97 protein-coding genes, 1 tRNA gene and 3 rRNA genes (2 of these 101 running past the window's edge) are annotated in these 115,343 nt (G+C 62.3%); 27 read left to right on the top strand and 74 right to left on the bottom strand.

What is annotated here, in order from left to right:
* From ftsW to dinB, 11 genes are all read right to left on the bottom strand, one after another.
* Positions 1 to 1,280, bottom strand: the 5' portion of a protein-coding gene (gene ftsW, locus LDN70_RS08355; protein ID WP_142939528.1) for a putative lipid II flippase FtsW. Its footprint begins 22 nt before the window's first position; the window shows 1,280 of its 1,302 coding nt (coding positions 1-1,280); the start codon lies at positions 1,278 to 1,280; its stop codon lies off the left edge, out of view.
* Between the two features lie 2 nt (positions 1,281 to 1,282).
* Complete coding sequence (murD, locus tag LDN70_RS08350) at positions 1,283 to 2,872, bottom strand: UDP-N-acetylmuramoyl-L-alanine--D-glutamate ligase (RefSeq protein ID WP_223942285.1); 1,590 nt, start codon at positions 2,870 to 2,872, stop codon at positions 1,283 to 1,285.
* Positions 2,854 to 3,963 carry a phospho-N-acetylmuramoyl-pentapeptide-transferase gene (gene mraY, locus LDN70_RS08345; RefSeq protein WP_142939530.1) on the bottom strand — a complete coding sequence of 370 codons (1,110 nt, stop codon included), beginning with the start codon at positions 3,961 to 3,963 and terminating at the stop codon, positions 2,854 to 2,856. Before mraY ends, murD begins: the two co-directional genes overlap by 19 nt.
* Positions 3,960 to 5,450 (bottom strand): UDP-N-acetylmuramoyl-tripeptide--D-alanyl-D-alanine ligase, encoded by a 1,491-nt coding sequence (locus LDN70_RS08340; protein WP_223942284.1) that lies wholly within the window; start codon positions 5,448 to 5,450, stop codon positions 3,960 to 3,962. Before LDN70_RS08340 ends, mraY begins: the two co-directional genes overlap by 4 nt.
* 6 nt (positions 5,451 to 5,456) lie before the next feature.
* A complete protein-coding gene (locus LDN70_RS08335) occupies positions 5,457 to 7,103 on the bottom strand; it encodes a UDP-N-acetylmuramoyl-L-alanyl-D-glutamate--2,6-diaminopimelate ligase (protein WP_223942283.1) in 1,647 nt (548 codons plus the stop codon).
* Positions 7,104 to 7,205: 102 nt separating this feature from the next.
* Positions 7,206 to 9,002: a peptidoglycan D,D-transpeptidase FtsI family protein gene (locus tag LDN70_RS08330; RefSeq protein WP_142939533.1), complete on the bottom strand. Its 1,797-nt coding sequence runs from the start codon at positions 9,000 to 9,002 to the stop codon at positions 7,206 to 7,208.
* Between the two features lie 42 nt (positions 9,003 to 9,044).
* Positions 9,045 to 9,713 (bottom strand): cell division protein FtsL, encoded by a 669-nt coding sequence (ftsL, locus tag LDN70_RS08325; protein WP_223942282.1) that lies wholly within the window; start codon positions 9,711 to 9,713, stop codon positions 9,045 to 9,047.
* A complete protein-coding gene (gene rsmH / locus LDN70_RS08320; RefSeq protein WP_142939535.1) occupies positions 9,710 to 10,708 on the bottom strand; it encodes a 16S rRNA (cytosine(1402)-N(4))-methyltransferase RsmH in 999 nt (332 codons plus the stop codon). Before rsmH ends, ftsL begins: the two co-directional genes overlap by 4 nt.
* Before the next feature lie 168 nt (positions 10,709 to 10,876).
* A complete protein-coding gene (gene mraZ, locus LDN70_RS08315; protein WP_142939536.1) occupies positions 10,877 to 11,308 on the bottom strand; it encodes a division/cell wall cluster transcriptional repressor MraZ in 432 nt (143 codons plus the stop codon).
* Positions 11,309 to 11,789: 481 nt separating this feature from the next.
* A complete protein-coding gene (locus LDN70_RS08310; RefSeq protein WP_142939537.1) occupies positions 11,790 to 12,158 on the bottom strand; it encodes an SCO2097 family morphological protein in 369 nt (122 codons plus the stop codon).
* A 240-nt stretch (positions 12,159 to 12,398) separates the two neighbouring features.
* Positions 12,399 to 13,661, bottom strand: a complete 1,263-nt coding sequence (gene dinB, locus LDN70_RS08305) for a DNA polymerase IV (protein ID WP_223942281.1) — start codon at positions 13,659 to 13,661, stop codon at positions 12,399 to 12,401.
* 72 nt (positions 13,662 to 13,733) lie between these two features.
* Here dinB and LDN70_RS08300 point away from each other — a divergent pair, with 72 nt between their 5' ends.
* A complete protein-coding gene (locus LDN70_RS08300) occupies positions 13,734 to 14,312 on the top strand; it encodes a hypothetical protein (protein WP_166842738.1) in 579 nt (192 codons plus the stop codon).
* Complete coding sequence (locus LDN70_RS08295) at positions 14,309 to 15,403, top strand: polyprenyl synthetase family protein (protein WP_166842737.1); 1,095 nt, start codon at positions 14,309 to 14,311, stop codon at positions 15,401 to 15,403. The genes LDN70_RS08300 and LDN70_RS08295 overlap by 4 nt, the downstream gene beginning before the upstream one ends.
* Positions 15,404 to 15,582: 179 nt before the next feature.
* Here LDN70_RS08295 and LDN70_RS08290 read toward each other — a convergent pair whose 3' ends face one another.
* Positions 15,583 to 15,936 carry an Rv2175c family DNA-binding protein gene (locus LDN70_RS08290; protein WP_142939541.1) on the bottom strand — a complete coding sequence of 118 codons (354 nt, stop codon included), beginning with the start codon at positions 15,934 to 15,936 and terminating at the stop codon, positions 15,583 to 15,585.
* A 255-nt stretch (positions 15,937 to 16,191) separates the two neighbouring features.
* On the opposite strand from LDN70_RS08290, the gene LDN70_RS08285 reads away from it, so the two are divergent.
* Both LDN70_RS08285 and pknB read left to right on the top strand, forming a co-directional pair.
* On the top strand, positions 16,192 to 17,529 hold the full coding sequence (locus LDN70_RS08285) for a LysM peptidoglycan-binding domain-containing protein (protein ID WP_223942280.1): 1,338 nt from the start codon (positions 16,192 to 16,194) through the stop codon (positions 17,527 to 17,529).
* A 75-nt stretch (positions 17,530 to 17,604) separates the two neighbouring features.
* The gene (pknB, locus tag LDN70_RS08280; RefSeq protein ID WP_223942279.1) at positions 17,605 to 19,668 is read left to right on the top strand and encodes a Stk1 family PASTA domain-containing Ser/Thr kinase; all 2,064 of its coding nucleotides are present in this window, start codon (positions 17,605 to 17,607) and stop codon (positions 19,666 to 19,668) included.
* 63 nt (positions 19,669 to 19,731) lie between these two features.
* Here the strand turns inward: pknB and LDN70_RS08275 are convergent, their stop codons facing one another.
* Both LDN70_RS08275 and LDN70_RS08270 read right to left on the bottom strand, forming a co-directional pair.
* On the bottom strand, positions 19,732 to 21,135 hold the full coding sequence (locus LDN70_RS08275) for a class II 3-deoxy-7-phosphoheptulonate synthase (protein WP_166842733.1): 1,404 nt from the start codon (positions 21,133 to 21,135) through the stop codon (positions 19,732 to 19,734).
* A 66-nt stretch (positions 21,136 to 21,201) separates the two neighbouring features.
* Entirely contained in the window at positions 21,202 to 21,993 is a 792-nt protein-coding gene (locus tag LDN70_RS08270; protein ID WP_166842732.1) for a lysophospholipid acyltransferase family protein, read from the bottom strand.
* Between the two features lie 111 nt (positions 21,994 to 22,104).
* Between LDN70_RS08270 and LDN70_RS08265 the strand changes: the two genes are divergently transcribed.
* The 3 genes from LDN70_RS08265 to LDN70_RS08255 are packed head-to-tail and all read left to right on the top strand — an operon-like array spanning position 22,105 to position 24,234.
* The gene (locus LDN70_RS08265) at positions 22,105 to 22,893 is read left to right on the top strand and encodes an alpha/beta hydrolase (RefSeq protein WP_142939546.1); all 789 of its coding nucleotides are present in this window, start codon (positions 22,105 to 22,107) and stop codon (positions 22,891 to 22,893) included.
* Positions 22,890 to 23,693, top strand: a complete 804-nt coding sequence (locus LDN70_RS08260) for an alpha/beta hydrolase (RefSeq protein ID WP_166842731.1) — start codon at positions 22,890 to 22,892, stop codon at positions 23,691 to 23,693. Before LDN70_RS08265 ends, LDN70_RS08260 begins: the two co-directional genes overlap by 4 nt.
* The gene (locus LDN70_RS08255; RefSeq protein ID WP_223942278.1) at positions 23,680 to 24,234 is read left to right on the top strand and encodes a hypothetical protein; all 555 of its coding nucleotides are present in this window, start codon (positions 23,680 to 23,682) and stop codon (positions 24,232 to 24,234) included. The genes LDN70_RS08260 and LDN70_RS08255 overlap by 14 nt, the downstream gene beginning before the upstream one ends.
* Positions 24,235 to 24,237: 3 nt before the next feature.
* Here the strand turns inward: LDN70_RS08255 and LDN70_RS08250 are convergent, their stop codons facing one another.
* Positions 24,238 to 25,296, bottom strand: a complete 1,059-nt coding sequence (locus LDN70_RS08250; RefSeq protein WP_142939549.1) for an ROK family protein — start codon at positions 25,294 to 25,296, stop codon at positions 24,238 to 24,240.
* A 187-nt stretch (positions 25,297 to 25,483) separates the two neighbouring features.
* On the opposite strand from LDN70_RS08250, the gene LDN70_RS08245 reads away from it, so the two are divergent.
* Positions 25,484 to 27,295 (top strand): AMP-dependent synthetase/ligase, encoded by a 1,812-nt coding sequence (locus LDN70_RS08245; protein ID WP_142939550.1) that lies wholly within the window; start codon positions 25,484 to 25,486, stop codon positions 27,293 to 27,295.
* Between the two features lie 65 nt (positions 27,296 to 27,360).
* On the opposite strand, the gene LDN70_RS08240 is transcribed toward LDN70_RS08245, so the two are convergent.
* Positions 27,361 to 30,756 carry a pyruvate carboxylase gene (locus LDN70_RS08240; protein WP_223942277.1) on the bottom strand — a complete coding sequence of 1,132 codons (3,396 nt, stop codon included), beginning with the start codon at positions 30,754 to 30,756 and terminating at the stop codon, positions 27,361 to 27,363.
* Positions 30,757 to 31,059: 303 nt separating this feature from the next.
* Here LDN70_RS08240 and LDN70_RS08235 point away from each other — a divergent pair, with 303 nt between their 5' ends.
* Positions 31,060 to 31,869 (top strand): ParA family protein, encoded by an 810-nt coding sequence (locus LDN70_RS08235; protein WP_223942276.1) that lies wholly within the window; start codon positions 31,060 to 31,062, stop codon positions 31,867 to 31,869.
* Between the two features lie 118 nt (positions 31,870 to 31,987).
* Here LDN70_RS08235 and LDN70_RS08230 read toward each other — a convergent pair whose 3' ends face one another.
* The 6 genes from LDN70_RS08230 to LDN70_RS08205 all read right to left on the bottom strand — a co-directional run bounded on the left by LDN70_RS08230 (position 31,988) and on the right by LDN70_RS08205 (position 36,555).
* The gene (locus LDN70_RS08230) at positions 31,988 to 32,581 is read right to left on the bottom strand and encodes a MerR family transcriptional regulator (RefSeq protein ID WP_142939553.1); all 594 of its coding nucleotides are present in this window, start codon (positions 32,579 to 32,581) and stop codon (positions 31,988 to 31,990) included.
* A gap of 234 nt (positions 32,582 to 32,815) precedes the next feature.
* Complete coding sequence (locus LDN70_RS08225) at positions 32,816 to 33,319, bottom strand: bifunctional nuclease family protein (protein WP_017200817.1); 504 nt, start codon at positions 33,317 to 33,319, stop codon at positions 32,816 to 32,818.
* Positions 33,319 to 34,035: a transcriptional regulator FtsR gene (gene ftsR / locus LDN70_RS08220; RefSeq protein ID WP_223942275.1), complete on the bottom strand. Its 717-nt coding sequence runs from the start codon at positions 34,033 to 34,035 to the stop codon at positions 33,319 to 33,321. Before ftsR ends, LDN70_RS08225 begins: the two co-directional genes overlap by 1 nt.
* Positions 34,036 to 34,055: 20 nt before the next feature.
* On the bottom strand, positions 34,056 to 34,532 hold the full coding sequence (locus LDN70_RS08215; protein WP_142939555.1) for an FHA domain-containing protein: 477 nt from the start codon (positions 34,530 to 34,532) through the stop codon (positions 34,056 to 34,058).
* A 136-nt stretch (positions 34,533 to 34,668) separates the two neighbouring features.
* Entirely contained in the window at positions 34,669 to 35,055 is a 387-nt protein-coding gene (gene gcvH / locus LDN70_RS08210; RefSeq protein WP_011774387.1) for a glycine cleavage system protein GcvH, read from the bottom strand.
* A gap of 291 nt (positions 35,056 to 35,346) precedes the next feature.
* On the bottom strand, positions 35,347 to 36,555 hold the full coding sequence (locus LDN70_RS08205; protein WP_223942274.1) for an MFS transporter: 1,209 nt from the start codon (positions 36,553 to 36,555) through the stop codon (positions 35,347 to 35,349).
* 173 nt (positions 36,556 to 36,728) lie between these two features.
* On the opposite strand from LDN70_RS08205, the gene LDN70_RS08200 reads away from it, so the two are divergent.
* On the top strand, positions 36,729 to 37,175 hold the full coding sequence (locus LDN70_RS08200) for a MarR family winged helix-turn-helix transcriptional regulator (protein ID WP_166842727.1): 447 nt from the start codon (positions 36,729 to 36,731) through the stop codon (positions 37,173 to 37,175).
* Between the two features lie 64 nt (positions 37,176 to 37,239).
* On the opposite strand, the gene LDN70_RS08195 is transcribed toward LDN70_RS08200, so the two are convergent.
* From LDN70_RS08195 to LDN70_RS08150, 10 genes are all read right to left on the bottom strand, one after another.
* Positions 37,240 to 37,316, bottom strand: a tRNA-Pro gene (locus LDN70_RS08195).
* Between the two features lie 141 nt (positions 37,317 to 37,457).
* Complete coding sequence (der, locus tag LDN70_RS08190; RefSeq protein ID WP_223942273.1) at positions 37,458 to 39,008, bottom strand: ribosome biogenesis GTPase Der; 1,551 nt, start codon at positions 39,006 to 39,008, stop codon at positions 37,458 to 37,460.
* Positions 39,009 to 39,018: 10 nt separating this feature from the next.
* Positions 39,019 to 39,753: a lysophospholipid acyltransferase family protein gene (locus tag LDN70_RS08185; protein ID WP_223942272.1), complete on the bottom strand. Its 735-nt coding sequence runs from the start codon at positions 39,751 to 39,753 to the stop codon at positions 39,019 to 39,021.
* Entirely contained in the window at positions 39,743 to 40,456 is a 714-nt protein-coding gene (gene cmk, locus LDN70_RS08180; protein ID WP_223942271.1) for a (d)CMP kinase, read from the bottom strand. Before cmk ends, LDN70_RS08185 begins: the two co-directional genes overlap by 11 nt.
* Entirely contained in the window at positions 40,456 to 41,562 is a 1,107-nt protein-coding gene (locus LDN70_RS08175) for a prephenate dehydrogenase (protein WP_166842725.1), read from the bottom strand. The genes cmk and LDN70_RS08175 overlap by 1 nt, the downstream gene beginning before the upstream one ends.
* Positions 41,563 to 41,565: 3 nt before the next feature.
* A complete protein-coding gene (locus LDN70_RS08170; RefSeq protein WP_223942270.1) occupies positions 41,566 to 42,780 on the bottom strand; it encodes a pseudouridine synthase in 1,215 nt (404 codons plus the stop codon).
* 151 nt (positions 42,781 to 42,931) lie between these two features.
* On the bottom strand, positions 42,932 to 43,597 hold the full coding sequence (gene scpB / locus LDN70_RS08165; RefSeq protein WP_223942269.1) for an SMC-Scp complex subunit ScpB: 666 nt from the start codon (positions 43,595 to 43,597) through the stop codon (positions 42,932 to 42,934).
* Positions 43,581 to 44,519, bottom strand: coding sequence for a segregation and condensation protein A (locus tag LDN70_RS08160; RefSeq protein WP_166842723.1), 939 nt, complete (start codon positions 44,517 to 44,519; stop codon positions 43,581 to 43,583). Before LDN70_RS08160 ends, scpB begins: the two co-directional genes overlap by 17 nt.
* Positions 44,520 to 44,525: 6 nt before the next feature.
* Complete coding sequence (locus tag LDN70_RS08155; protein ID WP_223942268.1) at positions 44,526 to 45,425, bottom strand: ParA family protein; 900 nt, start codon at positions 45,423 to 45,425, stop codon at positions 44,526 to 44,528.
* A 254-nt stretch (positions 45,426 to 45,679) separates the two neighbouring features.
* A complete protein-coding gene (locus LDN70_RS08150) occupies positions 45,680 to 47,026 on the bottom strand; it encodes a cation:dicarboxylate symporter family transporter (RefSeq protein WP_142939562.1) in 1,347 nt (448 codons plus the stop codon).
* Positions 47,027 to 47,164: 138 nt separating this feature from the next.
* On the opposite strand from LDN70_RS08150, the gene LDN70_RS08145 reads away from it, so the two are divergent.
* The 6 genes from LDN70_RS08145 (at position 47,165) to LDN70_RS08120 (ending at position 53,904) form a co-directional block, all read left to right on the top strand.
* Complete coding sequence (locus tag LDN70_RS08145) at positions 47,165 to 48,811, top strand: sensor histidine kinase (RefSeq protein ID WP_142939563.1); 1,647 nt, start codon at positions 47,165 to 47,167, stop codon at positions 48,809 to 48,811.
* Positions 48,808 to 49,521: a response regulator gene (locus LDN70_RS08140; protein WP_223942267.1), complete on the top strand. Its 714-nt coding sequence runs from the start codon at positions 48,808 to 48,810 to the stop codon at positions 49,519 to 49,521. The genes LDN70_RS08145 and LDN70_RS08140 overlap by 4 nt, the downstream gene beginning before the upstream one ends.
* Before the next feature lie 75 nt (positions 49,522 to 49,596).
* Positions 49,597 to 50,238: a GntR family transcriptional regulator gene (locus LDN70_RS08135; protein ID WP_223942266.1), complete on the top strand. Its 642-nt coding sequence runs from the start codon at positions 49,597 to 49,599 to the stop codon at positions 50,236 to 50,238.
* 23 nt (positions 50,239 to 50,261) lie between these two features.
* Complete coding sequence (locus tag LDN70_RS08130; protein WP_223942265.1) at positions 50,262 to 51,782, top strand: MmgE/PrpD family protein; 1,521 nt, start codon at positions 50,262 to 50,264, stop codon at positions 51,780 to 51,782.
* Positions 51,783 to 52,688, top strand: coding sequence for a methylisocitrate lyase (prpB, locus tag LDN70_RS08125; RefSeq protein WP_142939567.1), 906 nt, complete (start codon positions 51,783 to 51,785; stop codon positions 52,686 to 52,688).
* 76 nt (positions 52,689 to 52,764) lie between these two features.
* Positions 52,765 to 53,904 carry a bifunctional 2-methylcitrate synthase/citrate synthase gene (locus tag LDN70_RS08120; protein ID WP_166842719.1) on the top strand — a complete coding sequence of 380 codons (1,140 nt, stop codon included), beginning with the start codon at positions 52,765 to 52,767 and terminating at the stop codon, positions 53,902 to 53,904.
* An 85-nt stretch (positions 53,905 to 53,989) separates the two neighbouring features.
* Here the strand turns inward: LDN70_RS08120 and LDN70_RS08115 are convergent, their stop codons facing one another.
* The gene (locus LDN70_RS08115; protein WP_142939569.1) at positions 53,990 to 54,487 is read right to left on the bottom strand and encodes an 8-oxo-dGTP diphosphatase; all 498 of its coding nucleotides are present in this window, start codon (positions 54,485 to 54,487) and stop codon (positions 53,990 to 53,992) included.
* Between the two features lie 56 nt (positions 54,488 to 54,543).
* Here LDN70_RS08115 and LDN70_RS08110 point away from each other — a divergent pair, with 56 nt between their 5' ends.
* On the top strand, positions 54,544 to 55,302 hold the full coding sequence (locus tag LDN70_RS08110; RefSeq protein WP_142939570.1) for a hypothetical protein: 759 nt from the start codon (positions 54,544 to 54,546) through the stop codon (positions 55,300 to 55,302).
* Positions 55,303 to 55,308: 6 nt separating this feature from the next.
* Here LDN70_RS08110 and xerD read toward each other — a convergent pair whose 3' ends face one another.
* From xerD to LDN70_RS08035, 15 genes are all read right to left on the bottom strand, one after another.
* Positions 55,309 to 56,268, bottom strand: a complete 960-nt coding sequence (gene xerD, locus LDN70_RS08105) for a site-specific tyrosine recombinase XerD (RefSeq protein ID WP_142939571.1) — start codon at positions 56,266 to 56,268, stop codon at positions 55,309 to 55,311.
* Between the two features lie 2 nt (positions 56,269 to 56,270).
* The gene (locus LDN70_RS08100; RefSeq protein WP_142939572.1) at positions 56,271 to 56,933 is read right to left on the bottom strand and encodes an NUDIX domain-containing protein; all 663 of its coding nucleotides are present in this window, start codon (positions 56,931 to 56,933) and stop codon (positions 56,271 to 56,273) included.
* Positions 56,934 to 56,960: 27 nt separating this feature from the next.
* Positions 56,961 to 58,706, bottom strand: coding sequence for a CTP synthase (gene pyrG / locus LDN70_RS08095; protein ID WP_166842716.1), 1,746 nt, complete (start codon positions 58,704 to 58,706; stop codon positions 56,961 to 56,963).
* Between the two features lie 148 nt (positions 58,707 to 58,854).
* Positions 58,855 to 60,594 carry a DNA repair protein RecN gene (gene recN, locus LDN70_RS08090; RefSeq protein ID WP_223942264.1) on the bottom strand — a complete coding sequence of 580 codons (1,740 nt, stop codon included), beginning with the start codon at positions 60,592 to 60,594 and terminating at the stop codon, positions 58,855 to 58,857.
* 3 nt (positions 60,595 to 60,597) lie between these two features.
* A complete protein-coding gene (locus tag LDN70_RS08085) occupies positions 60,598 to 61,638 on the bottom strand; it encodes an NAD kinase (protein WP_166842714.1) in 1,041 nt (346 codons plus the stop codon).
* A 12-nt stretch (positions 61,639 to 61,650) separates the two neighbouring features.
* A complete protein-coding gene (locus tag LDN70_RS08080) occupies positions 61,651 to 62,463 on the bottom strand; it encodes a TlyA family RNA methyltransferase (RefSeq protein WP_223942263.1) in 813 nt (270 codons plus the stop codon).
* A gap of 3 nt (positions 62,464 to 62,466) precedes the next feature.
* Positions 62,467 to 62,727, bottom strand: coding sequence for a hypothetical protein (locus LDN70_RS08075; RefSeq protein ID WP_223942262.1), 261 nt, complete (start codon positions 62,725 to 62,727; stop codon positions 62,467 to 62,469).
* Between the two features lie 9 nt (positions 62,728 to 62,736).
* Positions 62,737 to 63,723 carry an HAD-IIA family hydrolase gene (locus LDN70_RS08070; protein ID WP_223942261.1) on the bottom strand — a complete coding sequence of 329 codons (987 nt, stop codon included), beginning with the start codon at positions 63,721 to 63,723 and terminating at the stop codon, positions 62,737 to 62,739.
* A complete protein-coding gene (locus tag LDN70_RS08065) occupies positions 63,716 to 65,725 on the bottom strand; it encodes a hypothetical protein (RefSeq protein WP_223942260.1) in 2,010 nt (669 codons plus the stop codon). Before LDN70_RS08065 ends, LDN70_RS08070 begins: the two co-directional genes overlap by 8 nt.
* A 328-nt stretch (positions 65,726 to 66,053) precedes the next feature.
* Positions 66,054 to 66,170 (bottom strand): 5S ribosomal RNA (rrf, locus tag LDN70_RS08060).
* A 154-nt stretch (positions 66,171 to 66,324) separates the two neighbouring features.
* Positions 66,325 to 69,465 (bottom strand): 23S ribosomal RNA (locus tag LDN70_RS08055).
* A gap of 614 nt (positions 69,466 to 70,079) precedes the next feature.
* A 16S ribosomal RNA gene (locus LDN70_RS08050) occupies positions 70,080 to 71,600 on the bottom strand.
* The 16S, 23S and 5S rRNA genes sit together here, the layout of an rRNA operon.
* 1,040 nt (positions 71,601 to 72,640) lie before the next feature.
* Positions 72,641 to 73,951 (bottom strand): tyrosine--tRNA ligase, encoded by a 1,311-nt coding sequence (tyrS, locus tag LDN70_RS08045; RefSeq protein WP_142939583.1) that lies wholly within the window; start codon positions 73,949 to 73,951, stop codon positions 72,641 to 72,643.
* Between the two features lie 38 nt (positions 73,952 to 73,989).
* Positions 73,990 to 76,218 (bottom strand): ATP-binding domain-containing protein, encoded by a 2,229-nt coding sequence (locus LDN70_RS08040; protein ID WP_223942259.1) that lies wholly within the window; start codon positions 76,216 to 76,218, stop codon positions 73,990 to 73,992.
* A 130-nt stretch (positions 76,219 to 76,348) separates the two neighbouring features.
* On the bottom strand, positions 76,349 to 77,017 hold the full coding sequence (locus LDN70_RS08035) for a DNA-3-methyladenine glycosylase (RefSeq protein ID WP_374206970.1): 669 nt from the start codon (positions 77,015 to 77,017) through the stop codon (positions 76,349 to 76,351).
* A gap of 83 nt (positions 77,018 to 77,100) precedes the next feature.
* Here LDN70_RS08035 and LDN70_RS08030 point away from each other — a divergent pair, with 83 nt between their 5' ends.
* Positions 77,101 to 78,591, top strand: coding sequence for an AlkA N-terminal domain-containing protein (locus tag LDN70_RS08030; protein ID WP_223942258.1), 1,491 nt, complete (start codon positions 77,101 to 77,103; stop codon positions 78,589 to 78,591).
* Between the two features lie 111 nt (positions 78,592 to 78,702).
* Here LDN70_RS08030 and LDN70_RS08025 read toward each other — a convergent pair whose 3' ends face one another.
* The 9 genes from LDN70_RS08025 to argC form a co-directional block, all read right to left on the bottom strand.
* Positions 78,703 to 79,440 (bottom strand): maleylpyruvate isomerase family mycothiol-dependent enzyme, encoded by a 738-nt coding sequence (locus tag LDN70_RS08025; RefSeq protein WP_223942257.1) that lies wholly within the window; start codon positions 79,438 to 79,440, stop codon positions 78,703 to 78,705.
* A gap of 76 nt (positions 79,441 to 79,516) precedes the next feature.
* Entirely contained in the window at positions 79,517 to 80,932 is a 1,416-nt protein-coding gene (argH, locus tag LDN70_RS08020; protein ID WP_166842790.1) for an argininosuccinate lyase, read from the bottom strand.
* Positions 80,932 to 82,137, bottom strand: coding sequence for an argininosuccinate synthase (locus LDN70_RS08015; protein WP_166842791.1), 1,206 nt, complete (start codon positions 82,135 to 82,137; stop codon positions 80,932 to 80,934). The genes argH and LDN70_RS08015 overlap by 1 nt, the downstream gene beginning before the upstream one ends.
* Before the next feature lie 68 nt (positions 82,138 to 82,205).
* Positions 82,206 to 82,745, bottom strand: coding sequence for an arginine repressor (locus LDN70_RS08010; protein WP_142939589.1), 540 nt, complete (start codon positions 82,743 to 82,745; stop codon positions 82,206 to 82,208).
* Positions 82,745 to 83,770 (bottom strand): ornithine carbamoyltransferase, encoded by a 1,026-nt coding sequence (gene argF, locus LDN70_RS08005; protein ID WP_223942256.1) that lies wholly within the window; start codon positions 83,768 to 83,770, stop codon positions 82,745 to 82,747. The genes LDN70_RS08010 and argF overlap by 1 nt, the downstream gene beginning before the upstream one ends.
* Positions 83,767 to 85,164 (bottom strand): acetylornithine transaminase, encoded by a 1,398-nt coding sequence (locus LDN70_RS08000; RefSeq protein WP_223942255.1) that lies wholly within the window; start codon positions 85,162 to 85,164, stop codon positions 83,767 to 83,769. Before LDN70_RS08000 ends, argF begins: the two co-directional genes overlap by 4 nt.
* A complete protein-coding gene (argB, locus tag LDN70_RS07995) occupies positions 85,161 to 86,120 on the bottom strand; it encodes an acetylglutamate kinase (protein WP_166842793.1) in 960 nt (319 codons plus the stop codon). Before argB ends, LDN70_RS08000 begins: the two co-directional genes overlap by 4 nt.
* Positions 86,121 to 86,130: 10 nt before the next feature.
* Positions 86,131 to 87,297 carry a bifunctional glutamate N-acetyltransferase/amino-acid acetyltransferase ArgJ gene (gene argJ, locus LDN70_RS07990; protein WP_223942254.1) on the bottom strand — a complete coding sequence of 389 codons (1,167 nt, stop codon included), beginning with the start codon at positions 87,295 to 87,297 and terminating at the stop codon, positions 86,131 to 86,133.
* On the bottom strand, positions 87,294 to 88,337 hold the full coding sequence (gene argC, locus LDN70_RS07985) for an N-acetyl-gamma-glutamyl-phosphate reductase (RefSeq protein ID WP_142939593.1): 1,044 nt from the start codon (positions 88,335 to 88,337) through the stop codon (positions 87,294 to 87,296). Before argC ends, argJ begins: the two co-directional genes overlap by 4 nt.
* A 167-nt stretch (positions 88,338 to 88,504) precedes the next feature.
* Here argC and LDN70_RS07980 point away from each other — a divergent pair, with 167 nt between their 5' ends.
* The 4 genes from LDN70_RS07980 (at position 88,505) to LDN70_RS07965 (ending at position 96,065) form a co-directional block, all read left to right on the top strand.
* On the top strand, positions 88,505 to 89,593 hold the full coding sequence (locus LDN70_RS07980; protein ID WP_142939594.1) for a fatty acid desaturase family protein: 1,089 nt from the start codon (positions 88,505 to 88,507) through the stop codon (positions 89,591 to 89,593).
* Positions 89,594 to 89,678: 85 nt separating this feature from the next.
* The gene (locus LDN70_RS07975; RefSeq protein ID WP_142939595.1) at positions 89,679 to 90,644 is read left to right on the top strand and encodes a quinone oxidoreductase family protein; all 966 of its coding nucleotides are present in this window, start codon (positions 89,679 to 89,681) and stop codon (positions 90,642 to 90,644) included.
* 118 nt (positions 90,645 to 90,762) lie between these two features.
* The gene (locus tag LDN70_RS07970) at positions 90,763 to 94,719 is read left to right on the top strand and encodes a Pls/PosA family non-ribosomal peptide synthetase (RefSeq protein WP_223942253.1); all 3,957 of its coding nucleotides are present in this window, start codon (positions 90,763 to 90,765) and stop codon (positions 94,717 to 94,719) included.
* An 11-nt stretch (positions 94,720 to 94,730) separates the two neighbouring features.
* Complete coding sequence (locus LDN70_RS07965) at positions 94,731 to 96,065, top strand: M1 family metallopeptidase (protein ID WP_223942252.1); 1,335 nt, start codon at positions 94,731 to 94,733, stop codon at positions 96,063 to 96,065.
* A gap of 3 nt (positions 96,066 to 96,068) precedes the next feature.
* On the opposite strand, the gene LDN70_RS07960 is transcribed toward LDN70_RS07965, so the two are convergent.
* The 5 genes from LDN70_RS07960 to LDN70_RS07940 form a co-directional block, all read right to left on the bottom strand.
* Positions 96,069 to 96,707, bottom strand: a complete 639-nt coding sequence (locus LDN70_RS07960) for a 4'-phosphopantetheinyl transferase family protein (protein ID WP_223942251.1) — start codon at positions 96,705 to 96,707, stop codon at positions 96,069 to 96,071.
* Positions 96,708 to 96,840: 133 nt separating this feature from the next.
* Complete coding sequence (locus LDN70_RS07955) at positions 96,841 to 97,707, bottom strand: trypsin-like serine peptidase (RefSeq protein ID WP_223942250.1); 867 nt, start codon at positions 97,705 to 97,707, stop codon at positions 96,841 to 96,843.
* Between the two features lie 183 nt (positions 97,708 to 97,890).
* Entirely contained in the window at positions 97,891 to 100,434 is a 2,544-nt protein-coding gene (pheT, locus tag LDN70_RS07950; protein WP_223942249.1) for a phenylalanine--tRNA ligase subunit beta, read from the bottom strand.
* A 2-nt stretch (positions 100,435 to 100,436) separates the two neighbouring features.
* The gene (gene pheS / locus LDN70_RS07945) at positions 100,437 to 101,498 is read right to left on the bottom strand and encodes a phenylalanine--tRNA ligase subunit alpha (RefSeq protein WP_142939605.1); all 1,062 of its coding nucleotides are present in this window, start codon (positions 101,496 to 101,498) and stop codon (positions 100,437 to 100,439) included.
* 203 nt (positions 101,499 to 101,701) lie between these two features.
* The gene (locus LDN70_RS07940; protein WP_223942248.1) at positions 101,702 to 102,457 is read right to left on the bottom strand and encodes an LppM family (lipo)protein; all 756 of its coding nucleotides are present in this window, start codon (positions 102,455 to 102,457) and stop codon (positions 101,702 to 101,704) included.
* Positions 102,458 to 102,474: 17 nt separating this feature from the next.
* Here LDN70_RS07940 and LDN70_RS07935 point away from each other — a divergent pair, with 17 nt between their 5' ends.
* Positions 102,475 to 102,927 (top strand): hypothetical protein, encoded by a 453-nt coding sequence (locus LDN70_RS07935; RefSeq protein ID WP_166842800.1) that lies wholly within the window; start codon positions 102,475 to 102,477, stop codon positions 102,925 to 102,927.
* A complete protein-coding gene (locus LDN70_RS07930) occupies positions 102,924 to 103,553 on the top strand; it encodes an SIMPL domain-containing protein (protein ID WP_223942247.1) in 630 nt (209 codons plus the stop codon). Before LDN70_RS07935 ends, LDN70_RS07930 begins: the two co-directional genes overlap by 4 nt.
* Here the strand turns inward: LDN70_RS07930 and pcp are convergent.
* Positions 103,550 to 104,191: a pyroglutamyl-peptidase I gene (gene pcp, locus LDN70_RS07925; RefSeq protein WP_223942246.1), complete on the bottom strand. Its 642-nt coding sequence runs from the start codon at positions 104,189 to 104,191 to the stop codon at positions 103,550 to 103,552. The genes LDN70_RS07930 and pcp overlap by 4 nt on opposite strands.
* Positions 104,192 to 104,282: 91 nt before the next feature.
* Here pcp and LDN70_RS07920 point away from each other — a divergent pair, with 91 nt between their 5' ends.
* Complete coding sequence (locus tag LDN70_RS07920; protein ID WP_223942245.1) at positions 104,283 to 105,374, top strand: Rv2578c family radical SAM protein; 1,092 nt, start codon at positions 104,283 to 104,285, stop codon at positions 105,372 to 105,374.
* A 10-nt stretch (positions 105,375 to 105,384) separates the two neighbouring features.
* On the opposite strand, the gene LDN70_RS07915 is transcribed toward LDN70_RS07920, so the two are convergent.
* On the bottom strand, positions 105,385 to 105,819 hold the full coding sequence (locus LDN70_RS07915; protein ID WP_142939611.1) for a (deoxy)nucleoside triphosphate pyrophosphohydrolase: 435 nt from the start codon (positions 105,817 to 105,819) through the stop codon (positions 105,385 to 105,387).
* Positions 105,820 to 105,953: 134 nt separating this feature from the next.
* Here LDN70_RS07915 and LDN70_RS07910 point away from each other — a divergent pair, with 134 nt between their 5' ends.
* A complete protein-coding gene (locus tag LDN70_RS07910) occupies positions 105,954 to 107,198 on the top strand; it encodes an MFS transporter (protein WP_223942244.1) in 1,245 nt (414 codons plus the stop codon).
* Between the two features lie 131 nt (positions 107,199 to 107,329).
* Here LDN70_RS07910 and LDN70_RS07905 read toward each other — a convergent pair whose 3' ends face one another.
* The 4 genes from LDN70_RS07905 to infC all read right to left on the bottom strand — a co-directional run bounded on the left by LDN70_RS07905 (position 107,330) and on the right by infC (position 110,420).
* Complete coding sequence (locus LDN70_RS07905; RefSeq protein ID WP_223942243.1) at positions 107,330 to 108,241, bottom strand: TrmH family RNA methyltransferase; 912 nt, start codon at positions 108,239 to 108,241, stop codon at positions 107,330 to 107,332.
* Positions 108,242 to 108,267: 26 nt separating this feature from the next.
* A complete protein-coding gene (rplT, locus tag LDN70_RS07900; RefSeq protein WP_142939614.1) occupies positions 108,268 to 108,951 on the bottom strand; it encodes a 50S ribosomal protein L20, sunset domain variant in 684 nt (227 codons plus the stop codon).
* A 119-nt stretch (positions 108,952 to 109,070) separates the two neighbouring features.
* Complete coding sequence (rpmI, locus tag LDN70_RS07895) at positions 109,071 to 109,265, bottom strand: 50S ribosomal protein L35 (RefSeq protein WP_011774324.1); 195 nt, start codon at positions 109,263 to 109,265, stop codon at positions 109,071 to 109,073.
* A 117-nt stretch (positions 109,266 to 109,382) separates the two neighbouring features.
* Positions 109,383 to 110,420: a translation initiation factor IF-3 gene (gene infC / locus LDN70_RS07890; RefSeq protein ID WP_238703447.1), complete on the bottom strand. Its 1,038-nt coding sequence runs from the start codon at positions 110,418 to 110,420 to the stop codon at positions 109,383 to 109,385.
* 394 nt (positions 110,421 to 110,814) lie between these two features.
* Here infC and LDN70_RS07885 point away from each other — a divergent pair, with 394 nt between their 5' ends.
* Positions 110,815 to 111,213, top strand: coding sequence for a DUF1844 domain-containing protein (locus LDN70_RS07885; RefSeq protein WP_142939616.1), 399 nt, complete (start codon positions 110,815 to 110,817; stop codon positions 111,211 to 111,213).
* Positions 111,214 to 111,287: 74 nt separating this feature from the next.
* On the opposite strand, the gene LDN70_RS07880 is transcribed toward LDN70_RS07885, so the two are convergent.
* The 6 genes in view from LDN70_RS07880 to hisB are tightly spaced (at most 51 nt apart) and all read right to left on the bottom strand, a layout consistent with a single transcriptional unit that may run on beyond the window.
* Entirely contained in the window at positions 111,288 to 112,592 is a 1,305-nt protein-coding gene (locus LDN70_RS07880; protein ID WP_166842805.1) for an MFS transporter, read from the bottom strand.
* A gap of 51 nt (positions 112,593 to 112,643) precedes the next feature.
* Positions 112,644 to 113,555 carry an SseB family protein gene (locus LDN70_RS07875; protein ID WP_166842806.1) on the bottom strand — a complete coding sequence of 304 codons (912 nt, stop codon included), beginning with the start codon at positions 113,553 to 113,555 and terminating at the stop codon, positions 112,644 to 112,646.
* Positions 113,555 to 114,298 (bottom strand): bifunctional 1-(5-phosphoribosyl)-5-((5-phosphoribosylamino)methylideneamino)imidazole-4-carboxamide isomerase/phosphoribosylanthranilate isomerase PriA, encoded by a 744-nt coding sequence (priA, locus tag LDN70_RS07870; RefSeq protein WP_142939619.1) that lies wholly within the window; start codon positions 114,296 to 114,298, stop codon positions 113,555 to 113,557. The genes LDN70_RS07875 and priA overlap by 1 nt, the downstream gene beginning before the upstream one ends.
* A gap of 50 nt (positions 114,299 to 114,348) precedes the next feature.
* Positions 114,349 to 114,507, bottom strand: coding sequence for a CG2302 family histidine operon protein (locus LDN70_RS21290; protein WP_170224929.1), 159 nt, complete (start codon positions 114,505 to 114,507; stop codon positions 114,349 to 114,351).
* Complete coding sequence (gene hisH / locus LDN70_RS07865) at positions 114,508 to 115,251, bottom strand: imidazole glycerol phosphate synthase subunit HisH (RefSeq protein ID WP_142939620.1); 744 nt, start codon at positions 115,249 to 115,251, stop codon at positions 114,508 to 114,510.
* Positions 115,248 to 115,343: the end of an imidazoleglycerol-phosphate dehydratase HisB gene (hisB, locus tag LDN70_RS07860; RefSeq protein ID WP_223942242.1), read on the bottom strand. The gene runs 531 nt beyond the window's last position; only the last 96 of its 627 coding nucleotides appear in the window; its start codon lies beyond the right edge, outside the window; the stop codon is at positions 115,248 to 115,250. The genes hisH and hisB overlap by 4 nt, the downstream gene beginning before the upstream one ends.

Below are 115,343 nucleotides of genomic sequence, written 5' to 3'. Positions count from 1 at the left end.
TTGGACATGAGGCGCGGGAAGAATCCTGAACGCTGCTGCGCCGGCAATTGGCCGCGGGCCAAAGACAACACTACGCCCACACCGCAGAGGGACATGATCAGCGCGGAGCCACCATAGGAGATGAACGGAAGGGGCACCCCCACCACAGGAAGAAGTTGGGTCACCACCGCCATATTCATGCTCGCCTGGCCGAGCAGCCACACCATGATTCCACCAGCCAGCGTGCGTTGGAACGGGTCGGTCTGCCTCACGACTACACGGAAGATGGCGATACCCAGGATGGCGAACAGGACCAGGACCACGATGGTTCCAACAAGTCCCAGCTCCTCGCCAATAATGGCAAAGATGAAGTCGTTGTGCGCCTCCGGCAGCCAGTTGTACTTCTGCCGGCTTTGGCCAAGGCCCAATCCGGTCCAGCTCCCCTGTGCGAGGCCGTACATGCCATTGGTTGACTGGAAATCGAAGTCAAACTGCTCGGTGCACTGCGTGGAGGCTGTTCCCAACCACGAGGTGATCCGGCAGATCCGGTTTTGGCTGCTGATGGTCCCCAGGACGGCGCCTAGGGCGCCAACCGCGCCGGCAATGGCCAGCATGCGGCCGGGAACGCCGGCGAAATACAGCCCGGCAGCGGTAATGGCCGCGATGACGATCACAGTTCCGAGGTCGTTGCCCAACATCACCAAGGCAATGACGAGTCCTGCACCGGGAACCACCGGAATGATGACGTGCATCCAACGGTTAAGGAGTTTCTGCTTCCGCGCCAGAACGGCAGCAATCCACACGCAGAGGATTAGCTTGGCCATCTCCGAGGGCTGGAGGGTGATACCTCCAATGTCGATCCAGTTCTTGTTGCCGTTGACGGTGTTGCCCATGACCTGGACCAAGGCAAGGAGCACAATGACGGCCCCCAGCGCCCACCAGGAGAGTTTCTTCATCCAGTTCACGTTGGTCCGCGAAATGACGTACATGGCGATGAGTCCAACCACACCGAAGAGCGCCTGTTTGAGGGCATCAGCATACGGCGACTTGCCCTCGGAAATGGCTTCAACGCTTGACGCGGACAACACCATCATGATCCCGATCGCCGTCAACGCGAGGGCACAGCCGAGAATCAGATAGTAGGTGGAGCTGTTAGGTGCCTTGCTCTTTCCTTCAAGGCTCTCCCAAAAGCCACGCAGGTGTCCGCGGAGCCCTGAGGGGCGGCTGCCGTCACCTGATGCCGGCTTGGGCTTCCCGTCCCGGGGTTCTTTGCCGCGGGTGCGGGTGGGCGTGCTGACCATTGTTACTCCTCGGTGGTCGGTGCCTGCCCTTCCACAAGCTCGCGAACTGCCAGGACGAAAGCGTCGCCACGGTGAGCGTAGGAAGAGAACTGATCCATGGATGCAGCCGCCGGTGCCATCAGCACAGTATCGCCGGGCGTTGCCACTCCGGCCGCCGATGCTACGGCCCGGGCCATGACGGTCTCACCATAAATGGGCGAAGCGGCGTCTCCGGCTGCGGTCTGCACTCCTTCAGTGTCGCTCCTGGATGGCGTGATAACGGGGACATCGGGTGCGTGTCGCTGGAGGGCACCCTCCAGTGCCTCAGTATCAGTTCCGATAAGGACTACGGCTTTGAGCCTGGGCGCGTGCTCTTTGACGAGGTCGTCGTAGTTGACGCCCTTGGACAACCCGCCGGCAATCCATACAACCTTCTGGAAAGCCGAGAGTGCCGCGGAGGCTGCGTGCGGGTTGGTTGCTTTGGAGTCGTTGATCCACAAGACGTCTTTGTGGTTCGCCACCAACTGGATGCGGTGGGCACCTGGCAGGTAATTGAGGATGCCTTGTTTCACGGATGCGGCATCAACTCCGTAGGCCCGCACCAGGGCCGCCGCCGCAAGGGCATTGGCCACCATGTGGCGGGGTGCCACCGGGCCAAGATCGGACATTGAGGCAAGTTCCGCGGCAGAGTCTTTGCGTTCGGCAATAAAGGCCCGGTCAACAAGGAGGCCATCCACCACGCCCACCATGCTGATGGCCGGCGTGTTGGTGGTGAAACCGATGGCCCGGCATCCCTCAACGACGTCGGCGTTTTCCACCATACGTTCAGTTTCAATCTGTTCGGCGTTGTAGATCGCCGCCTTTTGGGTGTTCTCGTACACCTTGGCTTTGTCCGCGAGGTAGGAGGCGTAGGATCCATGCCAATCAACATGGTCCTCGGCAACGTTCAGGCAGACGCTCGCTACAGGAGACAACGAGTGGCTCCAATGCAGCTGGAAGCTGGAGAGCTCAACAGCGAAAGCATCGTAGTCCACCGGATCCCGGAGTGCGTCAAGAATAGGGGTGCCGACGTTTCCCACGGCGATTGCTTTGAGCCCGGCCGCCTGCAGCATGGATTCGGCCATGCCAACCGTGGTGGTCTTGCCGTTGGTACCGGTAATCGTCAGCCAGTCCGCGGTCTTGCGCCCTGCCCGCTCCCTCAGCCTCCAAGCGAGTTCGACGTCGCCCCAGACTTGGATGTGCTTGCGCTTGGCCGCGGCAAGCAGGGCCTGATCCGGGCGCCATCCTGGCGACGTGACCACGAGGTCCGGCAAACTTCCGTCGATCAACGGGAGAGCCGTCACGGCTTCCTCCCCCAACAGCACGTCAACCGCGCCCACGATCTTGAGGGTGTCGGCCTGGGCCTTGGCCTTGGCGCTGGTGGCTGCGTCAACCACAACAACTTTTGCGCCGAGTTCGATGAGTGTGTCGGCTGCAGCGAAGCCGGAGACACCTATACCTGTCACCACAACGCGCAGACCTGACCAGTCGGCATCCCAGCTGGTCAGTGTGCTGAGCCTCTCAGCGTTCGATGACAGAGTTTCCGGGCTTTCGTTCACAGCAGCACCACCCATTCAGCGTAGAAAATTCCAAGGCCCGCAGCCACAAAGAGCCCGGCGAGAATCCAGAACCGGACCACCACCGTAACTTCTGCCCAGCCCTTCAATTCAAAGTGGTGTTGCAGCGGAGCCATCTTGAAGACGCGTTTCCCGCCGCTCAGCTTGAAGAAGCCCACTTGGATGATGACGGACAAGGTAATGAGTACAAAGAGCCCGCCAATGAACGCAAGCAGGAGTTCGGTGCGTGAGAGGATAGCGAACGCCGCAACGGCACCACCAATGGCCAAGGAACCTGTGTCACCCATGAAGATCTTGGCAGGTGAGGTATTCCACCACAGGAATCCCACCAAGGCGGCACTCAGAATCGCGGCCAACAGGGCGAGGTCCATGGGGTCCCGGACCTGATAGCAACCGCTGCCGGCTTCCCGTGGTGAGCCGCAGGCCTGGTTGTTCTGCCAAATTCCCATGATGGTGTAAGCGCCGAAGACCATGATGGACGCTCCGGCAGCCAGGCCGTCCAGGCCGTCGGTCAGGTTAACGCCGTTGGTAGCTGCGGTGATGATCAAGTTGGACCAGAGCACAAACAGGATGGCGCCCACTACTGTCCCGCCGAACGCGAGGTCCAGCCACGGAATGTCGCGCACCAGGGAAATTTGCGTGGATGCGGGCCGCAGGCCGTCCTCGTTGGGGAACTGAAGGACCAACACCGCAAAGATGATGCCCACAGCTGCCTGCAGGATCAATTTGGCGCGTGCGTTCAGGCCAAGGCTGCGCTTGTTGGAAATCTTGATGAAGTCATCTAGGAAGCCAACAAAACCCATACCCACCATGAGGAACAGCAGCAGCAGTCCAGATGCCGAGGGGCCGGCGGAGGCCGGATTCATGATCCACATGATCAGGTGTGTCACGAAGTAACTGATCAGTACCGCGGCCACCACTACGGTTCCGCCCATGGTGGGCGTGCCGCGCTTGGTGTGGTGGGACGTCGGTCCGTCGTCCCGGATGAATTGTCCGTAGCTCTTGGCCACAAGGAACTTGATAAACAGGGGCGTCCCGATCAGGGCCACCAGAAGGGCGACGCCAGCGCCGATCAAAAGTGCAATCACAGCAGCTCGTTCCCTTCGCTTGCGGCAGCTTCATCCGCGTTGTCTCCGGTGGGCTCGGCCCGTGGAGGTAATGCTATCCGATCACCCAAATGCCGAAGGCCCACACCGTTGGAGGACTTGAAGAGCACCAGGTCGCCGGGCTCCAGCTCATTTTGAAGGAGCTCGTAGGCTTCTTCCACTGTCTCGGTGAAGGAACATTCGTCACCCCAGGAGCCTTCCTGGATGGCGGAGACGTAGAGCGCACGGGCTTCACGGCCCACCACCACCAGCCTGGAAATGTTCAGGCGGACCACTTGGGTGCCCACTGCAGTGTGTTCACGGATGGAGTCCTCGCCCAGCTCGAGCATGGCTCCCAGAACTGCCCACGTCCTTCTGCCTTGTCCCAGATCCGCCAGCGTGCGCAGGGCAGCCCGCATCGATTCGGGGTTGGCGTTATAAGCATCGTTGATGATGGTGACGCCGTCTTCACGTTCAGTCCGTTCCATCCGCCAGCGGCTGGCTGCGGACTGGGAGCTGAGCGAGGATGCGATGTCAGCGGCCGGGATGCCTGCGGCGAACGCGGCGGCGGCTGCTGCCAACAGATTGGTGACATGGTGACCACCGATCAGGCGGCTTCGCACCTCAACGGCCGGGCCGCCGTCGGGCAGCACCAAATCAAAATCAGGAAAGCCTTGCTCATTGACCACAACGTTGCGCGCTTCCACTTCTTCAGTGGTGGCCGGCGAGGCCGTGAAGCCCAACACTTTGGCCTTGGTCCGGGTGCGCATGGCAGAGACGCGGCCATCATCGAGGTTGATCACAGCCGTGCCGCGCTCCCCCAGTGCTTCCACCAATTCGCCCTTGGTCTTGGCGATGTTCTCAACGCCTCCGAATTCACCGGCGTGGGCCGTGCCAACCACCAGAACCACACCGATGTCCGGCTTGACCATCTCGGCCAGGTACTTGATGTGGCCCAGGCCGGTAGCGCCCATCTCGATCACCAGGAAGCGGGTTCCGGCGTCCGCGGCAAAGACCGTCAGCGGCACACCTACCTCGCCGTTGTAGGAGCCTTGCGGCGCCACCGTGGCACCGGCGGTGGACAATACACCGGCAAGGAGGTCCTTGGTGGTGGTTTTGCCCGCAGAACCGGTGATCCCTATGACGGTGAAGTCCTCGCCGAGGCTCTTACGCTCAGCGCGGATGCGGCTGACAGATTCCGCTGCCAGCTCGCCCATGGCCACCACAGCGTCGTTAACCACGACGGCGGGATAAGGGCGGCCGTCGGCGTCGGTCACTTCACGTTCGGCGAGAACCAGGACGGCACCGCGTTCGAATGCGGCATCGACGAAGTCATGCCCATCAGCGTGCTCGCCGGGTTTGGCCACATACAACGATCCGGGCGTCGCTTCCCGGGAATCAGTGACGACGGAGGTGGGGACGATGTCCGGATCTCCGGTCAATCGGCCATGGGTGATGTCGGCGATCTCCGCCGCAGTAAGTGCAATCATCTCGGTTTAGGACTCTATCCGCTGGTCCGTTGAAACGCTGAATCCCTTGGATGTCAAGGCGGCCCGCAACTCCACCCTGTCGTCCAAGGCAAGATTCACGCCCTTGACCTCCTGCCACACCTCGTGGCCACGCCCGGCGATGAGGATGGTGTCGTCTTTGGTGGCCACGTTGACGGCCAGTCTGATGGCGGCATCCCTTGGATAAGACTCGATGATTTCGCTACTCAGGTCCTCGGAGTCCCGTGCAGCGTAGGCGCCCTGGAGGACCTCGGCCCGGATGGCTGCTGCGTCTTCGTCGTGGGGATCGTCATCGCTGATGATCACGACGTCGGCCAGGCGGGCAGCGATTGCGCCCATGGTGGGCCGCTTGCCTTGGTCGCGCTGGCCCGTTGCACCGAAGACCACGATGACCCGCGATCCCTCTTTCGGAGAACGAACGGCTTCCAGGGCACGGGACAGAGCGTCCGGATTGTGGGCAAAATCAACAACCGAGGCAGGCTCTGCTGAAACGAGCTGCATGCGTCCGGGGACCGCAACAGTGAAGGGGTCATGCGCATCCAAGGCAGTCTGGAGCGTCTTTTCGTCGACGCCGGATGCCAGGACCATGATCGTAGCCAGGGCTGCATTGGCCACATTGAAGTCTCCCGGCAGGCCGGTGTGGACGTGAAGGGTTCGGCCGTCGACGTGCCTGAGCTCAAATTCCGACCCCAGCCCCCGCGCCGTGATGGACCCAACGCTCCAGTCGGCGTCGGCGCTGCCCTCAACGGGGGGCTTGGTTGCGAGGGTGGTTACCGGGATGTCGGCTGAATCGGCCAGCTTGCGGCCCCAGTGATCGTCCACTGTGACCACCGCGCGCCTGGCCCTTCCGGCAGTGAAGAGTTCCGCCTTGGTTCGGAAGTATTCGTCCATGCTGCCATGAAGGTCCAGATGGTCCTGGGTGAGATTGGTGAAGCCGGCAACGTCGAACATCACTCCGTCCACCCGGCGGAAGGAGATCGCGTGGGATGAAACTTCCATGGATGCCGCGTCCAAGCCCCGTTCGCGCATCAGAGCCAGCAACGCATGGACATCCGTGGACTCCGGGGTCGTGAGGAGGCTGGGGATCGCCGCCCCGCCCGCAAGGATCTCGATGGTCCCGATCAGGCCGGGCTTCTTCTTCAAGGCGCTCAGCAAGGAATTGATGAAATAGGTGGTGGTGGTCTTTCCGTTGGTACCCGTAACCCCGTACAGAGTCGGGAACCCGCCATCCGCCGGCTGGCTGCGATAGATCAAGGCGGCCAGGCGTCCGACGGCGGTACGCGGCTCGGCGACAATAAGTACCGGTACGGGCTGGTCACCTGCAAGCGCCAGCTGGCGCGCTCCGGCGTCGTCCGTCACGACGGCAACCGCACCTGCGTCAATAGCCTGCGGAACGAAGTCCGCACCATGGCGGGAGGCTCCGGGCAGGGCCATATAGAGGTCGCCGGCTTCGACAGCCCGCGAGTTGAGGGAAATGCCCGTCACTCCCCTGTCCTGGCTGGCGTCAGGAACGGCAACACCGAGTGTTTCCGCGATGGTGGCCAACGGCACTGCAGCCACGGATGCGGGGCGAAAGCCGCTCTGGCCGGCGTCCGGGGTCGTGGCGCTGGTAGCTGCCTCATGGTGCTCTGACACGTGGTTCTCCGTTGGTGCTCGTGGAACGACCGGCTTGGGGCCGGCGGCGCCCAGGCCGTTGGTGGTGGATCGATATTTAGCCGAAACAGACGCCCAAGAAGCTTACTTGACGAACTGCGGCAACCGCGCGGGCGTCCCGGTGGACGGGGCCACGTTGTAGGTCCGGAGGACCTGGGACATCACGGACCGGAACACCGGCCCATTAGTGACGCCATAGATGTTTCCTTTGGGCCGTTGGAGGACGACTTCCACGATGAACCTCGGGTCATCCATGGGGGCCATGCCCACCATGGAGGCCGTGAAACCGTCAAAGCCGGGCAGCCCATCCTCGCGGGGCGCCTGGGACGTTCCCGTCTTGGCCCCCACCCTATAACCGTCGATGGCTGCATCCTTGATCTGCCCCTCGGTCACGGCGCTTTCCAGGATGTCCCGGACCTGCTGGGCAGTTTCCTTGGAAACCACCTGGCGTGAGTCCTTCGCGGGAACTTTCTGTTCCTCACCCTCCGGAGTGATGTAGCTGTCAATAAGCCTGGGCTGCAGCATCACGCCATCATTGGCAATACTCTGGAAAGCACGCACTGTCTGGAGTGTCGACTGGGAAACGCCTTGACCGAAAAGCACCGTGTACTGCTGGCGGTCATCCCACTGCTCGGGCTTGGCCAGTATGCCGGTAGCTTCCGCTGGAAGCCCAATATCCGTTTGCTCTCCAATACCGAATTTCTTCAGCCAGTCGTACCGTTGTTCCTTGGTGAGCCGGCTACCCGCCATCACCGTTCCGGTGTTCATGGACCACCCCAGGATTCCGGCAAGGGTGCGCTCTTCAGTGCCGTGCTCAAAAGCATCGGTGAACGTCTGCCCGTCAATGGTGTAGGCCGAAGGGATGGTGAAGTGGTCCAGGGGAAATGACTTCCCCTCCTCGATCACGGCCGCGGCGGTCATCATCTTCTGCACGGAACCGGGCTCATAGGCGGCTGTTACGGACCTGACGCCGCGATCCTTGGCATCGACTTTCCCGGGGTCGTTGGGGTCCGGCGCGTTGGTATCGGCCAAGGCAATGAGATTGCCCGTTTTGGTGTCGATCACAATGATGGAACCCCACTCGGCGTTCATCTTGTTGACTTGGCTCTGGATGGCCTGCTGGGCAAAGTACTGGATATCAGTGTTGATGGTCAGTTTGACGTCGCTGCCATCGACGGCCGGAGTGAGTTCATCTGTCGCCACCGGAATCCTGAGTCCGTCAGCACCTATTTCAAAGACACGTTTACCTTCAACACCACGAAGAATCTCGTCCTGCGTTTGCTCTATACCAGCCTGGCCGCTGGTTCCATCCTTGAGGAAACCGACCACACCTCCGGCGACGCTGCCGTTGGGATAAACGCGCTTGCTGACGCCTTCCGCGCTGAGTCCGGGGATATAGAGCTTCGAGATCCGGTCTTCCAGCTCCGGCTTCACGTCCTTTGCCACCATGAAGTACTTCTTGTCTCCGGTCAGTGACGTGCGGATGGTGCTTTCGTCTGCCCCCAGAAGCCCGGCGAGGTCGGCAATCCCTTGATCTCGGGTGATCTCGTCCAGCTTCTCGGTCTTCTCATTGAAGCGATGGAAGGTTTCTGTCCCGGTGTTGACCGTCTGGTCCACCACGATGTTGTACCGGATCACACTACTGGCCAGCACTGTGCCGTTTGCGTCCACGATCTGTCCCCGCTCGGCAGGGAGTACCTGCGGAGTCAGGCGGCTCGCCAAGGCGGCTTCAGCCATGCCGCCCATGTCCAGGCCCTGGACCATGAAAAGCTTGCCGCCCACCACCAGCAGCAGGGTCAGCATGATGCCAAGGCCAACGCGCAACCGCTTTCTTGCCGCCGGCGTCTTCGTTTTTGTCGATGTGCCGGGGTTCTTTGCCACGTTGATTCCTTGCTGCTGGCCCTGCTTCGGTGGTCTGACGATCTACTGCCCTGGTGCCTTCTGCCGGGGTGCCGGTACCGATCCCCCGTGGAGTTCAACAGGCGGGGCAGCGGCAGGGGACGCGGTGGGTGCTGCCGGGGTGGACGGCGTTGCTGCCGGAGCCACCGGAGCTGCTTCCGTAGTGCGGCTTTCCAAGGGGTCTTTGGTTGTCACCGACGGAACCACATCAATCAACCCCTCAACGGCCGGGGCTGCAAGCAGGGCACCGGGGTTGTCTCCCTTGACCGCCGGTGATGCCTTGCCGGTCACTGCCATTGTGTTCAGATCGATCTGACCCTTGACCGTGGAAGCAACCATTCCCAATTCTGCTGCCTTCGCAGCCAGGTTCTGCGGAGCTTCGTAGTTCTGCTTCTTCTGTGTCAGGTCCTGGTTTTCCTTGTTCAGCGTTGCAGCTTCGGCTTTCAGCTGCACCAATTGGTACTGCGCCGTGGACACGGAGATGTTCAACACCAGAACCGTCAGGAGTGCGGCCGCCATCGCCACAAAGCAAAGGACGACGAACGGCGTCCTCCGCTTGCCCGGGGCACTGCGTACCACCGACAAGGGCGTGCGGGCTTTGCGACCGGTTTCGGCCTTTTCCGACGGCGCGGAAAGGCTGCCGGCAGGGCTACCCAATGTGGAGGGCAAAATCTTCGCTGCGGCGTTGCTCATGCGTCTCTCCTCGGTTTGATACGCTCCACTGCCCTCAGCCGGGCAGACGCCGCACGGGGATTTTCAGCGATTTCAGCTGCCGTAGGCACTTCCGTGCCCTTGGTGATGGTCCTAAGTTCGGGTTTATGTTCTTCAAGCTCCACCGGGAAACCGAGTGGCGCAGATGATTTGGAACCAGACTGGAAGACTGACTTCACGATCTTGTCCTCCAGCGAGTGGTAAGACATCACCACGATCCGACCCCCCATGGCAGTCGCGGACACAGCTGCCGGAACTGCCCGTTCCAGGACATCGAGTTCTTCGTTGACCTCAATCCGCAAAGCCTGAAAGGTGCGCTTGGCGGGGTGTCCGCCACTTTTGGCGGCTGCAGCAGGGACAACGCTGCGGATCTGCTCTACGAGCTCCCCCGTGGTTGCAAAAGGTTTGTCCGTGCGGGCATTGACGATCCTGTTGGCTATCCGCCCGGCGAACTTCTCTTCGCCCCATTTGCGGATGATGCGCACCAATTCGTCTTCACTGTAGTTGTTGACTACATCAGCCGCTGTTTGCCCGCGGCTGGTATCCATCCGCATATCCAAGGGTGCGTCGTACGAGTAGGCGAAGCCCCGCTCACGCTCATCGAGCTGCAATGAGGAGACCCCGAGGTCCATCAGAATGCCGTGGACTTCTGCTATGCCGAGGTCCAGAAGGACGTCCTCGATCTCGTCGTAGACCGCGTGGACGAGGTCGGTCCTGTCGGAGAAGGGTTCCAATCGGGCACCGGCCAGAGCCAAGGCTTCCTCGTCACGGTCGATGCCCACGAGGTGGAGATCCGGGAAACGCTGCAGCATTGCCTCCGAGTGTCCGCCCATACCCAAGGTGGCATCGATGGCCACGGGGGTATCACCGCGTTTTCTGGCAGCTTCAAATCCGGGAGCGAGCAGGTTGATGCAGCGGTCTTTCAGGACGGGCACGTGGCGCTCCGATGTGGGCTTTGCCGCGTCCTGCTCTTCCACGCTGCCTCCTCTTTCCTCAATCGCTTACATGCTGTTTCTTGAATCGGATCCCCATCCGCGCCTATCGGCCGCCGGCCTGGCTCAGGGGAAGTTGAGCCAGGAAGACAGTTCGATGGGCGGCTGGAGATCCCATTCAAGAAGCTGGACTGCGGCTTCATCCAACCGGGGTCAGATGAACCCGGGCAGATTCTCGTCATCCGTTTCCGAGAAGGCTGCTTCCTTCTCGTTGAGGTATTCATTCCAAGCTTCGGCGTCCCAGATCTCGGCCCGGGTACCGGCTCCAATGACCGCCAGCTCCCGACCAAGCCCTGCGTAAGCCCGGAGCGCCGGCGGAATCGTCACGCGCCCCTGCTTGTCAGGTACCTCATCAGAGGCTCCAGACAGGAAAACCCGAATGTAGTCACGCGCCTGTTTGGAAGACAGTGGTGCCTCCCGCATCGACTCGTGAATGCGCTCGAATTCTTTCTGGCTGAAGACGTAGATGCAACGTTCCTGGCCCCTGGTGAGAACCAGTCCATCGGCAAGCTCCTCGCGGAACTTGGCTGGAAGGATGATTCGACCCTTTTCATCGAGACGCGGCGAGTGAGTACCCAGAAACACTGGCCCCACCGCCCCTCAATCAAGGTGCCCGCACATGCCCAACACTGCCACTACCCTCTTATGCTCTCCACTTTACTCCACAACGCCCCACAGTCAACGCACCAGGGAGCGTTTCTCCACCACTTTGAGATTCTTCCGCCCTGAACTCACGCGGTTTTCCGGGTGGTGGCGGAAAGTGGAGGAACCATGCGGAGGCAGAGAGTCGCCCGGGCCCCGCTTCCGAATTTCGCACACGAAAACCGGCAAATACGGCACTGATCGGAGGCACGGGGAGCAATGTGGAGAAAAGGGTGGAATGTGGAGCGAGCCTTGGAACGTCCGTGGATGGGGAAACGGACTGGCATTTCCTGGCTGAAGGATCTTTAGCCTTAAACGCGAAAAGACCCGCAGCGCGGGTCTTTCGTTATGTCCCCTGGCACCTTAGGGACAAGGCTGACTCAGGAAAGGCCGTGGCAGCCTAACGCCGATTCGAAGCGGACTGTCAGTTGTCGTCGCGACGCCGTTCGTCCCATCGCTCTTCCAGGCTGCTCATGAACGAGCTCTTTGGTTTGCTCTTACCGGGCTTCCCTTTGCTGGCTTTGCCGAAGGCCGCGCCACGCAACGTAGCGAAATAGACGCCAGCACCCATGACAACGAAGCCGAGGACACCCACAGGTATCGCCTGCAGTGATACTCCAACAAGCAGGAGCAGGATACCGGCAATGGCACCAAGCACACCTATGATCACATGCCGGGTAGACCAGCTGCGGATGGGATCCGACCCCATGGTGTTGGCAAACTTCGGATCGTCCTCATGAAGTTGCTTTTCAAGTTGCTCAAGCAGCTTCTGTTCGTGCTCCGAGAGGGGCATCGCGACCTCCTTTAGTCAGCCAGCGTCTGGACATAACGCTTCCTGTGCGTCTGTTTCCATAACGATCGGACCAAGAAAATCGTTCCCCGAAAATCCCCTCTTGGTTCAGCGGGCATCTCGGGGCCGACTGTTCAGGAAACAGTTTGTCCAGACGATCTAAATCTCTGTAATAAATAGGATAGTTTGTCGGACGCCGTTCTGAAAGACGCCCGGAGTCCTGCCGCAAAACCCCTTCGTTCCTCAGGTGTCCGTTGCGGGCTTGCCGGGTTCCAGTAACCGGGCCGGAAGAAGGGTTTTGGACCCGAAACGCTCGGAGACACGGTCCAATGCCTGTTCGGCCGCCCGCCAGTTGTCATCCCGTCGATCAAGGCTTAACTGCAGAGACGTCTGACCTGCCGGCTCCAATTGCTCGGCACGCACCCCTACCAATCGAACGCTCATGGACCGGGTGCCCAAGGATTCAAGGAGTTGCACGGCCACTTGGTAGATCAGTTGGGCGCTGTCCACGGGGGTCTGCATGGTGCGGCTGCGTGTGACCGTTGAGAAGTCCGCGTAGCGAAGCTTCAGCGCCACGGTCCTGGCCAGCATGCCTGAGCTCCTCAGCCGAATGGCAGTGCGGTGCGACAGGCGCAGCAATTCCCTGTGCAGCAAGGCCTCTTCTGACGTATCCACGGAGAACGTCTCCTCCGCTCCGATGCTCTTCTCAAGCCTGGTTGGAGTTACCGGGCGCGGGTCAATACCCATGGACAAGCGGTGAACGTGCTCACCGCTGGCTCCCAGAACTTTTCTGAGCGACGCCAGCGGGGTTGCGGCGACATCGGCCACCGTGCGGATGCCCAGACGCGACAACACTTCGGCCGTCTTTCCTCCAACACCCCACAATGCGCCGACAGGAAGACTATGCAGATAACGGATGGAATCCTCGGCATCGATCTGGAGGATGCCGTCAGGTTTGCACCTCGTTGATGCGATCTTGGCAACGAACTTGGTGCTGGCGATTCCTACGGATGCCGTGATGCCAAGTTCGGACTGGACCCTGCGGCGGATGAGGTGGCCGATGTCCATCGGTGACCCAAGGCGACGAATTGCCCCGCTCACATCCAGAAATGCCTCGTCTACACTCAGCGGCTCCACAAGGTCTGTGATGGAAGCGAAGATCTCCATGAGCCGGGCTGAGACCTCGTAATACTCCTTGTGCCGGGGGTTGATGATCACCGCAGAAGGACACCGCCTCATGGCGATGGACATCGGCATGGCCGACTTCACGCCCGTGGCACGGGCTTCATAGGAAGCGGAAAGTACTACCGATCGTTCCGCGGGGAATCCTACGATGACAGGCTTGCCTCGAAGCTCCGGACGGCTACGCAGTTCGACGGAGACAAAGAAGGCGTCCATATCCACGTGAAGTATGCTGGTTCGCCGCATTTCCCGCAGGGCATCTCCGGCGCTGCGGGCGGGCTTGCTACCGGCGCTTTGAGCGCCACCGAATGCTTCCTGCCTCACATCGGCAATACTATGCCCGGCCACTGACTAAACTGGAGGCACAGTCCGGCTCAGCCCCAGGAAGGATACCCTGTGAAGCTCTTTGGAACTCCTCAATCGCGAGGGTTTGCCCTGCTCGCAGTCAGTGTCGCTTTGGCGGCGTCAGCATGCACACCATCGCCCGGCGGTACGGCAGCGCCGTCCACATCTGGTGCCGCTTCGGCATCCACCCAGGCGACGTCAACACCATCCCCGTCCGTTTCGGGGTCCACAGCCTCACCTGAAACTACGACGTTCACCGAATCGCCCGCGCCGGCACCGGACACCACAGCAACGGTAAATGCGCTGGTTCCTGGTTTTCCTGCGCAACTTATTCCGGTCATGCCCAACACTTCCATTCGTTCAAGCAGCGTGGATAAGAGCGAGGCAGTAGCCACCGTGGCTCTGGTTGGAACGGTCAAGGCCCCACCCGAGGGTGTTGTGGACTACTACAAGACCTCCATGGAAGCTCAGGGCTTCAAACTTGTCCCGGGGCCGTCCGCTGTTGGGAACGTCACGTCCTTGGATTTCATTCGTGGTGACGGCGAAACGGTGAATGTCTCGGTGAGGCAAAAAGAAGGCGTTTCAACGTTCACTATCGGTGCGAACGTGGCGGCCGGGTCCGTCAAGTGACGGCCGCTTCACTTGTCAGCTCGGAGCAGGCACAGTTCATTGGCGGTGTCGCCGGCAGGTTGAACGGGTTCCTGTCCTCCCAACAGGAACTCATGGCGTCGGTTTCTCCGGACGCCGAACCACTCATCGGATCCATTTCGGCCCTCGTTACCGGCGGCAAACGCCTCCGGGCACTGATGTGCTACTGGGGTTGGAGGGGCGCCGGAGGCGCTTCCGACAACCAGGACATTGTCACCGCCGGGTGCGCCTTGGAACTCTTCCAGGCGGCCGCCCTGATCCACGACGACATCATTGACCGGTCCGACACCCGCCGCGGCGGTCCCAGCGTGCACAAACGGTTCAGCCAGCTCCATGAAGTCAATGGGTGGGCGCTGGACAGCGGGCGGTTTGGAGATGCGGCTGCCATCCTGACCGGGGACCTCTGCCTTTCCTTCAGCGAGGAATCCTTCACGGAAATCGGCCCCCGGGCAGCAGCTGGAAGCCCTGCACGCCGGATCTTCAACGTGATGCGGGCTGAAGTGATGGCAGGTCAGTACCTGGACATCCTGGAGGAAGTGGCCGGCCCCGTGCGTGACCGGGCGGGATCTGTGGCGCGGGCACAATCCATCATTCGGTACAAGTCCGCCAAATACTCAACTGAGCACCCGTTGGCGTTGGGCGGTGCACTTGCCGGCGCACCGGCCAGCCTGATGACAGGGTATTCGGAGTTCTCCTTGCCCTTGGGCGAAGCATTCCAAATGCGCGATGACGTCCTGGGTGTCTTTGGAGATCCCGAAACTACCGGCAAGCCCGCCGGGGACGATCTCCGGGAAGGCAAAAGGACCGTGTTGGTTGGGTTTGCCATCAACCAGGCACCCCGCGCCGAGGCAGATTACCTTGACCGCATGCTCGGCAACCCTCTCCTGATGGAGGACGAAGTAGCTGAGATTCGGCGCATCATGGTCCAATGCGGTGCTTTGGAAGCCACGGAAGCGTTGATCGGCGAGCTAAGCGATAGAGCCTTCGAAGCTCTTGAACGCCTGCCCCTTGAGGAACTGCCGCTGGTGGCATTGCGCCAGCTGGCCGAAGCAGCTGTCAGCCGTGCGGCCTGACGCGGAACCCTTGCCCGACGCGGATACCTTGGACGGTCCGAATTCAAAGCACTTGTGAAGCGCCCCCAACGAATGGAGGGGCCTAAACACATGCGACGACGACGGCGGTGAGAGTCACCGCCGTCGTCGGCATTTTGACCGGCCTCCTCGTGAGGAGGCCGGTTGGAAAGTCGAAGGCGTTACCAGGCCAAAGACTGGGCGCGACGCCTGATCTCTGTCTTACGCCCCTCGCGCAGGGCGTCAATGGGACGCCCCCGCAATGACTCATCCGGGGTGAAAAGCCAGATAATCAATTCTTCGTCGTTGTAGCCGGCGTCGCTCAGAACCGCAACGGTCCCCTTCAAGCTGTCTACAACATGCCCGTCCTGGACAAAAAGGGCCGGGATGGAGCGGATGTTCCGCTCTCCCCGCCTGATGGCGACCAGCGCACGCTCATCCAGAAGTCCGTGGACTTTGGTGATGGAAACTTCCAATAATTCGGCGACATCCGGCAGCGGCAGCCAGTCGGAAACAAGGCTTTCTACATTACTCACGGAATAAGGTTGCCACGCCGCCCCGCCCCGCGCCTAGCTGACGTTCGACGACGATGGCGTGCCGACGCTTTACAGGGGCCGTTCATCTGCGTGAATTGTGGCTGTTTGTTCGGTTTGACAGGAATTGTTGTGCTGATCGACTAAGTATGAGAGATTCACACTGATCACATTTGCATCATTGATAACATCAGCCACGTTGGTAACACTGACAACAGCAGTAACAATCCCCCGCTGTTTGAGATGAGGACACATTCCATGACGACGCCCCGTTCGCCGAAACGAACCATGAGCATGCCGGTTATCGCGGCAACCACGGCTGCACTTCCCGCCGTGGTTTTGTCCTCACTTGCCCTGGCCCAACCGTCCATGGCCACACCGGCGCCGCAACCACGAAAGATCCCGGCAACGCTTGCCGCCGCCATGAAGGCTCAAGCAGTCAACGTGGGCACAGTCATTCCTGCCAATGCGGTGGCGGCCACCCTTCCGGCCGCCCTGCGCCCCATGGCCCCGTCCGTACCGGACACCTACACGATTGTCCGCGGCGATACCATCAGCGCCATCGCGCGCCGCTTCAACCTGGACACCACGGCCGTTCTTCAGCTGAACAAGCTTTCTGCCACCACGCTGATCTACCCGGGACAGACCATCAAGCTCACTGGCACCGCCCCGGCAGCACCGACGCGGCCGGCCCCTTCTGCCCCGAGTGCACCCAGCGCCCCCACCACCGCCACCGTCTACACCGTGGTCCCCGGAGACACCTTGGGTGCCATAGCAGCCAAGCACAACGTTCCCCTGTCCAGCATCTTCAGCTGGAACGGGCTGAACGGAAGCTCCATCATCTATCCCGGCCAGAAAATCAAGGTCAGTGGAGGATCGGCGCCATCAGCACCGGCAGCTCCTGCGCCTGCTCCCGCCCCGCTGGCCGGTACAGGTTCCTACACCATCAAGGCAGGCGACACCCTCAGTTCCATCGCTTCCCGCCACGGGGTTACCCTGGCTGCATTGATGGCCGCCAATAACAACGTAACGGCCACCACCGTTATTTACCCGGGCCAAAAGCTCACCATCCCGGGCGCCGGCCTGCAGCCTGCGGGAGAGACCAAGCCGCTGGTACCCAGCACGTTCCTGGGTTTCACCTACCCGCCGGCAGTAGTCAGCTCAGCAAACGAGAACAAGGCACTACTGAATGCTTCGCCGGTGCCCAGCCGCGCTGAGATGAAGAGCATCGTTGCCGACACCGCACGGCGCATGGGTGTGAGCCCGTCCCTGGCTTTGGCCTTCGCCGAACAGGAGTCCGGCTTTGACCAGCGCGCCGTGTCCCCCGCAAATGCCATCGGCACCATGCAGGTTATCCCCTCCTCCGGGCAGTGGGCTTCGGATCTGGTGGGCCGCAAGCTCAACCTTCTGGACCCTTACGACAATGCCACCGCAGGTGTGGCGATCATTCGGACGCTCATTGCCACCAGCAAGGACCTGGACACGGCAATCGCCGGGTACTACCAGGGCCAGTATTCAGTCAGCAAATACGGCATGTACGACGACACCAAGCGCTACGTCGAGTCGATCAAGGCACGCCAGCGCACTTTCGGCTAGACCGTCAGCTGCACCTTGGAAGGGGCCCGCATCCCTTGTGGATTCGGGCCCCTTCCCTGCCTCGTTTAGGATCGTATGGTGCAAGAACCAATGCAGGACCACCTCATCGGGACCACTGTGGACGGCCGATACACTGTCCGTTCCCGCCTGGCGAGGGGCGGAATGTCCACTGTCTACCTGGCCACGGACCAGCGCTTGGAGCGCGACGTGGCCCTCAAAGTCCTGCACCCGCATCTGGCCAATGACCCCACGTTCCTGGAGCGACTAAGCCGCGAAGCCAAGGCGGCCGCGAGCCTCTCGCACCCGCACATCGTCGGCGTGCTCGACCAAGGCGAGGACGGCCATATTGCCTACCTGGTGATGGAGTACGTCAAGGGACACACCCTCCGCGACACCCTTGGCGAACAAGGCCCATTGCCGCCGCGCCTTGCCCTGGCATTGATCGATCCTGTGATCGAAGGCCTTGCAGCCGCGCACCGCTCAGGGCTCATCCATCGCGACGTCAAGCCGGAAAACGTTCTCATTGCAGGCGACGGACGCATCAAAGTGGGAGACTTTGGCCTGGCCAGGGCCATCTCCGCCAATACCAGCACCGGCGCCCTCATCGGAACAGTGGCCTACTTGGCCCCCGAACTTGTGCTCGGCCAGCCCGCAGATGCCAGAAGCGACATCTACTCGGCCGGCATCATGCTGTATGAGATGTTGACGGGCAAACAGCCCTATGTGGGAGACTCCCCCATTCAGGTCGCCTACCAGCACGTCAATGCGGTGGTGGGACGCCCCTCGGATGCTGCTCCGGGCCTTGCAGAGGACCTTGATGAGCTGGTGCAGTGGTGTACCTCCGTTGATGCGGAGAACAGGCCGGTGGATGGCGCTGCGCTGCTGACGGAGCTCCGCCACATCCGCACCACCTTGTCGGACGAGGAACTGGACCGCAGGCAAACAGCCTTCCGGCCGCCAGGCTCCCCCGCAGCCGCTGCGGCAACCATTCAACCTGGCAGTTCGGGAAGCAACCCCACAGAAGCGTTAGCCGCCACTGTGTCGCCCACGGAATTCATTTCCCAGCAAAGCAACCCCACCACCGTTATGGCTGCGGGTGGTCCCGGCAGGCCAAGCGCCGTCGTTGCTCCCGGGAACCAGATGGACGCGCGCCAACCGGGCAAGCGGGAGCTGAAGCGACTCGAACGGCAGGAGAGCAAGGACCGCGCCAGGGCCGCAGCAACACCGAGCCGGCCCCTGCGCGAGGGCAACCCCCGGCGCCGTGGCATCATCTGGACCATCGTGATTGTCATCCTCGCGACGCTGGCGGCATCGGCCGGATGGTTTTTCGGTATGGGACCCGGATCGCCGGGGACCATACCGGATGTCAAGAACAAAACCGTTGCCGAAGCCCAGCAGCTTCTCCGCACTGCCGGATTCCAATCGGAACCGCAGGACGTTTTCGACGACGATATCCTTGCCGGCCTTGCGGTGGGGACCGAACCCGAATCCGGTGCCGAAGTGCGGAAATTTCAGCCCATCACGTTGTTCGTTTCCAAAGGTGCCCAGCTTTTCCCCTTGCCCGATCTGACCGGTGGCACTCTGGACGAGGCCAAGAATGCGCTGAATGCTGCCGAGATGGCTCTCGGCAACGTCACGGAGACTTTCGATGAGAAAGTGCCCGCCGGCGTCGTGCTTTCCCAGGACCCGGTCAAGGGCACGGAAGTCAGGCATGGCACCCCGGTGGCCCTGACGGTCTCCAAGGGGCCCCAGCCCATCCCCGTGCCCGACGTGCGCGGGCTGGCGCAGGATGCAGCAGTCAAGGCTCTTCAGGACGCTGGCCTAAAAGCAGTCATCGCCCCTGAGACGGTCAATGACAAGGCGGTCCCGAAGGGCGCGGTGGTCTCCCAGGTGCCGGCCAACGGTACCCTCATCCGGGGCGAAGCCGTGACGCTCACCGTGTCCAAGGGGCCCAAGTTGGTCAAGGTCCCCAGTTTCATCGGAAAGCAGGCCGCTGAAGCTGAAAAGGAATTGAAGAAACTCGGTTTCAAGGTTGAGGTCAACAAAGTCCTCGGTGGGTTCTTTGGCACCGTCCGGGACCAGAATCCCGTCAACACCGAGGTACCGGAAGACTCCGTGGTGACGCTGACAGTCGTCTGATAGCTTCCAGCCATAAACAAAAGGCGCGGCCCGGATAATCCGGACCGCGCCTTTGTTACATCCCTACTTCTTGGAGAGGGCTCCGGCTACGAGGAAGGCCATCTCAAGGGACTGCATGTGGTTCAGGCGAGGATCGCACACCGACTCATAGCGGTCCAGGAAAGCGTCCTGGTCGATAGGATCAGCACCACCCAGGCACTCAGCAACGTCATCGCCGGTCATTTCAACGTGGAGTCCGCCGGGGACCGTTCCCAGGGCCTGGTGGACCTCGAAGAAGCCGCGCACCTCATCAATGACGTCATCGAAGTTGCGCGTCTTGTAACCGTTCGGCGAGGTGACCGTATTGCCGTGCATCGGGTCAGTCACCCACAGCACCTGCGCGCCGGATGCAGTGACGCGTTCGACGACGGCTGGCAGCTTCTCGCGGATGTTGCCCGCGCCCATCCGGGTGATGAACGTTAGACGGCCGGGTTCGCGGTTGGGATCCAGTTTGTCAATCAGGCGCAGGGCGTCATCACCGCTGGTGGTGGGGCCAAGCTTGACACCAATGGGGTTGCGCACCCGGGACAGGAAGTCCACGTGGGCGTGGTCCAGTTCGCGGGTCCTCTCGCCGATCCACAGGAAGTGCGCGGAAGTGTCATAAGGCAGTCCGGTCCGCGAATCGATGCGTGTCAGTGCGCGCTCATAGTCGAGCAGCAATGCTTCGTGGCTGGCAAAGAACTCAACGCGCTTCAGTGCTTCGAAGTCGGCGCCACAGGAGTCCATGAAGCTGATGGCACGGTCGATGTCCCGCGCCAACGATTCGTAGCGTGCATGTGCCGGGTTCTCGGTGAACCCCTTGTTCCACTGGTGAACGAGGCGAAGATCAGCGAAACCGCCCTGGGTGAAGGCCCGGATCAGGTTCAGTGTGGAAGCGGACGTGTGGTACGCCTGAAGCATCCTGCCAGCGTCGTGAGCACGGGATTCGGGGGTGAAATCATAGCCGTTGACGATGTCCCCACGGTAAGCGGGAAGCGTTACGCCGTCGCGGGTCTCGTCATTGGAGGAGCGGGGCTTCGCGAACTGTCCGGCCATCCGCCCCATCTTGATCACGGGCATGGCAGCGCCGTACGTGAGGACAACTGCCATCTGGAGAATCGTCTTGACCCTGGCACTGATTTTGTCTGCAGTTGCAGCCTCAAAAGTCTCAGCACAGTCGCCACCCTGCAGGAGGAAAGCCTTGCCCTGGGCAGCAGCGGCCAAGCGCTCCCTCAGAACGTCCACTTCACCGGCGAAGACCAAGGGCGGCACTGCGGAGAGTTCCTTGACGGAAGCCTTGAAGACGTCAGTGTTCGACCACGTGGGCTGCTGGGAAATCGGCAGGTCCCGCCAGGCGTCAAGCCCGGGGTAGTTTGCCGCCCCGCTTTGGGCGGTGCTGGCGAGGGGATCTGCTGCGGAGGGTGCGGTGTTCGCGGTTAGCTCAGTCACCCTTCAAGAGTAGTAGCCCGCAGCAAGGTTGCGGGACTGCAGACGTAACCGATGCCGCCGCATGCGTCACAGTCCCGGCGTTGATCCGGTCCCGTCGCTGCGGGGAACATCGATGTTTTCGGCAATGTCCGCGGCAGCCTCTTCTGCAACCTCAATCTTGTGGACCGGTTCGGGGCCCTTACCGGCCAGCTGGGCCTTAACAACTGCTGCGTACTCGTCCACGTACTCCTGCCCGGAGAGCCGCATCAATTCGTACATGATCTCATCGGTCACGGCCCTCTGGATCAGGCGGTCATCCTCCATGCCGTAATAACGGCTGAAATCCAAGGGCTGCCCAAAAATGAGCCCGATCCGGCGGATGTTCGGGAGACGTTTACCGATGGGCTGGACCTTCTCCGTGCCGATCATGGCCACCGGCACCACAGGTACGCGTGTCTGCAGGGCCAGCTTGGCTACGCCCACTTTCCCACGGTAAAGCCTGGCGTCCGGGCTGCGTGTGCCTTCCGGATAAATCCCCAGCAGGCCCCCGGAGTTCAGGACGTCCTTGCCGGCTTGCAGCGACATTTCCGAGGCCGCGCCTCCCGAACGGTCCATGGGCAATTGGTTGCTCAGACGGAAAAACAGCGCAGTGAGCCGGCCTTTGAGCCCTTTTCCCGTGAAGTACTCGGACTTGGCCAGGAAGATCACAGGGCGGTGAACCATCAGGGGCAGGAAGATGGAATCCGAGAAGGACAAGTGGTTGGACGCCAGGATGGCGGCGCCGCTTTCAGGAACGTTGTCCAGTCCCTTGACCCAGGGACGGAACAGGAGCTTGAGGATGGGACCAAGAAAGATCCTCTTCATGACCCAATAGAACACGTTTGTCCTCTCACGGCCGAATGGTTGGCATGCATCCGGGCAATCCGGCCGGCACTCAACAGCAACCCTACTCCAGTGAGAAATGTCCGGAGAAGTGACACGATGGGACACATGACGGAACGCTCTCTACCCGCTGCGCCGCTCGCATTCCACCATGAGGGGCATGGACCCAATGCCTCCACAGGCGTGGCGATTTGCCATGGATTCACAGGAAGCCCGCTCAGCATGCTCCCTTGGGCTGAGTACTTGGCCTCCCAGGGATTTGCTGTTTCCGTGCCTCTGCTCCCCGGCCACGGAACCAGTTGGCAGGACCTGGCCACCACGCGTTGGCAGGACTGGTACCGGACCTTCGAGCAGAGCTATGTGGACCTCGCCTCCAAGACGGAGAGCTGTTTTGTGGCAGGGCTGTCCATGGGAGGCGCACTTGCCCTTCGGGTAGCCTCACTGCACGATGTTTCCGGGCTGGTTCTGGTCAACCCGGGCCTCAGCTTTTATGACCGCAGGGTGAAGTACGTGGGCGCCCTCAAGTACGTCATGAGGACCACCACTCCCATAGAGGAGGACTCACCAGCACCGGCCACCGCTGAAACCGGCGACTATTCCAAGACATCACTGCAGTCGGTGCATGAACTCAAGAAGCTTTTCCGCGCGGCCACCCGGGGTTTGCCCCATGTTGAGGCCCCCGCCCTGGTGTTCAAATCCTCGGTAGATGGCGTCATCCCGCCCAGTTCAGTGGCCACCATCAGCAAGTACATTTCATCCTCGCGCCTGAGAGTAGTCACCCTCCCCCACAGCGGGCATGTGGCCACCTTGGATGTTGACGCACCCACCATTTTTGAAGAATCGGCCCACTTTTTCCGTCAGCACGCCGGTGACAGAGTAGCCTCAGAGTCATCATGAAAATGCTCCCGGATTTCTCGCCGTTCCATAGCAGCTGGAATGGGGTTGGGCCGCGCGTTGGCGTAGTCCTGTCCCACGGGTTCACGGGGAGCCCCCACAGCGTCAGGCCGTGGGCCCAACACCTTGCTGAGGCTGGCTATGCCGTGAGGCTGCCTTTGCTGCCCGGGCACGGCACGTCGTGGCAGGATATGGCCACCCGCTCATGGCGGGAGTGGCATCGTGCCGTGGACGATGCTTATCTCGAGCTGGCTTCCGAGTGCGACTACGTTTTCTCTGCGGGACTGTCCATGGGTGGAACTTTGGCATTGCGGATCGCGGCCACCCGTCCTGTCGCAGGGACGGTGGTGGTGAACCCCGGGCTGGTCCTGGACGATCCCCGGGCTGTGATCGTAGCCGCGCTCAAGTACGTGGTGAAAACCACTCCGGCGATCGCCAACGACATCCTCAAACCGGATCAGGACGAGGGCGCCTACACCAGAACACCAGTCGCGGCCGCGCATCAGCTCAAGAAGATGTACAAAGATACGGCGGCCATCCTGCCCCGCATCAGCTCACCCGTCCTGGTCTATAAGTCAACGGTGGACAACGTGATTTCGAACGCGAGCCTGGAACTCCTCCGTTCCCGGGTTCAGGCACCAGTGGACGTCAGCTACCTCCATAACAGCCGCCATGTGGCCACCCTTGATAATGATGCGCCGGAAATTTTTGCCGGGTCTGTCGAGTTCATGCAAAAGACCGTAGCGGCCTTGGCAGGTCCCGGGCTTTTCTCCGAAAAGGACACAACCCATGAACAGGCCTGACCCCAATTCCGCTGATCAAAGCGCCAATAAGGACGACGACGCCGTGTGGCAGGATCTGGTGGCCCGGTTGGAGGCCACAGAGTCCGGCCCGGCAGGGGCACCTCCCGCGGACAGCTACGGGATCCCGGACGCAGATCCCCGGCAGTTAATGCCAGGGCACGGGAAGTCTTTCAAGGACTTCGATCCGCTGGGCCTCTCCACCCCGGCGCAGCAACCGATACCCGATCCGGCAGCGGCGCGCACAGACGCCGAGGCACCCGGCAGACCGCCCGGGCCCCGGGACTTCGAGGTGGAGGACGAGGACCATACGTTCGTTCCCGAAGAGCCCCCAAGCCTGGCGGGAACTGAGCCACTGGTCATGCTGGCGTGGGTTGGTGCTGTGGGCGGGCCGCTCGCGCTGCTCTTCACTGCCATGTTCTGGAGGTCTGCCCCGCTGACGGCCACTTTGGGCATCGTGGCAGTTTTTGTGGCATCGGTGATTTACCTGATTACGCGGCTTCCGCAGGAGAAGAATGAGGACGACGACGGCGCCCGCCTCTAGTTGCTAGCTCCGCGCCCGGCCGCTGACCCGGGAAAGGTCTGCCGCACCGATCATGCCGGCGCGCGGACCGAGTGCCGCCAGCTCTATCCTGGCCATGGGCCGGAAACCCCGCCCGGTCAGGTTTTTAGCGAACGATTCCCTGGCCGGCCCTGCGAGCAACTCCCCCGCATCGCAGAGCCCGCCGCCGATGACGAACATTCCGGGGTCCAGCGCTGCGGCGAGGTTGGCCAACCCCAAACCCAGCCATTCGCCTTGGTCGGCAATGAGCTCACGCGAGGTGGCATCACCCTCCAGCGCCAGCGCGGTCACGGCCGCCCCGGACAGGTTTTCTGCGGTGCCGCCCGCCTTTTCCAAGAGCGCGCAACCTGCCGGGGAGTTGGTTCGCACCAGTTGCCTGGCTTCCCGCCCCAGGGCGTTTCCGGAGGCGTACTGTTCCCAGCATCCGCGGTTGCCGCATTCGCAGCGGTGTCCCCCCGGGAAAATGATCTGGTGCCCGAATTCCCCGGCCACGCCGTAGCGCCCCCGTTCCACGCGGCCATCCATGACCATGGCTCCGCCGATGCCCGTGCCCAAGGTGATGCACACCAGGCGACTTTCGCCCTGACCTGCACCAAACCGCCATTCCGCCCACGCGGCGGCGTCGGCGTCGTTGGTCAGCAGGACCGGACGCCTCAACAATTTCTGGAGGCTGTCCCTCAGGGGCTCGTTACGCCAGGCGAGATGCGGGCTGAACAGCACCGTGCCGCCGTCGAGGTCCATCCAACCGGCGGCGCCGATTCCCACCGTGGCGATCCGGTGGCCTGCGCTGAGTTCTTCTACAAGTTCCACGATGGTCCGCTCGACTGCACGGGGGTCCGCGCCGGGCGTGGACCTGCGGGCCTCGGCGAGGACCCGACCCTCGGCATCCACGACGCCCGCGGCCACTTTCGTGCCGCCGATGTCAATCCCGATCGCCAGGCCACGGCGACCTAAATGGCTCCGGCGGGCGGCCCAGGGCGCATCCCTCCATGCCGAGGCCGGGGGCTTGGGTCTGACCAGGGAAGTGGACCGTAGTGCGGGCATCCCATCATCCTATTCCGCAGGGCATGGCCGCATTCGCATTCCTCGGCCCAGAAGGCTCCCATTTGCTTGAAATGACTGCCGATCCGTAAAGTTACTCGCCAGTAGGTGAAATAGAACACACCACCGCGAGCGGGCATACTAGAGTGAAAGCAGCCCCTCGTGGCCCGTGGATATCAAAGGAGCTACCGTGCGTGAAATAAGTGTTCCTCCCCTCGTGAATATTGCCCCGGAAACCAACATCACGGACTTCGTGATCCGCGAGGCAGCGAAAGCGTCCAACCCTGCCCTTTTCTCCAAGCTGGATAAGGATGGAAAGTGGCAGGACATCCGTGCCAAGGACTTCCTTGCAGACGTCAGGGCTCTGGCAAAGGGACTCATCGCCAGCGGCGTTGCTGTGGGCGACCGTGTGGGCATCATGTCCCGTACGCGCTACGAGTGGTCCCTTGTGGACTTCGCCATTTGGTTTGCCGGAGCTGTTTCCGTTCCGATCTACGAAACGTCCTCTCCCTCACAGGTGGCATGGAACCTCGGCGACTCCGGGGCTGTTGCCGCCTTCGGCGAAGCGGCCCACCACGAGGACATCATCCGCCAGGCTGTTGCCGCGGAGGACATTACGTCCGTGGCCAATGTCTGGCAGCTTGAAGGCGCCGGACTCGACGCGCTACGCGCTGCAGGCGCCGGCGTCCCCGACGACGAACTCGAGTCCCGCCGTTCATCGGCCGGCCTCAAGGATCTCGCAACGATCATCTACACCTCCGGCACAACGGGCAGGCCCAAAGGCTGCGAGTTGACGCACGGCAACTTTGTGGAACTGTCCGAGAACGCCCGCGCATCCTTGCCTGAGATCATCAACGAGTCCGGCAAGACCATCATGTTCCTCCCCCTCGCCCACGTCTTCGCCCGTTTTATTTCCGTGCTGGCTGTGGCCGGCGGCGTCCAGGTGGCACATACCCCGGACATCAAGAATCTGCTGGCTGACCTGCAGAGCTTCCAGCCGACGTTCATCCTGGCTGTACCCAGGGTCTTTGAGAAGGTGTACAACTCGGCACTGACCAAGGCGGAGGACGGCGGCAAGGGTGCCATCTTCCACCGCGCAGTGGATACGGCAATCGCCTACTCCAAGGCACGCGAAGCCGGTTCGCTGGGTCTTGGGCTGAAGCTCAAGCATGCCGTCTTCGACAAACTCGTCTACGGGAAGCTCCGCGCCGCCATGGGCGGCAATGTCGCGCACGCCGTCTCCGGCGGCGGCCCGTTGGGTGAACGCCTGGGCCACTTCTTCCAAGGCATCGGCCTGCAGATCCTTGAGGGCTACGGCCTGACGGAGACCACCGCCCCGATCTCGGTGAACACGCCGTCCATGATCAGGATCGGCACCGTCGGCGCCCCGTTGCCGGGCAACTCCGTGAAGATTGCCGACGACGGCGAAATCCTTGCCAAGGGCGTTTGCGTCATGCGGGGCTACTACAACCGCGAAGACCTGACGGCCGAAACGTTCACCGACGGCTGGTTCCGTACCGGTGACATTGGAGAACTGGACAACAACGGCTTCCTCAAGATCACTGGCCGCAAGAAGGAAATCATAGTTACCGCCAGCGGGAAGAACGTGGTTCCTGCCCTGCTGGAAGATCAGATCCGCGCGGATGCTTTGGTTTCCCAGGTTCTGGTGGTGGGCGACAACCGACCGTTCATCGGTGCCTTGGTCACTCTGGATGAGGAAGCGCTCCCGGGCTGGCTGGACCGTCACGGACTGCCCGCAAGCACCACTCTTGCAGAAGCCACTGACCACGCAGTAGTGAAGGCCGCAGTCCAGGAGCTCATCAGCAAGGCCAACCAGTCCGTTTCCCAGGCCGAGGCCATCAAGTCCTTCAGGATCGTCCCGGCGGACTTCACTGAAGCCTCAGGGCACCTGACGCCGTCCCTCAAGGTCAAGCGTGCGCAGGTCATGAAGGACTTCGACGCCGTCATTGAGGAAATGTACACAGCGCCCCGCGCTTCGTAGCCACAACGAATCACAAAAAAGTACCCCGTCCGGATTCCGGACGGGGTACTTTTTGGTGCTGATTGCTAGCCGATCACCAGCAGCAAGTCCCCACCCTGGACCTGCTCTACCGAGGAGATGGCAAGGCGCGAGACCGTGCCGGCAACCGGCGCCGTGATGGAAGCTTCCATCTTCATGGCTTCAATGGTGGCAACGGTATCGCCGACGTTGACGGCATCGCCCACCTTGACGGTGACGGTAACTGCGCCGGCAAACGGGGCGGCAACCTGACCAGGCTGTGCCGGATCCGCCTTCTCAGCTGCCTTGACATTGCTGACCACTGAACGGTCACGCACAACCACCGGACGGGACTGCCCGTTGAGCGTGCACATCACGGTGCGCATGCCCTTCTCGTCAGCTTCCGAGACAGCCTCAAGCTGGGCAATGAGGCGAACGCCCTTCTCCAACTCGATGACGTGCTCTACGCCCTGCTGGAGACCGTACAGGTAGTCACGGGTATCCAGCACGGAGATGTTCCCGTAGGTGTCCACGCTCTTGAGGTAGTCCTTGGTGGGTCCAGCGAAGAGCAAACGGTTCAGCGTGTGCTGTCGTGTCTTGGAGTCGCCCTTCAGCGCTGCACTGTCCTCGGCACTGATCTCGACGTCGCGCACCTTGACGCTGCGGCCTTGAAGGGCCTTGGTGCGGAACGGCTCGGGCCAGCCGCCGGGAGGATCACCGAGTTCGCCGGAGAGGAACCCAATGACAGAATCCGGGATGTCGTAGTTCTGCGGGTTCTCGTTGAAATCCGCGGGATCGGCGTTGAGTCCGACGAGGTGCAACGCGAGATCGCCCACCACCTTGGAGGACGGCGTGACCTTCACCAAGCGGCCAAGGATGCGGTCAGCCGCCGTGTACATGTCCTCGATGGCCTCAAACTGCTCACCGAGACCCAGGGCGATAGCCTGTTGGCGAAGGTTGGAGAGCTGGCCGCCGGGGATTTCGTGCTGGTAAACGCGTCCTGTGGGACCCGGAAGACCGGATTCGAAGGGGGCGTAGACGCGGCGCACAGCTTCCCAGTAGGGCTCGAGCGCGCCAACGTTGGCCAGGCTCAGCCCGGTATCGCGGGGCGTATTGGCCAAGGCAGCAACCAAGGCAGACGCCGCGGGCTGGCTGGTGGTGCCGGCCAGGGAAGCCGCGGCCACGTCAACGGCGTCCACACCGGCGTCAACAGCTGCCAGCAAGGTGGCCAGCTGCCCACCTGCGGTGTCGTGCGTGTGCAGGTGCACGGGGAGGTCGAAGCGCTCACGGAGCGCCGACACCAACTTCGCGGCAGCGGCCGGACGCAGGAGGCCCGCCATGTCCTTGATGGCCAGGATGTGAGCACCGGCGTCGACGATCTTCTGGGCCAGGTCCAGGTAGTAGTCGAGGGTGTACAGGTCCTCGTTAGGGTCCAGAAGGTTGCCGGTGTAGCACAGGGCAACTTCGGCAACGGCCGTCCCGGTGGCACGCACAGCCCGGATGGCGGGGGCCATCTGGTTGACGTCGTTGAGGGCGTCAAAGATGCGGAAGATGTCGATGCCCGTAGCGGCGGCCTCGTTGACGAAAGCCTCCGTCACTTCTTCCGGGTACGGGGTGTAGCCCACAGTGTTGCGGCCGCGGAGCAGCATCTGGATACAGGTGTTCGGCAACGCCTTGCGCAAAGCAGCCAAACGGTCCCACGGGTCCTCACCAAGGAAGCGGAGCGCGACGTCGTAAGTTGCCCCGCCCCATGCCTCCACGGAAAGCAGCTCAGGCATCAGCGCCGTCACTGCCGGGCCTGCTGCCACGAGATCGCGGGTACGGACACGTGTTGCCAGCAGTGACTGGTGGGCGTCGCGGAACGTGGTGTCCGTGACGGCCAGTGCCTGCTGCTCCCGCAGCGCCTTGGCGAAGCCCTCCGGTCCCAGTTCGATCAGCTTCTGGCGCGAACCCGAGGTGGGAACCGGGCCATCGATCGCGGGCAGCTTGGTGGCAGGGTCCGAATGAACCGTGAGTTCACCGTTTGGCTTGTTCACGGTAACCTCGGCAAGCCACGTCAGCAGCTTGGTTCCGCGGTCCGCAGAGATGTGTGACTTGAGCAGCTCAGGGCGCTTGTCGATGAAGTCTGTGGCCACGTTTCCGGCGTTGAAGTCCGGGTCCGCAAGAACCGCCTGCAGGAACGGGATGTTGGTGGACACACCACGGATACGGAACTCAGCCAAACCACGACGTGCGCGGGCTACGGCTGCAGGATAGTCACGGCCACGGCAGGTCAGCTTCACCAGCATGGAGTCGAAGTGCGGGCTGATCTCGGCACCCGAGTAGACCGTACCGCCGTCGAGCCTGACCCCGGCGCCACCGGCAGAACGGTAGCCGGTGATCTTTCCAACGTCAGGGCGGAAGCCGTTGGAGGGATCCTCGGTGGTGATACGGCACTGCAGCGCAGCACCCTTGATGAACACCGAGTCCTGGCTCAGCCCCAGGTCCGCGAGGGTTTCCCCTGAAGCGATGCGCATCTGTGCCTGGACGAGGTCCACATCGGTGATTTCCTCAGTGACGGTGTGCTCAACCTGGATGCGGGGGTTCATTTCAATGAAGACGTGCTGTCCGGCCCGCTCCCCTTCGGTGTCCACGAGGAACTCGACGGTTCCGGCGTTGACATAGTTCAGGGCCTTGGCGAAGGCCACAGCATCCCGGTACAGAGCCTGGCGGATGTTCTCATCCAGGTTGGGTGCAGGCGCGATTTCCACCACTTTCTGGTGGCGGCGCTGTAGCGAACAGTCACGCTCGAAGAGATGCATGACGTTGCCTTCAGCATCCGCCAGGATCTGCACTTCAATGTGGCGGGGACGCAGGACTGCCTGCTCAAGGAACATGGTGGGATCACCAAAAGCCGCATCAGCTTCGCGCATGGCGGACTGCAAAGCTTCGGGGAGAGCCTCGCGCGTCTCCACGCGCCGCATTCCGCGGCCGCCACCGCCGGCGACGGCCTTGGCGAAGATCGGGAAGCCGATCTCGTCGGCTGCGGCGATGAGCTCGTCCAGGTCCTTGGAGGGCTTGCTCGACTTTAGGACAGGGACGCCGGCCTTGCGGGCGGCCTCCAAAGCGGCAACCTTGTTACCGGCCAGCTCCAGTACCTCCGCCGGCGGACCCACAAAAGTAATTCCTGCCGCCTTGGCAGCACGGGCGAGGTCCGGGTTCTCGGAGAGGAAGCCGTAGCCGGGGTAAATGGCGTCAGCGCCGGCTTCTTTGGCGACGCGGACAACCTCCTCTACGTCCAGGTAGGCGCGGACGGGATGACCCACCTCGCCGATCAGGTAAGCTTCGTCGGCCTTCTGCCGGTGGATCGAGTTACGGTCCTCATGCGGAAAGACTGCTACGGTCTTGGCGCCCAGTTCATAACCAGCGCGAAACGCCCTGATCGCGATTTCGCCGCGATTGGCCACCAGAATTTTCGAAAACATACTTCTCCTGCATCATTGCGGGTGGATCGGTCGGTGGTCACAGTGTGTAGTGCCGCCAGCATCAAACACAAATCTTTGTGGCAACCATCACAAAGGATTCGTCATGTGGGCTGTATATGCGTGCGCGCGATCCGACGGCGTGCTAGTGGCGAACCTGATCCCTGGGCGGTCGGGCGCGTAGAAAGCGGGAATCAGACGCGATGCACCATATGATGTTGAGGGGGCTTCGGCAAGCCCCGGCTCCGGCGCTTCCGGAGCGAATCAGCGCGATACGGCAACCGGCGTTAGGTTTTGGGTTTTCAAGTGCAAGTAGTCAGCATCAGCAGCCTCAAGGGTGGAGTGGGAAAGACGTCCGTAACCACCGGTCTGGCGTCCGCGGCCCTCGCAGCAGGAATATCCACATTGGTGGTGGATCTCGATCCGCACGCCGATGCCACCACCGCACTTGGCGTTCAGCCAGGCGGACAATTGGACATTGGCCGGATGCTGAAAAGCCCCCGGAAAGCCAACTTGCCGGGCAATGTGGCCGGTAGCAGCTGGGTTTCCAACGGCTCAAGCAACGGCACCTTGGACGTCGCAGTCGGTTCGGCCTTCACAGGTATCTACGACCGCCCGGATTTGGGCAGGCGCGATCTCCGCAGGCTTTCCGCGGTGCTGGCAGGTGCCAGCAACTACGAGCTCGTCCTGATTGACTGCCCGCCCTCCCTTAACGGACTGACCCGCATGGCGTGGAGCGCCAGCGACCGGGTAGTCCTCGTGGCCGAGCCTGGGCTTTTTTCAGTTGCCGGCACGGAGCGTACCATGCGCGCCATTCAGCTCTTCCGGCAGGAGTTCGCTCCCAACCTGGCCCCGGCAGGGATTGTGGCGAACCGGGTTCGGACCGGCTCCGTGGAGCACACCTTCCGCTTGGCTGAAATGGAATCCATGTTCGGCGAACTGCTGCTGACACCCCACATTCCGGAACAAGCCAACTGGCAGCAGATCCAGGGTGCAGCGCACTCCGTTCATCACTGGCCCGGGGACTCGGCAAAGAACGCAGCCAAGCTCTTCGATGGCTTGCTCGAAAACCTCCTGGCCGATCAATCCGCAGTGCGGGACCGTCGCCAGCGCTAGCCGGCAGCGTTTGCCGCCACCATGAGGCGCCGCCACCAAGCACGTTTAAGCATCGAAAAGGCCTCGTCCCTGCAGGGACGAGGCCTTCGATCGCTAATTCTGATTCCCGGGCAAGCTGTTAGCTGATGCGCCGCGCGACGCGACGCTTGCCCAGTTCGTCGTCGGGAAAGGACTGCTCACCAGCGTGCTCACTGGGCAACGCGGCCAGGCTTCCTTCTACTTCCCGCCATACACGTCCCACCGCTATGCCGAAGACGCCTTGTCCGCCCTGGACGAGGTCGATGACCTCATCAGCAGATGTACATTCGTACACGCTGGCACCGTCGCTCATCAGCGTTATTTGCGCGAGGTCCTCAACGCCCCGCTCGCGGAGGTGTTCGACCGCGGTGCGGATCTGTTGGAGTGACACGCCGGTATCAAGGAGGCGCTTGACCACCTTGAGCACCAGGATGTCGCGGAAGCCGTAGAGCCGCTGCGAACCGGAGCCGGCAGCACCGCGGACAGCGGGCTCAACCAAGCCCGTACGCGCCCAGTAGTCCAATTGACGGTAGGTGATGCCTGCCGCTTTGCAGGCAGTGGGACCGCGATAGCCCGCGTCCTCGTCCAGCACAGGAAGGTCCTCGGTGAAGAGCAGACCCTGGGCGCCGGATGCGGGCGCAGCAATGCCGGCAGAGGACTGCTTCAGCTCGCCTGCTTCGCCTTTCGGACTCACGTGACCTCCTTGTTCTCAGTTCCCTTGGGGACGGTGCATACCTGTTACAACGGCGAAATGCAGCAGTGTAATTCCCGCAAGTCCGCACCTTCCAGTGTGACTTGCGCAGGCAGTGTATGCAACGGGAACTTGATAACTTCGACGTTAGGCCTGTGGAGCGCCGAGGTCAAAGACCTTCGCCTCAAAATCCGGTCGTGTCGAAAGTTTCACCCTCAACTTTAGGCTTAGGGTGGATCAGCCTTCGAAATCTTCCGGTTCAACGTCGTCCAGGAACTCCCGGAACCGGCGCATTTCGCGCTCTTCGTCCACCGCGGGATCCGGCTCCGAATCCTCGCCTTCATCGTGTTCAGTGATACGAACGCCGGCTTCCTCCATCACAGCATCTGCGCACCAGATGCGGCACTTGGCACGCAGCGCCAAGGCCAACGCGTCAGAAGCGCGCGAACTGACCACCGTGCCGTCGTCGAACTGCAGTTGCCCATAGAAGATGTTGTCCTCCACGGCCACAATGTTCACGCTGATGATGGAGTGCCCCAAGGACTCCACAACGTCCACCAGGAGATCGTGGGTCATGGGCCGGGGCGGGACAACGCCCTGCTGCGCCAGGGCGATGGCGCTGGCTTCAGGAGTTCCAATCCAGATGGGAACGTGGCGTTCTCCGTTGATCTCCCGAAGCAGCACCAACGGCTGATTGGAAGGCAGCTCGATCCGGACCCCGACGATTTCGACTTCGATCATCAGCTGTCCATCCGTGAGATACGGTCGTGCACCAAGGCCCTGTGCAGGGTCAGGCAAAGATCACTGATCTCCCGGGCAGCCTCAGCTGCCCGGGCCTGGGACGCAGCATCCCGTCGAGAGGTCAAGGGGGCAACAGCCCTCTCCACCAGGCCGAACTCCCGCTCAGCGGCAGCTTGGAAGGGCCTGAGGTGCCGGGGCTCCAGTCCGTGGCCTTCCAATTGCACACAGGCTCGCGCCACCTGGAGGGCGTGTTCGTCAAACTTGCCACCCACGTGACTGATCAACCCGAAGCTCAGCAATGATTCGAGCATCGGCACGCTTGCACCCGACTCGGCACGCAGCTGCTCTTCAGTGAGGGCACGGGCGCGCCCCTGCACTTCCGCTGCCATTTCCGCAGAGACCACCCGGGGCGACACTGTGACACCGGGAGGGAGATTCTCCGGCCTCTCGCCGCGATCGATTGCGTCGAGATAGTCCTTGATGACCTTCAGCGGCAGATACTGATCACGCTGAAGGGCCAGGACGAAGCGGAGTCTCTCAACATCGCTGTCTGCATACTGACGGTAGCCGGCAGGAGTCCTCTTGGGATTGATGAGTCCCTTTTCCTCAAGGAACCGGATCTTGGACGCCGTCATACCGGGAAAGTCTTCACTCAGCTGGGCAAGGACTTCCCCGATATTCAGGACCTGCGGTCCGCGACGGTCCTGCTGGGCCATAGCCACAGGCAGATACCCCGTCAGACTTGGCCTGCTGCGCGAACAGGGCTCAGGTAGTAGGTCAACCGGAACTTGCCGATCTGTACCTCGCTGCCGGTCTTCAGCTGCACGCGGTCCACGCGGTCGTGATTGACGTATGTACCGTTCAGGCTTCCCATATCCACCAGCTCGAAACCGGACTCAGACCTAATGAACTGAACGTGCTTGCGCGATACCGTGACGTCGTCCAGGAAGATGTCAGCATCCGGATGGCGTCCCGCCGTGGTGGTGTCCGCATCCAACAGGAAACGAGCACCGGCATTGGGGCCGCTGTGCGCTATGAGCAGGGCTGAGTTCGGCGGAAGCGCGTCTACGGACGCACGCTCTTCAGGTGCCAACTTGGGCGCAATGCTCGGCTCGTCCCACGTAGGCGTAATGCTGATCGAGGTGGTCTCCGACGACGGCTGTTCCTCCGCGCCGTTCCCGACATTGGCTTCATTCTGTTCGCCGCCAACCATGGAATTTCCTCCTCATCCGCCGGCAGTTCCAAACCCTGCCGGCACTTCCGCCTCCCGGTACCGCCGGGCAAATCGGTTGCTGGCCCGCCGTCCCGCTTTCCGGTTTATGGAAAGCAGCCTGACGGGCCAGATAACTTTAGCCTACCTGTTGTTCGTACTCCGATGCACTGAGCAGGGAATCCACTGCATCAGCTTCTGCGAGCTTTACTTCAATGAGCCATCCCTCGCCGTACGGGTCGGAGTTAATCAACGCCGGATCAGTGTCCAGGGCGTCATTTCGATTGGTGACTTCGCCGGTCACCGGAGCGTAGATGTCACTGACGCTTTTGGTGGACTCCACCTCGCCAACAACCTCATTGCCGGTGATTTTCGTGCCAGGCTCGGGCATCTGGGCGTAGACGACGTCGCCCAATGCGTCCTGCGCGAAATCGGTGATGCCGATGCGCACAACGCCGTCGGCATCTGGAGCGGTCACCCATTCGTGTTCTGCGGTGTAGGAAAGTTCTTCCGGAATATTGCTCACTGGTGGCCTTTCATCGGGACATTTACGAACCTCGACGGCGGCCTGTGCTGATGGCCACCGCTGAAAGTATAGGCACATTTCCCCTGTACCTATTGGGGGTCTCTGCCATGATTGACCCATGACCGAGCAAGTACAAGTACCAGCTCGGAAAAAGCGTAATTGGGGCGTAAAAATAATCCAGGTCACCACGCCTCACACCGCTTGAGACGCATTGAAGCCCGCCACGGATTGTCCGTGGCGGGCTTCCTTGTTTCCCGGCCGGGCCTTGGAGCCCGAAACCAAACCCCGGCGTCAGGCGACGGTGGCCTCATGCGGTTCGCGTTCGACGTCGGCAGCTACAGCAGGTGCGGCCGCTCCCCCGCGTTTCGCTGCTGCAGCCGCGGACAGCATGACCAGCAGGGCGGCAACGGTAATGCCGGCGCCGGCCCAGATGGGCGATGTGTAGCCGAGACCCGCGGTAATGGTTACGCCACCGAGCCATGCTCCGAGCGCGTTCCCCAGGTTGAAGGCTCCGATATTTGCACCCGATGCCAGCGTGGGTGCCGTGGAGGCGAAGTGCATCACGCGCATCTGGAGACCCGGAACGGTAGCAAAGCCGAATCCACCCATGAGCGCCAGTGAGACCAGTGTTGCGATGCTGCTCGAAGCGGTGAGGGCGAAGAAGATCAACACCGCCACAAGTCCGGAAAGGATCACGATCAGCGACTTGTCCAACGCTTTGTCCGCGGCCTTGCCGCCCAGGAAGTTGCCAACGAACAGACCGCCACCAAAGAGCACCAGGAGCCACGGCACGGCCCCCGATTCGAAGCCGGACACCTCGGTAAGAGTGAAGGCAATGTAGGTGAACGCCCCGAACATGCCGCCAAATCCAAGGATGGTCACGATGATGGAGAGCCATACTTGTCCTGACCTGAAGGCGCCCAACTCGCTGCGGAGCCCCTTGGTGGGTTCCGTGGTGGCTTTGGGAACCATCAGCGCGATGCCGAGCAGGGCTACAACTCCGATGGCGGTGATCGCCCAGAAAGTTGAGCGCCAGCCGAAGTTCTGACCAAGCAGCGTACCGAAGGGAACGCCGAGGACGTTGGCCGCGGTAAGGCCCGTGAACATGATGGCGATGGCTCCGGCCTTCTTGTGGGACGGTACCAGGCTCGCTGCTACCACCGAACCGATACCGAAGAACGCGCCGTGGCACAGCGCAGCGACCACACGGCCAATCATCATGGCCGCGTAGCTCTCAGCAACGGCGGAGAAGAAGTTGCCGGCGATGAACAAGACGAGCAAGCCAATGAGAACCGGCTTGCGCGGCAGCCTGGTCACAGCAGCCGTCACCAGAAGCGCACCAACTGTGACGCTGAGGGCATAGCCGGAGATGAACCAGCCGGCCGAAGCCTCGCTGACCTGGAAGTCGGCAGCAACTTCCGGCAAGAGGCCCATGATCACGAATTCGGTCAGTCCGATGCCGAATCCGCCGAGGGCAAGGGCAATCAACCCTGCGGGCATGTGGAGCTCCTTAAATGATCGGTTCCGGCCAAAAGTGGAAGTGCGTCGACGGGAACCGTAGAATAATAGTTGCAGACGCTTCATATATAGTTGCACACGCTAGGTACTTGCGCAAGCAACTACTTTGCCATGCGTCGCGATTCACAGGACATCGAGTCAGGAGCACAGGACACATGGGCATCAAGGATGACGCCGTCGAAGTACGGGCACAGGGGTGGCGCACCCTTGCGGCCCTGCACGGGAGCATCGAAACGGAGCTCGAGAAGGCCCTCCAGGCGTCGAGCGACCTGTCGGTAGTGGAGTACACAGTGCTGGACGCGCTCAGCCGCCAGGACGGCTGGCACATGCGGATGCAGCAACTGGCCCGGGCCACAGCGCTCTCCAGCAGCGCCACCACCCGCTTGGTCAACCGGCTTGAGGACCGCGGCCTGCTCACCCGCATCCTGTGTGCGGACGACCGCCGCGGCATCTATACCGAGCTGACACTTCCCGGCCAGAAGCTCCTGGAAGCAGCAAAGCCCGTGCATGACCAGACCCTGGCCTCCGCTCTTGAGGCCGCCGCCACCGTGCCCGAACTTGAGCCCCTGGTGCGGGCACTGGGCGCATTGCAGGCGGTCTAGCCCAACTCCCCCATTAACGACCAAAGGCCGGAATCATCGTGTTTCCACGTGATTCCGGCCTTTATGGTCGGGCTGACAGGATTTGAACCTGCGACCCCTTGACCCCCAGTCAAGTGCGCTACCAAGCTGCGCTACAGCCCGCTGGTTCCACCGTTCTCCGCCTAAGTTTTCCTCCGAAGAGTCTCACCTAAGCAGTCCGGCCGAACCACCTCCAAAAGCTTACACGAAGTTGGAGGTCGGAGACGCCATCACAGCCAAAGTGGGCTGTGATGCCCGTCTCATTTAGCGCTTCTTGCCACGCTTTTCGCGCACGCGCATGTTGACCTCGATGGGCGTGCCCTCAAAGCCGAACGTTTCGCGGAGGCGGCGGGTGATGAAGCGACGGTATCCGGGGTCCAGGAAGCCGGTGGTGAACAGCACGAACTTCGGCGGGCGGCTGGATGCCTGGGTGCCAAAGAGGATGCGCGGCTGCTTGCCGCCACGGACCGGGTGCGGGTGCGCTGCCACGAGCTCGCCCAGGAACGCGTTCAGGCGTCCAGTGGGAATGCGGCGGTCCCAGCTCTCCAGTGCGATATCCAGCGCAGGGACCAGGCGGTCCTTGTGCCAGCCGGTCTTGGCCGAAATGTTCACGCGGGGAGCCCATTCAACGTGGGCAAGGTCCTGCTCGATTTCGCGTTCGAGGTAACGACGGCGTTCATCGTCCAGCAGGTCCCACTTATTGAAGGCCAGAACCAGGGCACGGCCGGACTCGATGGCCAACTGCAGGATGCGGACATCCTGCTCGCTGAGGACCTCATCGACGGCAAGAAGCACGACGGCGACCTCCGCCTTCTCGAGCGCGGCCTGCGTGCGCAGGGAGGCGTAGAAATCTGCGCCCTGTGCCATGTGCTGGCGGCGGCGGATACCCGCGGTGTCTACGAAGCGCCACGTGCGGTCGCCAAGTTCGATGAACTCGTCAACCGGGTCACGCGTAGTACCGGCCAGCGGATCCACCACGACGCGCTCGGAGCCCGCGAGCTTATTGAGCAGGGAGGACTTACCCACGTTCGGGCGACCAATCAGGGCGATGCGGCGAGGACCGCCTGAACGCTCCACACCGTCCACCAGGGAGAACTCGGGAAGGGTGTCCATGACGTGGTCCAGGAGGTCTGCGACCCCGCGTCCGTGCAGGGCCGACACCGGGTACGGCTGGCCAAAGCCCAATCCCCACAGTGCAGCAGAATCCGCTTCCTGGGCGAAGTCGTCCACCTTGTTGGCCACCATGATGACCGGCTTCTTGCTCTTGCGGAGCATCTTCATGACGCCCTCGTCCGTGGCCGTAGCGCCAACGGCGGAGTCCACGACGAACAGTACAGCGTCGGCAAGCTCCACGGCCATTTCGGCCTGTTCAGCTACGCGGGCGTGGATGCCCCTGGCGTCGTGCTCCCAACCGCCGGTGTCCACCAGGGTGAAGTTGCGGCCGTTCCAACGGGCCGAGTACATGACGCGGTCGCGGGTTACACCCGGGGTGTCCTCAACAACGGCTTCGCGGCGGCCAAGGATGCGGTTAACCAAGGTGGACTTGCCCACGTTCGGGCGTCCGATGATGGCCAGGACCGGGTCCAGCTTGAGGGGACCTTCGTCGCCCTCATCGCCGTATTCACCGCTGAGCAGAGCGGCGTCTTCTTCGTCGAGTTCGTAGTCCTCCAGGCCTGCCCGGAGGGTGGCCGCGCGGAGCTCTGCCTCGTCGTCGTCCAGGGCCGCCAGGTTTTCCGCCACCTGGTCGGTGCCGGTGGGCGTGTATTCGTCGTCGCCGGCTCCGTGGAGGCCGGATTTTTGAGTCGTATCGCTCATTGCACTTTCCTTAGTGGTGGTCTGCCGGCGTCCCGGCTACTGCTGAGTGGCGGTGCTGCGAAGTGGGTTTTCCGGGCGCAGGTTCCAGGGGAAGGCCCTGGCCTGTGGCCCGGATGGCGTCCTGGACGTGACCGGCCAGGGCTTCACGGATCTCCGTAGCCGCCCTGTCCATTGAAACACGCCCCGGTTCGCCCTTCCGGCGCTTCACCGTGATGGGTTCGCCGAAGCTCACATGGAGCTTACGGCGTGGTTTGGGGATATGGTCGCGATGCTCATCATCCTGACGGGTTCCGAGGATGGCAACCGGTATAACAGTGGCTCCCGTGGTGAGGGCGAGCCACGCAACTCCGTTGCTGATGTTTTCGGCCGAGCCGCTCCCCCGGGTTCCTTCGGGAAGAATCCCTACGCAACGACCGGCGTCGAGCAGTTTCTTGCCGACATGCAGGGCGGTGCGGTCGCCGGCCCGGTCCACGGGGATCTGTCCGGATCCTCGCAAAACCTTGCCCAGGAAGCCCTTGAACATCTCTTTCTTAACCAGGATGTGCATAGGACGCGGCGACGCGCCGAACATCACCGGCCCGTCCAGGAAGCTGATGTGGTTCGCGGCGAATACCACCGGTCCGGCCGCAGGGACGTTGCTTTTGCCCGCCACGATGGTCCGATAAATGACGTGGTCCAGGAGCCAGCCAACGGGTCGGCTCCACAACTTGCTCCCGGCGGAGGGCAGCTGAGTCTCAGTCGCCATAAATAACCTTGCTCACGATCGCCAGCGCGGTCTCCACCGTTTCCTCAAAGTTCAGATCGGAGGAATCGAGCGTCACCACTCCGTCGGCGGCTTGGGTGAAGTTCACCACCGTTGAGTCCTTGGCGTCACGCTGGATCACCTGGGCTTTGAGCTGCTCCTTGGTTTGCGTGCCGCCCAACTGGATCCCACGACGCCGCAGCCTGGCTTCCTCACTGGCGGTCAAGAGCATGCGAACCTCAGCGTTAGGGACGACGACGGTGGTGATGTCGCGTCCTTCCACTACCATGCGGCGGTGGTGCTGGTCGATCAGATCACGCTGGCGACGGATCAGCTCGGTGCGGGCACCAAGCGTGGTGGCCACAGCACTGACCGACGAGGAGATCAAAGGATCCCGGATCTCGTCCGTGATGTCCGTGCCATCAACCGCCACATATTCCGTGGCGGTAGTGGTACTGATCTCCAACGGCATGATCTTGGAAGCCTGTTCCACCGCGGCACCGTCCTGAAGGTCAACGCCGGTCTTAAGGCAGAACCAGGTCAGGGCACGGTACATGGCACCGGTATCGAGGTACGCCAGCTTCAAGCGCCGGGCGACTTCCTTGCTGACGCTGGACTTGCCGGACCCCGATGGGCCGTCGATCGCAATCACGAGCGGCTTGCCGGGGCGGGCAACTGTCTCCGGGCCAAAGAATTCACGCGTCATTACTGGAGTACCCGCCATCCACGGTCAGTCAAAGCTTCAACAAGGAGGTCATGCTTGCTCGGAAGCACGGAAAGTTCCACCATGCCCACGTTTTGTCCGGAGGAATGGTCCAGCCGAAGGTCTTCGAGGTTCACACCGATCTCACCGATTTCCGTGAGGAGGTGCGCGATCTGGCCCGGTTTATCATCCACCAGAATGGTGAGCCACGAGTACGCCTGGGGAGGTCCGCCGTGCTTTCCCGGGATCCGGGCCTGGCCTGCATTGCCCTCACTGATCAGTTGGGCGAGGTCCAGCCGCGCGCCGGGGGCGAGGGGTTCTTCCAAGGTGCCGATCAGACGGTTCAGGTCCTCACGCACACCATGCAGGATGGAAACCACCTTTTCCGCGTTGCCGCCCAGGATCTGCACCCAGAGGGTGGGATCGCTGGCTGCAATGCGGGTGGTGTCCCGGAGTCCGTTGCCCGCCAAGGACAGGGCATGCAACGGCGTACCCTGCAGACGGCTCGCCAGGAGGGAGGACATGATCTGCGGCAAGTGAGACACCAAGGCCACGGCTTCATCGTGCTCGTCGGCGGTGAATTGGGAAACAATTGCTCCCAGATCTCCCGCCAGCGAACGTGCGGTTTGGAGTGCAGCGTCCGACGTTTCTTCGGAGGGGCAGAGTACCCACGGCATGGACGTGAAAAGCTCTCCCCTGGCCGCAACCGGACCGGACTTCTCCCTACCCGCCATGGGGTGGGTACCCACGTAGCGGGCGAGGTCAACGCCGCGTTCCCGCAACTGCGCCTGGATGGTGGCCTTGACGCTGGCAATATCAACCACCACCGCTGAAGCGTAATCCGCCAGTGCCTTCTGCACGACGTCGGCGGTAACGTCCGGCGGGGCCGCGACAACTACCAGTTGGGGTTGTTCATCCAGCTCCCCCAGTGGCCGTCCCGCACCGATGTCCACCGCCACCGCCTGGTTGGTGGGCGAGGGATCAAACAGGTACACGGGAACTCCGCGTCCGCGCAGGCCCAAACCGATGCTGGCCCCCAGTAAACCTGTCCCGAGAACGACGACCGGGCCATCAAGATGGCCCCGGCCGTGCGTACCGAATGCCGACATGCCTTAGAGTCCCACCGATGCCAGGAGGTGTCCGACTTCCTGCCTGCCGAGGTTGCGGATGCTGCCCTGGCGCTGGTCGCCCAAGCCGATGGGCCCAACCTTGACGCGGACAAGTCGCTCCACCGGGAAGCCGACGGCGTCGAACATGCGGCGCACAATACGGTTCTTGCCGGAGTGGAGCACAACCTCAATGAGGACGTGGCCGGGGGTGGAGTCAACCAAACGGAACGAGTCCACCGCAGCTACGCCGTCTTCGAGCTCGACGCCGTTCTTCAGCTTTGCGCCCACGCCTTGCGGGAAGGGGCCACGCACCTGGACCAGGTACGTCTTAGGCACCTCGTACGAAGGGTGCGTCAATCGGTTGGCCAGTTCGCCGTCGTTGGTCAGGAGCAGCAGCCCCTCAGTGGCGACGTCCAAGCGGCCGACGTGGAACAGGCGTTCGCCCTTGTTCTTGTTGTTCTTGAGGAAGTCGCTGATGCAGGGACGGCCTTCGGGGTCCTCCATGGTGGAAACAACGCCCTTGGGCTTGTTGAAGACCATGTACACCATGGTGTCGTCGAGCTGGATCCGGATGCCATCAACGTGGATCACAGCCGCCGTAGGATCAACGCGCATACCAAGTTCGGTGGTGACCACACCGTCAACCTCGACGCGGCCTTCGAGGATCATTTCCTCGCACACGCGGCGTGAGGCCACGCCTGCCTGCGCCATGACCTTCTGCAGGCGTACGCCGTCAGCATCGTGGAGATCGGACTGGGGCACTTCCTGGCGCGGGCCGCGGTTGCGGGCCGGCTTGCGGATGGGGCCCAGGTTCTGGCCGAAGCGTTCGCTGCCGAAGGCCTTGGAGCCATACTGCCGTGCCGGCTTTGCCTTGGGCTTGATGGCACCGGGAGTGCCGGGTGCCTTGCCAAAGCCGGGCTTGTTGGAGCCGGGCTTGCGGAAGGGCTTAGCGGGCCTTGCTGCCTGGCCGCGGTCGTAATCGCCCGCTGATGTGGGGTTGTCGGGATCGAAAGGTGCCGCTTCACGCGGCTTCGGAGCCTTAAAGGGGCGGCCCTCGCCCTGTGAGAAGTTGCGCTTTCCAGCGCCGGCGCTGCCGCCGCGGCCTGAGAAGCCGCCGGCGTTGGAGCGGCCGGTGCCGCCTCCCTTGGCCTCATTGCGTCCGGAACTGTTTCGTCCCGAACCGTTACGTGGTGAACTCTGGCGTCCCGCCTGTGTCATGACCCGTCCTTGTGTAGTAATGGCCGGCAATAGGTGTTGAAATCAACACTAGCCAGCCGGGCAGACATCGTCTGCCCCTTGTCGCTGTGCACCTTGATATGGCGCCGTGAATCAGTATGAAGTTCTCTTGCAGTACCGGTGTTGGCCGTGGCTACATCCGGCTGGCGTCGTAGTACTCGTCGATGCCTTCCAAGCCAGGAAGGTGCGGCGAGAGCTGTGGCAGTTCAGCCACCGAGCCGATTCCCATCCGTTCCAGGAAGTACGAGGTTGTCCTGTAGAGGACAGCCCCCGATTCGGGATCGTTTCCGGAGTCCTCGATCAAACCCCGCTGGGTAAGAGTCCGGACCACGGAATCTACGTTGACGCCGCGAATGGCGGACACCCGGGCCCTTGAGACCGGTTGCCGGTAAGCAATGACCGCCAGTGTCTCAAGCGCTGCCTGAGTCAGCCTGGTGGTCTGCCCTTCGAGGACGAATCTCCCCACGACGTCGGCGAATTCCGCCCGTGAATAAATCCGCCACCCACCGGCGACGTTCCGCAATTCAAAACCCCGGGGTGCAGTGCTGGCATCGGCAAAGCCGACAGCATCCACGTCCGGGGCTTTAACAGTATAGCCGCTATACTCCCGCTGCAGGTCCTGCAGCAAATCCTCGACGACGGCCACCGTCACGTTGAGCCCGGCGGCCAGCTCCTCCGAAGTGGCCGGCTCATCGATCACCATGAGGACAGCTTCCAACGCTGCACGCGCACCGCCGGGCAAAGCTTCCAGCTCTGCCAGCCCGTCCTGCACCGTTTCCTGCTCATTCACTGGCGCCATCCCCGCTTCCTGTTCCTGCTTCAGGCCCGTACTCCTCGCTCAGGCTGGAACTGTCCCAGCCGGCGTCATCGCCTGTCCATCGAACCGTCAACTCAGCCAACGGCTCGGGCTGCTCGAAGGCCACCACCCTGTCACGGAACATTTCCAGCAACGCCAGGAAGCGCGCCACCACCACTAAGGTGGTCTCGGCATCTGCGATCAAGGTTTTGAAAGACAAGGGCGCGCCAAGCTTCAAGCGGTAGCCCATGATCTCGGCCTGCTCCTTGACGCTGACCGGCGGAGCGTGGAGGTGTTCCAAGCCAACTTCGGCCGGCGCGGAATCCTTGGGTTTGAGTGCTTTAGCGGCAAGTTCGGCGAATTGCTCCGGGGTGTGCCGCCACACCAGTTCCGGGAGCAACGCGGCGAAATGGCCTTCAAGGGCAACCTGGCGGGGATACCTCCGGGCTTCCTGCTCCAGCGTCTCTCCCAGGATCCCGGCGATCTGCTTGAATGCCTTGTACTGCAGGAGGCGGGCGAACAGCAGGTCCCTTGCTTCCAGAAGGGCAATGTCCTCAGCGTCCTCCACCTCACCGGCCGGCAGAAGGCGCGCCGCCTTCAAGTCGAGCAGTGTTGCGGCAATCACCAGGAACTCGCTGGCTTCATCCAGCGCCCAGTCCTCCCCCAGCTCCTGGAGCCGCCTGATGTACTTGATGAACTCATCAGTGACCGTGGCTAACGCCACCTCGGTGATATCCAGCTTGTGCTTGGAAATAAGGCCGAGCAGTAAATCAAAGGGTCCCGTGAAGTTAGTGAGCCGTACCTCAAAGCCGGCTTTGCGGGCTTCGGAGGTGCCGGCGTCGGGCGTTTCTGCCGGGACGGGCGTTTCCGTAGCAGAAGGCGAGGCCAGGTCCGCTTCCGCAGTATGAGCGATTGACGGTCCCACCGTCCGCTAGGGCGCGCCGCCGCGCGAGATCAGTTCTTTGGCAAGGCGGCGATAAGCGTCAGCACCGATGTGGTTGCCGGCGTAGCTGGTGATGGGCTCGGCCGCCACGGTGGCATCAGCAAACTTGATGGACCGCTTAATGACGGTCTCGAAGACTTTGTCTCCGAACGCCTCCACCAAACGGGAGATGACTTCGCGGCTGTGCAGGGTGCGGGCGTCGTACATGGTTGCCAGGACGCCATCCACCTGCAGGCGCGGATTCAGGCGGTCCTGTACCTTCTCGATGGTCTCCACCAGGAGCGCCACGGCGCGCAAGGCGAAGAACTCGCAAATCAACGGAATGATGACGCCGTGTGCGGCAGTCAGCGCATTCACTGTCAACAGGCCCAGAGACGGCTGGCAGTCGATCAAGACGACGTCGTAATCGTCCTCAACGCTTTTGAGGGCGCGGTCCAGGACTTGCTCACGGGCAACCTCGTTGACCAGCTGGACTTCGGCAGCCGAGAGGTCGATGTTGGCGGGCAGGAGGTCAACGCCTTCAACACCGGTCTGCTGGATGGCATCGCGGATGTTCACCTTGCGGTCCATCAGGACGTTATAGACGGTGAGATCGAGCTCGTGCGGGTTGGCCCCGAGGCCGGCGGAAAGAGCGCCTTGGGGATCAAAGTCCACCAGCAGGACACGCCGACCGTACTCGGCGAGCGCTGCGGCCAAGTTGATGGTGGAGGTGGTCTTACCCACTCCACCCTTTTGGTTGACCATGGCGATGACTCTCGCCGGGCCGTGGGAGGCCAGTGGAGCAGGTTCAGGGAATTCGCGATAAGGACGGCCCGTGGGCCCCAAGATGGCGTCTTCCAGATCGAGCTCGGTGCCTTCCAGCGTAGCTGTTCCCCGTTCGATGCTCACGTATCTAACCACTCTTTCGACGACGATCTTCCCTGCCGCTGCGCCCCTGGACGACAGCGCTGCTACCCCTTTAGGCTACAGCGCCCGACACGGTTATTTGGGGAACTTGACTTTGGCCGATTCTTGAGCCTTGACCCTCTGGTTGAGGTCGAAGGTTGAGGAGCAACATCGGTCGCTCAGGGGAAACAGCAAAGGCCGGCACCTGGTGGGGTGCCGGCCTTCGCCTGACTGCATCGCGTTTGGTGGCGGTCCGCTTAGACCGTAACCTTCTCGCGGTTCTCAGCTTCGGGAGCTGCCTCTTCTTCGCCGCCGTGGGCGATCATGGTCTGCTCGTCGAAGGGTTCGCTGCCGGAGAGGACACGCTCTACCTGGCCGTTGTCGATTTCCTTCACCCAGGTGCCGATCAGGACCGTGGCAACTGCATTGCCGGTGAAGTTGGTCAGTGCGCGGGCCTCGGACATGAAGCGGTCGATTCCTACGATCATGCCCACGCCTCCCAACAGCTCCGGCTTGTGTGCCTGGAGGCCAGCGGCCAGGGTTGCGAGCCCGGCACCGGTGACGCCTGCAGCGCCCTTGGAAGCGATGATCATGAAGACCAGCAGGGAGACCTGGGCGCCAAGATCAAGAGGAGTTCCCATGGCGTTGGCAACGAACAAGGAGGCCATGGTCAGGTAGATTGCCGTGCCATCAAGGTTGAAGGAGTAACCGGTGGGCACCGTGACGCCGACAACCGGCTTGGAGACACCCAGGTGCTCCATCTTGGCGATCAGGCGGGGCAGGGCTGCTTCGGAGGAAGAGGTGGAGAAAATCAGGAGGTACTCGCGGCCCAGGTACTTCATGAGCTTGAAGATGTTGACGCCGGCCACTGCACGGAGCAGCGTTCCGAGAATGACCACAATGAACAGTGCGCAGGTGATGTAGAAGGCCACCATCAGGGTGAACATGCTGAGGATCGCCTGGGCGCCGGTGGCACCAACGACGGCGGCGATGGCACCGAATGCGCCAACCGGAGCCAGCCACATGATCATGATGAGGATACGGAAGACGAGGCGCTGTCCGTGCCCGATGGCGGCGAGGATGGGAGCTCCCTGCTTGCCCATCTTCTGCAGGGCGAAACCGACCAGAATCGCCGCAAGCAGGGTGGGCAGGACCGGAATGTCACCGGGGATGATACCCAGGAGGAAGTCCACCGTGCTGTTGGTGTCGGCCTTCTTGGTGGGATCGTAGGGGGTCAGCTTGAGTCCCTCACCGGGGTGGATGAGGTTTCCGACGACCAGGCCGATGGCCAGGGCGAAGGTGGACATCGCCACGAAGTAGCCCAGTGCAAGACCGCCCACCTTGCCGACGGTGGCCGCCTTGGCGATGGAACCGATGCCCAGGACGATGGTGCAGAAGATGACCGGAGCGATCATCATTTTGATGAGCTTGATAAAGCCATCACCGAGGGGCTTGAGGGACTTTCCAACTTCAGGGAACACCAGGCCGACGACGGCGCCGAGCACTACGGCCAGGATGACCGCGATGTACAAGTAATGCGACTTGTCGAGCCCCTTGCGTCCAGTTTTGGCAGCTACTGCCGACTCTCCTCGTTGAGAGGTCATGGGATTCTCCTTTGGATACTGTGTAAGGCGCTGCGGTCCTGCACTGATGTCCAATCCGCTGCCCTTGTGTGATATCCATCATTGAGCCGTTGGTGACACACATCACCGTTGCGGTCATATTGGTCATGGGAGGCCCTCGTGTTTCACAGCTGGAGCATCGCCCGCCGTTTGTTCGTGGCGAATTTGTTGTTCGTCCTGGTGCTGACGGCTGTATTCGGCGCGTTCTCGGTGGTGGAAGCCAGGGACAGGGCTTACGACGAGGCCGGCGGCAGGATGCTCGCCATCGCCGCCTCCCTGGCCGACAATCCCCTGGTGGTGGAGGCGGCCTCAACGGCAGATCCCTCAGCGGTCCTGCAGCCCTACGCGTTGGAGGTCATGGATCATGCCGACGCCGACTTCATCACCATCATGGCTCCCGATCGGACCCGTTGGACGCATCCCCGAACAGAGGAGCTTGGCAAGCCCTACATTGGGACCATCGAGCCTGCCTTGCGGGGTGAAACCTTCACCGAAGTGACCGCAGGAACGTTGGGGCCGTCGGTCCGAACCATTGCTCCCGTCCTGGATCCCGAAGGCAACGTCAAGGCTCTGGTGGCTGCCGGGGTGACGGTCCGCACCGTGGACACAGACGTCGCTGAGAGATTGGGCGTGATTGGCATCATCGCTTTAGTGGTCCTGTTCTTCGGATCGGTGGCCTCATGGCTGTTGGGCCGCTACTTGCGCTCCGTCACCCGGGGGTGGGGCCCGGAACAGCTGGCGCAACTCTTCGCCTATTACGAATCGGTCCTGCACTCGGTTCGCGAAGGCGTGATATTGATCGACACTCATGGCAAGGCTGTGATGTACAACGACCAGGCCGCGGAACTTCTCGGATTGGAACCTTCAGACGCCGACCGGTCCCCCGACGACGCCCCGAAACTCGCTGATCTTCCCTTCGACGGCAGCCTGCGAGCGCTGTTCGAGTCGGGGAGGCCAGCTCACGACGAAATCCATCTCACGGGTTCGCGGATTTTGGTGGTCAACCAGGCCCCTGCAGTAGGGCCATTGCCTGAGCGCAGCCGACAGAAACCCGCCATCTACGGCACGGTGGCCACCATCCGCGACCGTACCGAAATCGAATCCCTGGGCACCGAACTGCAAACCATGAAGACGCTCTCTGATGCCCTGAGAGCCCAGACGCATGAGCATGCAAACCGCCTTCACATGATCGTTTCACTCCTGGAGTTGGGCCGCACGCCCCAGGCCCTGGACTTTGCCACCAAGGACCTTGAACTCAGCCAGCAACTCACGGATGACATGGTGGCCTCCGTGGACGAACCCGTCATGAGCGCGCTGGTGATGGGCAAGGCTGCCGAAGCCCACGAACGCGGGGTGGACTTGGTGGTGCGGACATCGGGGAGTTCCGGCGTCCGGGGCCTGGAAATTCAGGACCTGGTGACCATCTTGGGGAACCTGCTGGACAATGCGATTGACGCTGCCGCTGCCGGTGATTTCCCCCGGAAGGTGGAGCTGGACGTTCAAGCCGGGCCGTCCGCCGTGGAATTCTCGGTGCGGGACTCGGGCAGAGGAATCGATCCGGACTCCATTGATGACGTCCTGCAGTACGGTTTCAGCACGAAGTCCCCGGGAGAGAACCCTCGCGGCGCTCATGGCCGGGGAGTTGGCCTGGCGTTGGTTCGCCAAGCCGTGGACCGACTCAACGGTACGATGACCATCAGCAATCCCGGCGGAGCACAGTTCCATGTTCTGCTCCCCGCGCCGGTTCCCGAGGAAGAGAAGGCATGACAGACATCCGCGTCCTGGTGGTGGAAGACGAGCCAATTGCCTCGGACGCCCACTCTGTCTATGTTGGCCGCCTGGACGGCTTCACCTTGGTGGGAACGGCGCCGGATGGGCAGTCGGCCTTGCGCATCCTGGGCGAATTCGCAGCCTCCGGCTCCCCCGTGGATTTGGTCCTGTTGGACATGAACCTCCCGGATCTGCACGGATTGGACGTCGCCCGCCGGATGCGTTCCGCGGGAGTCTTTGCGGACATCATCGCCATCACTGCCGTCCGGGAACTGAACATCGTGCGCAGCGCCGTGTCCATCGGCGTCGTGCAGTACCTCATCAAGCCCTTCACCTACGCCACGTTCGCCGACAAACTCCGCAGCTACCGGACGTTCCGTGAACAGTTGGCAGGCTCCATGTCCGGGATTTCCAAAGCAGGAGCCTCGCAGAGCGACGTAGACCAAGCGTTTGCGAGCCTTCGCGCTCCCACCGAACTACCGCTGCCCAAGGGCCTGTCCGGGTCCACCTTGGAGGCAGTGAAGGACTTGGTGCGCGCGGGACATCGGCCTGTGTCCGCGAGCGAAGTGATGGACGCGCTGGGCATGTCCCGGGTGACCGCCCGGCGCTATCTGGAGTACTTGGCCGACGCCGGAACGGTCACCCGGGCGCCCCGGTATGGTACTCCCGGCCGGCCGGAGAACGAGTACGGCTGGAACCACGCTTAGCCAGAGATGTATACAAATTTGATGATTTTTGCGGTTTTTGTGACTCCTAGCTAATCCTGTGTATACACTGAGGTCATGCGCGCCAGTGATCGGGCTTACTCGGCCCTCCGTGAAGACATCATTGAGTGGCGCCTCCAACCAGGCACGGTCCTCGCTGAGGTGGAGCAGTCCGAACGCTTGGGCGTGTCCCGTACGCCGGTCCGGGAGGCGCTGAGCCGGCTGACCGCAGAAGGATTGACGACGGCGGCAGGCGGCCGCGGCGTCGTCGTCACCGATATCTCGCTGGAGAGCATCGACGAACTGTTCGAGTTACGCGAAACGCTTGAAGTGAGAGCCGCTGCCCTTGCTGCCGAACGCGGCGAGCCGGGCGTGTTCGCCGAGCTGCACTCCCAACTGCTGCTGGCCCCCGAGCTGCTCAGCGACCAGGATCCCGCGCGGCACGAGTACTACGCCCTGGTGAGCCGCCTGGACGACGCGATAGATGCTGCAATCTCCAATTCGTACTTGGCGAACGCCATGCGGAGCCTGCGTGTCCATTTGGTCCGCGTCCGCCGGCTGGCAGCCGACGATGCCGCACGGCTCCACGCAGCCGCTGCCGAGCACGCGGCGATTGCCGAAGCCATCGCCGCGGGCAACCCCCGGCTGGCGGAGGCCGCCACCACTGTCCACCTGCACCGCAGCCTCACCCACGTCAAAGCCACCCACACGGCCCGGTAGAACGTCCCACCAGAAGGAGCATCATGGTTAAGAACCACCACGTCCGCGTCTACAAGAGCGAAGAGAACCTCCCGCGCGAACAGCAATTGGCGCACAAGATCGCCGTGGTCGCCGCAGACCCCGTTGACGTCACCCCGGAGGTCACCGACATGGTGATCAACCGGATCATCGACAACGCCTCGGTGGCCATCGCCTCGTTGAAGCGTGGCCCCATTGTTGCCGCCCGCGCGCAGGCGCTGACCCACGCACCCTCGGCCAATGGCAAGGGCGCGCACGTCTTCGGCATCAGCGATCAGGTCTCCCCGGAATGGGCCGCCTGGGCCAACGGCGTAGCCGTCCGCGAACTCGATTACCACGACACGTTCCTGGCCGCGGACTACTCCCACCCGGGAGATAACATCCCCCCGATCCTGGCCGTCGCCCAGCACGTGGGCTCCAACGGCGCCGACTTGGTCCGTGCCATCGCCACCGGCTACGAAATCCAGGTGAACCTGGTCAAAGCCATCTGCCTGCACAAACACAAGATCGACCACGTAGCCCACCTCGGCCCCTCCGCCGCGGCAGGCATCGGCACGTTGCTGGGTTTGGACGTGGAGACTATCTTCCAGTCCGTGGGCCAGGCCCTCCACACCACCACCGCCACCCGACAGTCCCGCAAGGGCGAAATCTCCACCTGGAAGGCCCACGCCCCGGCTTTCGCGGGCAAGATGGCGGTCGAAGCCGTGGATCGCTCCATGCGCGGCCAGACCTCCCCTGTGCCCATCTACGAAGGCGAAGACGGCGTGATCGCCTGGATGCTGGATGGCCCGGACGCCTCCTACGAAGTACCCCTGCCGCTGCCCGGCGAAGCCAAGCGCGCCATCCTGGACACCTACACCAAGGAACACTCCGCCGAATACCAGGCACAGGCCTGGATCGACCTCGCCCGCAAGCTCAACCGTGAGCACCCGGAAACCACGGACCCGGCCAACGTAGCCTCCGTGCTGATCAAGACCAGCCACCACACGCACTACGTGATCGGTTCCGGCGCGAACGATCCCCAGAAGTACTCCCCCACCGCATCCCGCGAAACCCTGGACCACTCCATCCCCTACATCTTCACTGTGGCCCTGCAGGACGGCGCATGGCACCACGTGGACTCCTACGCCCCCGAACGCGCCGCCCGCCCGGACACCGTGGAACTCTGGCACAAAGTCACCACCGTAGAAGACCCGGAATGGACCCGCCGCTACCACTCACTGGACATCGCGGAGAAGGCCTTCGGCGGTTCCGTGGAGATCACCCTCAACGACGGCACAGTGATTACCGACGAGATCGCCGTGGCCGATGCCCACCCGCTCGGCGCCCGGCCGTTCGCCCGCGAGCAATACATCAACAAGTTCCGCACCCTCGCTGCTGGTTTGGTCGAAGAGGCCGAAATCGAAAGGTTCCTCACCGCCGTCGAGCGCGTCACCGAACTGGGCGAAGGCGAACTGGACCAGCTCAACATCACCGCAGCCCCCGGCGTGATCGACCTCAACAACGCACCCAAGGGACTGTTCTAAATGCTGTACTCCAAAGTCACCCCTGAACAGAAGCGCGTAAAGCTGCGCGAGCTGCTGGCCTCCGGGACCGTGCAGCAGTTCCCGGGCGCGTTCAACCCGCTCTCCGCAAGGCTGATCGAAGAGAAAGGCTTCGCCGGCGTCTACATCTCCGGCGCCGTCCTGGCCAACGACCTCGGCCTGCCCGACATCGGCCTCACCACCCTCACCGAAGTAGCAACAAGGGCCGGGCAGATCGCCCGCATGACGGACCTGCCCTCCCTGGTGGACGCGGACACCGGATTCGGTGAACCCATGAACGTGGCCCGGACCATCCAAGAACTCGAAAACGCGGGCCTGGCAGGCTGCCACATCGAGGACCAGTTCAACCCGAAACGCTGCGGCCACCTGGACGGCAAAAACGTCGTCGACATCGACACCGCCACCAAACGCATCCGAGCCGCAGCAGACGCCCGCCGCGACCCGAATTTCCTCATCATGGCCCGCACCGACATCCGGGCCGTCGAGGGAATTCAGTCCGCGCAAGACCGCGCACGAGCTCTCGTGGACGCAGGTGCCGACGCGATCTTCCCCGAAGCCATGCGTGATCTGAGCGAGTTTCAAGCCATCCGCGACGCCGTGGACGTGCCCATCCTGGCCAACATGACAGAGTTCGGCAAAAGCGACCTCTTCACCGTGGACCAGCTCCAAGGGGTGGGAGTGAACATGGTCATCTACCCCGTTACCCTCCTGCGCATTGCCATGGGCGCTGCAGAGCGTACTCTGGAATCGATCAAGGCTGCGGGGACCCAGGAAGCGCACGTGGACAACATGCTCACACGTGCACGCCTCTACGAACTCGTGGACTACGAGGCATACAACCAGTTCGATACCGGCGTTTTCAACTTCCAGGTTCCCGGCATTCGCTAGGACCGGGATTCATTCAGGGGAAAGCAGGCAGTCCGGGGCTTCCGGACCGCGTGCATTATGAACGAAGGAGTTCAGCATGACAGCTGAAGACATCAAAAAGGGCCTGGCCGGCGTCGTGGTGGACTACACCGCCGTCTCGAAGGTCAACCCGGAGACCAACTCGCTGCTCTACCGCGGGTACCCGGTCCAGGAACTGGCCGCCAAATGCAGCTTCGAAGAAGTGGCCTACCTGTTGTGGAACGGCGAACTGCCCAACGAAACAGAACTGGCGGAATTCACTGCCCGGGAACGTGCAGGCCGTGCCCTTGACCCCGTGGTCAAGACGGTAGTGGACGCGTTACCCACCACCGCCCACCCCATGGATGTCTGCCGCACGGCAGCATCCGTACTCGGTGCCCGGCACGAACTGGCTGAGGACTCATCACCAGAAGCCAACATGAAAAAGGCAATCGACCTCTGGGCCGCCATGCCCGCCGTCGTGGCCTACGATCAACGCCGCCGCCGCGGCCAGGATGTGGTTGAGCCCCGCGATGACCTGGACTACTCGGCAAACTTCCTCTGGATGACCTTCGGCGAAGAACAGGTGCCCGAAGTGGTGGAGGCGTTCAACGTCTCCATGATCCTGTACGCGGAACACTCCTTCAACGCCTCCACCTTTACCGCCCGAGTGGTCACCTCCACCCTCTCGGACCTGCACTCCGCTGTCACCGCAGCCATCGGTGCCCTTAAGGGTCCCCTGCACGGCGGAGCCAACGAAGCCGTGATGCACACCTTTGACGAGATCGGCATCCGCAGCGAAGAATCCCTCGAAGAAGCCGCCACCCGTGCCCGTGCATGGATGGAAGACGCCCTGGCCCAGAAGAAAAAGGTCATGGGCTTCGGACACCGCGTCTACAAGCACGGCGACTCCCGCGTGCCCACCATGAAAGCCGCACTGGACAAGATGATCGCCCACTACGGGCGACCCGAACTCCTGGGCCTCTACAACGGACTCGAGCAGGCCATGGACGAAGCCAAGGCCATCAAGCCCAACCTCGACTACCCGGCCGGACCCACCTACCACCTCATGGGCTTCGACACCCAGACTTTCACGCCGCTGTTCGTCGCAAGCCGCATCACCGGCTGGACAGCACACGTCATGGAACAGGTAGCGTCCAACTCCCTGATCCGCCCGCTCAGCGAATACAACGGGCCCGAAGAGCGGCACGTTCCGTAACGCTTCCGGTTCTTAAGCAAGAAGCACGACGCCGGGCCGGTCACCGAAAGGCGACCGGCCCGGCGTCGTTCTTCACTCGCTCCTGCTACAGCTGAGGGTCCACCCACTCAAGGGTTCGGACGTCAGCCACATTCTCGTTATCGGCCGCCAGAGCCACCCGCACGGCGATGCGCCGGCCGGCGATCATCGCCGGCAGCCAATGCTCGGCGTCGGCCCACATCCTGTCCACGGGAAGTTCCGCCACGGGAAACCATGCGGGGGCAATCTCGTCGCTTTCGGACGGCTCGCCCTCCCACTCGCGGGTCAAGAACACAGTGGTGGCCATGTTCCACTCCGGCCTTGCCGGGAAAACAAAGTCCACAGTGCCCGCCGGAATCAGGTCCTTCGCCGTGACCACCACGTTGATTTCCTCCATGACCTCCCGGCACGCAGCCTGCGAGGCGGTTTCCCCCAGCTCCACGTGGCCGCCCACCCCCACTACCTTGCCCCTGCCGAAACCTGTCTTCTTGGTTCCGAGCAGGACATGCTCGCCGTCCGCGCCGTCGCGGAGGAGGAAGCACAAGGTCACATGGGCTGCAGTCATGCTGCCTACCTTAACCTGATCTCCCCTGCCACTGCCGCCATTGCTACAGTGAGCCCATGACAGAAGGTGGGGGTAACCGGCCAACCAAGGTGGCCGCCGTCGACGACGTTGCAGAACCGCCGTCCGACAACGCTGCAGGGCCCGCAGAAAGAGCTCCCAAAGCCAAACCGGAACGGGACACGTGGTTGCCCCGATGGCTGGTGGCACACCCCCTTTATGCAGGCTGGGCGTGGACCGTGGTGTGGGCAGGGCTGATCGTCCTGGACGAGGTGGTGGACCTGGCCGGATGGACTTGGTACCTGCTGGTACTCGTGGCCGCGCTTCCTACCCTGATCTCCACGCTGGTGGTGCTGCACGCCACGCCCCGCAGCCATCTCCGGGCCGTAGATGCAACAGTCCTCGGCCACTTCTTCGTCCGGTTCCTCGCCTTGGTGGCAGCGTTCATGGTGTGGGCAGCCTCCGTGGTGATGAGTGCCTCCATCTCCACCACCGTCCAGACCGTCATTGGCGATTCCGAGAAGGAAGTCACCGCCCTGGGGTTCAACCTCATGCTGGCCGCAGTTCCGCTGGTCCTCTCCGTCCTTTGGATGGCCTTCATTATCCGCTGCGCATGGTTCCTGCGGCGGTTGCGGGGTTGGCGGCAGGTACCGCAGAAGACACGCGTACCAAAGAAGTTCCTCCGTGGACGCCCGCGGCTCAAGCGGGTGGTGGTGGGGCTTGCACACCCCGGGCTGTTGCTCGTAGCTGGCTTGGGGACGTCGCTGTTGGCATTGTTCGTGGACGCAGTGGAGCTGACGCTCAACGTGCTCGAATAGCCCCGTTCAGCCCAACGCCCTGGGATGCGCGGCGGCGTAGACCTCGCGCAAGGTATCCGCGGTGACCAATGTATAGACCTGTGTTGTGGTTACTGATGCGTGTCCCAGGAGCTCCTGCACAACCCTGACATCTGCTCCACCTTCCAACAGGTGGGTGGCAAAGGAATGGCGCAAAGTGTGCGGCGAAACATCCTTGGTGATGTTGGCCTTCTCGGCCGCCGTCTTCAGGATGGTCCAAGCACTCTGCCGGCTGATCCGGCCACCCCGGGCATTGAGGAACAGCGCGGGAGTGCCTTTGCCCTTGGACGCCAGGAGCGGCCTGCCGCGGACAACATAGGCCCCGACGGCGCGGGCACCGTAGGAGCCCAGAGGCACCAGACGCTCCTTGGACCCCTTGCCGAACAGCCGCACAATTGCGGGGTCGCCACCGGTGTCTTCGAGGGAGACGTCATCGACGTCCAGTCCCACGGCCTCGCTGATGCGGGCCCCTGTGGAGTACAGGAACTCAAGCAGGGCACGGTCCCGGAGGCCAGTGGCGCTATCCGAGCCGGCAGCTTCCAGGATGCGCGTCACTTCGCCAACACTGATGGCTTTGGGAAGCCGTTTGCCTGGCATGGGCGGGTGGACATCGCTGGCGGGGTCCGCCGTCGTGGTTCCTTCCAGCGCCCAAAACTTATGGAGCCCACGGACGGCCACCACTGTCCGCGCGGCGGAGCGGACGCCCAGTACCGCGCCGCCATCGGAACCGTCGGACAACGCCTGGACGAAAGCCGTCACATGATGCCGGGTGATGTTTCCCGGCTGATCTACACCTTGGGCTGCCAGAAAGTTCGAATACCGGGACAAGTCCCTGCGGTAGGCGGACAAGGTATTGGCCGCCAAACCGCGTTCCACGCCGACGTGCTGCAGATAGTCAGTTACCGCACGGTCAACGCCATTTGCGGTTCGAGTGGCGGCCTCGGCCATGCTCAGCGCTGGCTCGGGTGAGCCGGCCAGGGCGCGTTGGCGGGGCGAAGGCTGGTGAAGCCATCGGCCTTTGCGGCAGCGGCAGCCAGAATCCCCAACACGGCTGAGGGATTGTGCAGACGGCCGTCCATCACTGCCTTCACGGCGTCTTCAAGCGGCACCCAATGGAGTTCAATTTCAGCTTCTTCATCGGTCCGGACGTGCCGGTCCGCCAAGGCGACATCGCTGAGGCCGCGTGCCAAGTAGATGCGGACAGCCTCGCTGGATGAGCCCGGGGAGTTGAAGAAGTCCACAAGGACGTTCCAGGTAGCGGCAACCAGATCAGCTTCCTCAGCCAGCTCCCGGGCCGCACCCACCACAAAGTCCTCGCCCTCGACGTCCAGCAGGCCAGCGGGGATCTCCCACAAATCCATGCCCACCGGATGACGGTACTGCTTCAGCAACAGGATTTCGCCGTCCACGTTCATGGGCAGCACCGCAACCGCACCCGGGTGGTCGATGTAGTCACGAACCAGGGTGTCCGTGCCGTCACTCAGTTGGAACGAGTCGCTGACCACGTCCCAAATGCGCCCTTCGTACACCTTGCTGGTAGACAAAAGACGGCGCGGGCTCGGCATGTCCGAAACCTGCCTTGATGTGCGGGGGGTTTCAGAAATGCCGGGCATCGCGCCGTCCTTCGTTAGTACTTGCGTTTACTTGGCAGCTACTGTGCGGGCGCCGGTCTTGGTGGCCGCGGGGGCACCTTCACGACGCTCCAAAGCAGCCTTGACCAAACCTGCGAACAGCGGGTGCGGGCGCGTGGGGCGGGAGCTGAGCTCCGGGTGCGCCTGCGTTGCCACGTAGTACGGGTGGACTTCGCGGGGAAGCTCCACATATTCCACGAGCTTGCCGTCAGGGGAAGTACCGGAGAACACCAGGCCCTCGGCAGCGATCTGGTCGCGGTACTTGTTGTTGACCTCGTAGCGGTGGCGGTGGCGTTCGCTGACAGTGGTGGTGCCGTAGGTCTCGGCAATGACCGAGCCCTCGTCAAGCTTGGCTTCGTAGAGGCCCAGACGCATGGTGCCGCCGAGGTCTCCCTTGCCGTCCACGATGTCCAGCTGTTCTTCCATGGTGGCGATAACCGGGTACTTCGAATCCGGCTCGAACTCGCTGGAGGAAGCCCCTTCAAGGCCGACCACGTTGCGGGCGTACTCGATCACCATGCACTGCAGGCCCAGGCAAAGGCCCAGGACCGGGAGCTTGGTTTCGCGAGCGAACTTCAGAGCGCCAAGCTTGCCTTCAAGGCCGCGGATACCAAAGCCACCGGGAACGCAGATTGCGTCCACGCCAGCCAGGGACTTGGTTGCCCCTGCCAAAGTTTCACACTCGTCCGACGGGACCCAGCGGATCTTGACCTTGGCTTCGTTGGCGAAACCGCCGGCGCGGAGTGCCTCGGTGACCGAGAGGTAGGCGTCCGGAAGGTCGATGTACTTGCCCACCAGGGCTACCTCGACCTCGTGCTTGGGGTTGTGAACAGCTTCAAGCAGCTTGTCCCACTTGCTCCAGTCAACGTCCTTGAACGGCAGATCCAGCGCACGGACGATGTAGGAGTCCAGGCCCTGGGAGTGCAGGGTCTTGGGGATGTCATAGATGCTGGGTGCGTCAGCGGCGTTGACCACGGCGTCGATGTCGACGTCGCACATGCGGCCGATCTTCTCGCGCATGGCTTCGGGCACTTCGCGGTCCGAGCGGATCACGATTGCTTCAGGCTGGATGCCAATGGAGCGAAGGGCTGCCACGGAGTGCTGCGTGGGCTTGGTCTTCAGTTCCTGGGAAGGACCGATGTACGGGACCAGCGAAACGTGAAGGAAGAAGACGTTGTTGCGGCCCACATCCTGACGGACCTGGCGCGCGGACTCAAGGAAGGGCTGCGACTCGATGTCGCCCACGGTGCCACCGATTTCGGTGATGATGACGTCCGGAGCGTTCTTGCCTTCAGCAGGCAGGCGCATGCGGCGCTTGATTTCATCGGTGATGTGGGGAATGACCTGAACGGTGTCCCCGAGGTATTCGCCACGACGTTCCTTGGCGATAACGGTGGAGTAGATCTGGCCCGTTGTGACGTTGGCCGAACCTTCGAGGTTTTCGTCGAGGAAGCGCTCGTAGTGACCAATATCGAGGTCAGTTTCGGCGCCGTCATCGGTCACGAATACTTCGCCGTGCTGGAAGGGGTTCATCGTGCCCGGATCCACATTCAGATAAGGATCGAGCTTCTGCATAGTTACAGACAAACCACGTGCCCGCAGCAGGTGACCGAGGCTTGAAGCCGTCAGACCCTTACCGAGCGAGGACGCCACACCACCGGTGACGAAGATGTGTTTGGTCGTCTTGGACGAGCCCGGGAACCGGGAATTTACACGGGAATTTGATCGCTGCACCACGGAATTCGAGCTTATCATCAATTACGCCTTCCAAGCGTCCGTTCGGATTCCCCAAATGGTCAATAGTTACTCACCACCGCGGTCCAAGCAAGACCCGGGTGGGATTAAGTGCACCGATGTGATGGTGGTCGCACTCCACCAAAACACCCGCACTCCCCCAAAGACACTAGGCGCGCTGCGGTAAAAGCTTTGCGTCATCCAGCAGTTCCTGGGCATGCGCCTGCGCACTCTCGGAATCCTCCTGGCCGGCCAGCATGCGGGCAAGCTCCTTGACCCGCTCATCGTCGCTGAGAAGCTGCACGTCGCTGGAGGTGAAGCCGGTGGTGGTCTTCCCGTCAGCGCCGCGCACGGACGTTTTGGTCACGCGGATATGTTGATCCGCGAAGGCAGCCACCTGCGGCAGGTGCGTCACCACCAGCACCTGGACGTGCCGGGCGAGCATCGCCAGCCTGCGTCCAATTTCGACGGCGGCCCGCCCACCCACACCGGCGTCCACCTCATCGAAGACGAACGTCGGGACGGGATCCACTGCGGCGAGCACTACCTCAATGGCCAACATGACCCTGGACAGTTCACCGCCGGAGGCTCCCTTGCCCAGGGGCCTCGCCGGAGCACCGGAGTGGGGCTGGAGGAGAAAAGCGATCTCATCAGTGCCCCAGGGGCCCAGCGGGCCGCTCCCGTCCACCTCGATGACCAAGGTGGCGTCAGCCATCGCCAGAGCCTTCAGCTCGGCACTGACCCGGGCTGAGAGGTCCTTCGACGCCTTGAGCCGGGCCTTGGTGATGCCCGCCGCCAGCTTGCGCAGCGTTGCCTCCGCAGAAGCAACCTCGGCGTCCAAGGATTCGATGCGAGTGGAGTCATCCTGCAACTCATCAAGGCGGGTCCTCGCAGTAGCCGCCCACTCAAGCACTTCATCAATGCTCGGGGCATACTTGCGGATCAGCTTGGCAAGGGCAGCCCGGCGTTCCTCTATTTCGGAGAGCCGCTCAGGGCCTTCGGTGTCCAGGGCCGCCTGGTAACTGGAGAGCTCGGCGGCGATGTCATTGAGGAGGAAGCCCACCTCCGCCAGCCGGGCTGCTGCCGAACGGAGTTCCTCGTCATGCTCAGCCACATGCTCCAACGTCCGCTTGGCCGCATCCACCATGGTGGTTGCGTCGCCGGCGTCCCCGAATTCCTCGGCAATGAGGGACTCATGGGCAGCAGCTGCCGCTAAACGCAGTTCTTCAACGTTGGCAAGTTTTACGGCCTCGGCCTTGAGCGTCTCGTCTTCACCCGGCTGGGGATCCACCTCATCAATTTCCTTGAGGGCGGCGTCCAGCGATTCAGCCTCGCGCAGACGCTCGCGGGCTTCCCTGCGCAACGAATCAAGTTCAGACTGGATGGCCTTCCAGTGGTTGAACAGGTCCTGGTACTCCCCCAGAGTCTTCGCCAGGGACGTTCCGGCAAACCTGTCCAACGCGTGCCGCTGCGCGGTAGCGCTCTTGAGCCGGATCTGGTCCGACTGCCCATGGACTACCACCAGACTTTCGCCCAGCTCGGCCAACACTCCCACTGGTGCCGCTCGCCCGCCAACATAAGCACGGCTACGTCCGTCAGCACCAACGGTGCGGGCCAGCAGGAGTTCAGCAACGCCGTCGAACTCTTCCGCTTCGCCGCCGGCCTCCTTGGCTCGCTCCACCGCGCTGTGCCCCGGATCAAGCTTCAACACAGCTTCGGCCGAGGCGGATTTGGCCCCGCTTCGAACGGCACCGGCGTCAGATCTCGCACCAAGAAGAAGTCCGACGGCGGTCACCACCATGGTCTTGCCGGCACCGGTTTCGCCGGTGACGACACTGAGGCCCGGGCCTAGCGGCAGGGCTGCGTCTGTGATGACGCCGAGGTCACGGATTCGGAGTTCTTCAAGCATGGTTCACTTCGCATTCGTGGGATCTGATGGCTCACCTTGCCCCAGGTCCTGGGACGTTGCAGAGTCCCGGGGACTGGGCAAAGGAGCCGGTGACAGGGTCCGGATGACGGGGATGGGACCGGTGTGGACTTCGCCGCTCCGAGGGGCCGGGCCACGCCAGCCGTGGATGGGAAGCTGGAACTTGCGGACAAGCCGGGCAGAGAACGGCGTCTTGTGGGTCCGGGCCAGGCGCACCGGGGTGGCCGAGCGCGTTACTTCAACACGGGCTCCAGGCGGCAGATCCACCGAACGACGGCCATCGCACCAGAGAACTCCGGTGGCGTCGGTCCGGTTCATGATTTCCACGGCCAGCTTGGAACGCGGGGACACCACCAAGGGCTTGGCAAAAAGCGCATGTGCACTGATGGGAACAATGACCAATGCTTCGACCTCAGGCCACACTACGGGCCCTCCTGAAGAGAAAGCATAGGCTGTGGAACCGGTGGGCGTAGCGAGGACAACACCATCACAGCCGAACGACGTCAAAGGACGCTCGTCCACCTCGGTGACAACTTCCAGCATCCGTTCCCGGTTGGCCTTCTCGATGGCAGCTTCGTTCAAAGCCCACGTGTGCCAAATCTTCTGGCCCTTGACCCACACCTGGACATCGATGGTCATGCGTTCTTCCACCGTGTACTGGCGGCTGGCGATCCACTCCACGGTCTGGGCCAGATCGGCGCGTTCACTTTCCGCCAGGAAGCCCACATGCCCCAGGTTGACGCCCAGCAGCGGGACGTCAACCTCGCGCACCAGTTCGGCAGCCCTCAGGATGGTGCCATCCCCACCAAGAACCATCACCAGCTCCACGTCCTCCAGATTGACGTGATCGTTGAGGATCTCGATAGGAGTATCAAGGGCACCGAAGAATCGTTCAATATCTGCAAGTTCGGATTTCTGCAGCACGGGAACCAGGCCGGAGGAATGAAGTTGCGTACAGGCATCCCACGCTGCGCGGAGCGATTCCTCCCGCCCTGTGTGGGCAAGGACAAGTACACGCCTGCTCATCGGATCTGCTTTCTAGTGGTTCGGCCAGAGTTTCTTGATCAACGCAGCAACGTCCTCGTCCCGCTCTTCGATCTTAGGCAACACCGCTGACATACTGCGCTTCATCCACAGGAAGTATTCAACATTTCCGTCCTGGCCCGGCAGCGGACTGGCCGCCAAGTCGTAAAGTTCCAGGCCGGCGTCCACTGCAGCGCGGGCAACCTGGGCCACCGCCCGGCGGCGTTCATTCTCGGAGGACACCACACCGGTTCGGCTCAGGCGTTCCTTGCCAACCTCGAACTGTGGTTTGACCATGAGGACCATGTCACCGCCCGGCTCGGTGCATTGTGCAAGTGGCCACAGGACCAGCGTCAAGGAAATGAACGACAAGTCAGCCACCGTCAACGTCGCCGGGCCACCGATCTGCTCCGGTGTCATGTACCTGACGTTGAGGCCTTCATGGACGTCCACTCTGGGGTCCTCCCGAAGGTGCGGCACCAGCTGGCCGTGCCCCACATCCACCGCCACCACCTGGGCGGCACCTTGCCGGAGCAGAACGTCAGTGAAACCGCCTGTGGAGGCACCGGCGTCGAGACACCGCTTACCGGCAACCACGACGGCGGGGAACGCCTTCAGCGCGCCGGCCAGCTTGTGCCCGGCACGGCTCACGTAAATGTCCTCCAGATGGGATTCGACATCCAGCTCCGTCTCCGCATCCACGTGATGTGCGGCTTTGACGAGAACGTGCCCGCATGAGCTGACCTTGCCATCACTGATGAGCTTGGCGGCATGCGTACGCGACCTCGCCAGCCCACGGGCGACAAGTTCCTGATCAAGTCTTGGCATTCGTTAACTGTTGCCTTCCGGGCGCGAGCTGCTCTTCGGGGTTGCCGGAAGCCCGGGTTCCGCGTCCAAAGCTTCCAACAAGGCGTCATGGATGCCGGTGTACAGCTCCCCATGGTCCGGCACGGGTGACTCCGCTACGCCGTCCAGCAGGCCGAGGGCCCTGTCCACCAGGGGATCCCCCGTGGGGCTCGCCGTGTCAGGCCACTGGACTGCGGGTGGTTCCGGATCGGGATGTTCCGCATCGGACTGTTGGGGGTCGGTCATCGCACCAGTCTAGTGATTTCGCCACACCAGCTGCGGCGTTTGCGCCACGTCCGTGTCCGGAACAGCTGCCCACCACGCCGCGCATGCCGCCCGCCAAGCGTCGAGATCGGCCTCGTCTCCTGTGACGGTCACGGCGCCATCCCCGGCAACTGCAGATGCCGCACCACAACGGAACGTACCGGCGTCGCTGACAACCTCCGGATACGGCGCGTACAGGCCCTCCAAGTCCGCCAGGAGGTAGTCCGGACGTTCATCCGTTCGTGCAGCAATGATGGTGTGGGTGGTGTCCACCCCGGTGAGGACGGCCGCCGTCGCAAATCCTGCACGGTTGCCGCCCAGGATGTCGGTGTCCAAACGGTCGCCCACAACCAGCGGACGGTCGGCCTTAAGCCGTTTGGCCGCTGCATGGAACAGAGGGGCTTCCGGCTTGCCGGCCACCAGAGGTGTCTTTCCCGTGGCAGCCGCCACAGCGGCAACAAGCGTTCCATTCCCAGGGGCCATGCCGCGGGCCTGCGGGATGGACATGTCCGTGTTGGTGGCAAACCACATGGCTCCCCCGGCCACAACATACGACGCCTCCGCGAGATCCTTCCAGCCGATCTCCGGGTTGAAACCCTGGACGACGGCTACCGGAGATTCGGCGGCACTGTGCACGGGCTTGAGTCCCGCCAATTCGATCTCATGAGCCAAAGCTGCGCTGCCGGTGATGAGGACATGCGCCCCCGCAGGCAGCATGGAAGCCAAAAGCTCCCCTGCTGCCTGGGAGGAACTGACCACTTGATGGTCCTCAGCCGGCGCGCCAAGCTCCCGCAGATGCGCCGCAACCTGAGCCGGAGTGCGGGAGGCATTGTTGGTCACATAACCAAGGCCAACGCCTACAGTTTCGAGACGCCGCAATGACTCCACGGCCCCAGGGATGGCATGCGGTCCCGCATAGACCACCCCGTCCAGATCTGAAAGGACAGCATCAAACAGAGAGATCAGTGAATCAGCCATGCTGGGAGTCGGAGCCCTCGTTCTCGGTATCTTCGTCTTTTGCCTCTACGTCGTCTTCAGCTGAATCGATGTCAGATTCTGCGTCATCCGACTCGAAGTAGTCAGACTCCGCATCATCAAGCTCAACCTCATCGTGCTCAACGTCAGCGGCTGCGGCCTCAACAATGACCGTTTCTGTTTCAGGCTTCACGACGTCGGTGTCCCGCACCGGCTTCTCGAAGCGCGGCTTCCGCGCGGCTGCTTCTTCCTGCTCGTCCCAGCCAAGGTCAAGAATTTCGGGCTCAGCGAAGTCGCCAACACCCAAGGCGCTCTCAGCAACGAGCGCCTGGCGGGCCCACTTATCGGCTTCCTCGGTACGACCCACTGCGCTCAAAGCCTCAGCGTATGCGCGGAAGAGGCGCGGGCTGTAAGAGAAGGCTCGGTTGATGTCCAGCTGTGGGATCTCGAGCTCGCTGACAGCAGCATCCAGCTGATTGAGGTCCGCACGTGCGCCGGAGGCAACGATAGCGAGCTCAACCTTGCCCGGAGCGTCAAGATCCTGGGCTTCGGGAGAGCGCACCATGTCCAGTGCACGATCAGCGCGGCCAAGGCCACGCTCGCAGTCGGCCATCACCGGCAAATGCACGTTGGACCCACTGATGCGGCGGTAGGTACGGAATTCACGCAGCGCCTCGCCGTAATGGCCGGCGGCGTAAGCGGTCAGACCTACCGCTTCGCGTACTACTGAGAGGCGTCCACCGCGGCGGCTTGCAGCAAGGGCGTGCTGGAAGGCGAGCTCGGGCTCAATGTCGATCAAACGTCCGGCCATGACCAGGTGCTTTGCGACCCAACCTGCGCTCTGCTCCTCGAGGGTCTTGATCTGGTGGCCCGTAGCGCGGTCGAGTTCCTTGCCCGTGACGTCCTCATCAATTTCGGGGGAACGCTCACGGTCAGGTCGGTTGGCGCTACGGATGTCCTTGGCGTTAGGAACGCGTGCGGGACGCTCTTCCCGTGCGCCACCGCGTTCGTTGCGGTCGCCACCAAAGGAACGACGATCGCCGCCGCGTTCGGGCCGGTCTCCGTAGGGCTTGCGGTCGCCACGGTCACCGAACGGCTTGCGGTCGCGGTCGCCGCCGAAGGAGCGGCGGTCATCGTTGTCGCGGCGGGGGCCATCAAAGTTCCGCGGTCCACGCTCGGGCCGGTCGCCGAAGGGCTTACGGTCGCCGCGGTCATTATTGAACGGACGACGCTCGCCATCACGGGCCGGACGATCGCCACGGTCACCGAACGGCTTACGGTCACGGTCGCCACCAAAGGAGCGGCGGTCATCGTTGTCGCGGCGGGGGCCATCAAAGTTCCGCGGTCCACGCTCGGGCCGGTCGCCGAAGGGCTTACGGTCGCCGCGGTCATTATTGAACGGACGACGCTCGCCATCGCGGGCCGGACGATCACTACGATCGCCAAAGGGCTTGCGGTCACGGTCGCCGCCGAAGGAGCGACGGTCATCGTTGTCGCGGCGGGGGCCATCAAAGTTCCGCGGTCCACGCTCGGGCCGGTCGCCGAAGGGCTTACGGTCGCCACGGTCATTATTGAACGGACGACGATCGCCATCACGAGCCGGACGATCGCCACGGTCACCGAAAGGCTTACGGTCACGGTCGCCACCAAAGGAGCGACGCTCACCATCACGAGCCGGACGATCGCCGCGGTCATTGTTAAAGGGGCGTCGCTCGCCATCACGGGCCGGGCGATCACTACGATCGCCAAAGGGCTTACGGTCACGGTCGCCACCGAAGGAGCGACGCTCACCATCACGGGCAGGCCGCTCCCCGCGGTCACTGTTAAAGGGACGACGCTCACCGTCACGGGCCGGACGATCATTACCGTCCCGGTTCTCCCTGGAACGGAACCCGCGCGGGTCTCCGCCGGAATTGTTGTTGGGGCGGTACGAACCGCGGTCGTCGCGGTTCCCTCCGAAGTTTCCGCGATTGCCGCCGCGATTGCCGCCGTTGTGCTCAGCCATGGTGGATTCCTCCTGTTGCGAGCCGACCACTGGCGCGTGCGTAGTCGCTCATAACCCTTATTTCGTTGTCACGCCGCCAGTAGCGCTCGGCTACCGACTCGTATATCTGGTTCAATTCTATTCGACCCCGCCACAGCCACCGAACGCCGGAAGCACCTTTAGGCCGTCCCGTGGCAAGTCTCACAAGCGCGACGCTACCAAGCCGTCTCGCACCACCGGCGCTCATCCGCCATGGGAGACAGCACCCCAGGCAGAGAGCTGTGGGGTGGCTTGGTTGTTAAATGCGGGGAGCCCCGACCGTGTGGTCGGGGCTCCTCCGTGAATGGTTGTCCGGCGGTGTCCTACTCTCCCACACCCTCCCGGGTGCAGTACCATCGGCGCTGTGGGTCTTAGCTTCCGGGTTCGGAATGGGACCGGGCGTTTCCCCCACGCTATGACCGCCGTAACTCTGTTACCCGTCCCCCGTCCAGGTTGTTCTGGGGTGGGGATGGGAAGACTGTGGTTACAACTGTGGTGTTGTGTATTTAGTTGTTGTTGGTTCCTGGTTCGAACGGTTGTTGTTCGGGAACCACATAGTGGACGCGTGCAGTGTGTGTTGTGTGGTGTAAGTTGTTGGCCTATTAGTACCGGTCAGCTTCACGAGTCTTTAGTCCTCGCTTCCACATCCGGCCTATCAACCCAGTGGTCTGGCTGGGGGCCTCTCACACATAATGTGTATGGAAATCTCATCTTGAAGCGAGCTTCCCGCTTAGATGCTTTCAGCGGTTATCCCATCCGAACGTAGCTAATCAGCGATGCACTTGGCAGTACAACTGACACACCAGAGGTTCGTCCGTCCCGGTCCTCTCGTACTAAGGACAGCCCTTCTCAAATTTCCTGCGCGCGCAGCGGATAGGGACCGAACTGTCTCACGACGTTCTAAACCCAGCTCGCGTACCGCTTTAATGGGCGAACAGCCCAACCCTTGGGACCTACTCCAGCCCCAGGATGCGACGAGCCGACATCGAGGTGCCAAACCATGCCGTCGATATGGACTCTTGGGCAAGATCAGCCTGTTATCCCCGAGGTACCTTTTATCCGTTGAGCGACGGCCATTCCACAATGTACCGCCGGATCACTAGTCCCGACTTTCGTCCCTGCTTGAGATGTCTCTCTCACAGTCAAGCTCCCTTGTGCACTTACACTCGACACCTGATTGCCAACCAGGCTGAGGGAACCTTTGGGCGCCTCCGTTACTTTTTAGGAGGCAACCGCCCCAGTTAAACTACCCATCAGGCACTGTCCCTGACCCGGATCACGGGCCGAAGTTAGATGTCCAAAGTGACCAGAGTGGTATTTCAACGATGACTCCACCCGAACTGGCGTCCGGGTTTCAACGTCTCCCACCTATCCTACACAAGCCACTCCGAACACCAATACCAAACTATAGTAAAGGTCTCGGGGTCTTTCCGTCCTGCTGCGCGTAACGAGCATCTTTACTCGTACTGCAATTTCGCCGAGTTTATGGTTGAGACAGCGGGGAAGTCGTTACTCCATTCGTGCAGGTCGGAACTTACCCGACAAGGAATTTCGCTACCTTAGGATGGTTATAGTTACCACCGCCGTTTACTGGGGCTTAAATTCTCAGCTTCGCCCGTAAGGGCTAACCGGTCCTCTTAACCTTCCAGCACCGGGCAGGAGTCAGTCCGTATACATCGTCTTGCGACTTCGCACGGACCTGTGTTTTTAGTAAACAGTCGCTTCCCCCTGGTCTCTGCGGCCCACACCCGCTCACGGAGAGCAAGTCTCCATCACGGGGCAGGCCCCCCTTCTCCCGAAGTTACGGGGGCATTTTGCCGAGTTCCTTAACCATAATTCTCTCGATCGCCTTGGTATTCTCTACCTGATCACCTGTGTCGGTTTGGGGTACGGGCGGCTAAAACCTCGCGTCGATGCTTTTCTTGGCAGCATAGGATCACCGGATCCCCCCGAACGGGGGTCCCATCAGATCTCAGGATCGTGCTCGAAACACACAGGAACGGATTTGCCTATCCCTGACCCTACATCCTTAGACCGGGGCAACCATCGCCCGGCCCGGCTACCTTCCTGCGTCACACCTGTTAATACGCTTACCTCCCGGGATCAGATCCCGCGCTCGGCCAAAACCCACACACCACAAGGGTGATAGGGCAGGCTCCGGGCGGTTAGTATCCCCCGCTTGGCATGGACGGTTTTTCGCCGGTACGGGAATATCAACCCGTTGTCCATCGACTACGCCTGTCGGCCTCGCCTTAGGTCCCGACTTACCCAGGGCAGATTAGCTTGACCCTGGAACCCTTGATCATTCGGCGGACGGGTTTCTCACCCGTCTTTCGCTACTCATGCCTGCATTCTCACTCGTGTAGGCTCCACCGCTGGTTTCCACCGCGACTTCACTGCCCACACGACGCTCCCCTACCACTCCACACCCCTGAACCACGAAGGCTAGGGCAATATGTGAAATCCACAACTTCGGCGGTGTACTTGAGCCCCGCTACATTGTCGGCGCGGAATCACTTGACCAGTGAGCTATTACGCACTCTTTCAAGGATGGCTGCTTCTAAGCCAACCTCCTGGTTGTCTTCGCAACTCCACATCCTTTCCCACTTAGCACACGCTTAGGGGCCTTAGTTGGTGGTCTGGGCTGTTTCCCTCTCGACTATGAAGCTTATCCCCCACAGTCTCACTGCTGCGCTCTGACTTACCGGCATTCGGAGTTTGGCTGACGTCAGTAACCTTGTAGGGCCCATCGGCCATCCAGTAGCTCTACCTCCGGCAAGAAACACGCAACGCTGCACCTAAATGCATTTCGGGGAGAACCAGCTATCACGGAGTTTGATTGGCCTTTCACCCCTACCCACAGCTCATCCCCTCCATTTTCAACTGAAGTGGGTTCGGTCCTCCACGACGTCTTACCGTCGCTTCAACCTGGCCATGGGTAGATCACTCCGCTTCGGGTCTAGATCACGCCACTACACTCGCCCTATTCAGACTCGCTTTCGCTACGGCTACCCCACACGGGTTAACCTCGCGACGTAACACTAACTCGCAGGCTCATTCTTCAAAAGGCACGCCGTCACAGTAACAAGACTGCTCCGACGGATTGTAAGCACACGGTTTCAGGTACTGTTTCACTCCCCTCCCGGGGTACTTTTCACCTTTCCCTCACGGTACTGGTCCGCTATCGGTCATTAGGAAGTATTTAGGCTTATCAGGTGGTCCTGACAGATTCGCACGGGATTTCTCGGGCCCCGTGCTACTTGGGATACTCCCCAGGCCGTGCACAACATTACGGTTACGGGGCTCACACCCTCTCTGGCCGGCCTTTCAAGACCGTTCACCTATGCCTGCACCTCACCTCACTGGTCCGGCAGAACCAGAACGGAAAGTCCCACAACCCCGCCCATGCAACGCCCGCCGGCTATCACACATGAAACGGTTTAGCCTGATCCGCGTTCGCTCGCCACTACTAACGGAATCACTATTGTTTTCTCTTCCTGCGGGTACTGAGATGTTTCACTTCCCCGCGTTCCCCCCACGCACCCTATGTGTTCAGATGCGGGTCACACAATCACCATGACAGCGTTGTGCGGGGTTTCCCCATTCGGACATCCTGGGATCAACGCTCGGTTATCAACTCCCCCAGGCTTATCGCAGATTCCTACGTCCTTCTTCGGCTCCTAATGCCAAGGCATCCACCGTGTGCCCTTAAAAACTTGACCACACACAAAAACCAACAAACCCCAAAGGGCCCGCCGGTCTTACGATGCATCATCTATTCGAGAGAACCACGACCACAAAGGGCCAGGTTCATTCATAAGAAATTGCTGTAAGAACACACACACCAACCACCCCACCCAAAAAGGGATAAAGACGATCAGCCACATGCATGTTCTAGATGCTCGCGTCCACTATGTAGTTCTCAAACAACAACCCCGTCAACCAGACCACCACCCACCACAACCCCCACCAAAAAAGGGGAGCCATGCACACGAGCGGCCGTACCGGAAGCAGGAACAAAAGAAACACCAGAAGTGCCCCCTATGCATTGCTGCAAAAAGGTCCTGTTGCCTCAGGACCCAACAGTGCGCCAAACACAACCCCACACCAACCACGCCCCAGCCACGTTCCACACAACCCACACCCCCAAAAAGGGACACAGACCGCCGTACTAGCACCAGGACACAACCAGTCAAGGCCATGCCAAAAAAATTTGATTCGTTGATATTCCACCCATGAGCACCCACCGCAGAACAGACGCCTGCGCAATGGGCAACACTGACAACCACCACCACACCCATGCAGGCACAGCAACCAGTTGTTAGCAGCTCCTTAGAAAGGAGGTGATCCAGCCGCACCTTCCGGTACGGCTACCTTGTTACGACTTAGTCCCAATCGCCGGTCCCACCTTCGACGGCTCCCCCCACAAGGGTTAGGCCACCGGCTTCGGGTGTTACCAACTTTCGTGACTTGACGGGCGGTGTGTACAAGGCCCGGGAACGTATTCACCGCAGCGTTGCTGATCTGCGATTACTAGCGACTCCGACTTCATGGGGTCGAGTTGCAGACCCCAATCCGAACTGAGACCGGCTTTTTGGGATTAGCTCCACCTCACAGTATCGCAACCCTTTGTACCGGCCATTGTAGCATGCGTGAAGCCCAAGACATAAGGGGCATGATGATTTGACGTCGTCCCCACCTTCCTCCGAGTTGACCCCGGCAGTCTCCTATGAGTCCCCGCCATCACGCGCTGGCAACATAGAACGAGGGTTGCGCTCGTTGCGGGACTTAACCCAACATCTCACGACACGAGCTGACGACAACCATGCACCACCTGTAAACCGACCGCAAGCGGGGCACCTGTTTCCAGGTCTTTCCGGTTCATGTCAAGCCTTGGTAAGGTTCTTCGCGTTGCATCGAATTAATCCGCATGCTCCGCCGCTTGTGCGGGCCCCCGTCAATTCCTTTGAGTTTTAGCCTTGCGGCCGTACTCCCCAGGCGGGGCACTTAATGCGTTAGCTACGGCGCGGAAAACGTGGAATGTCCCCCACACCTAGTGCCCAACGTTTACGGCATGGACTACCAGGGTATCTAATCCTGTTCGCTCCCCATGCTTTCGCTCCTCAGCGTCAGTTACAGCCCAGAGACCTGCCTTCGCCATCGGTGTTCCTCCTGATATCTGCGCATTTCACCGCTACACCAGGAATTCCAGTCTCCCCTACTGCACTCTAGTCTGCCCGTACCCACTGCAGAACCGGAGTTGAGCCCCGGTCTTTCACAGCAGACGCGACAAACCGCCTACGAGCTCTTTACGCCCAATAATTCCGGATAACGCTTGCGCCCTACGTATTACCGCGGCTGCTGGCACGTAGTTAGCCGGCGCTTCTTCTGCAGGTACCGTCACTTACGCTTCTTCCCTACTGAAAGAGGTTTACAACCCGAAGGCCGTCATCCCTCACGCGGCGTCGCTGCATCAGGCTTGCGCCCATTGTGCAATATTCCCCACTGCTGCCTCCCGTAGGAGTCTGGGCCGTGTCTCAGTCCCAGTGTGGCCGGTCACCCTCTCAGGCCGGCTACCCGTCGTCGCCTTGGTAGGCCATTACCCCACCAACAAGCTGATAGGCCGCGAGTCCATCCAAAACCACAAAAGCTTTCCACCACCACCACATGCGTGGAATGGTCGTATCCGGTATTAGACCCAGTTTCCCAGGCTTATCCCAGAGTCAAGGGCAGGTTACTCACGTGTTACTCACCCGTTCGCCACTAATCCCCCAGCAAGCTGGGATCATCGTTCGACTTGCATGTGTTAAGCACGCCGCCAGCGTTCATCCTGAGCCAGGATCAAACTCTCCGTTGAAAAAAACAAATCAAACAGACACAACCACACCCACCGGAAATAACGGTAAACGCGGCTGCACAAAATTCGAAACCAGCTGAAAACCAGACCACCACACACGGGGGTGCGCAATGATCCAGCCATAATTTCAACCAATCAAAAAACAATCGGTATCAACAAACTTGGCACACTATTGAGTTCTCAAACAACAGACACTAACCGGCACCACCCAAACCCCCACAGGGGCCCGGGATCGCTCCGGAGCAACTTTTCAAACTTACCCGATCAGCCAGATCTTTGCAAATCAACGTTTCCGCGATTCCCGATCCAGGCCTCGGCCCCACCCTCCCCGTGCACACTCAAAAGCGTGCCAATTTTCAGGCTGTTATCAAAGGGGTTGGCCTCCGCGGTTCTCAGCTCCAAGCTGTCTCACTCGCGGCGACTCAGAAGACATTACACGCCCACGGGTCCCGGCACAAATCAACCCCCAGCGACCACAAAACCCCGCAAACACGGGCCCAACACGCTCACCAAGACCCCAAACCAGCAAAAACCCCAGGAAAGCATCGTCAGTGAAACACGTCACACAACCCAACCATCCCACCACAGGCAAGACCCCGAACACACCACAACCACCCGCCGTCGAACACCCACCCAACCCGCAAAACCAGAGAGCGACGCCCCCCAAACCCGCCGGACGTGAGAGAGCGACGCCCCCCAAACCCGCCGGACGTGAGAGAACGACGCCCCCCAAACCCGCGGGACGCGAGAGAACGACGCCCAAAAACGGCTAATAAGTGAGAGAGCGATCCACAAAAACCCCCGGGAAGTGAGAGAGCGTCGGAAGGTGGAGGCGGTTATCCGGCAGCACGCGTCCAAGGGAGGAACGACCGAGCGCACAGAGGATGACCGCCGCCACCGACCCAACCCCACTCACCGACCCAACCGCCACGCACCACCCCAGCGAAGCCGCTCACCCGCAAACAATTCCGCTGACACGCGAAAAGGGCCGGCAACCATAACGGTTGCCGGCCCTTTCGTGACGCGATTGAAACGAGGACCTAGGCCGAAACCTCGATGGTTGCCAGGTTCTTCTTGCCCCGGCGGAGGAGCAAGTACCGGCCATGAAGCAGTTCGTCCTGGCCAATGATGGCGTCGGGATCGGACACTTTGGTGTTGTTCACGTAGGCACCGCCCTCGCCCACGGTCCGGCGGGCGGCCGACTTGCTGTCTGACAGACCCGAAGCAACCAGGAGGTCAATGATGCCCAGGCCGTCGGCACTAATCGTCGCGGAGGGAAGTTCCGCCGTGGCTGCTTCAAGGGTCCGCTCATCCAGTACGGTGAGGTCGCCGTTCCCGAACAAGGCAGCCGAAGCGGCGATGACTTTCTCGGTTGCGTCGACGCCGTGCACCAAGGAGGTCACCTCGAAGGCAAGCTTCTTCTGACCTTCACGGGCAAACGGACGCTCCTCCACGGCCTGGCCGAGCGCCTCAATCTCCGCGCGCGAAAGGAACGTGAACACCTTGAGGCGATCCACCACATCGGCATCGGCCGTGTTGAGCCAGAACTGGTAGAACGTGTACGGGCTGCACATGTCCGGGTCCAGCCAGATGGCGTTGCCTTCGCTCTTGCCGAACTTGGTGCCGTCGGAGTTGGTGATGAGCGGCGTGCCAAGTGCGTGGACGCTCTTGCCTTCCACCTTGCGGATGAGTTCGGTTCCGCTGGTGAGGTTGCCCCACTGATCCGAGCCGCCGGTCTGCAGTGCGCAGCCGTAGTCGCGGAAGAGCTGGAGGTAGTCCATGCCCTGCAGGATCTGGTAGCTGAACTCGGTGTAGCTGATGCCTTCGTCCGAGCTGAGGCGCGACGCCACGGCATCCTTGCGGAGCATGGTGCCAACACGGAAGTGCTTGCCGATCTCGCGGAGGAAGTCGATGGCACTCAAAGGCGCCGTCCAGTCCAGGTTGTTGACCATGCGGGCTGGGTTGTCGCCATCGAAGCTGAGGAAGCGGCGCACCTGGCCCTGAAGGTAGCCAACCCACTCCGCCACGGTGTCCTTGGTGTTCAAGGTGCGTTCCGCCGTCGGACGCGGGTCGCCGATCAGGCCGGTGGACCCACCCACCAAGCCGAGCGGCTTGTGGCCGGCCAACTGCAGGCGTCGCATTACCAGCAACTGCACCAGGTTGCCCAAGTGCAGCGACGGCGCGGTGGGATCGAAGCCACAGTAATACGTGATCGGGTCCCCGGCGAGCAGTTTTTCCAGTTCAGTTTCATCAGTGGAAACGTGAACCAGACCGCGCCATTTGAGCTCCTGCCAGACGTTGGCAAAGGCGGGATCGTTGTGCTGGGACTCGAGGTTGTTTACGTGTGACACGAGATCTAAGTTAGCACCGGTTGCGGGGTCCGTTTTTCCTAGCGCTCGATGCCGGCGGGTACCGGTGCGGCTGCGATGAGGCGTAGACGCTGCGTGGCCCGGGTCATGGCGACGTAGAGGTCGCCCACCTTGCCGTGCTCGTGGTTCAACATGGCAGCTGGTTCCAGGACCACAACGCCGTCGAATTCCAGGCCCTTGGCTTCCTTGGGACTGATCACCACGATGTCTTGCTGGTAACTGCCTGCGCCGCTGCCGATGCGGCGTCCGTAGACCTCGCGCAGCGCAGCAGTGGCCTGCGGCAGCAAGGGTCCGTCGGCGATCACAGCCAGCAGACCGCCGTCGATCGCTTCCACTTCCTCCGGCAGGACCTCAACCAAGCGCTTCACGATGCCGTCCGCGTCGACGTGGTCCACGATGGGTGACCATTTGCCTTCGCGGACGGCCTTGGGTGCCGAGACAACCAAGCCTGCGCGGTTGGCCATGCGAACGGCAGCTTCTGCAATCTGCGATGGTGTGCGGTAGTTGACGGTAAGTTCTTCCAGCGTCCAGCGGTCACCGAACGACGGCGCCAGCGCGCTTTGCCACGAATTGGCACCTGCTGCTGCACTCGTTTGGGCGATGTCGCCCACAATGGTGAAGGACTTCAGCGGGCAGCGCCGCACCAGGAGGCGCCACTGCATGGGCGAGAGTTCCTGGGCCTCGTCAACAACGATGTGGCCGAAAGCCCACGACCTATCGCTCGTGGCACGTTCGGCAGCGGTCAGCCGCCCCTCGCGTTCCTGGTTCTGTTCAGCGAGCTCTTCAGCCGTCACCAGGACGTCCACGCCCATCGCTTCCATGTTGGCCAGGGTCTGCTTGGCGTTGGCGAGATCGCGTGCACGGTCCGCCTCCTGTTGGGCCAGTCCCCTGCCGGCGGCCGGGTCCAGCTCACCGAGCAACTCTGCAGCCTCGTCCAACAGCGGAACGTCCGCCTCGGTCCACGGGGCATCCACCGGGCGCTCAAGCAGCGAACGCTGTGCGGGTGTCAGGTGCGGCGTGCAGGCTTCGAGGATGGCCGGCTTGCTGAAGAGCTCGGAAATGAGCTTCTCGGGGGTCATCGGCATCCAGCAAAGGTTGAGCGCGATGCGAACGTCGCGGGCCGACCTTACGTCTTCGGCCAGATAGGCGCGATCGGCGTTGTTGCCGATGTTGCCTTCCTCTACGAGGTCCGTCAGCTGCTCCGTGAGCTCGCGCAGGAGGATCTTGACGAACGTGAGCCGCGCTTCGTTATGCGGCTTGCCTGTGGCGCGGGCTTTCTCGCGGGCACGGCGGACCTGACGAACCGTCAGTGTCAGCTTCCGCGAATCAACTTCGAGGATGCGGTCTTCTGCAGGCGTCCGTTGCCGGTTGGCTACGGCGTTTGCCACCACGGCTGCCATGTCCAGCTTGCCTTTGAGGGCAGCGACGTCTGCGTCTTCCTCAGGAATGGCGTGAATCCCGGGCATGAGGCGGCCGAGGCTGGCCATGACCACACCGGTCTCACCGAGCGACGGCAGAACACGTTCGATGTAATGCATGAAGGACGACGACGGTCCAACGAGCAGAACACCGGCGCTCTTGAGCCGCTCGCGGTGCGTGTACAGCAGGTAGGCGGCACGGTGCAGGGCTACGGCGGTCTTGCCCGTTCCGGGGCCGCCCTGGACTACCAGCGCACCGGAAATGGAGGAACGGATGATCCGGTCCTGCTCGGACTGGATGGTGCCCACGATGTCCGACATGCGGCCCGTGCGTTTGGAATTGAGCGCAGCCAGCAGCGCGCCTTCACCCTGGAGTGAGTCGTTGTCAGCGAGCATCCCGGCGTCCAGGACGTCGTCTTCAATCGCCTTAACGTCGCGTCCCTGAAGGATCAGGTGGCGACGACGGCGGACACCTTGGCGATCGAACGCGGTGGCTTGGTAGAAATGACCGGCTTCCGGGGCACGCCAGTCGACCATCAGCCGCTGGAGATCGGCCGTGGAAAGACCAATACGGCCGATGTACTGCGCCTCACCGGAATCCAGGTCCAGGCGGCCAAAGACCAAGCGGTCGTCGACGGCGTCCAGCTGGGCCAGGCGATCTTCGTACAGCGCCGCGAACGCATCACGTTCTGAGACGTTCTGCATGGTTCCCACCGCGCCGGCCTTGCGCACCTGCGCCAGCTGGGCGCGCTTTTCGGCGCGCAGCTCATCGAGCCGGGCATACAGCCCGGCAACATATTCCTGCTCATGGACCAAATCAGCGTCGTGCATCGAACCGTAACCCCTATCGCAAAAGACAGACCTACCATTCTACAGCGATTTTGGTAAACGTGGGGGTACACGTCATACGCCGGACTGCGTCACAAAAAGTCGAAGGTTCGCCGAGCCACCAGCGCTGAGGTCAGTTGGTAGCGCTCCGGTTCCGCGGCCGCGCTGCCTTGTAGCGGGACACCGTAGGATCGTCCTCGATCCAGAAGCGCCAGGGGTATTCAGTGCTTCCGCCCGGGCCCGCTACGCCCACTCTTGGTCCGCTGGCCACGGCAGCTGCCGGCGTCCTGGGCAACCACAAACTGAACGGTTCCGCGAGCACGTCACGGCCAGTGTCCGCCGTCGTGAGCCCCAGTGCGGAGGCGAGCCTGGCGGGTCCGCTGGCCAGGTCCTTGTGCGCTTTCGATGCGGGCCGGCGAAGGGCGGCGAGCCCCTCCCCCTCGACGATCTCGCCGGCACGCAGGAGAAGGGCTGAGGCCGTGCCGTCGGGACCGCAGACAATGTTGGCGCAATAGTGCATGCCATAGGTGAAGTAGACGTACAGGAATCCCGGTGGCCCGAACATGGGCGCATTCCGGGCGGTAGGACCACCGAAGGTGTGGGAGCCGGGGTCGGGGTGCTCTGAATCGCGCGGCCCAAGGTAGGCCTCTACTTCGGTGAGCCTGACGGAGACCGGACCGGCTTCCGAGTGGTGGGTCAGTACCGCGCCGAGTATCTGCGGAGCGATGACACGGGGGTCACCTTCGAGAAACGCGCGCACCGCGGCCGGGTCGCTGACCTCGTTGTCCATGGACGAACTCATGACCAGACCCTAGCAACAATGCGGCAAACGGTAATGTCCGATTTCCGCTAGCAGCAGCTTCCGGCGGGTGTCAGGATTAGGCCATGGACTTCTGGCAGCGCTACAGGGCGATCGACGCCCGCGACACCCGCTTTGACGGTCAGTTTTTCACCGCCGTCAGCTCCACCGGCATCTATTGCCGGCCGTCGTGCCCCGCGCGCACCCCTAAGGCAGCGAACGTCACGTTTTATGAAACGTCCGCGGCCGCTCACGAAGCGGGATATCGCGCCTGCAAGCGATGCCTGCCTGAGGCAGTCCCTGGGACGCCCGCGTGGAACATCCGTTCCGACGTCGCCGGCCGCGCCATGAGGCTCATCAACGACGGCGTGATCAGCCGCGAGGGCGTCGACGGCCTGGCACGCCGCCTGGGGTACTCCGCCCGGCAGCTCAACCGCATCCTCAGCAACGAACTCGGCGCGGGTCCTCTCTCACTCGCGCGGGCAAGCAGGGCACAGACCGCCAGGACGCTGCTGGTATCCACCGATATGCTCCTGGCCGACGTTGCGTTCGCGTCAGGGTTTAACAGTGTGCGGCAATTCAACGACACCATCGGCGAGGTTTTCGCGATGACCCCGACGGCGGTGCGTGCCACTGCGGCGAAGTCCGGCCCGCACAGGGGCACCGGGGTTTCGGGGGCGGCGCCTGCCGCTCTGACGCTGAACCTTCCATACAGGGAACCGTTTGATCCGGGAATCTTCGACTTCCTGGCAGTTCGGGCGGTTCCAGGCATCGAGGCAGCAAGTACCTCGGCGGATGGAACCAGGACCTATGCCCGCACGCTGCGCCTGCCGCGGGGCAGCGCGTCGTTGTCTGTCTCGTACAACCCTTCAGCTCCCGGCAGGCCGCTGCAACTCACAGCTGCGGTGCGGGATCTCCACGATCTCCAGGCACTTCTGAGCCGGGTCCGGAGGCTGTTTGACTTAGACGCGGATCCTCAGGCAATCGATAACGCACTGGCAAGGGATCCGAGGCTTTCGGCGAGCGTCGCTGCAATTCCGGGGGTGCGGGTGCCGGGCGCTGTGGATCCACACGAGCTGTTGATCCGAGCCATGATCGGACAACAAATCACCGTAGCTGCCGCCAGAACCGCCCTCACTCAGTTGTCAGTGGCCGGGTCCGCTGTTGATGGCACCTCCCCCGGCTTGGAGCGATTGTTCCCGACGACGGCCGAACTCGCCGAACACGGCCGGGGACTCCTCCGTGGACCACAGCGCCGGATCGACTCCATTGTTGCTGCCGCCGAAGCAATGGCCAGTGGGGCCCTCGACTTCGGGTACGGCGACGACCTCGACAGCCTCGCCCGGAAGCTTCTCCCGATGCCCGGCGTGGGACCGTGGACGGTGGGCTATGTCGCTATGCGGGTGCTTGGAGCTCCCGACGTCTTCCTGGCCAATGATGCCGCAGTACGAAACGGGTTGAAGGTCCTGCCCGCCGCAGCAGGGCTCAGTACCGACTTCCGCGAAGTGAGCCCCTGGCGCTCCTATGCCACCATGCACTTGTGGCGGGCAGCAGCGGCAAAGACACGACGGACGTGAGAGAGCGTACGCCCAAGACACGACGGACGTGAGAGAGCGTACGCCCAAGACACGACGGACGTGAGAGAGCGTACGCCCAAGACACGACGGACGTGAGAGAGCGACTGGGATTTAGCGGGCCCCGGGCTGCGCTGCTGGCCAGGGCAGGAGCTCCGGCAGGTCCACGCCATCAGCGGCTGCAGTGGCCCTGAGGCTTCCGAGGCTGGGTTCGCGGCCTGCAAGCCACGCGGCGATGTCGGTCAGCATGCCGGTGATGGCTATGGAAGTGCCTCCGGTGCCGATGCTCCTTGGGGGAAGACCCGTGGGCTGCAGGACAAATTTATAGGACTCCGGGACACGTACGGCGAGGAACCCTATGAGGTGTTCGCAGAAAGGCCTGCTCCACGTTTCCGGTCCGAACCCCACGCTTAGGTCCGAAGCATGGATGGTCAGTTCGCGCCACAGCGCCAGCCCGCCGTCGAACACTGTCCCGTCCCTGTAGGCGATCCGCGCCTGCCAATCGTCCGGACCCAAGGCATCAAACGCGTCGATGGCGGCCCCGATCGCAGCGGTGACAGACTCGGTGTGTTGCGCGAGGCTGTGCCCGGCCGCCAGGTTGATCGCCTTCGTGCGGCCGTCCATGCCGCCGTCGTACAGTTCCACCGTTTCGCCGCGGCGCGCGTACTCCAGCTGCCGGGTCATTGCCTTGGAAATTCCCGCAAGGTGAGCGAGGACGTGGCCACGGGTCCACCCCGGCAGTTCCGACGGTTCAGTTACGGACGATTCGTCCATCTTTGATAGGAGGCGGATGGCGGTGTCAGCGGCTCTGTGAAGCTCTGCGGGCAGCGCCTCAGGGGTGATCTGAGTCATAGCGCCATGCTAGCCCACCCGCTTAAACACCCGTGGGATGACACCGAAGTGCCATCCCACAGTAGTCGCGAACCGATTAGCCTGCGTAGGAGCGTGCTGCGTCCAGTTCCGCTTCCAGGGCCGCCAGTTGGCGCTCGACGGCGGCTGGTGCCGTTCCGCCCTGCGAGTTGCGGCTGTTGAGCGAACCTTCAGTGCTGAGTACGCTGCGAACCTCGGGAGTGAGGTGCTCAGAGATTGCTGCGTATTCCTCGTCCGTCAGGTCCCACAACTCCACGCCGCGACCTTCGGCCTGCTTCACAGCAGCACCGGAGAGCTCGTGGGCCTCCCGGAACGGAACGCCCTGGCGGACGAGCCACTCGGCAATGTCCGTGGCCAACGCGAAGCCCTGCGGAGCCAGTGATTCCATGCGCTCCGTGTTGAACTTCAGGGTGGCGATCATGCCGGACACTGCCGGAAGCAGGAGCTCCAGGGTGTCGGCGGCGTCGAAGACCGGCTCTTTGTCCTCTTGCAGATCGCGGTTGTACGCGAGTGGCAGTCCCTTGAGCGTCGCGAGGAGGCCGGTCAGGTTGCCGATGAGGCGTCCCGCCTTGCCGCGGGCCAGCTCAGCAACGTCCGGGTTCTTCTTTTGCGGCATGATGGAGGACCCCGTGGAGTACGAGTCATGCAGCGTGACGAAGGAGAACTCCTTGGTGGCCCAGAAGATGACTTCCTCGGAGATCCTGGACAGGTCCACGCCGATCATGGAGCAAACCCACGCGAACTCGGCGAAGACATCGCGCGAAGCGGTGCCATCAATCGAGTTGTGCACAGCCGAGAAGAAGCCAAGGTCAGCGGCAACAGCTTCAGGGTCAAGGCCCAGGGACGAACCCGCCAGCGCACCCGAACCATAGGGCGAAACACCAGCGCGCTTGTCCCAATCCTGGAGTCGCTGCACATCGCGCAGCAGTGCCCAGGCGTGAGCCAGCAGGTGGTGGCTCAGCAACACCGGCTGTGCATGCTGCAAGTGCGTCCGTCCGGGCATCGCTACGCCGTGGTGGGCCTTGGCCTGCTCCACGAGGGCATCGATGGTGGCAAGGACACCGCGGGCGATGATGCGGGCGTGGTCACGCAGGAACATACGGCCGAGGGTGGCCACTTGGTCGTTGCGGGAACGGCCAGCGCGGAGCTTGCCGCCCAGTTGGGTACCGGCACGTTCGATCAAGCCACGTTCAAGGGACCCGTGAACGTCCTCATCGCTCTCAGCCGGAAGGTAGGCGCCGCTCGCGACGTCCTCGTCCAGTTGGGTGAGAGCGGCCAGCATGCCTTCTAGTTCGGCATTGTCCAACAGCCCGGCCTTAGCCAGCACGCGGGCGTGGGCCTTGGAACCGGCGATGTCGTAGCGGGCGAGCCGCCAGTCAAAGTGTGTGGACTTGCTCAGAGCGGCCAGCGCATCCGCGGGCCCGCCGGCGAACCGGCCGCCCCACAGTGCACCTTCGTTTGTAGCCGACGTCATTACTGCCCTGCGACGCGGAGGTCGCGGCCGGAAGCAACCTTGGAGGACATGCCCCACAGTTCGATGAAGCCACGTGCCATTGACTGATCGAAGGTATCGCCGGTGTCGTAGGTGGCGAGGTCGAAGTCGTACAGGGAGGTCTCGGAGCGACGACCGTTGACGATTGCCTGGCCACCGTGCAGGACCATGCGGATGTCACCGGAGACGTACTGCTGGGTGTCCTCGATGAAAGCGTCCAAGGAGCGCTTCAGCGGGGAGAACCACTGTCCGTCGTACACCAGCTCGGCCCAGCGCTGGCCAACGGTGGCCTTGAAGCGGGCCTGCTCGCGCTCGATGGTGATGTCCTCGAGGTGCTTGTGGGCCGTGATCAGCGCCATGGCACCCGGGGCTTCGTAGATTTCGCGGGACTTGATGCCCACCAGGCGGTCCTCGACGACGTCGATGCGGCCTACGCCCTGCGCGCCTGCACGGCGGTTCAGTTCCTGGATGGCCTGCAACGGGGTGACCTTGACGCCGTCGATGGCCACCGGCACGCCGGCCTGGAAGGAAATGGTGACCTCATCCGGTGCCGGCGGGAATTCCGGGGTTGCGGTGTAGTCGTAGATGTCCTTGGTGGGAGCGTTCCAGATGTCCTCGAGGTAACCGGTTTCGACGGCGCGTCCCCAGACGTTCTGGTCGATCGAGTACGGGTTCTTCTTGGTGGTCTCGATCGGCAGACCCTTTTCCTCGGCGAAGGCGATGGCCTTATCGCGGGTCAGGGCGAGGTCGCGGACCGGTGCGATGCACTTCAGGTCCGGGCCGAGGGTCTGGATGCCAACTTCGAAGCGGACCTGGTCGTTGCCCTTGCCGGTGCAGCCGTGCGCAACGGTGGTAGCGCCGAATTCGCGGGCAGCCTTCACAAGGTGCTTCACGATGACCGGGCGCGAGATAGCGGAAACCAGCGGGTAGTGGCCTTGGTAGAGGGCGTTGGCCTTCAGGGTGGGCATGGCGTACTCGTTGGCGAACTCGTCACGGGCGTCGGCCACGTAAGCCTCCACGGCGCCGCAACCGAGGGCGCGCTGGCGGATGGTCTCCAGGGACTCGCCACCCTGTCCGACGTCGACGGCCACAGCGATGACCTCGGCGCCGGTGGCTTCACCGATCCAGCCGATGGCTACGGACGTATCAAGGCCACCGGAGTAGGCCAGAACAATGCGCTCAGTCACGAGAGTGCTCCTTTGTTGTTGCTTGGTTCATTCGAATCAATGCTGGTGTGAATCAATGCTTGGAAAATCTATTGGTTGCCAGGCCCGGCTTCTTCGGCCATGCGCAGGAAACGCGCCGCCAGTTCAGCACCGCCATCAGGATCCCGTGCGACCAGCAGCAAAGTGTCGTCGCCTGCGATCGTACCCAATACTGACGGCATCACGGAGTGATCCACGGCCAGTGCCAGGAAGTTCGCTGCTCCTGGCGGAGTGCGGAGGACCACGATGTTGCCCGAGGCCTCCGCGGTCACCAGGAGTTCCCCGCACAGGCGGGTCAGCCGTGCATCCAGGATTTCCTGGGTCACGCCGCTCTTGGCATTGCGGTCGCCGCCCTCCCCCGGGACGGCGTAAACGAGGGCTCCCTCTTTGCCCCGGACCCGGACTGCGCCCAGTTCCACGAGGTCGCGGGACAACGTGGCCTGGGTGACCTGGACGCCGTCGTCTGCCAGCAGAGCTGCAAGCTCTGCCTGCGAACGCACGGACTCACCCGTCAGGATCGCGGTGATACGCGCCTGGCGGGCAGTCTTGGTGGCCGGACTGGCGCCCGGCACGGACGGGTTGGTGGACACTAGAACGTGCTCTCCACAGTGTTTTCCAGGCCGGAGATACCCTCAATGGGTGAAAGTCCCTCAACGATCGCGAGTCCGGAGCGGTGCATCAGCCATGCCATCAATGCCTTCTGCGCGTGGAGGCGGTTCTCCGCTTCATCCCAGACGATCGACTGCGGGCCGTCGATGACCCCGGCGGAAATTTCGTAGCCGCGGTATGCCGGAAGGCAGTGAAGAACGACGGCGTCCGGCGCGGCCTGCTCCATGGCGGCCTCATCCACGGAATAGTCGCGGAAGAGCTGCATCCGGGCTTCCTTTTCGGCCTCCTGACCCATGGACACCCACGTGTCCGTTGCCACAACGTCTGCGCCCTTGAGGGCTTCGACGGCGTCGCTGGTGATGAGCACTGAGCCGCCGGTCTCGGCAGCACGTTCCTCCGCAGCAGCCACGATCTCCGGCGCAGGCAGGTAACCTTCGGGACCGGCGATGCGCACATGCATTCCGGCAGTCACGCCAGCGAGAAGGTACGAGTTGGCCATGTTGTTCGCGGCGTCACCCAGGTAAGCCATGCTCAAGCCGGCCAGTTCCCCCTTGTGCTCCTTGACGGCTAGAAGGTCCGCAAGGAGCTGGCAGGGGTGGTAGTCATCGCACAATGCATTGATAACCGGGACCTTGGAATTCTCCGCCATGGCCACCAGGCCCGAGTGGGCACCCGTCCGCCACACGATGGTGGAGACCATGCGTTCCAGGACTTTCGCCGTGTCCTCCACGGATTCCTTGTGGCCAATCTGCGCTTCACCCGGATTGATGATGAGGGCATTGCCACCCATGTCCGCAATGCCGGTGGCAAATGAAACACGCGTGCGGGTGGAGGTCTTATCAAAGATCACGGCCACCGTCTTACGGCCATTGCCTTCAGCGGCGAAAGGCTGCACGCTGTACGGCGCAGCCTTCATCCGGACTGCGAGTTCCAGAACCTCAGCCTGTTCGGCAGGGCTCAAGTCCGTGTCTTTGAGGAAGTGACGGGTGGTGGTGTAAGAAGTCACTGTGCGTCCTTAGCGGTGTTGGCTGTAGCCGTAGCGATCAGGGTGGGAAGAGCGTCCAGGAAACGGTCCGCTTGATCAAGGGTCAGAATCAGCGGCGGCGCGAGGCGGATGGTCCGCGGGCCCGGGCTGTTGATGATGAAGCCTGCGTCCAAAGCTGCGCTCACCATGGCGGGTGCGACGTCGGCGTTCACATCGAAGCCGATCAGCAGGCCCTCGCCGCGGACTTCAGTAACAGCCTCAATGGCGGCCAGTCCTTCACGAAGGTGGGCACCGACGGTCAGCACGTTCTGCAGGACACCCTGACTTTCGATGGCGTGCAGTGTGGCCAGTGCAGCGGCCGTGGCCACGGGGTTGCCGCCGAACGTGGTGCCATGCTGCCCGGCGGTGAGCAGGGCCGACGTCGTACTTCCGAAAGTGATCAAGGCACCAACCGGGAAGCCGCCGCCAAGGCCCTTGGCGAGGGTGACGGCGTCGGGAACAATGCCCGCTTCCTCGCTGGCCAACCACTTGCCGGTCCGGCCAATACCGGTCTGGACCTCGTCAAGAATCAACAGCGCACCGGCAGCTGTGGTCACCTCGCGGGCTGCCTGCAGGTATTCGGCGCTGAGCGGCCGGACGCCCGCTTCACCCTGGATAGGTTCCAGGAAAACGGCTGCGGTGGAATCATCGACGGCGGCACGCAGGGCTTCGATGTCACCGAACGGAACGTGGACCACGCCACCGGGCAGTGGCTCGAACGGCGCACGGTAAGCCTCTTTGGCGGTGAGCGCCAAGGCCCCCATGGTGCGGCCGTGGAAGGCCCCCTCCAGCGCGATGATCTTGGTGCGCTTCCCGTCACTGTTGTTACGGCGCGCCAACTTGAACGCGGCCTCATTGGCCTCGGTACCGGAGTTGGCAAAGAACACCTTGGAACCGGTTGGAGCATTGCTGATAGCCAGGAGCTTCTCAGCCAGCGCGATCTGCGTGGGGCTGGTGAAGAAGTTGGACACATGCCCCAGCGTGGCCAGCTGGCTGGAAATCACGGAAGTGACGAAGGGGTGCGCATGACCCAGAGCGTTCACTGCGATGCCGCCTAGAAGGTCCAGGTACTCCTTGCCGTCGGCGTCCCACACAAGACAGCCGGCGCCCCGCACCAACACGCGCTGCGGCGTGCCAAAGACACCCATCAGCGAGGACGAGTAACGGGCCAGCCAGTCAGCACCTGAGCTCTGGGAAACGAGCGTGGTTGCGGCAGCCTCCGCAGCGATGGGGGCCCCTTCCGTCCCCAGCCGCCCCCCGCCCTCGCCAGCTCGAACGGGGACCCCGACGGCAGTGGGCCCATCGCGGTGGCCGACCACGCCCGGCCCCCCATCGCTGCTGCGGCTTTCGGCGGTATGGCTCAGTTCGGTGCTCATGCGTTCACTTCCTCGTCGGGAACTACCTGCGTGCCGATGCCCGCGGTGGTGAAGGTTTCCAGCAGCATCGAGTGCGGGAGACGCCCGTCTACGATGTGCGCACGTTCCACTCCTTCGTCGATGGCTTTAAGGCAGGCGGCCATTTTCGGGATCATGCCTGACTCAAGTTTCGGCAGCATGTCGCGGAGCTCTGATGCTGTCAGTGACGAGATCAGCGATGACTTGTCCGGCCAGTTGGCGTACAGGCCTTCGACGTCGGTCAGGATGACGAGCTTGGTGGCGCCAAGTGCAGACGCGACGGCGGCCGCTGCAGTGTCCGCATTGACGTTCAGGACCTGACCCGTGGTTTGGCCAGTGCCATCTCCTCCGTCCACAATCTCCGGGGCGACTGTCGAAATCACCGGGATGCGGCCGGCGTCAAGGATGTCCTTGATACCCGCGGGGTCCACACCCACCACCTCGCCCACCAGGCCGAGGTCTACCTCTTCGCCGTCAACAACCGTGCCCGTGCGGACAGCGCGCAGCAGACCGCCGTCTTCGCCCGACATGCCGACGGCGTAGGGTCCGTGGGAGTTGATCAGGCCCACAAGCTCGCGGCCCACCTGGCCGGTAAGGACCATGCGGACCACGTCCATGGCCTCAGGGGTGGTGACGCGGAGTCCGCCCTTGAATTCGGATTCGATGCCGAGGCGGCCGAGCATGGAGTTGATCTGGGGGCCGCCGCCGTGGACCACCACGGGGTGGATGCCCACGTGGTGGAGGAACACGATGTCCTCGGCGAAGGCACGGCGGAGGTCGTCGTTGACCATGGCGTTGCCACCGTACTTGATCACCATGGTGGTGCCGGCGAAACGCTGGATCCACGGCAGGGCCTCAATCAGCGTGCCGGCCTTGTCCTGGGCTGTTTTGGCCGAGACGTGGCTCGTTGACGTCGTTTCCCGGGTGTGCGCAGTCATCGTCATCCGCTCAGCTCGAGTAGGCGCTGTTCTCGTGCACGTAATCGTGCGTGAGGTCGTTGGTCCAAATGGTTGCCTCGGCCTCGCCGGCCTGAAGGTCGATTTCGACCAATACTTCGCGGGGCTCCAAGTCCACAAGATTCCGGTCATCACCGATTGCGCCGTTGCGGCAAATCTGCACGCCGTTCATGGCGACGTTGAGCTGGTCCGGCTCGAACACGGCATCCGTTGTTCCCACCGCTGAGAGAACGCGACCCCAGTTGGGATCCTTGCCGAAAATGGCTGCCTTGAAAAGGTTGGAGCGGGCAACACTGCGGCTGACGATTTCAGCATCGCGTTCGCTGGCGGCGTTGAAGGTCCGGATAGCGATGTCGTGGCTGGCGCCCTCGGCATCACCGATGAGCTTGCGCGCCAGTTCGGCGCAGACGTGGGTGACCGCTTCACTCAACTGCTCCGCAGAGGGCAGAGCTTCCGACGCCCCGGATGCCAGCAGCACCACGGTGTCGTTGGTGGACATGCAGCCGTCCGAGTCAGCCCGGTCGAAGGTGACGCGTGTGGCGTCGCGGAGGACGACGTCCAGCTCATTTGCCGGAACTTCGGCGTCGGTGGTGAGGACCACCAGCATGGTGGCCAGGCCCGGTGCCAACATGCCGGCGCCCTTGGCGATGCCGCCGACCGTGAACGGCTTGCCCTGGGCATCAGTGCCGTTGAAGACTGCTTCCTTGGACACACTGTCCGTGGTCATAATCGCTGTGGCGGCAGCGGAGCCGCCATCTTCGGACAGTTCACGGAAAGCTGCCTCCACACCGGGAAGGATCTTGTCCATGGGCAGCTGCTCACCGATCAGGCCGGTTGAGCACACCACGACGTCGGAAGCTGAGACTCCCAGCACCTCTGCCACTTTCTCGGCGGTGGCGTGGGTGTTCTGGAAGCCCTGGGGACCGGTGCAGGCGTTGGCTCCGCCGGAGTTCAGGACCACTGCATCCACACGTCCGTCGCTGACCACCTGGCGTGACCAGTGAACCGGCGCAGCAGCCACGCGGTTGGAGGTGAAAACGGCGGCAGCGGACTTTTGCGGCCCGTCGTTGACTACCAGAGCGAAATCCGGGTTGCCCGAGGCCTTGATGCCGGCTTTGATGCCTGCGGCGCGGAATCCCTTGGGGGCGGTAATGGTCACGGTGCAACTCCCTGCAGGTTCAGGCCGGCGGTTTCGTCCAGGCCGAGGGCAATGTTCATGGACTGCACGGCTCCGCCGGCGGTCCCCTTGGTGAGGTTGTCAATGGCGCACGTGACAATCACGCGGCCCGTGTGGGAGTCGAAAGCCAACTGCATCACGGCGTGATTGGAGCCTTGAACTGACTTCGTGGTGGGCCACTGGCCTTCGGGGAGGAGGTGCACGAACGGTTCGTCGTCGTAAGCGTCCGCCCAGGCTTGGCGTAGCTCGGCCTCAGTGACACTGCGTCCAGCCTGCGGCCGAACTTTGGCCGTTGCCGTGGTGAGGATACCGCGACTCATCGGAACCAGCGTGGGCGTGAACGATACCGTCACCGGCTCACCGGCCGCATTGGACAGTCCCTGTTCGATCTCCGGGGTGTGCCGATGTCCGCCGCCAACGCCATAGGGGCTCATGGAACCCATGACCTCGGCGCCGATGAGGTTGACCTTGGCTGCCTTGCCGGCGCCCGAGGTTCCCGAGGCGGAGACAATCACGACGTCGTCCGTCAGGAGGAGATTGTTGGCGAACCCCGGCGTCAAAGCCAGCAGGGCAGACGTCGGGTAGCAGCCGGGCACAGCAATGCGTGTGGCACCTTTAAGTGCTTCACGCTGCCCGGGGAGCTCAGGGAGGCCGTACGGCCAGGTGCCCGCGTGAGCGGAGCCATAGAACTTTTCCCACGCTGCGGCGTCCTGCAAGCGGTGGTCAGCACCGGCGTCGATCACTACCGTCCCCTCAGGCAACTGGGCAGCGATCTCGGCGGAGGCGCCGTGCGGCAGAGCCAGAAACACAACGTCATGCCCGGAAAGGTTCTCCACCGTGGTGTCTTCCAGAATCCGGCTGGCCAAACCGTGGAGATGCGGCTGTAGCTCCCCTAGTCTGGAACCGGCGTTGCTGTGAGCGGTGATGGCACCGATGGTGACGTTCGGATGGCCAGCCAGCAAGCGCAGCACTTCTCCCCCGGCGTAGCCGCTGGCACCGGAGACGGCAACAGAAATAGTCATGACTCCACTGTACAGCAAGAATATTCATGCTGTCCGATATTTATGCATGCGGATGTGAGCAGTCTCATTATTTTGGAGAATGGACGTATGCTTAGTGGAGGGTGATCCAGACCGTGCAGTCCGAACGTCGGCTGCAGCGTTGCCCGTTAGCGATACGGGGCACATTTATGTCACCCACGTCCACCGCTGAGCGCCCCAAAGCTCGCGCAATCCAACCCAATCCCGTTGTCCAGAGCTACTCAGAGCTCCTCAAAACCGTCAAGTCGGCTGGACTCCTCGAACGCCGTAGCGGCTTCTACATCTGGGTCTTCGTGGCCCTGGTCCTCCTTATGGCCGGCACCTGGCTTGGCTTCGCCCTCATTGGCGATTCCTGGTACCAGCTCCTGATCGCCGCTGCTGTCGGCATCCTCTGCACGCAGCTTAGCTTCCTTGCCCACGAGGCAGGTCACAAGCAGATCTTCGCTTCGCGCCGCGCCAACGATTGGTCAGCCCGACTCTTGGCAACCGGCGTTGCCGGCATCAGCTACTCCTGGTGGGAACAGAAGCACGGAGCCCACCACAACCACCCCAACGTCATCTCCAAAGACCCGGACATCAGGAACAACGCCTTGGTGTTCTACGAAGACGCAGCAGCTGAGCGTAAGGGCCGCCTTGCTTTCCTCACCAAGAAGCAGGGCTGGTTCTTCTTCCCACTCCTGACGCTCCTGGGCTTGAGCCTGCAGTTCGACTCCCTCCGTTTTGTCTTCGGTAAGCAGAAAGTACGCCACCGCTGGGTAGAGACGCCCATCCTTGTGGCCAGGCTTGCCGCCCTCCCCGTACTGGCCTTCACGTTCCTGCCCATCGGCATGGCTTTCGCCTTCCTCGGCGTGCAGATCATGGTTTACGGCTTTTACATGGGTGCCTCTTTCGCCCCGAACCACAAAGGCATGCCCGTCCTTCCCAAGGACAGCCGCGTGGACTTCCTCAACCGCCAGATCCTGACCTCGCGGAATATCCGCGGTGGCCTCTTCATGGACTTCCTCCTGGGTGGGCTCAACCGTCAAGTGGAGCACCATTTGTTCCCGGACATGGCTCGGCCCCATTTGTACAAGGCCACAAAAATCGTGCGCGAGTTCTGCGCCAAGCACTCCATTTCCTACACCGAGACCAGTCTGATGCAGTCCTATGGCATCGTGGTCAGATACCTCAACGAGGTAGGCCTGGCAGCAGGCCGCGGCTTCGACTGCCCGGTAGCTTCGACGCACGGACGCTTCTAGGCGTTCCACAAGGGAAGCCCCACCTTCCCTAGGATGGAATCTGAAACCGGGCACCGGAAGGACCGCCCCGGATTAAGGAGCCACCATGACGCACGCCATCGTTGCACAGCAGCCCGGAGGACCTGAGGTCCTTGAGTACGCATCTGTGGAAATACCGAAGCCTGGCCCCGGCCAGCTGTTGATCAAGGTCGCAGCTGCCGGGGTCAACTTCATTGAGACCTACCAACGCAGCGGCGCCTATAAAGTGGACTACCCCTTTACCCCGGGTGCGGAGGCCGCCGGTACGGTGGAGGCCGTTGGCGATGGGGTGGAGGAATTCTCCATTGGTGACCGCATTGCCACCGCGGAGGGGTCCAGAACCTACGCGGAGTACGCCATCGTGGAGGCGAGCAAGGCACTTCCGGTACCTGACGGCGTCGACGATCACACGGCAGCAGCCCTGCCGCTGCAGGGCATCACCGCGCACTACCTGATGAACTCATCGTTCCGTGTAGAGCCGGGCCACACCGTTCTGCTTCACGCCGGCGCAGGTGGCGTTGGCCTGCTGTTGACGCAACTCCTGAAGGCCCGCGGAGCCCGCGTCATCACCACCGTCTCCTCGGACGAAAAAGCGGAGCTGTCCTCACTGGCCGGCGCCGATGAAGTGCTCCGTTACGAGGGCTTCGCTGACAAGGTCCGCGAACTCACCGATGGCCAGGGCGTCAACGTGGTGTACGACGGAGTCGGCAAGGACACGTTCGACGACTCCCTGAAGAGCCTGCGGATCCGAGGCGCCATGGTGCTCTTCGGCGCAGCCTCCGGCCCGGTACCGCCATTTGATCCCCAGCGATTGAACGCCGCGGGTTCGCTAACGCTCACTAGGCCCACCATGGCGCACTTCGTCCAGAATGCCCAGGAACGCCGGTGGCGCTCAGCGGAAATTTTCGACGCCGCTGCCAACGGCACCCTCGCAGTCAGGGTGGGCGCTACGTACCCACTGGCAGAGGCAGCCCAGGCACACAGGGACCTTGAAGGCCGCCGCACCACCGGCAAAGTGCTCTTGGTGCCCTGACTGCCATGCCCGGCTCCCTAACAACCGGTTATCTACAGGCGAACAGCAGTACAACACCATGTGACGTGCAGGAAACGTCTGACACCTGTTGTTCACCTTCCTGCGAAAAGCTGTGCCCGTGAGTACAGAACATCCCGTGGGAGCCGGGCCGGCGCCTGCCTTGACCACTTATCGCCCCCAGTTCCCGGGCGGCACCGCAGCACCCGCCGGGCGGACCCTCGTGGACATCCTGGAAGAGACCACTGAGTCCTTCCCCGAGGCCTCGGCGCTGGATGACGGCCATAAGTCTTTGAGCTATACCGAGCTGCTGAAGGCAGTCAAGGCTTTCGCCGCACGGTTGAACACTTTAGGGCTTGGACGGGGAGACAAGATCGGCGTCCGGATCCCCTCCGGAACCAACGAACTCTACATCGCCATCTTGGGAATCCTGATGGCCGGCGCCGCCTACGTTCCCGTGGATGCCGACGACCCCGATGAGCGTGCCCGCCTGGTGTTCGGAGAGGCCAAGGTGGGGGCAGTCATCGCCGCCGGCTTGGAGATCCAGCTATCCGGAAGGGCACAGGAGCCTGTTTCCACAGCGACCAAGCCCGGGCTGGACGACGATTCCTGGATTATCTTCACCTCCGGATCTACCGGCACTCCCAAGGGCGTGGCCGTTAAGCACCGTTCCTCGGCCGCGTTCGTCGATGCCGAAGCCCGGATCTTCCTCCAGGCTGAACCCATTGGACCCCAGGACCGGGTGCTTGCCGGCCTGTCCGTAGCCTTCGATGCCTCGTGCGAAGAGATGTGGTTGGCGTGGCGTCACGGAGCTTGCCTGGTACCCGCACCACGAGCCCTGGTTCGGACCGGCATGGATCTGGGGCCGTGGCTCATCAACCATGGGATCACCATCGTGTCCACGGTGCCCACCCTTGCGGCTCTGTGGCCGGCTGAAGCGCTGGAAAACGTCCGACTCCTCATCTTCGGCGGCGAAGCGTGCCCGCCCGAGCTGGCCGAACGCCTCGCCGTGGACGGCCGCGAGGTCTGGAACACCTACGGCCCAACTGAGGCGACTGTCGTTGCCTGCGCTGCTCCCCTTGGCGGACCTGGCCCCGTGCGGATCGGCTTGCCCCTGGATGGTTGGGACCTCGCCGTCGTCGATCCGCAGGGCGTTCCGGTGGCTGAAGGCGAGATCGGGGAACTGATCATCGGCGGCGTGGGACTGGCCCGCTACCTCGATCCCGCCAAGGACGCAGAGAAGTACGCTCCCATGACCTCGCTGGGATGGGACCGCGCTTACCGCTCCGGTGACCTGGTGCGTTTCGAAGCGGAAGGCTTGATCTTCATGGGCCGGGCCGATGAACAGGTCAAGCTAGGCGGGCGACGGATCGAACTGGGCGAAGTAGATGCAGCGCTTCAGTCCTTGCCTGGCGTTGCCGGTGCCGCTGCGGCCGTGCAGACGACGGCGGCCGGTAATCAGATCCTTGTTGGATACCTGGCCCCCGCTGACGGTCATGAAGTGTCCATGGAGGAGGCACGCCGGCTCCTGGGCGAGAGCCTCCCTGCCGCGTTGATCCCGTTGCTGACCGTGGTGGATTCGCTCCCCACCAAGACCAGCGGCAAAGTTGACCGCCACGCACTCCCCTGGCCACTTGCAGGAGCGGGCGCCACCGAGGCCGGCAACGCGCCGCTGAACCTTCCAGATGACGCACGCTGGGTTGTAGAACAGTGGGAGGCGGTACTGGGCACCCCGGTCAGCTCGCTCGACGCTGACTTCTTCGTCTACGGGGGCGGATCCCTGGCTGCAGCCCAACTCGTTTCCGCCCTTCGCGTCCGCTACCCCACCATCACCGTGGCTGATATCTATGCCACGCCGCGCGTCGGCGCGCTGATCGAGGCCGCACGGCAATCACTCCCCGACGGCGGCCTGCCGGGGCCCGCTGCTGAGCGCACCGTCCGCCCTACTGCGTTGAAGTCGCAAATATTCCAGGTGCTGATGGGCGTGCCATTGCACATCCTGGTGGGCATGCGGTGGCTGACCTACCTGATGGCTGCAAACAAGCTGCTGGCGGACTTTGCCGGCTTTGCTGCAGCACCCGTGGTGTCCTGGTGGTGGATCGCAGTATCCTGGCTCATCTTTGTCAGCCCCTTGGGGCGGATGACAATCTCAGTGGTTGCAGCCAAGGTGCTGCTTGGCAAGATCCAGCCCGGCACCTATCCGCGTTCCGGGAAGACTCACCTGCGGCTCTGGCTCGCCGAGCAAATTCAAGACCTTTCCGGTGCCATAGGCCTGGCCAGTGCTCCCTTCGTCCCCTACTACGCACGCGCTCTTGGTGCCAAGATCGGCAAGGACGTCCACCTGCACTCTTTGCCCCCGGTCACCGGCCTGTTGTCTTTGGGCAGCGGAGCCAACATTGAGCCCGAAGTGGACCTTTCCGGCTGGTGGGTGGACGGGGATTCCGTCCACATCGGACAAATCCATGTGGGAGCTGGTGCCGTTGTGGGAGCACGAAGCACCCTGATGCCCGGAGCGACCATTGGGGCCGGTGCCCACGTCGATGCTGGATCGGCCGTGCTGGGCAAAGTGAAAGCCGGACATCTCGTGGCCGGCTCCCCCGCGGAGCGCCGTGGTAAAGCCAAGCACGAATGGCCGAAAACCGTCAGCCGGCGGTCCGTGGTTGACCGGTTCTGGTTGATCGCCTTCGCCAGCGCTTCGGCTCTGCTGGCCCTCATTCCCTATATCTCCGCATTCGCCGGCGCGCTGGTGATCCTGGCCTTTATCCAAGGCAACGAATCGCTGCAAACAGCACTTCCACAGATTGCCCTGGCTGTCCCGCTGGCCGCCCTGGTGTGGTTCTTCGGCAACCTGATTCTCATCCTGGTAGTTGCCCGGCTCCTGGGCTTGGGCCTACAAGAGGGCTACTACCGGGTCCGCAGCCGCGTTGGCTGGCAGGTTTGGGCCACGGAACGCCTTCTGGACATGGCCCGGGACCTTCTCTTCCCGGTCTACGCCAGCCTTTTCACACCGATGTGGCTGCGCCTCCTCGGGGCCAAAGTTGGGAAAAACGTGGAAGCCTCCACGGTGCTGCTTGTTCCGAAAATGACCACCATCGGCGACGGCGCCTTCCTGGCTGACGACACCATGGTGGCCTCCTACGAGCTCGGTGGAGGCTGGATGAAGATTGCTCCAGCCAAAATAGGGAAACGCTCCTTCCTTGGCAACTCGGGCATGACCGCTGCGGGACGAAACGTGCCCAAGAACTCCCTTGTTGCGGTACTGTCCGCCACCCCGGCCAAAGCAAAGTCAGGCACCTCCTGGCTGGGCAGCCCGCCCGTCAGGCTGCGCCGCACCGCGGTGGCCGCTGACCAAACCCGCACGTTCCAGCCTCCCCGCAGGCTCAAGATTGCGCGGGCCTTGTGGGAACTGTGCCGTTTGGTGCCTGTCATCCTGACGGTCGCCATCGCCCTCAGTGTCATGCTGGTGCTGGACTGGATAGCGAGCGGATGGGGCTACTGGCTGGCAGCCGTCCTTGGTGGTGTGGTGATGCTGGCAGCAGGGGCCGTAGCTGCACTGAGTTCGATCGTGGCCAAATGGGTTCTGGTGGGGACCATCCGGGCCGGCGAGCACCCGTTGTGGAGCTCCTTCATTTGGCGCAACGAGGTGGTGGATACTTTCATCGAGATGGTGAGCGCCCCGTGGTTTGCGCGCTCTGCTGCAGGAACTCCTGCCTTGGTGTGGTGGTTGCGCGGACTTGGCGCGAAAATCGGCCGCGGCACCTGGTGCGAAAGTTACTGGCTCCCCGAAGCCGACCTCGTGACCCTCGGTGAGAATTCCACCGTCAACCGTGGTTGCGTGGTCCAAACACACCTCTTCCACGACCGTGTCATGAGCCTTGACACCGTCACGCTCGGTAACGGAGCCACCATGGGTCCGCATGGCGTCATCCTCCCCGCGGCCAGTATCGGCAACGGCGGAACCGTTGGCCCGGCGTCGTTGGTCATGCGCGGCGAAACCGTCCCGGCCGGTTCGTATTGGATGGGCAACCCGGTGAGCCCCTGGGTGGGTCCGTCGGCACAAGCGCCGCGCCTGAAGTAGATTGGACGGATATGGCCGCACCAATCACCACTCCCACGACCGAAGCCGACCCCTACGCCTTGAACCACGGCAGCAGCGCCTACCGCGTGGACAGGTACGAGTTGGACCTCGATGTCAGGCTGGGCAGCAACAAGCTGATCGGCAAGGCGGTCCTGCGTTGCACAGCCTTGGAAGCTACGCCGCAGATTGTTCTTGACCTGGTGGGCCTGCGGGCCAGCAAGGTTCAGCTGGACGGCAAGAAGCTGCAGAAGTTCAGCCACCGGGCCGAACACCTGGTGCTTAACCCCGCGTCACCGCTCAAGGCGGGCCAGCAGTTCTCCCTCGAGATCCGCTACGACGGCAATCCGCAGCCGCGCCGCGGCCTCTGGGGCGATGTGGGTTGGGAGGAACTCAACGACGGCGTCCTGGTGGCCGGACAGCCCAACGGCGCGGCGTCCTGGTTCCCCTGCAATGATCATCCGCGCTACAAATCAAGCTTCTTCATCTCCGTGACCACTGACGACAACTACCGTCCCGTGTGCAACGGCAGGCTGATCTCCCACTCGCGCAAGTCGAGCAGGGAAACCTGGGTCTACGAGCAGGCTGAGCCCATGGCGACGTACCTGGCCACAGTGCAGATCGGGCGCTACGCCAAGGTTCCGCTGCACGTGGACGACACCCATCACAGGGTGCCGCAGTTCGTCGCAGTCACGCCCGAGTTGGCCGTGGATGCTCTTCAAGGCCTGCGGCGCCAGCCGGACATGATGCGCACCTTTGAGGATTGCTTCGGGCCGTACCCATTCGCCGACTACACCTCAGTGGTGACCGAGGACGAACTGGAAATTCCTCTCGAAGCCCAAACCGTCTCCATCTTCGGCCGAAACCATATGCGTGATACCTGGGATGCCCAGCGTCTGATCGCCCACGAGCTTTCCCACCAGTGGTTTGGTAATTCCCTCACGGTCACCAGCTGGAAGGATATTTGGCTGCACGAGGGCTTCGCCTGCTACGCGGAGTGGTTGTGGTCAGAAGAATCCCGCACCATGACGGTGTCCGCGCGGGCAACGGCCGCGTGGAAGAGGCTTAGCGCCGGTCCCCAGGATCTGCTGGTAGGCGATCCCGGTCCCGAGCTGATGTTCGATGACCGCGTCTACAAGCGGGGTGCCCTGGCCGTTCACGCTGTGCGGATGGCAGCCGGGGACGAGGCGTTCTTTGGTTTCCTTCAGCACTGGACTGCCTTGAACAGGCACGGATCAGTATCAACAGAATCCTTTGTAGTAGCTGCAGATTCGTTCATACCGGGTTTCGATGCTGCCTCGATTCTTCGGCCGTGGCTCTACCAGTCCGCGCTGCCCGCGCTTCCGTAATCCTCAGCCGATAGCCAGGGCTGCGACGAGCCCGTCAGGAATTTCAGCGCCCGTAATGTCCCGCAGGCCAGGACGGTCCAGCACATCCAGCTCCGCGGGATTGTGCCTCAAACCTTCACCGGTCATTTTCAGCCAGGCTTCTTTGCGCGCCCACAGCCGGGCGCGTTGGCTGGATCGATCCCGGGGCGGGGTGGACGCTATAAAGTTTCTCTCGTTTACGGTCAATGCGACATCGTCAAAACCTTCGAACGCTGCTTGGCCGACCACTTCAAGGTCCACTCCCAGCCGGAGGCCATCCGCTGGATGTACGACGCCGGCCAGCAGCACCCAGCCCGACGCCCGGGACGCGCTCAGCACCAAAGGTGCCGGACCGCCGTCGAGCATGAACCCAGGGCGACCGTGGTCCTGGCGGGGGCCGCACTGCGGGCAGTGATAGTTCGGCACCAGCCGGGCAGGGTCCAAGTCGAGGAGCGCGGCGGCGAAGCGCTGGAGAGCGAGCCGGCCGGCAACGAATTCTTCCCGGTCCTTGGCGTTGGCGAAACGGAGTGCGCGTTTCTGGGCTGGTTCACCGAGACCCTTAAAGCTGGCACCAGGGGTAGGCACAAGATGGAGTTCGCGCAGCTCAAGCACCGGGCTGTCCATCCCGACCTCCTCTCCGGTTTTCTCCCCAGCAAACTGTAGCCGCTTCTCCCGCGCCCCACCCTCGGACGTACGTGTTCCCCGCAGTCAGGATCACACTGCGGGGAACACTTGTTGGCGGGTTAACTCAGCTGGGCTATTTCACCGAGGTCAGGTAGTTCGCCAGCGTAGGCGTGATGCGGGTGCCTGAGTTGGAGCTGCCACCGTTGGTGTGGATGGCAACGATGGTGGTGGAATTGTTGTAGACAGGGGCACCACTCTGGCCACCATAAGTGTCCATCTTGTAGAACACCTTTTCCGCCTGCGTGCTCTCGATGGGTCCGGTCATGGACCACATGGTGCCGAATGCCTTGTCTCCCGGATAGCCGCGCACTGTGGTGCTGGTTCCATTCAGGCTGGCGGTGGTACCGGTGTAGTTGAGCCAGCCGGTGGTGTTGCCGATAGTGCAGTCGAGCTTGATGACGCCCCAGTCGGCGTTGGTGTTCGCCGAGTCGATCCAGCGCTGGTCCGTGAAGATCTCCGTTGCACCGCATGTGCCGTAGGGGTCGGTTGAACCATTACGACCTGGGGCAACTTTGACGCCCCAGGAGTAGTCGGCCTCGGAGCCGGTGCCGCCCTCATGGACACAGTGTCCAGCCGTCAGCACGGTGTCATCGGAGATCAGCGCGCCGGAGCAGATGTAGCCGCCGTTGAACTCAATCTGCACGATGGAGCGATTGGGGGCTGCCGTGGTGTTGGTGATTCTTACCCGGCCATCGGCGCCGATGACTGAGTCCGTGGAAGCGCCGCCATTCTTGGTGGGTGCGGCAATGGTGTACTTGTCGGCCAGAGGGGATGCGGCTGAGCCCGACGTCTTCGTCTTGTCCACCGTGTGCCCTACGGGCTGAACCTCGGCAGCGGTTACTTGGGGCGTCGACCCTGACGCCACTGCAGCTCCACCAAACGAGGACGTCAGGACCATTACTGCTGCCCCGACAAGCAAAGCAACGTTCTGCTTCTTCATGGGTACCTTTCAAAGGACGGCTCTTATGGAACCGTGCGAGGGATGTGATACACATGTTTCACATGTGCATGACAAAACTGTCATACACGCATGAATAGTCTGTCAAGATGCTGGGAGTTCAATCTCGATAAAAGAAAATCCCCGGAACCATATGGTTCCGGGGATGATCAATCGCGAGCAATATCAGCGCTGCACAGCTCCGAAGCGCTCGGCTGCAACAGCAACGGCTGCAGCGCGGGCTTCGGATGCCTCATCCGCAGTCAGAGTACGGTCATCGGCGCGGAAACGCAGGCCAAAGGCGAGCGACTTCTTGCCCTCCTCAATGCCGGGACCCGCGTAGACATCGAACAGCGCAACGTCTTCGAGAAGCTCGCCTGCGCCTTCACGCAGCGCTGCCAGAACCTGGTCTGCCGGCACATCCTGCGGGACAACCAAGGCGACGTCCTGCGTCGCAACAGGGAATCCGGAGATGTGCTTGGCCACGATCACGTCAGCAGCAGCTTCGAACAACGCTTCCACATTCACCTCAAGCGCCACGGAGCGGGCAGGCATGTCGTGCGCAGCCAGCAACTTCGGGTGGAGCTCGCCGGCGTAGCCCACTACGTCGCCGTTGCGCAGCGAGAGCTGAGCTGCACGGCCAGGGTGGAACGCCTGGTGGCTTCCCTGGCTGACAACCAATTCCACGCCCAGAACATCGGCGATCAGGCGTGCCACGTCAACAGCGTCTGCCCAATCCCACGCCCGAGGCGTGTGCGTCGCAGCGGCCGGTGAATCATGTCCGGTCAGGACAGCGGCGATGTGCAATGGCTGGTGCGGGACGCCGTCGTACAGTGCATCCAGAACCTCATCGGAAGGCTTGACGCCCAGCGGCGGGATGGAATCCGCGCCCAGGGTTTCGCCCGGGAGGAACACCAAACCTGCCTCGTACACAGCCAAATCGCGGAAACCACGTGAGTGGTTGCGGCGGGCTACCTCTATAAGGCCCGGCAAGATGGACGTCCGGAGGTATCCCTGTTCCTCGCTAATGGGGTTCGCCAGCTTGAGGGCCGGCCGGGCTTCACCTTCAGCTGGAACGCCAAAGGTGTCGTTGGCGGCCTTGGAGACAAACGGGTAGGACAACACCTCTGTGAGTCCTGCATCAGCCAAAGCCTGGACTACCCGGCGCTTTTGCTGCTGGCTGCGGCTCAAACCACGGCCCGGAGGCGCCACCGGAAGCGTTGAAGGGATGTTGTCGTAGCCCACCAGCCGGGCGATTTCCTCGGAGAGGTCTTCCTTGGTTTCGAGGTCATTGCGCCAGCTCGGAGCGGTCACAACGTAACCCGACGACGTCTTCTCCACAGTTGCACCCAGGTCCACCAAGGATGTGGTGATCTGCTCTTCGGTGAAATCGATGCCGATCCGGGCGGCGGCGAACTCGGCGGGCAGTTCAATGGTGACAGCCTCAGGAGGGGTTCCGACGTCGGTCCCGGCCTCGTCTGCCGTACCCCCGGCAAGTTCCACCAGGAGGTCAACGACGCGCTGCGCAGCGATGTTGGCAACGTGCCAATCAACACCGCGCTCGAAGCGCTTGGAAGCTTCGGACGGCAGCTTGTGCCGGCGACGGGACCGGGCGATGGAGACCTCATCGAAGTGCGCGGCTTCCACCAGGATGTTCGTGGTGGAATCGGACACCTCGGTGTGTGCACCGCCCATGACGCCTGCAATGCCAATAGCACCCGAGTCATCCGTGATCAGGAGATCTTCGACGTCAAGCGTGCGCTCTTTGTCATCGAGCGTGGTGATCTTCTCACCGGCCACCGCACGACGAACCACGATGTCGCCCGAGAGCTTGTCCAGGTCGTAGCAGTGGTTGGGCTGGCCCAACTCAAGCATCACGTAGTTGGAAATATCCACCGGCAGCGAGATGGAGCGGACCCCGGCCAGGCGAAGGCGGGAGGACATCCACGGCGGTGTGGGACGGGAAGCATCCACGCCACGGACTGTGCGGGCCACAAAGCGGTCGCATCCGGGCTTGCCGTAGATGGGCGCGTCGTCGTTGAGCTTGACGCCGTAGCCGCCCTGCAGGGAAGCCGGTGCGTTGACCTTGGACGCGGGGTCCGTGAACGACGTTCCGGTAGCGTGGGCGTACTCGCGGGCCACACCGCGGATGGAGAAGGCATACCCGCGGTCCGGGGTGACGTTGATTTCGGCTGCTTGGTCGTACAGACCCAGCAGTTCCATCGCGTCTGAGCCGATTTCCGGGTCCAGTCCGATGCGCGAGAGCACCAGGATGCCGTCGTGATCATCGCCGATACCCAGCTCACGGACGGAAGCGATCATGCCCGCGGACAGGTGACCGTAGGTCTTCCGCGCCGAGATCTGGAAGTTTCCGGGCAGAACGGCGCCCGGCAGGGTGACAACAACCTTGTCGCCCTCAACAAAGTTGTGGGCACCGCAAATGATGCCCTGCACGCCGGAAGGATCAATGCCCTCGCCGGTAAGGGTCTGCTCCTGGCCCTCGGGAACCACGCGGACCTGGCACCAGTTGATGGTCTTGCCATTGGTCTGCGGCTCCTTGACCAGGCTCAGAACCTGGCCAACCACAACGGGACCCGTCAGCTCATCCGTGGGACGGTGGACTTCTTCTTCTTCGAAACCAACCTTGACCAGGTCAGCCATGACGTCTTCGGCCGTTGCATCGGCCGGAACCTGCGCGAATTCACGCAGCCAGGAAAGTGGGATACGCACTGTTAGATCTCCATCCCGAAGTGCTCGCTGAAACGTACGTCGCCTTCGATCATGTCGCGCATATCGCCGACCTCATTGCGGAACATGAGCGTGCGCTCTATGCCCATACCGAAGGCAAAACCTGAATAGATGTCCGGATCGATGCCGGCTGCCCGGAGGACGTTGGGGTTGACCATGCCGCAGCCGCCCCACTCGATCCACCGCGGACCGCCCTTGGCACCCGGGTGCCAGATGTCGAGCTCCGCGGACGGCTCGGTGAACGGGAAGTAGTTGGGCCGCAGGCGGATGGAGGCGTCGTCGCCGAACATCTGGCGGGCGAAGTGCTCCAGCGTTCCACGGAGGTCCGCCATGCTGAGGTTCTTGTCGATCGCCAGCCCTTCGAACTGGTGGAAGACAGGCGTGTGCGTGGCATCGAGTTCATCGGTGCGGAACACCTTGCCCGGGCACAGAACATAGATGGGCACTTCGCGTTCCAGCATGGAACGAACCTGCACCGGGGACGTGTGCGTGCGCATCAGCAAGTGGGCTTCGGGTGGCTCCACGAAGAACGTGTCCTGCATTTCGCGCGCCGGGTGGTCCGGCTTGAAGTTCAGGGCATCAAAGTTGAACCACTCGGACTCCACCTCGGGGCCTTCGGCGATTTCCCAACCCATGCCAACAAAGATGTCCGAGACGCGATCCTGCAGCGTGGACAGTGGGTGCCGTGCACCGGCACGCCGACGACGCGGACCCGCCGTGACATCCACAGTTTCCTCCACCAGAATGCGGGCGTCGTTCTCGGCTTCGAGAACCTGGGTCCGGGCTGCGAGCGCCTGGTTGACCCGGCCACGGGATGAACCCATGAGCTTGCCGGCGGCAGCCTTGTGTTCCTTGGCGAGGCCACCGATTTCACGGTTGGCCAAGCTCAGCGGCGACTTCTCACCGGTGTGGGCGAGGCGGACAGCCTTGAGTTCTTCAAGGGAGGAAGCAGCCGCAATAGCAGCAATGGCGTCCTCGACGGCGGCGGTGATGGCGGCTTCATCCAGCGGATTCGGGATGGCAGCGCCTGGCAAAGTGTCAGTCATCTACTGTTCTTAGCTACGAGTAGGGAACGGCCTGGCAAGGCAGGCCTGCAAAACGAAAGGGTAGTGCTCGCCGCGGACGGCAGGCACTACCCTTCAGTCTAGTTGAACCTCACAGTCGGGATTTAACCGCCGCGAATTTGTACAGCCCATGACCCGGCGGGAACCGCTGAGGGGCAGTAGCTGTCCCAGAAATCCGGCAGCGCCTAGGCGCCGGAAGCGGGCGGTGCCGGCGGCGGCGGAGGTACCGGGCCGTCGCCGTGCGTTTGGCCCGGCGGTGGGGCGGGCTGCTGAGCCGGCGCACCCGGAGTGTAACCTTGCCCTGCCCAGTCCTGCTGGGGGCGCTGGGCCGGCGGTTGGGGCTGGGACTGGTAGCCCTCCTGGCCCGGCTGGACCTGCTGTGCCTGATAACCCGGCTGGGCTGCATAACCCGGCTGTCCGTACGGAGCTGCACCGGCGAGCGCCGGTTCCTGCCGGGAAGACCTCTTGCGCAACAGGACGAACAGAAGGACAAGCGCGGCGGCAATGACAAGGACTGCCACGAGGATCCAGATGATCCACATCGGAATTCCAGCGTTGGCCTCTGCCTTGGCTTGGACCACTGACTCATTGACGGAAAGCATGTCAAACGTGGCCGTGTTGCCATCAACTGTGGCACCTTTAGCCTCCACCACTTTGCCCGGGAAAGTGAATTTCACAGACGCTTCGTCGAACATGGACTTCGCCATGGCGGATGATGAGGAGTCGCCGCTTTCACCGCCGGTCACTCCGCCCATGGAGATGACGTAGAAGTCCCCGTCCCTTTTCAGTTCGAAGGGGCTCTCGGAGCTGGATGACTCCGCCAGCTTGGCTGGGTCCAGGTTGGCAGCGGTGATCCGCTTGCCTTTGTACTTCTCATCCTCGTAATCCACCACGGTGGCACCGTCGGGGACGTCTATACCCCGTGCCGCGCCATACACCACCGGGTTAGCATGGCTTCATGACTCCCGCGCAGCGCGTACGGCAGATCGCAAACGTCCTCAACCTCTCCACGCCGTTGGGATTGGTGGTGGCAGCTGCGTCCCGGTGTGCCGTGTCCAGCGGCCCCCGCGGGCTTCTGATCGCTGCCGGATATCACTGGAAACTCCCACACGCCGGCGCTTTTACCCTGGGCAACGTCATCTTGTACCGGGCGCCGCAGGGCGTGGCCGGAAGCAACACAGTGCTCTTGGGCCATGAGGAACGGCACAGTACCCAGTACGCGTACTGTCTCGGCCTTCCCTTCCTGGCCCTTTACGGCATCGCCGCTGGTTGGTCCATGCTTCGAAGCGGGAATCCGGCGTCGAGGAATTTCTTTGAACGGCAGGCCGGCCTTGCAGCTGGCGGCTACGTTGACACTCACCCCCGCCGGCAGGGCAGCCCTGCGGGCCAGCGAATCGAGGCCGAAGCATGAACCGAACCATCACTGTCACGGGAACCGCGAGCGCGAAGGCGGTTCCGGATTTGGTGACCTTGACGCTCGGTGTGGAAACGCGCCGCGGCACGGCCGCTGAAGCCTATGACGACGCCGGCAAGACGGCCAACGCTGTTGCAGCCAGTTTGCGGGGTGCGGGTGTTTCCGCGCTGGATCTTCGAACGAGCGGATTGGACCTTCGCGCAGACCTTGTCTGGGTGGAGGGGCAAGGTCAGAAAGTGACAGCCTACGTGGCTTCCACCGATCTGCAGGTGGGCATCCGTTCCCAGGCGGACGCTCCAGCTGCGATTGCTGCCGCTGTTGCTGCCGGCGGAGACGAGATCCGGATTAACGGGATAGAACAAGGCTTTGCAGATTCTTCTTCCGTCACTGCCCAGGCGCAGGAGGCGGCGTGGCAGGATGCTGTGGCCCGAGCCGAACAGTACGCATCGCTGGCTTCGTCCCGGCTTGGGAAGGTGGTCTCCATCTCCCAGGAGCCGCTGCACGGCGGCCCCATACCCTTGGGTGGAATGGTGAGGGCATCCTTCACTGCGGAGTCCATGCCCCTGGAAGCTGGAGAGTCCTCGGTTTCGGCGAGCATCCGGGTTGAATGGGAGCTTGTTTAGCGGATAGCCCCGGCCGAATATTTCACATCGGCCTGCGTGTGCAGGGCAGTCCTGACAATATCGGCGATTCCTTCTGCCATCGTCTCCAACGGCATGGACGGCGTTGCGCTGCCTTCCGGAAGCTGCTCCGGCAGATAGGGGACGTGGACGAATCCGCCGCGGATACCGGGCTTGGCTGCCAACGAGTGCATCAGCGCATAGAAGATGTGGTTGCACACGTAGGTGCCGGCAGATTGTGAGACTTCTCCCTTGATTCCCGCGATCTGGAGGTTTCGGAGCGCAGCTTTTATGGGCAAGCTGGAGAAGTATGCCGCAGGCCCGCCCGGGACGACCTCTTCATCAATGGGGCGCTGCCCTTTGTTGTCCGGTATCCGGGCGTCATCGCAGTTGATGGCGACGCGTTCCAGGGAAATCCGTCCACGGCCTCCGGCAAGGCCAGTGCAGACCACAATGTCAGGGTTCAGACGGGCTATGGCATCGGTGAGAACCTTTGCCGACTCGCCAAAGACGCACGGCAGCTCCACCGCTTCAACGGTGATGCCTTTCGCGGCGAGCAACTCCCTCGCCCGCCGCGCTGCCAGCCACGAAGGATTCACAGTGTCCTCAGCAAAAGGTTCGAAGCCGGTCAGCAGAATCATGGGCCAACCTTAGCAATGCGCCAGCCCCTGTGATCCGGTCATTGGTCTCAAGGCCTTGACATTCATTCGAACATACCTTCGAATAGAGTCCATGAGATGGGACGCACAAGCATTGTCACCTTCGCGTGGACCGGCGTCAGAAACCAGTGACACTCAGGCTCCGGGCCCTGCCCCGGCACTGGATGCCTTGTTGCCACTGGCCGGGCTTGTGCGTTCCATCTCAACACCCGAGTTCTCGGGCGTCACCTTCCATGAGGTCACCGCAAAGTCAGTGCTCAACAAGGTGCCAACCGGATCCAACATGCCGTTTGAGTGGACCGTTAATCCGTACCGCGGTTGCAGCCATGCCTGTGTGTACTGCTTTGCCCGCAAGAGCCACACGTACTTGGAATTCGACGCCGGCCGGGATTTCGATTCGCAAGTGGTGGTCAAAATCAACGCCGCCGAAGTTCTCCGCAAAGAACTGGCTAGACCCTCCTGGCAACGTCCGCAAGTGGCCCTGGGTACCAACACAGACCCCTACCAGCGCGCAGAAGGCCGCTACGCCCTCATGCCAGGAATCATCCGAGCCCTTGCCGATTCAGGAACACCATTCTCCATTCTGACCAAAGGCACACTGCTGGCGCGGGACATTCCGCTGCTCAAGCACGCAGCTACGCAAGTGCCTGTGGACCTGGGCATCTCTCTGGCCATGACCAACGAAGATCTGGCTGCACTGATCGAGCCCGGCACTCCTTCTCCCAGGGCGCGCTTGAAGCTCATCGCCCGCCTTCGAGACGCCGGCCTAGGATGCGGCGTTATGGCCATGCCGATTCTCCCGTGGCTCACGGACTCGGACGAAGCACTCGACTCCCTCTTCACTGAACTGACCAAGGCTGGAGCCACCGGAGTCACCGCGGGCGCTTTGTACCTCAAGCCCGGAACACGCGAGTGGTACACGCAATGGCTGGCCGCCCAGCATCCGCAACTTGTGGGTAAGTACCGGCGGCTCTATGGCCAGGGATCCTATGCCTCCAAGGAGTACCGCACCTGGCTCACAGGAAGGATCACCTTTTTCAAGGCGAAGTACGGCTTCACTGGGACGTCTGGATTCAGCCATCGGAATGCCCGCGGCGCTTCCGGTCCCACAGCGGCCCCCGCGCGAGTCAGTGCTCCCCTCCCGGGGCAACAGCCGCTCTTCTAAGCGTTTGTGCTCACGCTGGAGCGGCAACCCTATCCAGCAAAGCCCGGACTATGGGCAGGTCCGCCGGTATCCACGGAAGACCGAGTAGTTGGTCACTGTCAGCTAACGACACCCAGCGCAGTTCATCGTGATCTTCCAGGGGCCGAGGCTCCCCCGCTGTCAGTTCGGCAAACCACACCCGCATGGCAGCGCGCTCGTTGAGCGTCCACCCGACGATGTTGCCGGACTCCAGCTCCGGTCCCAGGTTCACTTGAACTCCCAGTTCTTCGGCGAGCTCCCGGTGCAGGGCATCCTCCGCTGTTTCTCCGGTTTCCACCTTGCCGCCCGGAAATTCCCACATCCCTGCAAACTGGGGTGGTGCTGTGCGGCGTGCGGCCAGCAGGCGGGTCGGGGCCTCCAGGGAGTCGACGACGGCGGCGCCCACGACATTTATCAATCCAGTCACCGCAACAGTCTATGGTGGTCCGGACCATGGGCATCGTCACAAACCGGCCCCAAGTCACTGGCCCGGGACTAAACTTGTTATCGGATTTTTCTCCGCATTCCCCAGCCCACAAGGCACCCTCAAGAAGCAGGCTTATGACTACCACCGTGTCCCCGTCCGCCACCGCCAAAACAGCAAGGAACCACCTTGGCCTGGCAATCCTGGCCCTGGCCATGGGCGGATTCGCCATCGGAACCACCGAGTTCGCCATGATGGGCCTGTTGAAGGAGATCGAGGAAGGGCTGGGCATCAGCACCCCCGAGGCCGGCAACCTCATCTCGGCTTACGCCCTGGGTGTGGTCATTGGCGCTCCCGTCTTTGCAGCGTTCGGGGCAAAGCTCCCCCGAAAGCACCTTGCCCTGGGGCTCATGCTGTTCCTGTCCGTGGCGAACCTGACGTCTTTCATCGCACCCGACTACGGCTTCATGCTGCTCTCGCGCTTTGCTTCGGGCCTTCCCCACGGAGCCTTCTTCGGAGTGGCAGCCGTCATCGCTGCCGGCCTCGTCGCCCCTACCAAGAGGGGATGGGCAATCTCCATGGTGATGGCAGGACTCACGGTCTCCAACGTCATCGGCGTCCCTGTGGCCACGTGGGTGGGTCAGACCTTCGGCTGGCGGCTGCTCTTTGTCATTGTCGGCGCAATCGGACTCTTGACCGTTGCCATGGTGTGTAAGTTCGTCCCCTTCGAAGCAGCCCACCCGGAGGCGAGCATCCGGCGCGAGCTCGGAGCACTCAAGCGGCTTCAGGTTTGGCTGGCATTGCTGATCGGCGTCATTGGATTTGGCGGCTTCTTTGCCGTGTACACATACATCGCACACACCATGACATCCGTGGCTGAAATACCCGAAAACCTGATCCCCGCCGTCGTGGCCCTCTACGGACTAGGCATGGTGGTGGGCAATATCGTTGGCGGACGCCTTGCCGACAAGTCCGTGATGGGCACCATTTACTGGGTCATGCCGGGAATCGCCGTAGCGCTGGTGGTTTATGCCATCGCTGCGCACTGGGCTTGGGCCGCTTTCATCATGGCGTTCGTAGTGGGCGGCATCGGCTCCATGCTGACCCCTGCCCTGCAGACCCGACTCCTGGACGCTGCACCTGGCGCGGCATCGTTGGCATCCTCTCTGAATCACTCAGCCCTTAACATCGCCAATGCTCTCGGCGCGTTCCTTGGCGGAACTGTTATTGCCTGGGGTTGGGGCTACGTTGCTCCGGCGTTGGTGGGCGCTGTGCTGGCCATCCTCGGCCTTGGAGTAGCTTTGCTCAGCGGCCTGCTGGAGCGCAGAAAGCCCCTGTTCACGTCCCCGCCTACAGACGCCGCGGAACCGACGCGCCCCTGATCAGGAGCCACGGATCCGACGCGCCGCCCAACACCTAGCGACGAGACAAAGCGCAGGAACAAAAAGATGGGCTCCGCCGTAGCGGAGCCCATCTTTTGCGTTAAATCTACGTGGTCAAAGCCTAGAGCTGTTTACACATTCCCCGCCCTGGCGCTCTGCTGGGAACGCGCACTGGCATAAAGGCACACGGTGGCGGCCGTGCCCAAGTTCAAGCTTTCAGCTGCCCCGTAAACGGGTACGGCCACCCGGTGATCAGCCAGTGCCAGCTCGGCATCCGACAACCCCTGTGCCTCGTTACCGAAAAGCCATGCCGTAGGAGACTCGAGGGCATAGTCCGAAGCTACGGAATCATTCCCGAGTCTCCGCGCCGCATTCTCGTCCTGCAGCTGGTCCAGGTTGATGGATCCATAGCCATCAGCGGCCAGAATGCCGATCCCGCGCTCCCGGCACTGCGCTACGAGCTGGTCAACATCGGCGCCGAGTACAACCGGCAGGTGGAAGAGGGAACCCGCAGTAGAGCGGACAGCTTTGGGGTTGTAGATGTCCACGCTCGAGCCGGTGAGGACAACAGCATCGGCGCCGGCAGCATCGGCCGCGCGCAGCACAGTTCCGGCGTTGCCGGGGTCGCGCACCTGGCACATCACCGCGATCAGGCGGGGACCGGCGTCGAGTACCGACTCAAGGCTGACATCCACGAAGCTGCACACGGCAACAATGCCCTGGGGGTTTACAGTGTCAGCCATGGCCGCAAGGACTTCGTCACTGGCAAGCCGGAGCAGGGTTCCCTGTGCGAGGTCGGCAAGCTCAGGAAGGCGCTCCAAGCACGCTTCACTGGCAAAAACTTCATGCACGACGGCGGGACCTCCGGCCGCGGTGCGCTCACGGTGCAAGGTCAACGCCTCACGCACCGCTTGCGGTCCTTCTGCAAGGAAACGACCGCGCTTTAAACGGGCCGGGCGCCCGGCAAGCTTGGCGACGTCCCTCACCCGATCAGCTCGGGGGTTGGTCATCGGAAAGTCTTGCGGGCGCCCGGTTTCGTTCATATAAAGAACTTTAGTGGCAGTTGCGACTAGTTCTTGATCTGCTGGCGGGCTTCTCCGCCTGCAGGCTCAAAGCCGGCAGCCTTTGCAGCCTCAACCGTGGAGAACCAGTATTCAGCAGCGGTGGTGTTGTACCAGGTGGAACCCGGAACGTGGTACTTCTTGGACTCAGCGTTGCCCTTGATGGCGTAGCCTTCCGGAGCCTCGTCGCCATCAGCAGCAACTGCGCCGTCGATGGCCGGCTTCTCGGAAACGACAGCCTTGACAGCGGTTGCAGTGGCAGCAGCCGGAGCAACCTTGGCAGCCTTGGGAGCAGCAGCCTTGGGAGCAGCAGCAGCGGCCGGAGCGGACGTGTCAGCCGGAAGTGCTGCCTTGGCGATGTTCACCAGAGCGGCGAAAGCGTTGGCGTCGGAGACAGCCAGCTCGGCCAGCATGCGGCGGTCAACCTCGACCTCAGCGGCCTTGAGGCCCTGGATCAGACGGTTGTAGGTGAGGCCGTTGGCGCGGGATGCAGCGTTGATGCGCTGGATCCAGAGGCGACGGAAATCGCCCTTCTTCTTGCGGCGGTCACCGTAGCTGTACACAAACGAGTGCAGCAGCTGCTCTTTGGCCTTACGGTAAAGGCGCGAACGCTGACCGCGGTAACCCTTTGCGCGTTCGAGGACAACCCTGCGCTTCTTGTGGGCGTTTACCGCCCGCTTCACACGTGCCACGTGCGTACTCCTTCAGAAATCTTTATCCCAAGCTGCTACTGCCGGAAACCCGGCCGGCCTGAGAAGGCTTTTGGTGTAGTCGGTCCCTGCCGGATGGCAGTAACCAAAGAACTTGGAACTTAGACGCCGAGCATCTTCTTGATGACCTTGGCGTCGCCCTTGAAGACGAGCTTGTCGCCGGCGAGGCGACGGGTCAGCCTGGAGGACTTGTGCTCCAGGTAGTGACGGCGGTTGGCCTGCTGACGCTTCAGCTTGCCGGTACCGGTCAGCTTGAAGCGCTTCTTAGCACCGCTGTGGGTCTTCATCTTCGGCATGGGAACCGATCTCCTTACGTATCCACGGACAAGTCCGCGATTCTATCGTGCAGCCGGCCTACGAGGGTCGGCGTGCTGGTTGCTTGCCGATGGAGGCAGAGCCTCCACGGCGTTGAACTAGTTGGTCTTGCGTGATGCTGGCTTGGGCGCAGCCTTGGGAGCTGCGGGCCGAGCTGCCGGCTTGGGAGCTGCCGGCTTGGCGACGGGCTTCGGAGCCGAAGGAACTGCGGGCTTCGGGGCGGCTGCCGGAACCACTGGCTTCGGAGCTGCTTCAGCTGGTGCAGCCTTGGCGGCGGGGGCTGCCTTCGCAGGTGCCGGTGCTGCCTTGGCGGGAGCTGCTTTGGCCGGTGCCGGCGCTGCCTTTACTGCAGGCGCCTCCACTACGGGTGCTTCTTCAACATCCGGAGCAGGTGCTTCTTCAGCAACCGGGGCCTCTTCAGCAACCGCTGCTTCCTCAGCAGCGGGAGCTTCTTCAGTAACCGATGCCTGGGCCTCGGGGGCTTCGGCCGCTTCCTGCGTGGTCTCCTCTTCGGTGACCTTGAAACCCTCGGGCAGAAGGTCAGCGAGGCTCTGAGTCATCGGAGCCTGCTCGCCCTTGGTGTCAACACGTCCGGACGCCTTGGCTTCATTCTGCGCCTTGGCTTCAGCACGCTGCGTAGCGCGGCGCGCTTCAGCCTTGGCTTCAGCCTTGTTCTTCAGGGGGCCGATCACCATGACCATGTTGCGTCCGTCAATGCGCGGGCTGGACTCGATGATGCCAACCTCAGCAACATCTTCAGCGAAGCGCTGCAGCAGGCGGATACCCATCTCGGGGCGCTGCTGCTCACGGCCGCGGAACTGAATCATGGCCTTCACTTTGTCGCCGGCACCGAGGAACCGAAGTGCGTGTCCGCGCTTGGTTTCGTAGTCGTGCTTGTCGATCTTCAGGCGGAAGCGGATTTCCTTCAGAACCGTGTTGGTCTGGTTCTTGCGGGCCTCGCGGGCCTTCACTGCGGCTTCGTACTTGTACTTACCGAAGTCCATCAACTTGCAAACAGGAGGCTTAGCCTGCGGGGCAACTTCAACGAGATCGAGATCGGACTCGGCAGCAAGACGCAGGGCGTCCTCGATGCGGACAATTCCTACCTGTTCGCCGGCAGGACCGACCAACCGCACCTCGGGGACGCGGATACGCTCATTGATTCTTGGCTCGCTAATGTTAAAGCTCCTGTGGTTGTGGTGATGTCACCGGCAAATAGAGAAGGCCCCCAATTGCTGGTGCAATCGAAGGCCTCGAAGATCGGTAGCACTTCCTCCAGGGAAGCACACGCATCCGGAGGCAGTGCCTCCAAAAGCGTCCGACCAGGTACCCGGCAACCTCTTGTCCCGAAAAGGGATCCTGTCCCCGAAGGGAGCGGCTGACGCGGGTGGGAGAGAACTCCGCTTGCAAACTGAAAACCAATTCTACAGAAACAACCCGCCAAGCGCACATTGCGTGAGGCGGGAGCATGTATTGCGCATGTTGCCTGTGAATAACGACTTCCAGTCGGTCTGTGACAAGCTTACCAGTATGAGCACTGAAGACAGCAATTCCCGTAACTCCTATAGCGAAGACGCCGCCCCCGCCGTTGATGCCGGGGTGTCCCAGCAGATCCGCGACATCGCTGAAGTTCCGGCCGTGGAAGTTATTACTACCGGCGCCGTCCACCTCATGAGTGCGGCGGCCGTCAAGGTTGGCCTGGCAGATGACCCCAATGCCGAGGACCTCAAGGACTTGGACGAGGCCCGCAAGCTGATCACCGCCCTCGCCGGCCTGGTGTCGGCAGCCGCCCCGGAGATCGGTTCACAGCACGCAGGTCCGTTGCGCGATGGCCTGCGCTCACTGCAACTGGCCTTCCGCGAAGCGTCACTCATTCCCGACGCACCGGGCAAGGGCCCGGGCGAAAAGTTCACCGGACCGGTGAACTAGCACCAACTACGGCAAGAAACTACGACGGCGGGTCGACCAGGTGGTCGACCCGCCGTCGTCGTCAGGTGAGCTTTTCAGACCCGTGCTGCCCGGCGACGCAAGGACGTCAGGACGAGTCCCGCCGCACACAGGACGACGCCGGCGATTCCCACGGCCGCGAACCCGCCGGACGGTCCAACGGTGTCGATGAAGACTCCGGCCAGAGGTGCGCCGAGCGCGACTCCTGCGGTCAGCGCGGAGCCGTACCAGCCCATGGCTTCACCCCGGCGCTCTTCCTCAACGAGGTCAGCCACCTTCTCGGAAGAGGCAGACAAGACCGGGGCGCACAACAAGCCAGGCAGGAGCGAGAGGAACGCCAGAGTCCAGGTGTCCTGGGCAAATCCCATCGGAATAGTAAATGCGGCCATGCCCAACAGCAGGAGCATGGGCGAGATGGACCGCTTCATGGACCCGTAAATGAGGCCACCAACCACCGACGCGGCGCACCAGAAGAAGAACACAATACCGATTTCATTCTGGTGCCCGCCGCGTTCCAACAGACCCACGATGCTGACATCGGAACCGCTCAACACCATGCCCGATCCCGCAGCAACAGTGAAGAGTGCACCAACAGAGACGGTGAACCACGTAAAGTTCCTGGCCACACGATTTCTAAGGCCTGCAGTTCGGGATGTCGACGACGCCATTTCCGACGCCGCCTCCTGGACGTGGGCAGGCGCTGACGCCACCATCGCTGCCTCGGCAGCAACCAGGTCAGCTGCAGCCCGGTCCGCGGACTCCTGCGGAGTACAGACCGCTTCGCTGCGGGTGGGCGGGTTGAACCACATCAGGAACAGCCCGGCCACGGACACGGAGACGCCCACGGCCGTGAGCCCAATAGCCGAAAAACCGCTGGTGGCGACGATTGCCCCCACAGCCGGCCCGATCATGAAGACCAGCTCGGTGGCGATGGAGTCGAGGGCGAACGCCGAACGCCGCTGCTCGCCGTCGACCATGACGCCCAGAGACTGCCGGACGACACTGAAGATCGGCAGCGTGAAAAGGCCGCCGACGAACACCAGCGGCAGCAACCACTCGTAGGAAACATGCGGGACGATCGACCAGATGACAGTCTCCGAGACGACTGAAGGGATCAGCGCCTTGCGGAGGCCCACCATGTCTACGCGGCGGCCGCGCCAAGGAGCGCCCAGCGCAATGCCAATGGTCATCACAGCAGCTGCTGCACCGGCGGCGGCATAACCCTGGCCAAGTGTGAGCACGATGTGCAGCGTGAGCAGCACGCCAGCAGCCGAGTGCGGAATGCGGGCAATCATGCCCACTATCAGCAAACGCCGGACAGGTCGGATGGACAGCATCTCTTTATAGAGAGCGAAGTTCACTGGCTAAATCCTCTTGTTCCCCAGGGCAGCCCCGGGGAACCGGTACTGCCGTTAATACTGCGTGGGCTCCTGTGCTGCACGCTGCAGTTTTACTTCCATGGAATCAACGCTTTCGGCAAAGGAATCCATTTGCGCCCACGCCTCGTTCAATTGGGCAACGAGAGTTTGCACTGCTACGGCGTCGAGTCCATCCTCAAGGAAAAGAACAACGCGTAGTTCCGGCCCCGCACCGCCTCCTGAGACCTGGCGGCCATCGGCCGTCAGCGACGCAACACCGCCGCCGGGTTGCGTCTCAAGGCGACGGACCGTTTGAAAGGCCGAGACCGTTGAAGCGAGAGCTGACTCCAGTTGATCATCAAGGTATGACGGCGTCCAGTCCTTCTGCTGGGCAAGGGCCCACACGGCCGGGCGCCGCACAACAAAGGCAAAGTCGGAACCGGGATCCAGCACCAACAGCTGCGCGCCCTCGGATACCGCCGAAAGCGCCGCACGCGCGGCGTAAACGGCAACCGGCCGGGCCTCCGAGTGCCATGCCTCGAGAGCGGCTGCGGAGGTAAAGACCGGCATGGCCGTGCGGCCATCAGGAGCCTTCAGTGTGACCAAAGCCATATCCGCTTGCTTGTCAGCGTGCAGGCCGTCAACGCCTTCTGCTTCTTCAGCCAACTGAGCAACTACCGGAACGAAAACCCGTGCCGTCGCCAAGGAGGCCACAACGTCTGCCTCGCTGCCGGTTCCGTTGATCAGAGCCGCGACGGCGGCTACGTACCCGGGGTCCGCTGAGCCGTCGTCGTCCTCGAAATTGTGGATCTTGGCGTCGTCACCGCTGAGGCTCCTACCGGCCCAGGGCTGGCCTGCAGAGTCCGTAGCTCCCCCGGCGCCGGCCAACGCAGCCGCGATGTGGCCGGGTAGCTCGCGCCTGGCCTGACCTTGATCCCCGTGCTGGTGACCTGCGTTATGAGGCATCAGCGGCGGCCGGCAACGTCCAGTGCTTCGGGCAGAGTAAAGGCACCGGCGTAGAGAGCCTTGCCAACAATCGCACCTTCAACACCCAGCGGGACCAGTTCGCGCAGGACACGGAGGTCTTCCAGGCTGGAGATACCGCCGGAGGCGACCACAGGCTTACCGGTCTTCTCAACCATCTGGCGCAGAAGTTCCACGTTCGGCCCCTGAAGGGTTCCATCCTTGGTGACGTCGGTGACTACATAACGCGCACAGCCGGCATCCTCGAGGCGGGCAAGAACCTCCCAGAGGTCGCCGCCCTCCTTGGTCCAACCGCGTCCGGCAAGCGTTGTGCCGCGGACATCAAGGCCGACGGCGATCTTGTCACCAAAGCGGTCGATCGCACGGCGGGTCCACTCGGGGTTCTCCAACGCCGCGGTTCCAAGGTTCACGCGGGCGACACCCAGTTCCAGTGCACGCTCAAGAGACTCGTCATCCCGCAGTCCGCCGGAGAGCTCCACCTTGACGGCGAGCTGCGACACCACCTCGCTGATGAGCGCGGCGTTGTCTCCACGTCCGAAAGCTGCATCGAGGTCCACCATGTGCACCCATTCGGCACCGGCGTTCTGCCAGTTCAGTGCTGCTTCCAGCGGGGTCCCGTAGCTGGTTTCCGAGCCTGCTTCTCCTTGGAGGAGGCGGACCGCTTGGCCGTCAACAATGTCAACGGCCGGCAGGAGTTCCAGAACGGACTGGGCGGAGGAGGTCATGTGTGTCCTTGAAGTTCGAAAAGGGTGATGCGGCTAGTTGAACGACTGGTTCAGTTTCCCAGCGTCAGGAGATAGGCGGCCAGGAGGGACATCCCTGCCAGCACGTAGAAAGAAATAGAAACCCAACGCGGCTTTTTCTGCTGATGGAAGGAGATCCCCCCACCTACCAGCAGGCCGGCGAGGCCCATAAGTAATACCGACCACCACATCTAAGCGGCACCGCTTCCGGATTCTTTCGAAGCGGGCTTACGGAGGCTATCCACCCAGTTTCGCAGGAGCCGGGCCCCGGCATCCCCTGACTTCTCCGGGTGGAACTGCGTGGCGCAGAGCGGGCCGTTTTCCACTGCGGCAATGAAGCGTGCACCGTGCTCGGACCACGTCACCATGGGAGGAGCCATACGGGGCTGAACGACGTCGAAGTTCCACTCCTGGACTCCGTAAGAGTGCACAAAATAGAAGCGTTCCTGTTCAACACCTTCGAACAGCTTTGAGCCTTCGGGGACGTCCACGGTGTTCCAACCCATGTGCGGCACCACTGGAGCGGGAAGGAGCTCAACCTTGCCTGGCCACTCAGCCATGCCTTCGGACTCGGTGCCGTGCTCAACTCCGGCTTCGAAGAGAACCTGCAAACCCACGCAGATGGCCAGCACAGGACGGCCACCGGCAACCCGACGCCCTATCATGCGGATGGCATCAACGGACTTGAGTTCCTTCATCACGGTCTCGTAGGCACCAACTCCGGGCACCACCAGACCATCAGCGTTGAGCACGTCCTCAGGCTTGGAGCTCAACACCACGTGCGCGCCCGCACGTTCGAGGGCGCGGACGGCAGAGCGAACGTTGCCCGATCCATAGTCCAACACGGTGACGGTTGGCTTGCCTTCAGGCGACTCCGGCTTTACGGACGCTATGGCGTCGGCCACGGCTCCATTGTTCAGAATCTGGCCGCTCATAGTGCGCCCTTAGTGGAGGGAATGCCCTCCACACGGGGATCGGACTCAACAGCTGCACGCAACGCGCGGGCAAAGGCTTTGAACTGGGCCTC

Source organism: Arthrobacter sp. StoSoilB22 (assembly GCF_019977315.1).
Lineage (GTDB): Bacteria > Actinomycetota > Actinomycetes > Actinomycetales > Micrococcaceae > Arthrobacter.
The sequence above is the reverse complement of the archived record's forward strand: the minus strand, read 5'-3'. Positions and strand labels throughout refer to the sequence as shown.

Bases quoted from the DNA above. Each gene is read 5' to 3' on its own strand.
- murD (WP_223942285.1), bottom strand. From the start codon at position 2,872: ATGGGTGGTGCTGCTGTGAACGAAAGCCCGGAAACTCTGTCATCGAAC.
- LDN70_RS08340 (WP_223942284.1), bottom strand. From the start codon at position 5,450: ATGATTGCACTTACTGCGGCGGAGATCGCCGACATCACCCATGGCCGA.
- ftsL (WP_223942282.1), bottom strand. From the start codon at position 9,713: ATGAGCAACGCCGCAGCGAAGATTTTGCCCTCCACATTGGGTAGCCCT.
- LDN70_RS08310 (WP_142939537.1), bottom strand. From the start codon at position 12,158: ATGCCCCTCTCGGAGCACGAACAGAAGCTGCTTGAGCAACTTGAAAAG.
- LDN70_RS08285 (WP_223942280.1), top strand. From the start codon at position 16,192: ATGACGACGCCCCGTTCGCCGAAACGAACCATGAGCATGCCGGTTATC.
- pknB (WP_223942279.1), top strand. From the start codon at position 17,605: ATGGTGCAAGAACCAATGCAGGACCACCTCATCGGGACCACTGTGGAC.
- LDN70_RS08265 (WP_142939546.1), top strand. From the start codon at position 22,105: ATGACGGAACGCTCTCTACCCGCTGCGCCGCTCGCATTCCACCATGAG.
- LDN70_RS08260 (WP_166842731.1), top strand. From the start codon at position 22,890: ATGAAAATGCTCCCGGATTTCTCGCCGTTCCATAGCAGCTGGAATGGG.
- LDN70_RS08255 (WP_223942278.1), top strand. From the start codon at position 23,680: ATGAACAGGCCTGACCCCAATTCCGCTGATCAAAGCGCCAATAAGGAC.
- LDN70_RS08250 (WP_142939549.1), bottom strand. From the start codon at position 25,296: ATGCCCGCACTACGGTCCACTTCCCTGGTCAGACCCAAGCCCCCGGCC.
- LDN70_RS08240 (WP_223942277.1), bottom strand. From the start codon at position 30,756: ATGTTTTCGAAAATTCTGGTGGCCAATCGCGGCGAAATCGCGATCAGG.
- LDN70_RS08225 (WP_017200817.1), bottom strand. From the start codon at position 33,319: ATGATCGAAGTCGAAATCGTCGGGGTCCGGATCGAGCTGCCTTCCAAT.
- ftsR (WP_223942275.1), bottom strand. From the start codon at position 34,035: ATGGCCCAGCAGGACCGTCGCGGACCGCAGGTCCTGAATATCGGGGAA.
- LDN70_RS08215 (WP_142939555.1), bottom strand. From the start codon at position 34,532: ATGGTTGGCGGCGAACAGAATGAAGCCAATGTCGGGAACGGCGCGGAG.
- LDN70_RS08205 (WP_223942274.1), bottom strand. From the start codon at position 36,555: ATGCCCGCAGGGTTGATTGCCCTTGCCCTCGGCGGATTCGGCATCGGA.
- LDN70_RS08200 (WP_166842727.1), top strand. From the start codon at position 36,729: ATGGGCATCAAGGATGACGCCGTCGAAGTACGGGCACAGGGGTGGCGC.
- der (WP_223942273.1), bottom strand. From the start codon at position 39,008: ATGAGCGATACGACTCAAAAATCCGGCCTCCACGGAGCCGGCGACGAC.
- LDN70_RS08185 (WP_223942272.1), bottom strand. From the start codon at position 39,753: ATGGCGACTGAGACTCAGCTGCCCTCCGCCGGGAGCAAGTTGTGGAGC.
- cmk (WP_223942271.1), bottom strand. From the start codon at position 40,456: ATGACGCGTGAATTCTTTGGCCCGGAGACAGTTGCCCGCCCCGGCAAG.
- LDN70_RS08175 (WP_166842725.1), bottom strand. From the start codon at position 41,562: ATGTCGGCATTCGGTACGCACGGCCGGGGCCATCTTGATGGCCCGGTC.
- LDN70_RS08170 (WP_223942270.1), bottom strand. From the start codon at position 42,780: ATGACACAGGCGGGACGCCAGAGTTCACCACGTAACGGTTCGGGACGA.
- scpB (WP_223942269.1), bottom strand. From the start codon at position 43,597: ATGGCGCCAGTGAATGAGCAGGAAACGGTGCAGGACGGGCTGGCAGAG.
- LDN70_RS08150 (WP_142939562.1), bottom strand. From the start codon at position 47,026: ATGACCTCTCAACGAGGAGAGTCGGCAGTAGCTGCCAAAACTGGACGC.
- LDN70_RS08140 (WP_223942267.1), top strand. From the start codon at position 48,808: ATGACAGACATCCGCGTCCTGGTGGTGGAAGACGAGCCAATTGCCTCG.
- LDN70_RS08135 (WP_223942266.1), top strand. From the start codon at position 49,597: ATGCGCGCCAGTGATCGGGCTTACTCGGCCCTCCGTGAAGACATCATT.
- LDN70_RS08130 (WP_223942265.1), top strand. From the start codon at position 50,262: ATGGTTAAGAACCACCACGTCCGCGTCTACAAGAGCGAAGAGAACCTC.
- prpB (WP_142939567.1), top strand. From the start codon at position 51,783: ATGCTGTACTCCAAAGTCACCCCTGAACAGAAGCGCGTAAAGCTGCGC.
- LDN70_RS08120 (WP_166842719.1), top strand. From the start codon at position 52,765: ATGACAGCTGAAGACATCAAAAAGGGCCTGGCCGGCGTCGTGGTGGAC.
- LDN70_RS08115 (WP_142939569.1), bottom strand. From the start codon at position 54,487: ATGACTGCAGCCCATGTGACCTTGTGCTTCCTCCTCCGCGACGGCGCG.
- LDN70_RS08110 (WP_142939570.1), top strand. From the start codon at position 54,544: ATGACAGAAGGTGGGGGTAACCGGCCAACCAAGGTGGCCGCCGTCGAC.
- xerD (WP_142939571.1), bottom strand. From the start codon at position 56,268: ATGGCCGAGGCCGCCACTCGAACCGCAAATGGCGTTGACCGTGCGGTA.
- LDN70_RS08100 (WP_142939572.1), bottom strand. From the start codon at position 56,933: ATGCCCGGCATTTCTGAAACCCCCCGCACATCAAGGCAGGTTTCGGAC.
- pyrG (WP_166842716.1), bottom strand. From the start codon at position 58,706: ATGATAAGCTCGAATTCCGTGGTGCAGCGATCAAATTCCCGTGTAAAT.
- recN (WP_223942264.1), bottom strand. From the start codon at position 60,594: ATGCTTGAAGAACTCCGAATCCGTGACCTCGGCGTCATCACAGACGCA.
- LDN70_RS08085 (WP_166842714.1), bottom strand. From the start codon at position 61,638: ATGAGCAGGCGTGTACTTGTCCTTGCCCACACAGGGCGGGAGGAATCG.
- LDN70_RS08080 (WP_223942263.1), bottom strand. From the start codon at position 62,463: ATGCCAAGACTTGATCAGGAACTTGTCGCCCGTGGGCTGGCGAGGTCG.
- LDN70_RS08075 (WP_223942262.1), bottom strand. From the start codon at position 62,727: ATGACCGACCCCCAACAGTCCGATGCGGAACATCCCGATCCGGAACCA.
- LDN70_RS08070 (WP_223942261.1), bottom strand. From the start codon at position 63,723: ATGGCTGATTCACTGATCTCTCTGTTTGATGCTGTCCTTTCAGATCTG.
- LDN70_RS08065 (WP_223942260.1), bottom strand. From the start codon at position 65,725: ATGGCTGAGCACAACGGCGGCAATCGCGGCGGCAATCGCGGAAACTTC.
- LDN70_RS08040 (WP_223942259.1), bottom strand. From the start codon at position 76,218: ATGCACGACGCTGATTTGGTCCATGAGCAGGAATATGTTGCCGGGCTG.
- LDN70_RS08035 (WP_374206970.1), bottom strand. From the start codon at position 77,017: ATGAGTTCGTCCATGGACAACGAGGTCAGCGACCCGGCCGCGGTGCGC.
- LDN70_RS08030 (WP_223942258.1), top strand. From the start codon at position 77,101: ATGGACTTCTGGCAGCGCTACAGGGCGATCGACGCCCGCGACACCCGC.
- LDN70_RS08025 (WP_223942257.1), bottom strand. From the start codon at position 79,440: ATGACTCAGATCACCCCTGAGGCGCTGCCCGCAGAGCTTCACAGAGCC.
- argH (WP_166842790.1), bottom strand. From the start codon at position 80,932: ATGACGTCGGCTACAAACGAAGGTGCACTGTGGGGCGGCCGGTTCGCC.
- LDN70_RS08000 (WP_223942255.1), bottom strand. From the start codon at position 85,164: ATGAGCACCGAACTGAGCCATACCGCCGAAAGCCGCAGCAGCGATGGG.
- argB (WP_166842793.1), bottom strand. From the start codon at position 86,120: ATGACTGCGCACACCCGGGAAACGACGTCAACGAGCCACGTCTCGGCC.
- argC (WP_142939593.1), bottom strand. From the start codon at position 88,337: ATGACTATTTCTGTTGCCGTCTCCGGTGCCAGCGGCTACGCCGGGGGA.
- LDN70_RS07980 (WP_142939594.1), top strand. From the start codon at position 88,505: ATGTCACCCACGTCCACCGCTGAGCGCCCCAAAGCTCGCGCAATCCAA.
- LDN70_RS07975 (WP_142939595.1), top strand. From the start codon at position 89,679: ATGACGCACGCCATCGTTGCACAGCAGCCCGGAGGACCTGAGGTCCTT.
- LDN70_RS07965 (WP_223942252.1), top strand. From the start codon at position 94,731: ATGGCCGCACCAATCACCACTCCCACGACCGAAGCCGACCCCTACGCC.
- LDN70_RS07960 (WP_223942251.1), bottom strand. From the start codon at position 96,707: ATGGACAGCCCGGTGCTTGAGCTGCGCGAACTCCATCTTGTGCCTACC.
- LDN70_RS07955 (WP_223942250.1), bottom strand. From the start codon at position 97,707: ATGAAGAAGCAGAACGTTGCTTTGCTTGTCGGGGCAGCAGTAATGGTC.
- pheS (WP_142939605.1), bottom strand. From the start codon at position 101,498: ATGACTGACACTTTGCCAGGCGCTGCCATCCCGAATCCGCTGGATGAA.
- LDN70_RS07935 (WP_166842800.1), top strand. From the start codon at position 102,475: ATGACTCCCGCGCAGCGCGTACGGCAGATCGCAAACGTCCTCAACCTC.
- LDN70_RS07930 (WP_223942247.1), top strand. From the start codon at position 102,924: ATGAACCGAACCATCACTGTCACGGGAACCGCGAGCGCGAAGGCGGTT.
- pcp (WP_223942246.1), bottom strand. From the start codon at position 104,191: ATGATTCTGCTGACCGGCTTCGAACCTTTTGCTGAGGACACTGTGAAT.
- LDN70_RS07920 (WP_223942245.1), top strand. From the start codon at position 104,283: ATGAGATGGGACGCACAAGCATTGTCACCTTCGCGTGGACCGGCGTCA.
- LDN70_RS07910 (WP_223942244.1), top strand. From the start codon at position 105,954: ATGACTACCACCGTGTCCCCGTCCGCCACCGCCAAAACAGCAAGGAAC.
- LDN70_RS07905 (WP_223942243.1), bottom strand. From the start codon at position 108,241: ATGAACGAAACCGGGCGCCCGCAAGACTTTCCGATGACCAACCCCCGA.
- rpmI (WP_011774324.1), bottom strand. From the start codon at position 109,265: ATGCCGAAGATGAAGACCCACAGCGGTGCTAAGAAGCGCTTCAAGCTG.
- LDN70_RS07885 (WP_142939616.1), top strand. From the start codon at position 110,815: ATGAGCACTGAAGACAGCAATTCCCGTAACTCCTATAGCGAAGACGCC.
- LDN70_RS07875 (WP_166842806.1), bottom strand. From the start codon at position 113,555: ATGCCTCATAACGCAGGTCACCAGCACGGGGATCAAGGTCAGGCCAGG.
- priA (WP_142939619.1), bottom strand. From the start codon at position 114,298: ATGACCTCCTCCGCCCAGTCCGTTCTGGAACTCCTGCCGGCCGTTGAC.
- LDN70_RS21290 (WP_170224929.1), bottom strand. From the start codon at position 114,507: ATGTGGTGGTCGGTATTACTTATGGGCCTCGCCGGCCTGCTGGTAGGT.
- hisH (WP_142939620.1), bottom strand. From the start codon at position 115,251: ATGAGCGGCCAGATTCTGAACAATGGAGCCGTGGCCGACGCCATAGCG.